Below are 111075 nucleotides of genomic sequence, written 5' to 3' on the forward strand. Positions count from 1 at the left end.
GCGCCTGCTGGGCATGACCCCGCGGCAGATCGCCTACCGCATCCAGACCCTCAACATCCACATGCGCAAGATCTGAACGGAGTGCGCGTGCCCGGGCGGCGGCCAGGGCACGCGCATGACTCCACCTGTGGGGCGCATTCATTCGCCTGTCCGGCGCCACGCGGCGCGAACGAATTCGCCCCAGCAGCGGACTCGGCCACCCTCCCTGCGATCTCTCCCTCCCCTTGTCGCCTATCCGACAAAGCCTCGCCCGCATCCCTGTCGGCAGCCCGACAAATCCGCGCACCGCAATATAAAAAACCCTTAAAAAACAATTACATGAGATGACGGCACGGGCTTTGCTCGGCTATTGGCGACTTCCTCTTCCCTGCGGAGACCGACCATGGAACTGAGCGTACTTGGGCAGAACGATACGGGGCAGCACGGTGCCGGCGGTTGCTCCTCCGGCTCCTGCGGCAGCACCGACGACCAGCTGTCCCACCTGCCGGATCACATCCGCGAGAAGGTGCACAACCACCCCTGCTACTCGGAAGAGGCCCACCACTACTTCGCGCGCATGCACGTGGCGGTGGCGCCGGCCTGCAACATCCAGTGCCACTACTGCAACCGCAAGTACGACTGCGCCAACGAATCGCGCCCGGGCGTGGTGTCCGAGCTGCTCACCCCCGACCAGGCGGTGAAGAAGGTCAAGGCGGTCGCCGCGACCATCCCGCAGATGACCGTGCTCGGCATAGCCGGCCCCGGCGACCCCCTGGCCAACCCGCAGCGCACCTTCGACACCTTCCGCCAGCTCTCCGAACAGGCGCCGGACATCAAGCTGTGCGTGTCCACCAACGGCCTGGCCCTGCCCGACTGCGTCGACGAGCTGGCCAAGCACAACATCGACCACGTGACCATCACCATCAACTGCGTGGATCCGCAGGTCGGCGCCAAGATCTATCCGTGGATCTACTGGAACAACCAGCGCATCCGCGGCGTGAAGGCGGCGAAGATCCTCATCGAGCGGCAGCAGAAGGGCCTGGAGATGCTGGTCGCGCGCGGCATCCTGGTGAAGGTCAACTCGGTGCTGATCCCCGGGGTCAACGACGAGCACCTCAAGGAGGTCAGCAAGGTGGTCAAGGCCAAGGGCGCCTTCCTGCACAACGTCATGCCGCTGATCGCCGAGGCCGAGCACGGCACCTTCTACGGCGTGATGGGCCAGCGCAGCCCCGAGCCGGAGGAGCTGCAGGACCTGCAGGACGCCTGCGCCGGCGACATGAACATGATGCGCCACTGCCGCCAGTGCCGCGCCGACGCGGTCGGCCTGCTCGGCGAGGATCGCGGCGAGGAGTTCACCCTGGACAAGATCGAGGAGATGGAAATCGACTACGCCGCCGCCATGGTCAAGCGCGCCGCGATCCACGCGGCGATCAAGGAGGAGCTCGACGAGAAGGCGGCGAAGAAGGCGCGCCTGGCCGGCATGCGGGCCCCGCAGCTGGGCGACGACGCGCTCGGCAAGGGCTACCGCCCGGTGCTGATGGCCGTGGCCACCAGCGGCGGCGGGCTGATCAACCAGCACTATGGTCACGCCACCGAGTTCCTCATCTACGAGGCCGCGCCGAGCGGCGTGCGCTTCATCGGCCACCGCAAGGTCGACCAGTACTGCGTCGGCAACGACAGCTGCGGCGAGAAGGAATCGGCGCTCGCCGGCAGCATCCGCGCCCTCAAGGGCTGCGAGGCGGTGCTCTGCTCGAAGATCGGCTTCGAACCCTGGGGCCTGCTGGAAGCCGCCGGCATCCAGCCCAACGGCGAGCACGCCATGGAGCCGATCGAAGAGGCGGTGATGGCGGTGTACCAGGAAATGATCGCCGCCGGCCGTCTCGACCAGGACCAGCCGGCGCTGCGCGCCAACGCCTGAACGCCGTGTTCGCTTGAGGGAGGGGAAACCATGGCACTGAAGATCGTCGAGACCTGCGTGAACTGCTGGGCCTGCGTGGACGTCTGTCCCAGCGAGGCCATCTACGAGAGCAGCGCGCACTTCAAGATCAACGCCCACAAGTGCACCGAGTGCGAGGGCGACTTCGCCGAGCAGCAGTGCGCGAGCATCTGCCCGATCGAGGGCTCCATCCTGCTCGCCGACGGCAGCCCGGCCAACCCGCCGGGCTCGCTCACCGGCATCCCGCCCGAGCGTCTGGCCGAGGCCATGCGCGAAATCCAGGCACGCTGAGGCACCGTGATGACCCGCATCGTCTTCTACGCAAAGCCCGGCTGCGCGACCAACGCTCGCCAGCAGCGGCTGCTGCGCGCCGCCGGCATCGACCTGGAGGTGCGCGACCTGCTCGGCGAGCCGTGGAACGCCGAGCGGCTGCTGGCGTTCTTCGCCGACCGGCCGGTCAGCGAGTGGTTCAACCGCGCGGCGCCGGCGGTGAAGGCCGGCGCGGTGGTGCCCGAGGCGCTGGATCGGGTCCAGGCCCTCGCGCTGCTGCTGGCCACGCCGCTGCTGATCCGCCGTCCGCTGCTGCAGCTTGGCACGAAGCACCTGGCCGGCTTCGACCCGCTGGCTCTGAATGCGCTGCTGCCCGAGCAGCACCGCCTGCGGGAGCAGCCGGCGGCCGACAGCGACAGCTGCGCGCGGGAGGTCCACGGCCATTCCGCCTGCCGAGCGGCAGAGGAGGCATGACCATGCTGGCCCAAGCACACCCCCACATCGACATCGAGCGCGCGCCCAGCCGCCCCGCGAGCAACCGGGACTGGCTGGAGCGGATCCTGCTGGCCCAGCGCCAGGGGCGCAGCTGCCTGCCCGCGCAGCTCGGCCTGCCGGCCGCCGCATACGCCGAACTGATCCAGGCCAATTTTCCGGACGCGCTCCCCCTGTACGATGGCGCGCCGGCGCTGGCAGCCGAGCGCAATGACCTGCGCGCCGAGCTGCTGGAACTGCGCCGCGATGAATGGCAGGAGCTGTACGCGCTGCTGCTGGCGGGCCGGGCCGGACGCGATGCGCTCGAGGCGCCCATGGCCTGCATCGTCGCCGCCGCCTGCCTGGGCGGCGATCACCTATGGCGCGATCTAGGTCTGGGCTCGCGCGAGCAGCTGCGGGAACTGCTGGAACTCAACTTCCCGCGGCTGGCCAGTCGCAACGTCAACAACATGCGCTGGAAGAAGTTTTTCTACAAACAGCTGTGCGAGCAGGACGGCGGTTACGTCTGCCGCTCGCCCAGCTGCGAACGCTGCCCCACCTACCATGACTGTTTTGGAGATGAGCGATGAGCGACTTCAGGCATATCAGCGCCGAGCAGGCCGAGGGTCTGCTGGCCCGTGAGGAAACCGTCATGCTGCTGGACATGCGCGATGCGCGTGCCTACTGCCAGGGGCATGATCCGCGTGCCATCCACCTGAGCGACACCACTCTGCGCTCGCTGGTGAAGTACACCCCGCGCACGGTGCACATGATCGTCTGTGGCGATGAAGACAGTGGCAGCCAGGAGATGGCGCGGTTCTTCAGCGACTACGGCTTCGTCAACAGCTACAGCGTCGACGGCGGCTACGCCGCCTGGTCTGCCCGTCGCCAGCGCGGAACCGGCGCCCAGCGGGCCGCCCTGCGCCTGGCGGTCCACGGCTGAGGAGCACAGGAGATGAGCATGCAGGTCCTCGATACCGAAGCACGCATCCGCAAACAGATCGCCGAAAACCCGGTGATCCTCTACATGAAGGGCACTCCGGACGCGCCGGAGTGCGGCTTCTCCCGCGCCGCGGTGGGGGCGATGCAGAAGACCGGCAAGCCGTTCGCCTTCGTCAACGTGCTCACCGCCCCGCACATCCGCGAGAAGCTGCCGAAGATCTCGCAGTGGCCGACCTATCCGCAGCTGTTCGTCAACGGCGAGCTGGTCGGCGGTTGCGACATCGTCCTGGCCATGGAGGCCGACGGCAGCCTCGGGGAGCTGCTGGACGGCGTCCCCGCCGCCTGACGCCTGGTTGTCGGCGTCCGGCATCCACCGTCACTCCCCGGGCGGCGGGCGCCGGGCGCTGCCTTCAGCACCTCAGCTCAGGCCCAGGAAGGCGGCCACCTGCGCCTGATCGAACGGCCAGCCCAGCTCGGCCCCACTATCCAGACGGCGCAGCACCGGGATGCGCAGGCCATAGGCCGTCACCCACTCCTCGCGCTCGACGATATCCACCACCTCGACCTGCAGGCCGAGGCCGACGAAGGGCATGAGCTGCTCTTCCGCCACTTCGCAGAGATGGCAACCCAGGGTTCCGAACAGTTGGCAGTCGGGCAGCATGACATCGCTCATGGAGTTGAAACGCCCGGCAGTTTAGCATGCGCGCCCCGTCCGCCAGGCGCCGCCCCGCGCCAGGGCTGGACGCTGGCGCCCGAGCTTGGGCATCCTGCCTGTCCCAGCCTGACATTCTGCATGGAGCACCGCCGTTGTTCGTCAACCTGCTGATCATCCTCGCCGCCTCGCTGCTGGTCATCGCGGCCTTCCGTCCCTTCAAGCTGCCGCCACTGCTCGGCTACATGACGGTCGGCCTGGCACTCGGCCCCGGCGGCCTGGGCTGGGTCGAGCAGCACGAGGATCTGCCGCTGCTGGCCGAGTTCGGCGTGGTGTTCCTGCTGTTCAGCCTCGGCCTGGAGTTCTCCCTGCCGCGCATGCTCGCCCTGCGCAAGGTGGTGTTCGGTCTGGGCAGCCTGCAGGTCATCGCCTGCAGCCTGCCGCTGGCCGGACTGCTGACCCTCGCCGGCCTCGACCTTCCGGCTGCGCTGCTGCTCGGCGGCGGCCTGGCCCTGTCGTCGACGGCGATCGTGACCAAGGAACTGAGCAGCCTGGGCGAGGTGTTCAGCCCGCACGGGCAGAACGCGATCGGCGTCCTGCTGTTCCAGGACCTGGTGGCGGTGCTGCTGCTGACCATGATCCCGGTGATCGCCGGCGACAGCGAGCAGGTCTGGTACTTCGCCCTGCCGATCACCCTGGGCAAGGCCGCCCTGCTGTTCGCCGCCCTGCTGGTGGCCAGCCGCTGGCTGCTGCCGCGACTGTTCCACGAGGTGGCGCAGGCCAACGCCGCCGAGCTGTTCGTCCTGCTGGCGCTGGTCATCGTCATGCTCACCGCCTGGCTGACCCACCTGCTCGGCCTGTCCATGGCTCTCGGCGCCTTCCTCGCCGGCATGCTGCTCGGTGAGAGCCACTACCGCCACCAGATCGAGGCGGACATCCGACCGTTCCGCGACGTGCTGCTCGGCCTGTTCTTCGTCAGCGTCGGCATGTTCATCGATGTCGGCCAGTTCGCCTCCGACGGCCTGCTGATCCTCGGCATGACCCTGCTCCTGCTGCTGCTCAAGGGCGGCGCGGTCGCCGTGCTGGTGCGCCTGCGCGGCGGCGACACCGAGAGCGCGTGGCGCAGCGGCCTGGCGCTGGCGCAGGGCGGCGAGTTCTGCTTCGCCCTGGTCGCCCAGGCACAGCAGGTCGACCTGCTGCCGGCCGAGCTGGGCGGGCTGGTCCTCGCCGCCACTTTCTGCTCGATGGCGGTCACCCCGCTGCTGCTGCGCAACGCCCCGCGCATCGCCGCCCGCCTGGGCCAGCACCCGCTGGCCGAGAGCAATGCCGAGGACATCGCCAGCGCCTGCGCCGGGCATGACCAGCACGTGCTGATCTGCGGCTTCGGTCGGGTCGGCCAGTCGATCGGCCGCTTCCTGCGCCGCGAGGGCATCCCCTTCGTCGCCCTGGACAGCGACCCGGTGCGCGTGCAGGAAGCCGCGGCCGGCGAGATCAACGTGCACTACGGCGATGGCCGGCGCGGCGAACTGCTCGCCGCCCTGGGCGTCGCCCGCGCGCGCCTGCTGGTGGTGGCCGCCGACAATCCCGAGAGCGCCCTGGAAACGGTGCGTCAGGCGCGCAAGTTCTCCGCTACCCTGCCGATCCTGGTGCGCACCCGCGACGACAGCTACCTGGCCAGCCTGCAGGCGGCCGGGGCCACCGAGGTGGTACCGGAGGTGCTCGAGTCGAGTCTGATGCTCGCCTCCCATGCACTGGTCATGCTCGGCCTGCCGGAACGACGGGTACAGGCACGCATCGACGAGGTGCGCAGCGATCGCTACCACCTGCTGCACGGCTTCTATCACGGCGCCAGCGGCAGCCTGCTGGACCAGCAGGGCCGCCCGCGCATCCTGCTGCACGCCGTCAACCTGAGCAGCGGTGCCCATGCCTGCGGCCGGAGCGTGCTGGACATGGCTCTGGATGGACTGGGGGTCGAGGTCCAGGCGATTCGCCGCGACGGCGAGGAGTTGCACGCGAGCGACAACCCGTTCCTGCGCGAAGGCGACGCCCTGCTGCTCGCCGGCCCGCTGGACGCCATCGAAAAGGCCGAAGCCAAACTGCTCGCAGGACTCTGAGCGCTCGCTCCGCTCCCGCACGGGCGGGAGCGGAGCCCCCCCCCCCCGGAGGCAAGCCCTCACCGCGCAGGAATCACCGCCTGCCACGCTTCCCGGAGCACCGCCAGCCGCAATCAATCGGTCCACAGCTGGCAGGCCGGAGCATTAACAATCTAACGAAGCGGCCTAAAACTGCGAAACAATCGGCAACTTCGCGCGCATTAAGACCAATGTATAAGCGCAATCCATCAATTCGACATGTTTCATTCACGCCGCTTTCACAAAGAGCCAGACACTGGCCGGTCGCACCCCCCACACAAATCTGGAGCACACACCATGAGCCTGACCCCGCTCGCCCGCGCGGTTGCCTTCGCAACCCTCGGCGCCGGAATGATTATGCCGAGCCTCGCTCAGGCGGCTTTCGTAGAGGACAGCAAGGCCAGTCTGGAACTGCGCAACTTCTACTACAACAGTGACGTGCGCAATAACGCCTCCACCGCCAAGCACAAGAACGAAGAGTGGGCCCAAGGCTTCATCGCTCGCCTCGAGTCTGGCTATACCGAAGGCACCATCGGCGTTGGCGTCGACGCGCTCAGCACCCTCGGCGTCAAACTGGACTCCGGCCGCGGCACCAGCGGCACCGGCCTGCTGCAGCTCGACCGGGAAACCGGCGAGGCTCAGGACACCTATGGCGATCTGGGCGTCACCGCCAAGTTCAAGGCTTCCAACAGCGTCCTCAAGGTCGGCACCGTGATGCCGAACCTGCCGACCATTTCCGGCGTCGACAACCGCCTGCTGCCGACCAGCTACCAGGGCGGCTACCTGAACTCCCAGGAAATTGCCGGCCTCTCGCTGGACCTCGGCATGGTGAATCGCATCAACTACCGCGACTCGCAGGATCACGAAACCATGACCCTGGCCCGCACCAGCGCCTTCAATGGCCTGGGTGGCAAGGGTGACAGCGACCAGCTCGTGTTCGGCGGCGCCACCTACAAGTGGAACAGCGATCTGAGCACCGCCTACCACTACGGCAACCTGGACGAGCTGTACAAGCAGCACATCTTCAACCTCGTGCACGTGCTGCCGATCGCCGACGGCCACAACCTGAAGTCCGACCTGCGCTACGCCCACAGCAGCGAAGATGGCAACAGCAACGTGGACAACAACGCCTTCGGCGCCATGTTCACCTACACCCTCAAGGCTCACAAGCTGGGCCTGGGCTATCAGTCCCTGACCGGCGATACCGGCTATGCCTTCGTCAACGGCAACAACCCGTTCCTGGTCAACTACGTCACCATCCGCGACTTCGCCAACACCGACGAGCAGTCCTGGCAGGTCCGTTACGATTACGACTTCACCAACCTCGGCGCCCCGGGCCTGACCTTCATGACCCGCTACATCTCCGGCGACAACTTCGAGCTCGCCGACGGCAGCGAAGGCAAGGAGTGGGAGCGCAACATCGAGCTGAAGTACGTGGTTCAGCAGGGCACCCTGAAGAACCTCGGCGTGCACTGGCGCAACGCCCACACCCGCACCAACTTCGCCAACGGTGACATCGATCAGAACCGCCTGATCCTGTCCTACACCCTGCCGCTGTTCTGAGCAGCAGCCCGGTGAAAAAAGAAGCCCGCTCTCGAGCGGGCTTCTTCGTTTGCGGGGTCCTGACGATCAGTCGTGGCTGGTCGCACCGATCTTGTGGATCGACAGGTCGGCGCCGTAGTACTCCTCTTCGGCGCTCAGACGGATGCCGGTGATGCGCTTGAGCAGGCCATAGACCGCGAAGCCACCGGCCAGCGCCAGCGCGCAGCCGAGCGCCGTGCCGATCAGTTGGCTGACCAGGCTGACCCCGCCCAGCCCGCCGAGCAGCGGCTGGCCGAAGATGCCGCAGGCCACCCCGCCCCACAGGCCGCACAGGCCGTGCAGCGGCCACACCCCCAGCACGTCATCGATCTTCCAGCGGTTCTGGGTCGCGGTGAAGACCCAGACGAACAGCGCGCCGGCGATACCGCCGGTGATCAGCGCGCCGATCGGGTGCATCAGGTCGGAGCCGGCGCACACCGCGACCAGGCCGGCCAGCGGGCCGTTATGCAGGAAGCCGGGGTCGTTGCGCCCGACCAGCAGCGCCGCCAGGGTGCCGCCGACCATCGCCAGCAGCGAGTTGACCGCCACCAGGCCGCTGACGCCCTGCAGGGTCTGCGCGCTCATCACGTTGAAGCCGAACCAGCCGACGATCAGGATCCACGACCCCAGCGCCAGGAAGGGAATGTTGGAGGGGGCGAAGGCCACCAGTCGGCCATCGCGGTAGCGACCGTTGCGGTGTCCGAGCATCAGCACCGCCCCCAGCGCCAGCCAGCCGCCCACCGCGTGTACCACCACCGAACCGGCGAAGTCGTGGAAGGCGGCGCCGAAGCGCTCGGTCAGCCAGCTCTGCAGACCGAAATTGCCGTTCCAGATCAGGCCCTCGAAGAACGGGTAGATGAAGGAGACGATCAGCAGGGTGGCGCACAGCTGCGGGCCGAACCTGGAGCGTTCGGCGATGCCGCCGGAGATGATCGCCGGGATGGCGGCAGCGAAGGTCAGCAGGAAGAAGAACTTCACCAGGGCGTAGCCGTTGTCGACGGTCAGCGTGCTGGCCGGGGCGAGGAAGTTCACCCCGTAGGCCACCCAGTAGCCGACGAAGAAGTAGGCCAGGCAGGACACCGCGAAGTCGGCAAGGATCTTCGACAGCGCGTTGACCTGGTTCTTCTGGCGGACGGTGCCGACCTCGAGGAAGGCGAAGCCGGCGTGCATGGCCAGGACCATGACCGCGCCGATCAGGATGAACAGGGTATTGGATCCGTGAACCAGGCTGTTCACGGCAGTGGACAGGTTTTCCATCGGCGCGACGCGCTCCTCCGGTTGGCAGGAAAGCACCAAAGCAGACCACCGAGCAGCGAGTATGCACCATTTGAAAGCATGCGCATCTTCTCCGATCTTCCGCCATGCTGAAGCGATTGATCGAGGATCGCCGGTCGGACTGGCCCGCCAAGGCATGATCTTGTTGTTAATCAGGGACTTGTTGGTGTTAAGCAACGTCCTGTCGACCTCTGCGACGGCTGCCGGGGCAAGCGTTCGCACAAGCACACGAGGCCGTAATATGCAAGAGACATGCCGCCCCTTGCCTGAACACGCCGTTGCGACAATGGTGCACGGGCTGCGCCCCGCTGGCAGAGCGCCGGGGACTTGCGGGGCGCCGAGCAAGCCCGCAAGCTGGAGACTCCGCGATAGCTGAGGATTTCCCTTGGACTGGCACACCCTGCTTACCCGCGAGCGCTTCGGCAAACCCGCGCAGAGCACCGAGGAACTCGGTCGCAGCGCCTTCCACAAGGACCACGACCGCATCGTCTTCTCCGGCGCCTTCCGCCGCCTCGGCCGCAAGACCCAGGTCCACCCGGTTTCCAGCAACGACCATATCCACACCCGCCTGACCCACAGCCTGGAAGTGGCCTGCGTGGGCCGCTCGCTGGGCATGCGCGTCGGCGAGATGCTGCGCGAGGAGCTGCCGGCCTGGTGCGATCCCAGCGACCTCGGCGTGATCGTGCAGTCCGCCTGCCTGGCCCACGACATCGGCAACCCGCCGTTCGGCCACTCCGGCGAGGACGCCATTCGCCACTGGTTCCAGCTGGCGGACGAGCGCGGCTGGCTGGATGCCCTGAGTGAGGCCGAGCGCGCCGACTTCCTCTGTTTCGAGGGCAATGCCCAGGGCTTTCGCGTGCTGACCCAGCTCGAGTACCACCAGTTCGACGGCGGCACCCGGCTCACCTACGCGACCCTCGGCAGCTACCTCAAATACCCCTGGACCGCCCGCCACGCCGACGCCCAGGGTTACAAGAAGCACAAGTTCGGCTGCTATCAGAGCGAGCTGCCGCTGCTCGAGCAGATCGCCCGCAAGCTCGGCCTGCCGCAACTCGACGAGCAGCGCTGGGCGCGCCATCCGCTGGTGTACCTGATGGAGGCGGCCGACGACATCTGCTACGGCCTGATCGACCTCGAGGACGGCCTGGAGATGGATCTGCTCGACTATCCGGAAGTCGAGGCGCTGCTGCTCGACCTGGTCGGCGACGACCTGCCGGACACCTATCGCCAGCTGGGGCCGCGCGACTCGCGGCGACGCAAGCTGGCCATCCTGCGCGGCAAGGCCATCGAACACCTGACCAACGCCGCCGCACGCGCCTTCGTCGCCCAGCACGATGCCCTGCTCGCCGGCAGCCTGGAGGGCGATCTGGTCGAGCACATGCACGGCCCGGCCAAACTGTGCGTACTGCGCGCCAAGGGGCTGGCACGCGAGAAGATCTTCCAGGACAAGCGCAAGACCCTGCACGAGATCGGCGCCTACACCACCCTGGAGATCCTCCTCAACGCCTTCTGCGGCGCGGCGCTGGAGCAGCACGGCGGACGCTCGCCGTCGTTCAAGAACCGGCGCATCCTCGACCTGCTCGGCAACAACGCGCCCGATCCGCACTGGCCGCTGTATCGCGCCTTCATGCGGGTGATCGACTTCATCGCCGGCATGACCGACAGCTATGCCACGGAAATGGCGCGGGAAATGACCGGACGCTCGAGTCCGGTGTGAGGGAGCCCGAAAACGCAAAGCCCCGCGGCACGCCAGGTGCCGCGGGGCTTTGTCTGCTGCGGCCGATCAGGCGCCGATCGGCTTTTCCGGATACCAGGCATCGGCCAGCGCGCCGACGCGGAAGCTGGCCAGCTCGCTGCGCTCCTTGAGCCAGGCCTCGACCTTGGCGCGCTGCTCCTCGCTCACCGAGCCGCGCTTGCCGAGGCAGACCATGCCGAACTCGTCGCAGCCGATGAACATCAGGCCGTTGCCTTCGATCGCCTCGCGCAGGAACTGCTGCATGAAGGCGTCTTCACCCGCCTCGTCGAGGTCTTCGCGATAGGTGAGGATCAGCTCGAAACCGAGTTCCTGGAACTCTTCGACACAGAGCTTCTTGCGCAGGCGGCGGGAGCGGTTGGTAGCCATGGAGATATCCTCGAACAATTGGGCGAGGCACTCTACCAGCTTGTGCGAGCCAGGCCCATGACCACGTGCCGCCCGGCGCGCAGAGTCGCGGAACAGAGGGTTTCAGGCATAATGAGAACTGCCTCTCCAATCACGCATGTGAGTTCTCTCGTGTCGTTGCCCCCACCCAAGTCCTTGCTCGCCAGAGCCAAGAATCTTTGCCGACCGCTGCGCCTGTTCGGCCTGGTCGGTCTGCTGCTGCCCATAGCCCTGCCCGTGACGGCCGACGCCACCGGCCTGCCGCCGCGCGTGGAACAGGCGCTGAAGGCCGGCAAGCTGAACAGCAATGCCCTGTCGCTGGCGGTCATCCCGCTCACCGGCCCCGGCAGCGCCAGCTATTTCAACGCCGACGTGGCGGTCAACCCGGCCTCGACCATGAAGCTGGTCACCACCTACGCCGCCCTCGAGCTGCTCGGCCCCACCTACCAGTGGAAGACCGCCTTCTACACCGACGGCCCGCTGCGCAATGGCGTGCTGCAGGGCAACCTCTACCTCAAGGGCGGCGGCGACCCCAAGCTGACCATGGAGCGTCTGTGGCTGCTGCTGCGCGACCTGCGCCATGCCGGCGTGCAGCATATCGAGGGCGACCTGGTGCTGGAGCGCAACCACTTCCGCAACCCGGCGCACACCCCCTTCGACGATGACGGCGGCGACCGCAGCAAGCCGTACCTGGTCGAGCCCGACGCGCTGATGGTCAACCTCAAGACCCTGCGCCTGATCGTGCGCGGCGAGGCACGCGGTGCCGTGGTGCAGGCCGAACCGCCGATCCCCTACATCCGCATCGACAACCGCGTGCGGGTGACCGGACCGGCGAGCTGCCCGAGCTGGCCGCAGGTGACCTACAACTTCCAGCAGCAGACGGACGGCACCCTCGACGTGGTCGCCGCAGGACAGATCCCGGAAGGCTGCAGCGGTCAGCGTTACCTGTCGCTGCTCGACCACCCGACCTTCGCCGGCGGCTCGGTGCGTGCCCTGTGGAACGAGCTGGGCGGCAGCATCGCCGGCCGCGACCGTCTCGGCAGCACGCCGGGCAACGCCCGCCTGCTGGCGCAGACCCTGTCGCCGGACGTGGTGGAGATCATTCGCGACATCAACAAGTACAGCAACAACACCATGGCCCGCCAGCTGTTCCTGTCGATCGGCGCGCGCCACCGCCTGCCGAGCGACGCCGACGATGCCGCGGCCGCCTACCGCGCCATCGACCAGTGGCTGGCCCGCAAGGGCATCCGCGCGCGGAACCTGGTGCTGGAGAACGGCTCCGGACTGTCGCGCCACGAGCGCATCAGCGCACGGGAAATGGCCGCCATGCTGCACGCCGCCTGGCACAGCCCGTACGCCGCCGAGTTCGTCTCCTCGCTGCCGCTGGCGGCCATGGACGGCACCCTGCGCAAGCGCATGCGCAACACCCCGCTGGCCGGCAACGCGCACCTGAAGACCGGCACGCTGAACAACGTGCGCGCCCTGGCCGGCTTCAGCCGCGACGCCCAAGGCAATACCTGGGCGGTGGTGGCGATCCTCAACCACCCGCGGCCCTGGGGCGCCTCGGCGATCCTCGATCAGGTGATCCAGGAGCTGTACCGCCAGCCCGACACCCTGGCCGGCCTGGGGCGCTGAAGCCGGAAACAGAAAACCGCCTGCCCGGGACACCGGACAGGCGGTTTTTCATGGGCGGTCGTTCGGCAGGGCAATGAGCTCGCGCCAGCGCTTGTACACCATCGGCGGCGCAGAGCTTCGGCAGGGAAAACGACCGCAGGTCTTTTCCACCCCTCCGCCCCCTAGCCGGGCATCGGTAGAGGATCGCTGCGCGAGCACTCTCCCCTGCCCGGCTGGATCAAGCCCGGGCTACCGAGCCGTCAGGCGCCAGGCGCGGTGGATCTTCGGGTTGCGGGCGAAGTCCGGATCGAGGGTCTTGGCGCTGATCTCCTCCACCGCGTAGCGCTGCTCCAGCGCCGGGTCGAGCTGGAACTTGCGGAAGTTGTTGGAGAAGTACAGCACCCCGCCCCTGGCCAGGCGCGCCATGGCCAGGTCGAGCAGACGCACGTGGTCGCGCTGCACGTCGAACACGCCCTCCATGCGCTTGGAGTTGGAGAAGGTCGGCGGATCGATGAAGATCAGCTCGTATTCGCCGCGATCGGCTTCCAGCCACTCCATCACGTCGCCCTGCTCCAGACGGTGCTTGTCGGAGAAGCCGTTGAGCGCCAGGTTGCGCCGCGCCCAGTCGAGGTAGGTCTTCGACAGGTCGACGCTGGTGGTGCTGCGCGCGCCGCCCTTGGCGGCGTGCACGGTGGCGGTGGCGGTGTAGCAGAACAGGTTGAGGAAGCGCTTGCCGGCGGCCTCCTGCTGGATGCGCAGGCGCAGCGGGCGGTGGTCGAGGAACAGGCCGGTGTCGAGGTAGTCGGTCAGGTTGACCAGCAGCTTGACGCCGCCCTCGCTCACCTCCATGAAACGCCCCTGCTGGTCCTGGCGCTCGTACTGCTTCTTGCCGGCCTGGCGCTCGCGACGCTTGATCACCACCCGCGCCGGATCCATGTCCAGCGCCTGGGGAATCGCCGCCAGGGCGTCGAGCAGGCGCGCCTGGGCCTTGTCCGGATCGACCGAGCGAGGCGGCGCGTACTCCTGCACGTGCACCCAGTCGCGGTACAGGTCGACCGCCAGGGCGTACTCGGGCATGTCGGCATCATACAGCCGGTAGCACTCGACACCGGCCTTGCGCGCCCACTTGCCCAGCTGCTTGAGGTTCTTCTGCAGGCGGTTGGCGAACATCTGCCCGCCCTCGGACAGCCGTGCCGGCTCGCTGCGCACCGCCGGCGGGCGTTCGACCAGCTGGCCGCCGATCAGCCGCGCCTGAGGCGCCGGCTGGGCCGACTCGTTGCGGCCGGTGACGAACTGCTCCGGCAGCACCTTGAACAGCAGCAGCTTGCACGGCAGCGCGCCGTTCCAGAAGGCGTACTGCTTGTGGCTGCGGATGCCCATGCGCTTGCCCAGCTCGGGCGCGCCGGTGAACACCGCCGCCTCCCAGTTCAGGCAGGACTGGCGCAGGCGCTCGCCAAGGTTCTGGTAGAGGTACAACAGGCTGGCCTCGTCGCCGAGGCGCTCGCCATAGGGCGGGTTGCACACCACCAGGCCCTTCTGGTTCTGGTCCGGACGCGGCTCGAAGGTGGCCAGCTCGCCCTGGTAGATCTTCACCCAGTCTCCCAGGCCGGCGCGCTCGATATTGTTGCGTCCCGGCTGGATCAGCCGTGGGTCGGCCTCGTAGCCGCGGATCCACAGCGGCGGCCGGGCGAGTCCCGCGCTGGCGCGCGCCTCGGCTTCCTCGTGCAGCTTCTTCCACAGCGCCGGCACGTGCCCCAGCCAGTTGGAGAAGCCCCACTTCTCGCGCTTGAGGTTGGGCGCGATGTCGGCGGCCATCATCCCCGCCTCGACCAGGAAGGTGCCGACGCCGCACATCGGGTCGGCCAGCGCGCCGCCTTCGGCAGCGATCCTCGGCCAGCCGGCACGGATCAGGATCGCCGCGGCGAGGTTTTCCTTGAGCGGCGCGGCCCCCTGCTGCAGGCGGTAGCCGCGCTGATGCAGGCTGAAACCGGACAGATCCAGCGACAGCACCAGCTCGCCGCGCTCCAGGCGCGCGTGGATGCGCAGGTCGGGGTCGTACTTGTCCACCGACGGGCGCTGGCCGGACTGCGCGCGCAGGCTGTCGACGATACCGTCCTTGACCTTGAGCGCACCGAAATGGGTGTTGTCGATGCCGGCGCCACGGCCGGAGAACTCCACCGCCAGGCTGCCGCTGGGCAGCAGGTGCTCGCCCCAGTCGATCCCGCGCACCGCCTGGTACAGGGCCTCGGCGTTGTCCACCGGGAAGCGGCCGAGCACCAGCAGCACGCGGTTGGCCAGGCGCGACCACAGGCACAGCCGATAGGCGGTTTCCAGGCTGCCCTGGCCCTGCACGGCGGCCACCTGCTCGCGCCCGGCTTGCAGGCCCAGTGCGGTGGCTTCCTCGAGCAGCAGGGTTTCCAGGCCCTTGGGACTGGTGAGAACGAGCGGGAACAGATCGGACATGCGGTATACCAGGGGCCAAGCCCATCAGGGGTGACTCGGGCCATGGCTGACCCTTCGTCGGAAGACCGGAGGCGCAGAAGCAATCGCGCCCCGTGTTCAGTATCGGTGCAAACCCTCGGCAATGCCGAGGCTGCGAGCCTGCGAGCGATCCCTGGCCATGCTTAGATCAGGAGGGCTCTAATATTTGTTTTTTTATGACAAAACAGTCATTCACATTTCAACAAGGATTCATTTAGAACTCGACCAATCCGCAGCGCGAAGAACTGCGGTAGATGCTCGCCCTGTCGGCAGCGAGCTTTGTGGCAGATCCTCTGCCAGGCCTCCAAGAGGCCAACGGGACAAGTACAGTCAACGAACGAGGGCAATACCCGATGAGAAGACTCAAGCGTGATCCGTTGGAAAGAGCCTTTATGCGCGGTTATCAATATGGCGTCAGCGGGAAATCCCGCGATATGTGCCCCTTCTCCCTCCCCACCGCTCGCCAGGCCTGGCTCAATGGCTGGCGCGCAGGCCGTGTCGACAACTGGGAGGGCATGACCGGCACTGCCGGTATCCATCGTCTCAACGAACTTCACGCGGTCGGCTGAACCGCACCCATCCTGATCCTTTCAGCCATTCAATCCATCCACTACGGGGCCCCACGGGGCCCCGTCCTGTTTCCGGGCGGTCAGATCCGCCCGCTGGCGGCGATGGCGTCCACCGCCGAGCGGATCAGCGCCGGCCCCTTGTAGATGAAGCCGGAATAGATCTGCACCAGGCTGGCGCCGGCGGCGATCTTCTCGGCCGCGTGCGCGCCCTCGGTGATGCCGCCGACGGCGATGATCGGCATGCGCCCGGCCAGCTCGCCGGCCAGCATCCGCACGGTGTGGGTGCTCTTGTCACGTACCGGCGCGCCGGACAGGCCACCGGCCTCGTCGGCATGGGCCAGCCCTTCGACGCCCTCGCGGCCCAGGGTGGTGTTGGTGGCGATCACCGCATCCATGCCGGAGTCCAGCAGCGCGCGGGCTACCAGCACGGTTTCCTCGTCGCTCATGTCCGGAGCGATCTTGATCGCCAGCGGCACGCGCCGGCCATGCTGCATGGCGAGTTCTTCCTGACGCTGGCGCAGGGCCTCGAGCAATTGCTTGAGCGAGTCGCCGAACTGCAGGCTGCGCAGGCCGGGAGTGTTCGGCGAGCTGACGTTGACCGTCACGTAGCTGGCATGCGGATAGACCTTGTCCAGGCAGAGCAGGTAGTCGTCCACCGCGCGCTCGACCGGCGTGTCGAAGTTCTTGCCGATGTTGATGCCGAGCACGCCGCGATACTGCGCGGCCTTGACCCGCGCCAGCAGGTGGTCGACGCCGTGGTTGTTGAAGCCCATGCGATTGATGATCGCCTCGGCCTGCGGCAGACGGAACAGCCGCGGCTTGGGGTTGCCCGGCTGCGGGCGCGGGGTCACGGTGCCGATCTCGATGAAACCGAAGCCGAGCTGGGCGAAGCCGTCGATGGCATCGCCGTTCTTGTCGAGGCCGGCGGCGAGACCTACCGGATTGGGGAACTCGAGGCCCATGACCTTCACCGGCAGACGCGGCGTCTGGCAGACCAGACGGTTGAGGCCAAGGCGGCCACCGGCACCGATCAGATCGATGGCCAGTTCATGGGAGGTTTCCGGGGACAGTTTGAACAACAGCTCGCGGGCCAGAGCGTACATGGGCAGGGGTCATCAACAGGTCGTCGGGGCGCGAAGTATAGCCCAGCCGCCCCGGCCGGCGAAGCCGCGACACGGGCATTGCGCCGCCGTGCCGCAGGGCAGGAGACAGCGGGCCAGCATTTTTTCAGCGTGCAAAGTCGGGTAGTCTTGGCTTTGCTTGTACAACGGCACGAATTTACCGGTTATCTGCCGCAAGCTTAATCCGAACCGGTATGCAGGAAGCATTCGGGCGTGAACATGCCAGTTTTTTCATTCAGCAACCTTTTCGCTGCCTTGGCCCGCCGCATTGGCATCGGGCGCAGTGGCAGCCTGCAGCTGCAGGAGCAAGCTGCCAGGTTGCGCCTCCCCTTCACTCCCTTGCCGGAGGTGCTGGACAGCATCTGGTGGCAGGACGGACCGCCGCTGCAACGCCTGGCCGACCTGCCGCGCGGCGCGCTGTCAGGCCCGGTGCAGGAGGACAAGGCGGCCGCTCACCAGGCGCTGCGCGGGCTGGTGCTGGTAAGCGAGCGGCGGATCAGCGAGTTCGACCTGCGCTGGGTAGACGGTCTCAGCGGCACCCCGGAGCACGACGCACGCTTCATCCGCTTCGAGGATTACGCCGCCTCGCCGGCCTGCCGCAGCATTCGCCTGATCAGCTACAAGGACTTCAGCCGCGCCCTGGCCCAGGCCCTGCCGCATCATGCCAGCGGCGAGATCCTCTACCTGCGCCAGGCCAACTGGCGCGACGAACGCTACTTCTGGTGCGGCGAACAGGTGCCGCAGGCCTTCGCCTGTGCGGTGGCCTACGCGCGCCGTCGCGGCCTGACCGTACAGATGCCGGCCGTGCTCACCGAGTACCGCCTGCAGCGTGCCGGCCTCGACCAGCTGGATGCCGCCTACCACGTGCTGGCCATGCCGGCGGCCGCCTGGAGCGATGCGCGTTTCATGCGCCTGCTGCTCACCGGCATGCCCTATGCTCGCCTGCACCTGCTGCGCGACAGTGGCGGCCCGGAGTTTCTCCTCCTGCCACGCGAACAGGCCGACGCCAACGCACTCGGCGAAGGCCTGCGCCAGGCCGGTGCCGCCGACGTGTGCGCCTGGCTGCGCGAAATGCTGCCGAAGTAACCCCTTGCCCTCAGACCAGCGCCGCCGGGAGCGGCTGGTCGACCAGGCGCGTGCCGATCTGGCCCGCCGGCAGCGGACGACCGGTCAGATAGCCCTGCACCGCATCGCAGCCATGGGCGCGCAGCAGCTCGAGCTGCGCGCTGTTCTCCACCCCCTCGGCCACCACGTGCAGATCCAGGCTCTGGCCCATGGCGATGATGGTGGCGACGATCTTGTCGGCACGGGCGTCCTGCCCGAGGCCGTCGATGAAGCTCTTGTCGATCTTCAGCTTGTCGATGGGGAAACGGCTGAGATAGGCCAGCGACGAGTAGCCGGTACCGAAGTCGTCCACCGCCAGATGCACGCCCAGGGCCTTGAGCTCGGCAAGACGCTCCTGGGTGGTCAGATCCTGCGCCATCAACGCCCCCTCGGTGATCTCCAGCTCCAAGAGAGCACCGGGCAGGCCGGTACTCTCCAGCGCCCGGCGTACCAGCTCGACCACATCCAGATGCTGGAACTGCCGCGGCGACAGGTTGACGCTCACCGGCACCTCCGGCAGCCCGGCGGCGCGCCAGCGCATCGCCTGACTGCACGCCTCCTGCAGCACCCACTCGCCCAGGGCGAGGATCAGCCCGGTCTCCTCGAGCAGCGGGATGAACACCGCCGGCGAGACCGGCTCGCCACTGCCCGGGCGCCAGCGCACCAGCGCCTCGAAACCGAGTACCCGCCCGCTGGCAACGTCCACCTGGGGCTGGTAGTGCAACTCGAACTCCTGCGCGGTGATCGCCCGGTGCAGGCGACTCTCCAGGGCCTGGCGGTTTTCCGCGGCGCGGGTCAGCTCCTCGGTGTGGAACTGGTAGTTGTTGCGGCCGTTCTCCTTGGCCTGGTACATGGCCACGTCGGAACAGCGGATCAGCTCGGACATCTCCTGACCATCGTCGGGGAACAGGCTGATGCCGATGCTGGCGCCGACGAACAGCTCGTGACCGCTGCCGACACGAAACGGCTGCTGCAGCAGATCGATCAGATCCTGCGCCACCAGCGCCGCTTCCTCGGGATGCCCGATACCCTCGAGCACCAGCAGGAACTCATCGCCGCCCAGGCGGGCGAACATGTCCTCGGCGCGAATGCGCTGGCGCAGGCGGCTGGCGATCAGCACCAGCAGTTCGTCGCCCACCGAGTGCCCGAGGCTGTCGTTGACCCGCTTGAAGCCGTCGAGATCGAGGAACAGTACCGCCACCTTGCAATGCAGGCGTCGCGCCCGCTCGATCGCACCGTTGAGATGCGACTGCACGAGGATGCGGTTGGGCAGTTCGGTCAGCGGGTCATAGTGGGCCAGGCGCTCGAGCTGCGCCTCGGACTCCTTGAGCTGGGAGATGTCGCTGAACACCGCCACGTAGTTGGTCAACTTGCCCTTGTCGTCGCGTACCGCGCTGATGCTGTGCCACTGCGGGAACACCTCGCCGGACTTGCGCCGGTTCCACACCTCGCCCTGCCAGTGCCCCTCGCCGATCAGCGCCGCCCACATGTCGCGATAGAACTCCCTGCTCTGCCGCCCGGAGCTGACCACGCTGGGGTTGCGACCGATCACCTCCTGCTCCTCGTAGCCGGTGATGTCGCAGAAGGCACGGTTGACCGCGATGATCTTCGGCGTGGTGTCGGTGATCACCACGCCCTCACGGGCATTGGTGAACACCGCAGCGGCATGGCGCAGCTTCTCGTCCGCCGCCTTGCGTGCGGAGATATCGATCAGCAGGCTCTCGAGGAATAGCGGCTGGCCGGCGGTATCGCGGTGCACCCGGCTGTAGTCCTCGACCCAGATGAAGGTGCCGATGCCAGTGCGGATGCGGTACTCGAGGACGAACTCCGGACGCTCCTCGAAGATGCAGCGCTCGACCTCCTCGATCACCTGACGCAGGTCGTCGGGGTGGATCAGGGTGGTGAACCAGCGCTGCCCCTCGGTCAGGCTCTCGGCGGAATAGCCCCAGCGCCCGACGTTGGCGGAGACGAACTGCACCGGCCAGCCCATGCGCACCTCGCGACGCAGCATGACCATCGGGCTGGCCACCACGGCGTCCACCACGGCCTGCACCGTCTCGCGGTCCTTGTGCCCCTGGGTGACATCCAGCAGGGTGCCGATGATCGCGGGCAGGCCATCCAGCTCGATACGGGTACCGAAGGCCTCGGCGACGAACTCGCGGCCGTCGCGAGTCAGGGCGCGGAACTCGTAATGCGCCGAGCGCAGCTCGCCGCGCTCGCGCCTGTCGAGCATCTCGCGCACCATCTCGCGGTCGCCCTCGGTGACCAGATCCAGCAGCGAGCGCGCCACCAGCTCCTGCGGCTTGTAGCCGAACCATTCGGCCATGCGCGGGTTGACGTACTCGAAGTGCCCCTCGCGCAGCACGTATACCCCCACCAGCGACTGCTCGACCAGGCCGCGGAAACGCGCCTCGTTGGCCTGCAGCTCGACGCCGGCGTCCAGTTCGGCCTGGATGTCGAAGGCACTGCTCAGATAGCCATTGAAGCCCCCCTCGCGCCCCACCAGCGGCTCGCAGTGCAACTGCATCCAGTGGTAGCGACCGGAGCGCGCGCGCAGGCGCAGGCGCCGGGCGAAGTCCGCGCCACAGCCGCCCGTCCCGGCCACCAGCAACGGTTCGAGCAGCGCGCGGTCGTCGGGATGCACGGCCTGCCACCAGCCCTCCTGCAGGCTTTCGGCGCGACTGCAGCCGGTGAAGGCCATCCAGGCGGCGTTGACGTACACGCAGCGCTGCTGCGGATCGACCTGCCAGACCGGGCTGGGGATGCAGTCGAGCAGATATTCGTTGTAGTCACGGGCGCTGATCATCTTCTGCATCAGTTGGCCGAACTCGGCCGCCAGCTGGCTGACCTCGTCGTTGCCCAGCACCGGCAACTGGCTGATCCGCCCGCGACTCAGGCGCCGCACATCCTGCAACAGCTCCTCGATGCGGTCGGTGAGCAGGCGCTTGAGCAACCAGGCCAGCAACACCGCCAACAGCAGCAGCGGCAGCAGCAGCAGCAGCAGCTGCTCGCCGGTTCGCCCCCAGGCGTTCTCGCGCAACCCGTCGGTGCGCATCACCAGTACCACCACGCCCCCATCCACTCCCGCGTGCGGATCGATGGGATAGGCGCCGAGGAGCAGTTCGTCGCGCTCCAGCCATTGCAGGTGAGTCGCTTCCCAGTCGCCACGCTGATGCAACAGATGCTCGATCTGCGGCATGCTCAGGGGCATGCGCATCGCCCCCTGGGGCAGGCTGAGCGAACGCATGTGCCGACCGCCATCCACCACGGCGGCATAGACCAGCGAGGGGTGATTGAGGTGCTCGGCGAACAGATGGCCAAGCCGCTCGATCGACGCCGGCCCGCCCTGCTCCAGGCCGCCGGCCAGGAAATGGCCAATGAAGTCGGTGGTGATCTCCAGCTCGGCCATCGCCTCCTGCAGGGAATGGCGGTAGACCGACGCCACCTGGTAGGCGGACACCAGCAAGCCGAACCCCAGGAAGGCACTCAACAGCAGGGCGCGCAAACTGAACAGACGACTCATCCGCATCCCCTCAAGGGAATCCATCTCACTGCAGTGGGGAAAAAATGATCGGCGGAGGCAAGACTGTCGCAGCAGGCAGCGGGGCCGGAGTGATGCATGCCAGACAGCCAGTTTCGGCTGACCGTCGCCAACGGCACACTTTGCATGCACCACGGACACAAAAGCAAAAGGGTCACATTTCAGCAACCTGCCCTTTTGACTCAAATCAAGAGATGGTGCGCGAGGGGGGATTCGAACCCCCGACCTACCGCTTAGGAGGCGGTCGCTCTATCCAGCTGAGCTACAGGCGCATCGGCGGGCGATGTTAAACGACGAGATTCGAGTTGTCATGCCCTGTACCGCACTGATCGCCGGCCAGCGGCAAGATGGAGCGCGGGAGCGCACAGCTATGCAGAATCAATCGCAATTTCAGGACCGCAAACTGGCCAAGCCAGCCACCAGCGGTCACACTCCCGCCACGCCCGAACCCCTGATCAAGGATCGAACATGGAGATCGAATACGGCGGGTCGATGCGGATGAGATGAACGGAACCGACCTGGCGTGGTCATACCCTTGCTACTCCTGTGTCTCCCTGAGAGAACCCACTGACAAACCGGTTATCGACAGCCAATGAAACAGAGCCTCCCCTCCCGCTCCAGTCGGAGCGCCGACAAGTTTGTCGTTCGCCTTCCGGAGGGCATGCGCGCGCGCATCGCCGAAGTGGCCCGCCACTATCACCGCAGCATGAATTCGGAAATCATCGCCCGCCTGGAGAAGACCCTGCTGGCCGAGGGCAACCTGCCCCAGGCTAGCGACAGCGCTCCGACTCAGGGCGAACTGCATCCGCACGAGCGCGAGCTGCTGCTGCACTTTCGCCAGCTGCCGCAACCCCAGCAGAGCGCCCTGATCGCCCTGCTCGGCCATAGCGCCGCCAACCAGGAAAACTGATTACGCCTGCATGAAAAAAGCCGCCTCGAGGCGGCTTTTTTCATGCAGGCGACCACTACATCAGGAACAGGGTCGCCAGACCGAGGAAGATGAAGAACCCGCCGCTGTCGGTGACCGCGGTGATCATCACGCTGGCCCCCATCGCCGGATCACGCCCCATGCGCAGCAGGGTCATCGGGATCAGCACCCCCATCAGGGCGGCGAGCAGCAGGTTGAGGGTCATCGCGCCGGTCATCACCACGCCGAGCGACCAGCTGCCATACAGAGACCAGGCCACGCCGCCGATCACTCCGCCCCACACCACGCCATTGATCAGCGCCACCCCCAGCTCTTTGCGCAGCAGACGCATGGTGTTGCCGGTGCCCACCTGATCCAGCGCCATGGCGCGCACGATCATGGTGATCGTCTGGTTGCCGGAGTTGCCGCCGATGCCGGCGACGATCGGCATCAGTGCCGCCAGGGCCACCAGCTTCTCGATCGAGCCTTCGAACAGACCGATCACACGCGAGGCGAGGAAGGCGGTGATCAGGTTGATCGCCAGCCAGGCCCAGCGGTTGCGCAGCGACTTCCACACAGAGGCGAAGATATCCTCCTCCTCGCGCAGACCGGCCATGTTGAGCACTTCGGTTTCGCTTTCCTCGCGGATCAGGTCGACCATCTCGTCGATGGTCAGACGGCCGATCAGCTTGTCGTTGCGATCCACCACCGGCGCCGAAATCAGGTCGTAGCGCTCGAAGGCCTGGGCGGCATCGTAGGCATCCTCGTCCGGATGGAAGGTCACCGGGTCGGTGGCCATCACCTCGGCCACCTTCTTGTCGGGATCGTTGACCAGCAGCCGCTTGATCGGCAGCACGCCCTGCAGGATGCCGTCGTAGTCGACCACGAACAGCTTGTCGGTATGCCCGGGCAGCTCCTTGAGCCGGCGCAGGTAGCGCAGCACCACCTCGAGGGTCACGTCGTCGCGGATGGTGACCATCTCGAAGTCCATCAGCGCGCCGACCTGATCCTCCTCGTAGGACAGCGCCGAACGCACCCGCTCGCGCTGCTGGGCATCGAGCGACTCCATCAGCTCGTGGACCACGTCGCGCGGCAGCTCCGGCGCAAGGTCGGCCAGCTCGTCGGCGTCGAGGTCACGGGTCGCGGCGAGGATCTCGTGATCGTCCATGTCGGCGATCAGCGATTCGCGCACCGCATCGGACACTTCGAGGAGGATGTCGCCGTCGCGCTCCGCCTTGACCAGCTGCCAGACGCTCAGGCGGTCTTCCAGCGGCAGGGCTTCGAGGATGTGGGCGATGTCGGCGGGGTGCAGATCCTCGAGCTTGCGCTGCAGCTCGGCCAGGTTCTGCCGGTGTACCAGGCTTTCCACCAGTTCCTGGTGCTCGCCCTCCTGGCGATGGGCGAGGTCCTCCACCAGCCGGTGGCGATGCAGCAGGTCGACCACCTGGGCCAGGCGATCCTGCAGGCTTTCCTGAGGCTTTTTGGCTTCTGCTTCAGTCATTGCGCACTCCCTGTCCCCCAGCGGCGGGACGCGCACCGAGGGCGATCAATCTTTCAAGATGCAGACGAACAATCGCGGTTCGGTATGACTACTGGGTAAGTCCATGGCTGGATGTCCACACGACCCACTGAGGGGCGACAGGTGCAATGTTACCACTCCCCCGCTCGGCCACAGACAACAAATCGCCGGCAGGGAGGGCTCGGACGTCGCGGCGGGATACCGGCACGGCGCACGAAAAAAAAGGCCTGCATTGCTGCAGGCCCTTTGGGTATGGCGCACTCAGGAGGATTCGAACCTCCGACCGCCCGGTTCGTAGCCGGGTACTCTATCCAGCTGAGCTATGAGTGCGTTGTGATGTTTAGCCAGATCACCTCTGGTTCGCGCACGCGACCTGCGGTCACGTTCTCGAAGATGGCGCACTCAGGAGGATTCGAACCTCCGACCGCCCGGTTCGTAGCCGGGTACTCTATCCAGCTGAGCTATGAGTGCGTAGGGTGACGTTTAGCCAGATCACTGCTGGTTGAGACTGCGACCGACAGGCCACAGTCTCGAAGATGGCGCACTCGGGAGGATTCGAACCTCCGACCGCCCGGTTCGTAGCCGGGTACTCTATCCAGCTGAGCTACGAGTGCGCAGGGCTGCCTGTCTTGCCAGGCTGTCACTTCGGAAGCTTGCAGCTCCACGAAGAAAATCAATGGCGGAGAGGGGGGGATTCGAACCCCCGACACCCTTTTGAGGTGTACTCCCTTAGCAGGGGAGCGCCTTCGGCCACTCGGCCACCTCTCCGCAACACGGGGCGTACTATACCCAAGCAAACCCCGCTTGCAAAGCCTTGATCGATAAAAAATCGAAAAAAAATCAATGGCTTGGTTCTTCGTCCTTCTCCTTCTGGATGCGCTGGTAGATTTCCTCGCGATGCACCGCGACTTCCTTGGGGGCGTTGACGCCGATGCGCACCTGATTGCCCTTCACGCCCAGCACGGTCACGGTCACATCGTCACCAACCATCAGGGTCTCACCAACCCGGCGAGTCAGAATAAGCATTCCTTTTCTCCTTTACGTATGTTTCAGGACAGCTGTCTGCAAGAAAAACGGCTAAAGGCCTGCGCAACCGATAGTTGCGAGGCTGTCGCCCAAGTATTGACCAGCTCGGACAGATTAGAAGTCTTTCGCCGGACCAAAAACGACAAAAGGCGCGGAAATCCGCGCCTTTTGCTCGAGGAACGTCACTCGGCCTGTCGAGCCGGGGCGTCCAGTTCGAAAGCGGTATGCAGGGCACGCACGGCCAGCTCGAGGTACTTCTCCTCGACGACCACGCTGACCTTGATTTCCGAGGTGGAGATCATCTGGATGTTGATGTTCTCCTTGGCCAGCGCCTCGAACATGCGGCTGGCGACACCGGCGTGGGAGCGCATGCCGACGCCGACGATGGACACCTTGGCGATGTTGGTGTCGCCGGACACCTCGCGGGCACCGATCGACTCGGCGGTCTGCTTGAGTACGGCCAGGGCCTTCTCGTAGTCGTTGCGGTGCACGGTGAAGGTGAAATCGGTGGTGTTATCGTGCGAGACGTTCTGCACGATCATGTCCACCTCGATGTTGGCGGCACTGACCGGGCCGAGAATCTTGAACGCCACGCCGGGGGTGTCCGGCACGCCACGGATGGTCAGCTTGGCTTCGTCGCGGTTGAAGGCGATGCCGGAGATGATCGGCTGTTCCATGGATTCCTCTTCATCGATGGTAATGAGGGTGCCCGGACCCTCCTGGAAGCTGTGCAGCACGCGCAGCGGAACGTTGTACTTGCCGGCGAACTCCACCGAGCGGATCTGCAGCACCTTGGAACCGAGGCTGGCCATTTCCAGCATTTCCTCGAAGGTGATCTTCTCCAGGCGCTGGGCCTTGGCCACCACGCGCGGGTCGGTGGTGTAGACGCCGTCGACGTCGGTGTAGATCTGGCACTCGTCGGCCTTGAGCGCCGCGGCCAGAGCCACGCCGGTGGTGTCGGAGCCGCCACGACCGAGGGTGGTGATGTTGCCCTGCTCGTCGACGCCCTGGAAACCGGCGACCACCACCACGCGACCGGCCGCCAGCTCGCCGCGCAGGCGCTGGTCGTCGATCTCGAGGATGCGCGCCTTGGTGTGCGCGCTGTCGGTGAGGATGCGCACCTGGTTGCCGGTGTAGGACACCGCCGGGACGCCGCGCTTGATCAGCGCCATGCTGAGCAGACCGATGGTCACCTGCTCGCCGGTGGAAATGATGGCGTCCAGTTCGCGCGGGTCCGGCTGCGGCATGATCTGTTTGGCCAGATCGATCAGACGGTTGGTCTCGCCGCTCATGGCCGACACCACGACCACGATGTCATGTCCCGCTTCGCGGAACTTCTTCACCTTCTCGGCCACCTGCTCGATGCGCTCGACGCTGCCGACCGAGGTGCCGCCGAATTTCTGTACGATCAATGCCATTTCGATACCGCCTAACCGCGAAAAAGTCGCCCATTAAACATGTCAAGCCGGAGCCTGCCAAGAGCCGTGGCTCCCGGCAGGCCGACCGTCAGATCAGAACGCCGCTGCCACGAACGGCTCGGCCAGCGCCAGCGCCTCGCCGAGCTTGCCGGCATCGGTACCGCCACCCTGGGCCATGTCCGGACGGCCACCGCCCTTGCCACCGACCACGGCCGCGGCCTGCTTCATCAGGTCGCCGGCCTTGAGCTTGCCGGTCAGATCCTGGGTCACGCCGGCCACCAGCACCACCTTGCCGTCGAACTCGCCACCGAGCAGGATCACCGCGCTGCCCAGCTTGTTCTTCAGCTGGTCGACCAGGGCCAGCAGGGCCTTGCCGTCCAGGCCATCGAGACGCGCCGCGAGCACCTTGACCCCGGCCACCGCGATGGCCGCACCGGCGAGGTCGTCGCCGGCGGCACTGGCCGCCTTGGCCTTGAGCTGCTCGACTTCCTTCTCCAGCTGACGATTGCGCTCGAGCAGGGCGGAAAGCTTGTCGAGCAGGTTGTCGCGACTGCCCTTGACCAGGCTCGCGGCCTCCTTGAGCTGCTCCTCGGCCGAGCCGAGGTAGTCCAGCGCGCCCGCGCCGCTAACCGCCTCGATGCGGCGCACGCCGGCGGCCACGCCCCCTTCGCTGACGATCTTAAACAGACCGATGTCGCCCGTGCGCTTGACGTGGGTGCCGCCGCACAGTTCGACGGAGAAGTCGCCCATGCTCAGCACGCGCACGGTGTCGCCGTACTTCTCGCCGAACAGGGCCATGGCACCCTTGCGCTTGGCCGACTCGATGTCGGTTTCCTCGGTCTCCACCGCACTGTTGCGACGGATCTCGGCATTGACCAGCGCTTCCAGAGTCTTCAGCTGCTCGGCACTGACCGCTTCGAAGTGGCTGAAGTCGAAGCGCAGGCGCTGGCTGTTGACCAGAGAGCCCTTCTGCTGCACGTGTTCGCCGAGCACGCGGCGCAGCGCCTCGTGCAGCAGGTGGGTGGCCGAGTGGTTGAGTGCGGTGGCACTGCGTACCGAGGCGTCGACCTGGGCTTCCAGCGCCTGGCCGACGCGCAGGCCGCCCTCGGCGACCACGCCGTGGTGCAGGTGGGCGCCGCCGGCCTTGGTGGTGTCGCGCACGTCGAAGCGCGCGCCATCGGCGTCACTCAGGTAGCCGCAGTCGCCGACCTGACCACCGGACTCGGCGTAGAACGGGGTACGGTCGAGGACCACCACGCCCTCCTCGCCCTCACGCAGCTGCTCGACGGCGGCGCCGCCCTTGAACAGGGCGAGCACCTTGCCCTGGCCAAAGGTGCCTTCGTAGCCGGTGAACAGGGTGTCGGCGTCGACCTTGACCAGGCTGTTGTAGTCCATGCCGAAGGCGCTGGCCGAGCGGGCACGCTCGCGCTGGGCCTGCATCTCGCGCTCGAAGCCTTCCTCGTCGATGGACAGCTCGCGCTCGCGGGCGATGTCGCCGGTCAGGTCGACCGGGAAGCCATAGGTGTCGTACAGCTTGAACACCACGTCGCCGGGGATGACGCTACCCGACAGCGAAGCCAGATCCTGCTCGAGGATCTTCAGCCCCTGCTCCAGGGTCTTGGCGAACTGCTCTTCCTCGTTCTTCAGCACGCGCTCGATCTGCGCCTGCTGCTGCTTGAGTTCCGGATAGGCATCGCCCATCTCGGCGACCAGCGCGGCGACGATCTTGTGGAAGAAGGTGCCCTTGGCGCCCAGCTTGTTGCCGTGGCGGCAGGCGCGGCGAATGATGCGGCGCAGCACGTAGCCGCGACCCTCGTTGGACGGGGTGACGCCGTCGGCGATCAGGAAGCCGCAGGAGCGGATGTGGTCGGCCACCACCTTGAGCGAGGGCGCGCCGTCGTTGGCGCAGCCGATGGCGGCGGCGGAAGCGGCCAGCAGGTTCTGGAACAGGTCGATCTCGTAGTTGGAGTGGACGTGCTGCAGCACGGCACTGATCCGCTCCAGGCCCATGCCGGTATCCACCGAAGGCGCCGGCAGCGGGTGCAGCACGCCGTCGGCGGTACGGTTGAACTGCATGAACACGTTGTTCCAGATCTCGATGTAGCGGTCGCCATCCTCTTCCGGCGAGCCGGGCGGGCCGCCCCAGATGCCTTCGCCGTGGTCGTAGAAGATCTCGGTGCACGGGCCGCACGGGCCGGTGTCGCCCATCGCCCAGAAATTGTCGGAGGCGTAGGGGGCGCCCTTGTTGTCGCCGATGCGCACCATGCGCTCGGCCGGCACGCCGACTTCCTGGGTCCAGATGTCGTAGGCCTCGTCGTCGCTGGCGTAGACGGTGACCCAGAGTTTTTCCTTGGGCAGGTTCAGCCACTTCGGCGAGGTGAGGAACTCCCAAGCGTAGGCGATGGCGTCACGCTTGAAGTAGTCGCCGAAGCTGAAGTTGCCCAGCATCTCGAAGAAGGTGTGGTGGCGCGCGGTATAGCCGACGTTCTCCAGATCGTTGTGCTTGCCGCCGGCACGCACACACTTTTGGCTGGTGGTGGCGCGGGTGTAGGCGCGCTTCTCGAGGCCGAGGAAACAGTCCTTGAACTGGTTCATGCCGGCGTTGGTGAACAGCAGGGTCGGGTCGTTCGCCGGGATCAGCGAACTGGAGGCGACGCGGGTGTGCCCCTTCTCTTCGAAGAAGCGGAGGAAGGCTTCACGGATTTCAGCGCTTTTCATGAATTCGTCTCGGGAAACTGAGCCTCAGCGGCGAATGCCAAACTGCCGCGCAGACGGCCGGCAAAGACGAGCATTATATAAACAACCGGCGCCGACTTGCATCGGCGTGCGCGTTTTCCGCACGGGAATGACGTATGGGGACCGACGATGTCGCTCAGACGCAGGCTTCGTCCGGCCCGATCGGCACCAGCAGGAAGGCCGCGCACTGCCCCGACCGGGTCCGGGAGCTGGCGAACAGCAGGCGCGCGCCCGGCGTCAGCTGCCCCTGGCGCGGGTCGCCCGCCTCGGCTGGCAGGCTGCCGGGCTCCAGCACGAGGAAATTGTCCGCCGCGCTGCCCGCCTGCGGATTCAGCTCCGCGATCGGCCGGCCGATCTCGCGCTCGATGCGAAACAGCTGCAGCGGCTCGGACGACGCCTCGAGCAGCGCCTCGCGCCCCTCGATGAGGGCGCGCAGCCAGTCTTCCAGACGGCCGAGGTCGGGAGTATCCGAGTTCGGCGGCGGGCAGGTGTCCAAGGTCAGGGCTTCGACCGCGAAGCGACTGGCGGTGAAGGCGCAGTAAGTGCCGGAATTCAGGCTGCGCAGCAGCAGCGCCTGCAAGCCCGAGCGCTGCAGCCAGGCGATCTGCTCGCGGGTCGGCGCAGCGCCGCCGGCGGGCCACAGGGCGAAGCGCTCCACGCGCGATGAGCGCCGCGTGGTGTGCAGGTCGAAATGCAGCCGGCGACGCTGGGGGCGGGCGAAGAACAGCTCGGCCTGCAGCTCCAGTTCCACCGAGCGCAGGGCTTCCGGGCCGCTGACCGCCGGCTGCTGGCCGCCGAACAGGCGATTGAGGTCGTAGCCGACGCAGCGCACGCCGGCGCGCAGGGCGGCGGGATTGCCCAGCACCAGCAGCAGGCGCACGGCCGGCTGCAGGCGGCAGGAAGCGATGTCGTGGAGGAGGTGCTCGAGCAGCTCGACCGGCGCGACCTCGTCACCGTGCAGGCCGGCCGACAACAGCAGATCGATGCCCAGGTCGCACCCGGCGGGCGGGTCGACCTCCAGCACCCCGTCGGTCCGCCACTGCAGGCGTGCACCGGAGGCACACAGCTGGATCTTTTCCGACGGCTCGCGCCCGGTGAGGGTCAGCTCGAGCAGTTTGCCCAAGGCAAGCATGAGGCGCACTCCCTACGGCAGGCAGTCCACCCAAGCATAGCCGCCGCTACCGGGCAGCGAGCGACTCAGTGTTGATGGCCGCAGCCGCAGTCGGCGCCATGCTCGTGGTCATGCTCGTTCTCGAGCGCCTCGGCCGCTTCCAGCTCGACGCTCAGCGACACCTGGTTGACCGCCTGGGGGCGCACCACCAGCAGCGGGATCTCGGCCTCGCCCTCGAGCGACTCGGCGTAGATGGTCACCCCGCCCATGCCATCGGCCTCGAACCACAGCTCGCGGCCTTCGAGGCGCACGGCAACCCGCGCACTGTGGGTTTCCCGGCGTTCGCCGTGGGCATCTTCAAGGATCAGGGGCAGGCTTTCGCTCATGGAAAAGGACTCGCTCGACTGGCAGAAATGGATAAACGACGTTCAGCTTAAGGATTTGCAGCGCCGCGTCCAGTGCCCGTCAGCGCCCGCCGGCCTGGGCGTACAGCGGCACGGCACGCACCTGGGCGCCGGCATTCAGACGCAGGCGCCGCGCGGTGACGGCATCCACCACCAGCGCGCCGGAGACCGCCCGCGCCTGACCGACGGTGATCCGGCAGTCCTCGCGCTTGCGGTTGTGGATAAGGAACTGCGGCGCCTCGTCGCCGGGGGTGCCGATCGCCAGCACCAGTGTCTGGCTGTCGCGCACCGCACGGATGCTGCCGGTCTCGCACTCCAGGGCAGCGCCACCATCGAAGATGTCGATGTAGCCCTGATAGGTGAAGCCCTCGGCGCGCAGCATGGTCAGCGCCGGCTCGGTTTCACGGTGCACGCGACCGATCGCCGCCCGCGCCTCCTCGGAGAGGAAGCAGGTGTACAGCGGAAACTTGGGCATCAGCTCGGCGATGAACGCCTTGTTGCCCACGCCGGTGAGGTAGTCGGCCTGGGAGAATTCCATCTTGAAGAAATGCCGGCCCAAGCTTTCCCAGAACGGCGCCCGGCCATCGTCGTCGGAGATGCCACGCATCTCGGCGATCACCTTGTCGCCGAACAGCTCGCGGAACTCGGCGATGAACAGGAAGCGCGCCTTGGACAACAGCCGGCCGGTCAAGCCACTGTGACGGTAGTCGGCGCTGAGGAACAGCGAACAGACCTCGGTGTTGCCGGTCAGGTCGTTGGCCAGGAACAGGGTCGGCACCTGGCGGTGGATGCCCAGCTGACGCGAGGCGCACACGGTCAGGCCGACGCGGAAGTTGTACCAGGGCTCGCGCAGGCCGACGGCGCCGTTCATCGCAGAAATGCCGACCACTTCGCCGGCGTCGGTCTCCAGCACGAACAGATAATCGGCGTCGGCGCGCTCGGCCTCGCCATGGAAGGACTTCTCGGCACAGACCACCCGCTGGGCCAGGCGCTCTTCGCTGGCCGGCAGCGAGGTGAGGCCGGCGCCGGTGCGGCGCGCCAGGGCGATCAGTGCGGGCAGGTCGCTGCTGCGCACGGGGCGAACGATCATAGGTCCTCCGAGTAGCCGCGCCCAGCGCGCGGCAAGCCATCCACGGGCGTCCTCGGCCGCCCGCCAGCCGGCCGCTGCGGGCCGTCAATCTTGTTCATAGCGCCACCACGCGCACGCTGCCACCCTCGCCGACGCCGAGCGCCTCGGCTGCCGCCGGCGGCAGGGTCAGCGGCTGGCCGGGCTCCCAGTCCAGCGCGACGATCAGGGCGCGAAAATCCTGCACCTGCTCGTTGGCCACCAGGAAGGCCTGGCCACCATCGACGGGCGCGCCGAGGCGCACCACCGCCCGGCGACTCTGGGCGATCGATGCGATGCTCGCCGTGCGCGCATGCAGGGTCGGACCGCCGTCGAAGATGTCGACGTAGTGCTCGCTCTCGAAGCCCTCGCGCATCAGGATGTCGAACAGCGCCTGGGCACGCGGATGCACCTGGCCGATCGCCTCCTGGGCGCTGTCGGGCAACAGGGGCACGTAGATCGGGTAGCTCGGCATCAGCTCGGCGAGCATGGTACGGCTGTTCATTCCGCACAGCCGTTCGGCTTCGGCATAGCTGATACCGAGGAAGTTGCGGCCGACGGCATCCCAGAACGGCGCATTGCCGTCCTCGTCGCTGTAGCCGACCACCTCGTCCACCATGGCGTCGGCGAAACGTTCGGGGTGGCTGGCGACGAACAGTAGGCGGCCACGCGAGTTGAGCTCGGCCCACTGGGTATTCTCCAGCTCGGGCTGGATGTAGAAGCTGGTCAGCTGGCTGTTGCCGGTCAGGTCGTGGCACAGCGACAGCACGTGGATCCGGTTGTGTATCTGCAACTGACGCGAGGCGTGCACGAAGGTCTCGTTGCGGAAGCTGTAGAACGGTTCGGAAAAACCGGCGGTCGCCACTATCGCCGAGCAACCGAGCAGCCGGCCGCTGGCGGTATCCTCGAGAACGAAGAAGTAGCTCTCCTCGCCGTTGTAGCTGACCTCCGCGGCGAACGACGCCTCGGACACGCGGATCTTCTCCGCCAGGCGCTCGCCATCGTCCGGCAGCGAGGTGACACCGATGGGACTGTCCGCCGCCAGCCGCTGGACTTCGGGCAGATCGCCCATCCGGGCGGGGCGCATGATCAGCATCGGTGTCACTCCTCGTAGACGGATATCGGCGGTCAGGCGGCGGTCAGACCGGCCAGGGCGCGATCGAGACGGGCCATGCCCTCGTCGATGTCGGCCTCGCTGATCACCAGACTGGGGGCGAAACGCACCACGTCCGGACCGGCCACCAGGATCATCAGATCCTGCTGCTGGGCGGCGGTGACGATCTCGCCGGCACGCCCCTTCCAGGCATCGGTGAGCACCGCGCCAAGCAGCAGGCCCTTGCCGCGCACCTGGCTGAAGATGCCGTACTTCTCGCCTAGGCGGTTCAGCTCACGAGAGAAGTGCTCGCTGCGCGCCTGCACGCCGGACAGCACCTCGGGGGTGTTGACGATGCTGATCACCGCCTCGCCGACGGCACAGGCCAGCGGGTTGCCGCCGTAGGTGGTGCCGTGCACACCGACGCCGAAGTGCTTGGCCACCGCGTCGGTGGTGAGCATGGCGCTGACCGGGAAGCCGCCACCCAGGCTCTTGGCGCTGGTCAGGATGTCCGGGGTCACACCGTAGTGCATGTAGGCGAACAGCTCGCCGGTACGGCCAACGCCGGTCTGCACCTCGTCGAAGATCAGCAGCGCGCCGTGCTGGTCGCACAGCTCGCGCACGCCTTCCAAGTAGGCCTGATCGGCCGGCAGCACGCCACCCTCGCCCTGGATCGGCTCCAGCACCACCGCACAGGTGTTGTCGGAGATCTGCGCCCTCAGCGCCTCCAGATCGTTGTACGGCACATGGCTGATGCCCTCGATCTGCGGACCGAAGCCGGAGGAATACTTGGGCTGACCGGCCACGCTGACGGTGAACAGGGTACGACCGTGGAAGCTGTTGAGCGCGGAGATGATCTCGCACTTCTGCGGACCGGCGACCTCGTGACCGTAGCGGCGAGCCAGCTTGAAGGCGGCCTCGTTGGCCTCGGCGCCGGAGTTGGCGAAGAACACGCGCTCGGCGAAGGTGGCCTCGGTCAGCAGCTTGGCCAGGCGCAGGGCCGGCTCGTTGGTGAACACGTTGGACACGTGCCAGAGCTTCTGCGCCTGTTCGGTGAGCGCCTCGACCAGCGCCGGATGGGCATGACCGAGCACGTTCACCGCGATGCCGCCGGTGAAGTCCACCAGCTCGCGACCGTTCTGATCCCAGACGCGGCTGCCCTCGCCTCGCACCGGAATGAAGGCGGCGGGGGCGAAAACGGGAACCATCAGCTGGTCAAAATCGGCGCGTTGCACCGGCGCGTGCGGAACGGACATCGAACTCTCCTGCCTGGGCGGCTAAAAGGATTGAACTGCAAGGGATTGTAGAGACAACGGCCGGATCGGCATTGCAGGCATGCGACAACTTCGTACAGCCAGCGGCACCACTCCGGGAAAGGAACCACGCCGACGGGCTGGCGGGCGTGGAAAATGCGCAGTGTATAGGCTCAGCGCCGCCCGCTCAAAGTCCGCCATGGGGCAAGCCCGCTCAGCCCTGCTCGACCGGCCCGAGCGCCGCCCCCGCACCCAGCGTGGCGCCGCGGCGCAGGTTGCGGTCCTCGCGCGGGGTGACGCCGAAGAAGTTGCGGTAGGCGCTGGAAAAGTGCGGCCCGGACGAGAAGCCACAGGACAGGCCGATCTGGATGATCGAGGTACTGGTCTGCTGCAGCAGTTGCCGGGCACGATTCAGGCGCAGCTCCAGGTAGTACTGGCTGGGCACCCGGCTGAGGTACTGCTTGAAGATCCGCTCCAGCTGGCGACGCGACACGCAGACGTGCTGGGCGATCTCGTCGGTGGTCAGCGGCTCCTCGATGTTGGCCTCCATCAGCAGTACCGCCTGGGTCAGCTTGGGATGGCTGGCGCCCAGGCGATTGCGCAGCGGCACGCGCTGGCGCTCGCTGCCCTCGCGGATGCGCTCGAGCACCAGCTCCTCGGCGATCGCCGCCGCCAGATCGCTGCCATGATCGCGGGCGAGCATCTCGAGCAGCATGTCCAGCACCGCGAGGCCGCCGCAGGTGGTCAGGCGATCACGATCCCACTCGAACAGCTGGCTGGTGGCGGTCACCTGGGCGAACTGCTCGCTGAAGTCGTCCTGCCAACGCCAGTGCAGCGCCACCCGGTAACCATCCAGCAGACCGAGCTGGGCCAGCGGATACAGGCCCGCGCCGACGGCGGCGAGCAGGGTGTCCTGCTGCGCGACCTGGCGCAGTGCCGCAGCCAGCTCGGGCGCCAGCTCGGGCGGCTCCTCGGCGAGCAGGAACAGGCGCCCGCCCCCCGCGAGACTCCCGGCCCAGGGCTGTCCGGGCAGCGGCCAAGCGCCCTCGCGCGGCGCCTCGGCCTGCAGGAAGCCGATCTCGTAGCGCGCCTCCGGATGCAGGCGAGCCGCCAGCTGCAGGACCTCGTCGATCAGGGACAGGGTGAGCGGACGCACGTCCGGCCAGTAGAGAAATGCGAGATGTGAAGTCATGGGCGGCAGTGTGGCCGGATTGCGGGCACAAGGCTAGGCAGGGGCGATGGACGAGCCGGCAATTTAACCGGAAGCCGCGAAAAATGCACCAAAAAAGGGCATTAGCCCCCCCCCCCTCAAGGGCGCCGCGCGGAAATCTCCGGCGGCAATTTTGCCGGCTCCGGCGCCGCCCGACGCGCCTAGAATGGGGCGTTCGCCATCACGAGGGACCACCGTTGGATTCGCTGACCCAGGCCCTGCTCGGCGCCAGCCTGCAGGGCGCCCTGCTCGGCCGCTGGCAGGGGCGCAAGGCGCTGCTGTATGGCGCCACCCTGGCCACCCTGCCCGACCTCGACGTGCTGATCGACTACGGCGACGCCGTGGCCAACATGACCCAGCACCGCGGCTTCAGCCACTCGCTGTTCGTGCTGGCCGGCGTCAGCCTGCTGCTGACCTGGCTGCTGCGGCGCTGGCGCCCCCATCCGGGCTACTCGGGGCGCCGCCTGCTGACCTGCATCGGCCTGATCCTGTTCACCCACGTGCTGCTGGATGCCTTCACCAGCTACGGCACCCAGCTCCTCTGGCCGCTGCCCACCCCGCCGGTGACCTGGTCGACCATCTTCATCATCGACCCGCTGTACAGCCTGCCGCTGCTCCTCGCCGTGCTCGCCGGCCTGGCCAGCGGACGCGAGCGCCTGCTGCAGCGCGGCAGCATCCTGGCCCTGCTGCTGTCGAGCCTGTACCTGGGCTTCACCGTGGCCGGCAAGCAGATGGCCGAGCAGCGCGTCGGCGCCGAACTGGCGCGCCAGGGCATCGCCGCCGAGGCACTGTTCAGCGCGCCGACGCCGTTCAACAGTCTGCTGTGGCGGGTGGTGGCCCTCGACGGCAGCCACTACCACGAAGCGCTGGTCGGCTGGCTCGATCCGCGACCGCCGCAACTGCACCGCATCGAGCGCGGCAGCGCGCTGGCCTCCGCCCTGACCGCTTCGCCGCAGCATCGGCGCCTGCTCTGGTTCACCGGCGGCTTCCTGCGCTACGACCAGCTGGGCGATCAGCTGGTGGTCACCGACCTGCGCATGGGCATGACCGGCCTGCACCCGTTCCGCTTCGCCCTGGCCGAGCGCCGCGGCGACGCCTGGCAGGCACTGCCGACCAGCCGGCGCTGGAACGCCGAGCGCGGCAGCCTGCGGCACCTGCACAGCCTGTGGCAGCGCATCTGGCCGCCGCACCCGGAAATCCCGCTACTGGTCTGGGCCGGCGAGCTGCGCCAGGCCCAAACGCAAACGCCGCGTCAGTCTGCGGCCCATCAGGGCTTCGACTGAACGCGGCGTTTGCCGCGCCCTTCGCCAGCCGGCGAAGGGCGGTGACCGCCGATCAGCTCGGCTGCTGCAGCTCGAGCACGTCGCTGGTGCGCGCACGCACGCGACGCAGCAGCTCGGCGTCCGTCTCCAGGGCCTTCTCGTCGGCCTCGAAGATCTTGCCCAGGCGCTCCTGCCAGGCGGCGCTCTTGTACTGCTCGGGGAAGCAGCGCTCGATCACCTCAAGCATGACCGAGACCGACACCGAGGCGCCCGGCGAAGCGCCCAGCAGCGCGGCGATGGTGCCGTCGGCCGCAGCGACGATCTCGGTGCCGAACTGCAGGATGCCGCCCTTCTTGGCGTCCTTCTTGATGATCTGCACGCGCTGACCGGCGATTTCCAGACGCCAGTCTTCCTTCTTCGCCGCCGGGAAGAACTTGCGCAGGGCTTCCAGACGCTGATCCTCGGACTGCAGCACTTCCTTGATCAGGTACTTGGTCAGATCCATGTTGTCGCGCGCCACGGCCAGCATCGGGCCGAGGTTGTTGGGACGGATCGACAGCGGCAGGTCGAGGAAGGAACCCTGCTTGAGGAACTTGGTGGAGAAGCCGGCGAAGGGTCCGAACAGCAGGGACTTGTTGCCGTCGACCACGCGGGTGTCCAAGTGCGGCACGGACATCGGCGGCGCACCGATATCGGCCTGGCTGTAGACCTTGGCCTGGTGCTGCTTGACGATTTCCGGGTTGTCGCAGCGCAGCCACTGGCCGCTGACCGGGAAGCCGCCGAAGCCCTTGCCTTCCTCGATGCCGGACTTCTGCAGCAGGGTCAGCGCCGCGCCGCCGGCGCCGAGGAACACGAAGCGCGCGACCAGCTCGCGGCTGCCGCCACGCGCCTTGTCGTCGATGATCAGGCGCCAGCGGCCGTCGGCCTCGCGGCGCAGATCGGTGATCTTCTGGTTGTAGGCAACCTGGCAGCCTTCGCTGTTTTCCAGGTGCTTGAGGAGCTTCTGGGTCAGCGCGCCGAAGTTGACGTCGGTGCCGCCCATGGCGCGGGTCGCGGCCAGCGGCTCGTCGGTGGTGCGGCCCTGCATCAGCAGCGGCGCCCACTGGCCGATGGTCTCGCGATCCTCGGTGTATTCCATGTCATCGCTGAAGCAGTGATGCGACTTCAGGGCATCGAAACGCTTGCGCAGGTAGGAAACGCCCTTCTCACCGCGCACGAAGCTCATGTGCGGGACCGGGTTGATGAAGTCCTTGGGCGACTTGAAGTAGCCCTGCTCCACCAGGTAGGCCCAGAATTGCCGCGAGACTTCGAACATCGTGTTGATGTTCACCGCCTTGGCAATGTTGACCGAGCCATCCGGACCTTCCGGGGTGTAGTTCAGCTCGCACAGTGCAGCGTGGCCGGTTCCCGCGTTGTTCCACGGGAAGGAACTCTCCGCAGCCCCGGATTCCAGTTGCTCCAGGACTTCGATCTTGAGGCTCGGGTCGAGCTCTTTCAGCAGGACGGCCAGGGTTGCGCTCATGACGCCTGCCCCGACGAATACCAGATCCGGCTGCTCACTACCAGTTTGCATCATTCATGCTCCTGAGACACAGGTTTCGCATTTTACCTCGGATCGTCTACAGACGCGTACTGTAGTCCGTCCGACCAAGGTACTACACGCTCCCGGAATACCCCCCGGATAAGGGGGGCAGGCGAAGGCGGCGCAATGCTAACGGTGTGCGCCGCACAACGCCAGTAGCTCCTGGTGGTAAGGGCGAAAAAGTCTAGGACGGGCACTTGCCTGCAAAAACCGCCTGCTCGGGGCCGCGCCGGCTCTGCGGTAGGGCTAAGCGGCGACGCACTACAGCACGCGGAAAGGACAGTCTCCACGCCCGCGCGCCGGCGGCACGGATTGTCGACACTTGCCAGGATATGGGGCGACGACCGCGCCATGCGCCGCACAGGCTGCCGCGCCGTGGCTCTGCCCGGAGCGACAAAGCCCCGGGACAGAGCGCCCGTTCAGAGGACAGACTCGAACAGCTCGAGCTGCGGCGGCCCCAGGTAGATCTCGCGCGGGCTCTTGCCGGCGTTGGCGTGGGCCTTGCGGAACGACTCGGAATGGGTCCAGTCCTCGAAGGCCTGGGCGGAGGCCCACTCGGAATAGGAGGAGAACAGGGTGTACTCCTCGGTCTGCGGCCCCTGCAGCAGGTGGAAGCGCAGGAAGCCGGGCACCTCGTCGAGGTAGCTTTCGCGCTGGCGCCAGTGGGCGATGAAGGTTTCTTCGTGCCCGCGAGCGATCTTGAAGCGGTTCATGGCAAGGAACATGGGCGAAACTCCGCTGGTCGGAAAGCGGCCATTCTAGCCGCGGACGCTCAGTGCTGCAGGTGACCGTACAGCCGCGCGTACAGCCCGCCTTCGGCGATCAGCTGCTGATGGTCGCCCTGCTCGGCGATGCGCCCGCCGTCGAACACCAGCACGCGGTCGGCCTGTTTCACCGCGCTGAGGCGGTGGGCGATGATCAGCGTGGTGCGGCCGGCGAGGAAGCGTCCCAAGGCCTGGTGCAGGGCGTACTCGGTGGCGGCGTCGAGCGCCGAGGTGGCCTCGTCGAGGATCACCACCTTGGGCTCGGCGAGGATCATCCGGGCGATCGCCAGGCGCTGGCGCTGACCACCGGAGAGACGCACGCCGGAGCGACCGACCACGCTGTCCAGCCCCTGCGGCAGGGCGCGCACGCTATCGGCCAACTGGGCGATCTCCAGCGCCCGCCAGCAGGCGGCATCGTCGCGTTCGCGGCCCATGGTCAGGTTGGCGCGCACCGTGTCGTTGAACAGCGCCGGGTGCTGCAGCACCACCGCCACCTGCTCGCGCACCCGCTCCAGGCCGATCTCCTCGAGGCTGGCGCCGCCGAAGCGGATGCTGCCGGCCTGCGGGCTGTAGAGGCCGAGCAGCAGCTGCACCAGGGTGCTCTTGCCGCCGCCCGAGGCGCCGACGATGGCCACCTTCTCGCCGGGGGCGATGGACAGGTCGAGGCCATCGAGCACCGGCTCGTCGCGGTAGGCGAAGCGCAGGCCGTGCACCTCTATGCCAACGCTGGCCTGCCCGGCGAACGGATCGACGCTGGCCGGATAGCGCGGTTCGTCGGCGCGGGCGAGCAGCTCGTTGATCCGGCTCAGCGCGCCGCCGGCGGCATAGTAGGCGTACTGCAGGCCGAGCAGCTGCTCGACCGGGCCGATCATGTACCAGAGGTAGCTGAACACCGCGAGCATCTGGCCGATCGACAGGTCGGAGAACAGCACGGTGAGCATGGCCGCCGCGCGGAACACATCGATGCCGAACTGGAACAGCAGGCCGCTGGCGCGGTTGGCCGCATCGCTCTTCCACAGCGAGGCCACCGCGTAGTCGCGCACCTCGCGGGCGCGCTGGCCGAGGCGGCCGAGGAAGAAGCCCTGGCGATTGCCGGCGCGCACCTCCTGGATCGCCTCCAGCGTCTCGCCGAGCGCCTGGGTGAAGCGCGCGGTGCTGTCGTTCTCCAGCTTCTTCAGGTGCTTGACCTTCTTGCCGAGCAGCACCGTGGCGTAGATCACCAGCGGATTGAACAGCAGGATCAGCAGCGCCAGCTGCCAGTGCATCCACAGCAGGATGGCCGCGGTGCCGGTCAGGGTCAGGATGGCCACCAGGAAACGACTGAGGGTCTCGCCGACGAACTTGTCGAGGGTATCGAGATCGGTGACCAGATGGGCGGTCACGGTGCCGCTACCCAGACTCTCGTACTCGCCGAGGGAGATGCGCTTGAGCCGTTCGATCAGGCGCAGGCGCAGGCGGTAGACCACGTCCTTGGACAGCCCGGCGAACAGCCGGGCCTGCACCACGTTGAGCGCCAGCGCGGCGCCGCGCAGCAGCAGGGTGGTGAACAGGATCAGGCCGATGTAGCCGCCGGCCTGCTGCCAGGCAGTCGGCAACAGGCGGTCCATCAGGCGCAGCGCGGCGTCGCCGTGGCCGAGCAACACCTCGTCGACCAGCAGCGGCAGCAGCAGCGGGATGGGCACGCTGCACAGGGTGGCCAGCACCGCCACCAGGTTGGCGGTCAGCAGTTCGCGCCGATGGCCCAGCGCCAGCCGGCGGATCTCCGCCCAGCCGAGGCGATCCGGCGCCGCGCCCGAATCAGGCATGCGCCAGGTGCTCCAGCCAGCGCCCCAGCAGCGGCGCCAGCGCCTCCAGCGGCTGGTAGCCGTTGGTCAGCAGCGCCAGCTGGCCGTCACGCTCGGCGAGCAGGGTCGGAAAGCCGGCGATGCCGAGGTTCTGCGTCCGCCGGAAGTCGGCCTGGGTAGCCTCGCGCAGCGCGGCACTGTCGAAGGCCTCGGCAAACGCCTGGCGCGGCACGCCCGCGGCCTCGGCCAGCTCGACCAGCACGGCCGCCCGGCCGACATCACGCCCGTCCAGGTAGAAGGCCTGCTGGATGGCCTGCAGCAGCGGCCAGACCCGCGCGGGATCGAGCTCACGCACCGTGGCCAGGGCGCGGCAGGCCGGCTCGGTATCGTAGACGAAGCCCTCGGGCAGGGCGCCCTCGAAGCGGAAGGACTGGCCGGTGCGCGCGGTCACCGCTCGCCAGTGCTCGAGAATGTAGTCGCGCGTGACGCCATCCAGAGCCTGGCGGGTGCCGGCGCGCAGTCCGCCGACCAGCAGCTGCGCCTCGACCCCGGCGGCCCGCGCCTGCCCGGCCAGGGCGTCGAACACCGGCGCGAAGCCCCAGCACCAGGAGCACATGGGATCCATCACGTAGAGCAGGCGGGCGTTCATCCGGGCTCCTCCGCACGGCGAGCGAACACAGCCGTGCCCCGGTGGCCGGGACGCGGCGCGACAGTGATCAGTGGTGGTGATGGTCGTGCTTGCTGCCGCCCATGCAGGTCGGCGAAGCCGGGGCGACGCCCTGGGCGGCCCATTCCTCCGGCGTGTAGGTGTGCAGGGCCAGGGCGTGGAAGCTGCCCATCAGCTCGCCGAGGGTGGCGTAGACCTTCTGGTGGCGCTTGACCGCATTCAGCCCGGCGAACTGCGGGCTGACCACCACGGCCTTGAAGTGGCTTTCCTCGCCGCGACTGTGCATGTGGCTCTCGTTGAGGACTTCGAGGTGCTGCGGCTCGAGGGCGGCCAGCGCCTGCTGGATCTGCTGCTGCTTGGACATCGGTGTTCTCCGGCATGCGTGGGGCCGCCGACGGCGCCCCGTGATGGGCTCATTCTGCGCAGATCGCCCGAGCCGCTCAAGCGCAGGACTGTCGCAGCGGCGGGACGGACGGCCGCCCGGCCCCGGCGGCGCCGTCCTAGACTGGGGGAAAAACCTGCGGAGAGCGTGCGATGAGCCGCATCGAAACCGACAGCCTGGGGCCGATCGAAGTCCCCGACGAAGCCTACTGGGGCGCGCAGACCCAGCGCTCGCTGATCAACTTCGCCATCGGCGGCGAACACATGCCGCTGGCGGTGATCCACGCCCTGGCGCTGATCAAGAAGGCCGCCGCGCGGGTCAACGCGCGCAGCGGCGAGCTGCCGGCGGACATCGCCGCGCTGATCGAACGGGCGGCCGACGAGGTGCTCGCCGGCCACCTCGACGGGCAGTTCCCGCTGGTGGTCTGGCAGACCGGCAGCGGCACGCAGAGCAACATGAACGTCAACGAGGTGATCGCCGGACGCGCCAACGAGCTGGCCGGCCAGGCGCGCGGCGGCAAGAGTCCGGTGCACCCCAACGATCACGTCAACCGCGCGCAGAGTTCCAACGACTGCTTCCCCACCGCGATGCACATCGCCGTGGTGCTGGCCGTCCACGCGCAGCTGCTGCCGGCGCTGCACGAACTGCGGGACGGCCTCGCCGAGCAGGCCCGGCGGCACGCCGATCTGGTGAAGACCGGGCGCACGCACCTGATGGACGCCACGCCGATCACCTTCGGCCAGGAGCTGTCGGCCTTCGTCGCCCAGCTGGAGCTGGCCGACCAGGCCATCCACGCCGCGCTGCCGGCGGTCTGCCAACTGGCCCAGGGCGGTACGGCGGTGGGCACCGGGCTGAATGCGCCGCAGGGCTTCGCCGAGGCCATCGCCCGCGAGATCAGCGAACTGTCCGGGCAACTGTTCGTCAGCGCGCCCAACAAGTTCGCCGCCCTCGCCGGCCACGAGCCGCTGGTCGCCCTGTCCGGAGCGCTGAAGACCCTGGCGGTGGCGCTGATGAAGCTGGCCAACGACCTGCGCCTGCTCGGCTCCGGGCCGCGCGCGGGGTTCGCCGAGGTGCGCCTGCCGGCCAACGAGCCGGGCAGCTCGATCATGCCCGGCAAGGTCAATCCGACCCAGTGCGAGGCGCTGTCGATGCTCGCCTGCCAGGTGCTCGGCAACGACACCACGGTGAGCTTCGCCGCCAGCCAGGGCCACCTGCAGCTCAACGTGTTCAAACCGGTGATCGTGCACAACCTGCTGCAGTCGATCCGCCTGCTCGGCGACGGCTGCCGCAACTTCAACGAGCACTGCGTGCGCGACATGCAGCCGGACGCCGCGCGCATGGCCGAACACCTGGAGCGCGGCCTGATGCTGGTCACCGCGCTCAACCCGCACATCGGCTACGACAAGGCCGCGCAGATCGCCAAGAAGGCCTACGCGGAAGGCCTCAGCCTACGCGAGGCCGCCCTCGCCCTTGGCTACCTGAGCAACGAGGAGTTCGACCGCTGGGTGCGCCCCGAGCAGATGCTGCAGCCCGGCGCGCAGGGCTGACCCTCAGGCCTGCGGACGCGCCTTGAGCAGGGCTGCCAGCGCCGAGCCACAGGCCACCAGCAACGCGCCGCCGTAGGCCAGGGCGTTGAGTTCCTCGGCCTGGACCTGGGCCGGCCACAGCCCGGCGGCCACGGCGACGGCCAGCAGGGTCACCAGCGGCGTCAGTGCCAGTGCCGCGCTGACCCGCGAGGCCTCCCAGTGCGCCAGCGCCTCGGCGAAGGCGCCGTAGGCCACCAGGGTATTCAGGCAGCAGCCGACCAGCAGCCACAGCTGCACATCGCTGAGGGCCAACAGCTGCAGTGGATGCGCCCAGGGGGTGAGCAGCAGCGCGCAGGCCAGGTAGATCGCCATCATGATCTGCGCCGAACTCCACACGGTGAGCAACTGCTTCTGCGCCAGCCCATAGAACACCCAGAGCAGCGCGGCGGCCAGCACGGTCAGCACGCCGATGGTGTAGCTGCCGAGCGAGCCGAACAGCTCGTCCAGGCGCTGGTTGAAGAACAGGCCGAAACCGAGCAGCAGCACCAGCAGGCCGACCAGCTGGCCGCGGCTGAACGACTCGCGGAACACCAGCAGGCTGGCCAGCAGCAGCATGATCGGCGCGGTCTGGATCAGCAGCTGGGTGGTGCCGGCGCTGAGGCGCTCGAGGCCGAGCAGGTAGAGCACGTAGTTGGCGGTGAGGCCGAACACCGCCAGCACCAGCAGCCAGCGCCCGCCGCCCTTGAGCGGCCGCAGCGCCGGCAGACGCCGGCTGGCGCCGAGCCAGACGAGCAGGATCAGCCCCGAGCTGAGCAGGCGATACCAGGTCACGGTGACCGGATCCATCACCTGCAGGACCTGCTTGAGCATGATCGGCAACACGCCCCACAGCAGGGTGGTCACCAGGGAGAGGAACAGACCGAGCAGCCAGCGGCCGGAGGAGATGTGCATGGGCAGTACCGAAGCGGTCAAAGGGCGATTCTAGACGCCACCGGGCCTGCCGTCAGCCACTGGTCGCATGCCCGAGCCGGCGGCAGCGCGGCGACTAGACTGAAACAGTCCATGCCACCTTTGGGAGAACGGCCCATGTTCGTAAAACGCCAGCACGACTCGGCACCGGCCACCCACTACCGCAGCGACCGCATCAGCACCGTATGCGGCCAGTACTTTTTCGCCACGCGCGAGGGAACCCTGGAGGGGCCGTTCTTCACCCGCTTCGATGCCCAGCAGGCGGCCAACCGCTACGTCAACAACCTGATCAGCCTCGGCCAGGCCGCGCCCGCCAAGCCCATGCAGCCCCAGCGCGGTTACTGAGCCGGCGCCCGCCGCCCCCGGGCGGCGGGCCGTCAGTGCTGTCGCGCGAAGGCCGCCTCGAGCGCTTCGTTGAGGGTGCGCAGCACCTTGACCCGGGCGAAGCGCTTGTCGTTGGCCTCGATCAGGGTCCAGGGCGCGATCTCGGTGCTAGTGCGATCGACCATGTCGTTGACCGCATCCACGTACTGCGACCACTTCTCGCGATTGCGCCAGTCCTCCTCGGAGATCTTGAAGCGCTTGAAGGCGGTGGCCTCGCGCTCCTTGAAGCGTTCGAGCTGGGTCTGCTGGTCGATGGCCATCCAGAACTTGACCAGCACCAGCCCGGCGTCGGTCAACTGCTCCTCGAAATCGTTGATCTCGCCGTAGGCACGCAACCAGTCGGCCTGCGAGCAGAAGCCCTCGACCCGCTCGACCAGCACGCGCCCGTACCAGGAGCGGTCGAACATGGTGAAGTGGCCGCGCGCCGGGATGTGCCGCCAGAAGCGCCACAGATACGGCTGGGCCAGCTCCTCCTCGGTGGGCGCCGCCACCGGCACGATGCGGTACTGCCGCGGGTCCAGTGCGCCGGCCACGCGGCGGATCGCCCCGCCCTTGCCGGCGGCGTCGTTGCCCTCGAACACCGCCACCAGCGAATGACGGCGCATGCGCTTGTCGCGCAGCAGGCGGGCGAGACGCGCCTGCTCGACCACCAGCTCGTGCTGGTAGGCCTCCTTGCCCAGGCTGCGGGTCATGTCCAGGCTGTCGACCAGGCCGCGGTTGTCGATGCTCGCCGCCACCGGTGCGGCGTGGGGCTGGCGCTTGGGCCGCTCCTTGAGCTGCAGCGCCGCCTGCAGGCCCTCGAGCAGGATGCGCCCGACGGTGAGACTGCGATAGCGCTCGTCGCTGCCCTCGACCACGTACCAGGGCGCATAGTCGCGGCTGGTGTGCCTGAGCACCCGCTCGCCGTAGCGCACGAAGCGGTCGTAGGTCTTCGACTGCTGCCAGTCCAGCGGGCTGATGCGCCAGCTGTGCAGCGGGTCGTCCTGCAGCGACTTGAGGCGGGCCTTCATCTGCTGCTTGGACAGATGGAACCAGAACTTGAAGATCAGCGCGCCCTCGTCGCAGAGCATGCGCTCGAAGCGCTCGGCGCTGTCGATGGCCTGGTCCAGCTGGGCGTCGTCGATGTGCCCGTGCACCCGCCCCTGGAGCATCTGGCTGTACCAGTTGCCGAAGAAGATCCCGGTACGCCCCTTGGGCGGCAGGCGCCGCCAGTAGCGCCAGTACGGCGGGCGCGCCAGCTCCTCGTCGGTCTGCTGGTCGAAGGTTTCCACCTGGATCAGCCGCGGGTCCATCCACTCGTTGAGCAGCTTGACCGTCTCGCCCTTGCCGGCACCCTCGATGCCGTTGAGCAGGACGATCAGTGGAAAACGGGCCTGCTGGCGCAACTCGAACTGCGCCTCCAGCAGCGCCTCGCGCAGGGCCGGCACGGCGGCGTCGTAGGCTTCCTTGTCGATCTGGTGACCGATCTCGGCGGACTCGAACATAAGGGCTCTCCTTGCAGTATGCCGGCAGCCTAGCCGATCCGCGGCGCGCCCGCACCGGGCGGCGCAACCGCCGGCGGTGCGATCGGCTAGAATGGCGCGTCCTCCCATCGCCAGCCTCACCATGACCGAACAAGCGCACGCCCAGCTCGACTGGGACGAACAGGGCCAACCGCTGTCCCGCACCTTTGGCGACGTGTACTTCTCCCGCGCCAGTGGCCTCGAGGAGACCCGCCACGTGTTCCTCGCCCACAACCGGCTGGCCGAGCGCTTCGCCACCCTGCCGGCGGATGGCCGCCTGGTGATCGGCGAGACCGGCTTCGGCACCGGGCTGAACTTCCTCTGTGCCTGGCAGCTGTTCGAACAGACCGCGCAGGAGGGCGCGCGTCTGCACTTCGTCAGCGTCGAGAAGTACCCGCTGAGCCGCGCCGACCTCGCGCGCGCCCTGGACCTGTGGCCGGAACTGGCGCCATTCGCCACGCAGCTGTTGGCGCAGTACGTGGCGGTGCATCCGGGCTTCCAGCGTCTGGTGTTCGCCGGCGGGCGGGTGATCCTCACCCTGCTGGTGGGCGATGTCCTCGACTGCCTGCCGCAGCTGGACGCACGCATCGACGCCTGGTTCCTCGACGGCTTCTCGCCGGCGAAGAACCCGCAGATGTGGACGCCGGCGCTGTTCGCCCAGCTCGCCCGTCTGAGCGCCCCCGGCGCGACCCTGGCCACCTTCACCTGCGCCGGGTTCGTGCGCCGCGGCCTCAACGAGGCCGGTTTCGCCATGGCCAAGGTCGGCGGCTTCGGCCACAAGCGCGAGATGCTCGCCGGACACTTCCAGGGCAGCGCGCCGGCCCCCGGCAAGCCCTGGTATGCCCGTCCGCCGCAGACGCCGGGCCCGCGCGCGGTGCTGGTGGTCGGCGGAGGCCTGGCCGGCTGCGCCACCGCGGCGAGCCTGGCCGCCCGCGGCTGGCAGGTGACCCTGCTCGAGCGGCATGCCGCGCTCGCCACGGAAGCCTCCGGCAATCCGCAGGGGGTGCTCTACCTCAAGCTGTCGGCGCACGGCACCGCGCTGTCGCAGCTGGTGGTCGGCGGCTTCGGCTACACCCGCCGGCAGCTTGCCCGCCTGCAGGACGGCCGCGACTGGAGCGCCTGCGGCGTGCTGCAGCTGGCCTTCGACGCCCGCGAAGCGGAACGCCAGGCGCGCCTGGCGAGCGCCTTCCCCAGCGACCTGCTGCGCCCGGTCGATGCCGCCGAAGCGGCGCAACTGGCCGGAGTGCCGCTGGAGCAGGGCGGCCTGTGGTTCGAGGAAGCCGGCTGGGTACACCCGCCGGCGCTGTGCCAGGCGCTGGTCGCCCATCCCCGCATCCGCGTGGTGACCGGCGCCGCGGCCTTCACGCTGCAGCGAGAAGACGGCCTGTGGCAGGCCCGCCAGGGCGATCGCCTGCTGGCCAGCGCGCCGGTCGCCGTGCTGTGCACCGCCAGCGAGGTGCTGCACTTCCCCGCCGCCGCCCATCTCAAGCTCAAGCGCATCCGCGGCCAGATCACCCGCCTGCCAGCCACCGCGAGCAGCCGCGCGCTGCGCAGCGTGCTGTGCGCCGAGGGCTACATCGCCCCGGTGCGCGCCGACGAGCACACCCTGGGGGCCAGCTTCAACTTCCAGCGCGACGACCTGGAGCTGTCCGCCGCGGAGCATGCCGACAACCTCGGCATGCTGCGGCAGATATCCCCGCACCTCGCCGAGGCGCTGCACAGCGAGCGGCTCGACCCGCAGCACCTGCAGGGACGCGCGGCCTTCCGCAGCACCACACCGGACTATCTGCCGCTGATCGGCCCGCTGGTCGACGCGGCCGCGTTCAGCGCCGCCTACGTCGCCCTGGGCAAGGACGCGTCGCGGCGCATCGACACGCCGGCGCCCTGGCTGGAGGGGCTGTACGTCAACTGCGGCCACGGCTCGCGCGGCCTGATCAGCGCTCCGCTGGCCGGCGAGCTGCTGGCCGCCTGGCTGGACGACGAGCCGCTGCCCCTGCCCCGCGCGGTGGCCGAGGCCTGCCACCCCAGCCGCTTCCTGCTGCGCGAACTGATCCGCGGGCGCTGAGGCCGACAATCCGCGAAGCCGCACGTCGCAGCTGGCGGATCGGCGTATTGCATTTGCGCGGGCCGCTCAAGATACTCCAGGGGGTACCCAGGAAGCCCACACAGGAGTCCCCCATGCGCATCGCCACCCTTGCCCTGCTGATCGCCTTCGCCAGTCAGGCCAACGCCGCCGACAGCCAGCAGCTCGCCGCCGAGGGCGCCGCCCTGATCCCGCCGTTCCAGCAGCAGCTGCTGGCCACCGTCAAGGCCGCCATGCAGGAAGGCGGGCCGGCCAAGGCCGTCGAGGCCTGCCAGCTGCTGGCTCCGCAGATCACCGCCCAGCACAGCCAGGCCCCCTGGAAAGTCGGGCGCACGGCGCTTAAGCTGCGCAATCCGAACAACGCGCCGGATGCCTGGGAACGCCAGGTGCTGGAGCAGTTCGCCGCCCGCGCCGCCGCCGGCGAGCCGGTCGCCGACCTCAAGCATGCCGAAGTCGTCGATGGCGAGTTCCGTCTGATGAAGGCCATTCCCACCGGCGAGCCCTGCCTGGCCTGCCATGGCCAGAACATCAAGCCCGAGCTGGCCGCGGTGATCGACCAACGCTATCCGCAGGATCAGGCCCGCGGCTTCGCTCTCGGCGAACTGCGTGGCGCCTTCACCCTGCGTCGCCCCCTGGAAACCCGGAATGAGTGAAACCCGCCAGAACCATCAGGACGCCATGCTCAAGCGTCTGGCCCGCATCGAGGGCCAGATACGCGGCCTGCAGGCGATGATTCGCCGCGGCGAGGACTGCGAGGCCGTCGCCCAGCAGTTCGCCGCGGCGCGCAAGGCCCTCGACCGCGCCTACCAGGAGCTGCTCGCCTGCCTGCTGGAGGAGGCGGTCCTCGACCCCGAGCAGGACAGCAGCGCTACCCTGGCACGGGTGCGCAGCATCTTCACCAAGTACACTTGAGGCATGGAAACTGACGGCAGCACGGACGCTGCGGTGTCCGATGACCTGCCGAGATAGCCATGCTGATTCCCCACGACCTGCTCGAAGCCGATACCCTGACCCGCCTGATCGAGGACTTCGTCACCCGCGACGGCACCGACAACGGCGACGAGACCCCACTGCACACCCGCGTCGAGCGGGTCCGCCACGCCCTCGCCCGCAACGAGGCGGTCATCGTCTTCGATCCCGACAGCCAGCAGTGCCAGCTGGCGCTGCGCCGCGACGTGCCGGCGGAGTGGCTGGCCAGCGACTGAAGCCCCTGCGCGCGGACTTCAGCCGCGCAAACCGCCCTCGTGCTCCCAGGCGCAGCGCATGCGCAGCACCCCTTCGCCGGGGTGATGGCAGCCCTGCTCGCTTTCCCAGCGGAAGGTATGGAAGCCGCGCAGCTCGGTGTCCAGGTGCACCACCGCGCTGGACCAGTACAGCCGCCCAAGCAAGGTCTCGAACTGCCTGAGCCAGGCGGCCCACTCGTACTCCACCGCGCGGTAGCTGGCACCGAAATGGATCACCTGGGTCTGGTACAGGCCATCGCCCGGGAAGCGGCAGAAGGAGAACATCTGCCGGCTGAGCAGCGACAGCGCGCCGATCTCCGGCAGCTCGTCCAGCACCCGCCGATTGTGCTGGCGCCGCGCGCGGTGCTCCTGCGGATCCCCCGAGGGGCAGTCGCGGATGCAGCCATAGACGATGGATTCCGGATCCACTCCGACACTCTCCTGAAAACAGGCCCGCCTTCTATCACAGCGACCGACCGCTGGAAAGGAACTGCTCGCCAGTCTGCCCCGGGCAGTCCGCGCACAAACGAAAAGGGGGCAGCCCGCAGGCTGCCCCCTTTCCGGTCACCGGATCCCGGATTGCTTAGTGCGCTACGGCACCAGTGGCACCCAGACCGGTCTGCGAACGCACGAACTGCGGGAAGAAGCGCTCGCGCTCTTCGGCAGCCGACTTCGAACGGTCGGTGATCGAGAAGAACCACAGACCAGCGAAGGAGGCGATCATGGCGAACAGCGCCGGGTACTTGTACGGGAAGATGGCTTCCTTGAAGTGCAGGACGTCGACCCACACGGTCGGGCTGAGGATGGTCAGCAGCAGGGCAGTGATCAGGCCCAGCGCACCGCCGATCAGGGCACCGCGGGTGGTCAGGTTCTTCCAGTACATGGAGAGGAACAGGATCGGGAAGTTGCAGCTGGCAGCCACGGAGAAGGCCAGACCCACCATGAAGGCGATGTTCTGGTTCTCGAAGGCGATACCCAGCAGGATGGCCAGCACACCCAGAGCCAGAGTGGTGCGCTTGGTCACTTTCATTTCCTGCTCTTCGGTGGCCTTGCCCTGCTTGATCACGCAAGCGTACAGGTCGTGGGCCACGGCGGAGGCGCCAGCCAGAGCCAGACCGGCAACCACGGCCAGAATGGTGGCGAAGGCGACCGCGGAGATGAAGCCGAGGAACAGGTTGCCGCCCACAGCCTTGGCCAGGTGGATGGCGACCATGTTGGTGCCGCCGACGATGGCGCCGGTAGCGTCCTTGAACTCCGCGTTGGTGCTGACCAGCAGGATCGCGCCGAAGCCGATGATGAAGGTCAGGATGTAGAAGTAGCCGATGAAGCCGGTAGCGTAGAACACGCTCTTGCGCGCTTCCTTGGCGTCGGACACGGTGAAGAAGCGCATCAGGATGTGCGGCAGACCAGCGGTACCGAACATCAGGGCCAGGCCCAGGGAGATCGCGGAGATCGGGTCGGAAACCAGACCGCCGGGAGCCATGATGGCTTCTTTCTTGGCGTGCAGGGCGACGGCATCGGTGAACAGCTTGCTGAAGTCGAAACCGACCGAGACCAGAACCATCAGGGCCATGAAGCTGGCGCCGGAGAGCAGCAGCACCGCCTTGATGATCTGCACCCAGGTGGTGGCCAGCATGCCGCCGAACATCACGTAGCAGACCATCAGCACGCCCACCAGGACCACCGCCACCATGTAGTCGAGACCGAACAGCAGCTGGATCAGCTTGCCGGCACCGACCATCTGGGCGATCAGGTAGAAGGCCACCACGACCAGCGAGCCGAAGGCCGACAGGACGCGGATCGGAGTCTGGCCGAGGCGATAAGAGGCCACGTCGGAGAAGGTGAACTTGCCCAGGTTGCGCAGGCGCTCGGCCATCAGGAACAGGATCAGCGGCCAGCCGACCAGGAAGCCGATGGAGTAGATCAGGCCGTCGAAGCCGCTGGTGAACACCAGGGCGGAAATACCCAGGAAGGACGCCGCGGACATGTAGTCACCGGCGATCGCCAGGCCGTTCTGGAAACCGGTGATGCTGCCGCCGGCGGTGTAGTAGTCGGCGGTGGAGGTGTTGCGCTTGGCTGCCCACTTGGTGATGCCCATGGTGAACACGATGAACACCACGAACATGATGATGGCGGTCCAGTTGGTCGCCTGCTTCTGTACTTCGCCAGTCAGGGCTTCGCCCGCCAGCAGCATCGGGGATGCTGCCATCAGCGCGGCAGCGGTCAGGAAACGAGAGATCATTATTTCTGGGCCTCGTTGAGGATTTCCTGGGTGATACGGTCGAACTCGCCGTTGGCACGCTGCACATAGATGCCGGTCAGGATGAAGGACAGGAAGATCAGGCCCAGCCCCGCCGGGATACCCCAGGTAATGATGCTGCCTTCGCTCAGGGGGGTGCCCAGGAGCTTGGGATCGAACGCGATCACGAGGATGAACGCATAGTAGGCAACCAGCATGATGATGGCCAAAAGCCAGGCGAAACGCCCGCGCTTGGCCACCAACTCCTGGAAGCGTGGGTTGGCATAGATCTGCCGATACACGTTTTCATTGTTCATTGTTGGTCTCCACGTCAGTCGAGCCCCCCGAGGGCGGCATGGGGCGCTACTTTAGGGCCCCATCAGGTGAACGCCAGACGACTTTAGTCGTGCCTGAAAGCCTTGATCTTGAGCGCTCGCGGCCTTGACAGAAAAAAATGGTGACAATTCGACCTTTGATTGAGATCACCTATTCGAGCTATCGAAGGCGGTTATTTCCCTCCTGCGGGTGCGTGGCCCATGCTTGCTCTCAAGCGATAACCACTCTCATCCCGCAAGCGAGGAGACGGGCCATGCTCAAGACCATGACCTTCACCCTGATGCATTTCTGCATCGCCTTCAGCGTGGCCTACGCCCTGACCGGCAGCGTGACCGTCGGCGGCCTGCTGGCCATCGTGGAGCCGCTGTGCAATTCGGTCGGCTTCTTCCTGCACGAGAAGGCCTGGCAACGCGTCGAGCGCCGGCAGCCGAACGCTCGGGGCGCTGCGCGTCGGGGCTGGCAGCACCGGCACGCCTGAGTACGATAGCCCCATCCTGGCGGCGCCTCGTTACAGAACATGCGCGCCTCTGGCGTGCCGACCAGACCCTCTTTAATATCCGCGGCTTCGCCTACCGACCCGTGCCGCCATGAACGCCCCAACGCGCTCCCTGCCACTCTATTTTCTGCTCCTCCTGCTCACCCTGCTCGCCCTGGCCGGCCTCTGGTACGGTCTCGGCCGCGAACAGGCCCTGCCCGACCCGCAACTGGCCGACGGCAAGCTGCAATGCGCCTCCTACAGCCCGTTCGACCATGACCAGTCGCCCTTCAACAAGCCGCTGAACATCCGCCGCGAGCGTGTCGAGGCCGACGTCGCCCTGCTCGCCCAACGCTTCAACTGCCTGCGGACCTACTCGGTCACCGGACTCGACTACCTGCCCGACCTGGCGCGCCAGCATGGCATCAAGCTGATGATCGGCGCCTGGGTCAGCCGCGCGCCCAAGGCGACCCGCCGCGAGATCGAGCGGGTGATCCGCATGGCCAATGCCCACCCGGACGTGGTGAGTGCGGTGATCGTCGGCAACGAGGCCCTGCTGCGCCGGGAAATCACCGCCAAACGGCTGGCCGCGCTGATCGAGGAAGTGAAGGCGCGGGTCGAGCAGCCGGTGACCTATGCCGATGTCTGGGAGTTCTGGCTGCGCCATCCGGAAGTGGCGCCGGCCGTGGATTTCCTCACCATCCATCTGCTGCCCTACTGGGAAGACGACCCCACCGGCATCGATGCCGCCCTGGCCCAGGTCCGGCGCGTGCATGACGAGTTCGTGGCGAAGTATGCCCCCAAGCCGGTGTTCATCGGCGAAACCGGCTGGCCGAGCGAAGGCCGCCAGCGCGAGGATGCCGTGCCCAGCCGGGTCAACGAGGCGCGCTTCATCCGCGGCGTGATCGACATGGCCGAGCAGAATGGCTGGCAGTACAACCTGATCGAGGCCTTCGACCAGCCGTGGAAACGCATCAGCGAAGGCACCGTCGGCGGCTACTGGGGGCTGTTCGACGCCCAGCGCAACGACAAGGGCGTGCTGGCCGGCCCGGTATCCAACCTGCCCGACTGGCCGCGCTGGCTCGGCCTGAGCGCCCTGCTGCTGGCCGCCGGCCTGCTGCTGGGGGGCGCGCCGCGCGATGCGCGCAGCAGCTGGCAGCTGCCCCTGGCTGCCGGCATCGCCGCCGCCAGCCTGGCGCTGTGGACGCTGCAACTGCAGCTCGACAGCCGGCATGCCGGCGAATGGCTGTGGTTCGGCGCCCTGCTGCTGCTGAGCCTGCTCAGCGCCGCGCGCGGTCTGCTGCACCTCAACCCGCCGAGCGCCGGCTGGCGCGCGCCTGTCGCGGCCTGGCTGGACAGTCGCGCCACCACCCTGCTGGTGGCCACCGCCCTGGCCGGCGCCTGGCTGATGATGGCCCAGGTGTTCGATCCCCGCTATCGCAGCTTCCCGACCTTCGCCATGCTCCTGCCGGCGCTGAGCTTCTTCCTCTGGCCGGCACGCGGGCCGCGCGACGAACTGGGCCTGCTCGCGGTACTGATCGGCATCGGCCTGCCGATCATGCTCTGGCAGGAAACCCTGCTCAATCTCCAGGCACTCGGCTGGGGGCTGGTCAGCCTGCTGCTGGTCGTGGTGCTGTGGCGCAGCCGCCAGCCGGCCAAGCAGACGGCCGCGCTGCCCGGCGAGCAGCAGGTCGCCTGAAGCCACGCGCCGGCGCCTGACCTGCCCCCCTCGCGCGGGCGGACGCATCGTCGGCCCGTCCATCAAAGGGCGTATTGCCTGAGCGTTCGGCAGCTGCCTAAGCTGCTCGCTCATCAGAAGAAGAGGTCGTCACCAGGCGACCCGCAAGGAACGCCCCATGTCCGCCATTCGCCCTGCCCTGCTGCCGGTGCTGCTCGCCGGTGCCGTGCTGCTGCTGACCGTCCATGCCCTCGGCCGCTTCTTCTACACGCCGTTGCTGCCCTGGCTGGTGGAGGATGGCCTGCTGTCCCTCAAACAGGGCGCCGACATCGCCAGCTGGAACTACCTCGGATACCTGATCGGCGCGCTGCTGGCGATTCGCTGGCACAGCATCGCGCAGATCCGCCGCAGCCTGCCCTGGGGACTGGCGCTGCACCTGCTCTCCACCCTGCTGCAGACCCAGGCCGCCGATGCCGACAGCCTGGCCGCGCTGCGCCTGATCAACGGCATCGGCAACGGCCTGGTGTTCGTTCAGGCCCCGGCACTGATTCTCGAATGGCTGGCTCGCCACAACAGCGCCAGTGCCAGCGGCCTGGTCTACCTCGGCGTCGGCGCCGGTCTGCTGCTGTCCAGCGCCCTGGTCGGGCTCAGCGCCGACTGGCTGCACGGCCCGGCACGCTGGTGGCCGGCGGCACTGCTCAGCCTGCCACTGGCCTGGTGGGGGTGGCGGCAGCTGGCGCGCTTGGACACAGCGCAATCCACTCCGCCCAAGGACACCCGTGCCCCCGGCGGGCGCCTGCTGCAGCGCAGCAGCATGCCGCTGTTTCTCTCCTACACCGGCGCCGGCATGGGCTATATCCTGCCGATGACCTTCCTGCCGATGCTCGCCCGCCTGCAGGTCGAGCCCGGCAGCTTCCTGATCAGCGGCAGCTGGCTGGTCGTGGCCCTGGCCACCCTGGTCGGCCCCTGGCTGTGGAATCGGCTGGGCGCACTGCTCGGCGACAAGCGCGCCCTGCAGATCAACTATCTGGTGCAACTGACGGGCGTGCTGGCGGCCCTGCTGCTGCCCGGCGCCAGCGGCATCCTGATCTGCGCTCTGCTGGTCGGCGGCACCTTTCTCGGCACGGTGCTGCTGACCCAACGGCTCGGCCGCAGCCTGCAACCGCACCAGGGACCGCGCATCTCCGCGGCGCTGATCGCCCTCTACAGCGTCACCCAACTGGCCGGCCCCTGGCTCACCAGCCAGTGGCTGGGCATGGGCGGCAGCCTGCACAGCGCCTTCTGGCTGGGCGCGGGGGCACTGCTGTGGGGACTGGCATGGACCTTCGCGACACCGGCTTCGCGGCCGGTGCCACCAAGGCCATGACGGAAAAAACCGAAGGGAAACCGAGCATCCGGACGGACGCCGGCCCATCAGGCCTCCGCCCGCACGCTTGAGTCTCAGAGGATGTCGTAGCGCAGGCCGAGCGACCAGAAGTCGATATCGGCATCGTCGCCGCCCAGGTCTTCGCCAACGTCCATGTAGCGCTCGAACTCGGCGACCACGCTGAACTGCGGGGCGAACTGCCAGGCAGCACCGACCGCCCAGGAACCCACGGTGTCGCTCTCGTCGTCGTCGGCCACGGCAACACCATTGAACTTGACCGAGGCGTCGCTTTCCAGCTGATGCCAGCCGGCCTTGGCGTAGAGGCTCAGGCCATAGTCGAACGGCAGACGGCCGACCAGGTTGCCGCCGAAGCCACTGATCTCCACATCGGCCTTGAGACTGTTCACGCCGTCAGAGGCCTTCAAGGTGTACTCGCCCAAATCGACCCAGGTGCCCTCGATGGCGAAGTAGCGGTTCAGCTGCAGGCCCAGGCCGAGCTTGTAGGCGGTATCCTCGTCATCCACCGAGGATGCTATCCCCGGACCGAACAGCTCGTCGTCCTGGTCGATCTCAGCCTGACCGACATTGCCGAACAGATAGACCCCGACCGAATCGTACTGGGCCAGCGCTGGCAGACTGGCAGCGGCAAACAGCAAGGCGGCCGCGACGCGGGAAGTTGCATGACGCATGAGATCTCTCCTGACTCCGGTGACAGGCCATGACCACCGGCCCTGCACGCCGCGCAGCCACGCCCGTTGATCCACGAGTCGAACGCCCTGGCCAGGCACCCGCCCGCCAGGCGACTCGTCCAACTACCGCATAGCCAAGCCTAGACCGCAGCGCACAACCTGCAATACCGGTTGAGATCCGCGCGACAAGCGTATGTCCGACATGGGGAAGCATGCTCCGCGAATGCCAGGCTGGCCCACCCGCCAGCAAACGACTCCTGCACCGCAACGGCTATCGACAGCCGGCCATGCGGGCCAGCCCCGCCGGAAGCGCCAAGCCCCTGATCGCTCAGGGCCCTGGCATGCAGGGAGCGACGACTCGCCGCGACCGTGCGTCAGTCCTTCTGCAACTGCGGCCAGAGTTCGCCGACCAGCTTTTCCACCTCGGGCTTGGGCTGCACGAAGCCGAACATCCCGGCGTTCAGCTGGGCAGCATGGAAGTCCTCGCCGCTGGTCTCGAGCAGTTGTCGGGCCCGGGTATTGGGCGTCTGGTAGTGGGTCACCCGGGCGATCTGCGCGGCGACTTCCGGACGCAGCATGTAGCGGATGAAGGCCTTGGCCTCCTCCACATGCTGCGCCGACTTGGGAATGGCGAGGATATCGACGAATACCAGGGTGCCCTCCTCCGGCACCAGATACTTCACCGGTTGCCCATTGGCCGCGGCCCCCAGGGCATCCCCGACCCAGGCCATGCTCACGCAGGTCTTGCCGGCATTGAGGTCTTCGATGTAACGCTCGCTGTCGACGTAGCGATAGCTCCGGCGCAGCTCGGTCAGCTCGTCGAACAGGCGCTGGGCATAGCCGGCGCTGATGCCATCCAGACTGCGCCCGCGGTAGTTGGCCAGCAGGCTGATCACGTCGTTGGGCGAGTCGAGCAGGGTGACGCCGCAGCCGGACAGCTTGCGTACCAGCGTTTTGTCGAACACCAGCCCCCAGGTGTTCGGTACCGGCCCGCCCAGCGCCGCTTCGACCTGGGGCACGTTGACCGCCAGGCCGATGCTGCCCCACAGATAGGGTACGCCGTAACTCCGTCCCGGGTCGGCAGCGCCCAGGCGACGCACGATCAGCGGCTCCATCGCCTCGTAGCCGGGCAGTTCGGCGGCAGCGAAGGGCTGCAGAAGCCCCTCGCCGACCAGCTTGCCGAAGTTGTCGGAAGACGGCACCACAACATCCAGCGCCTCCCCCTGCTTCAGCAGCTCGTAGACCTCACGGTCATCCTCGTAGGTGCGGTAGTTGACCTTGATGCCGGTTTCCTGGGTGAAGGCTTCCAGCGCCTGCGGATCGATATAGTCGTTCCAGTTGGCGACATTCAGCGTTTGCCCATGCGCGGCCGAAAGCGAGAACGCCAGTAGCGGCGCAGCGAGCCATTTGTTCTTGTACAAGAGAGAAGCTTCCATTCTGCGTTGAGATGGTCCTGATCGCGACCAGAGCCCTCCCCCGGAAGCTAGGCACAGCCCGCGATCATCCCTGGATATGCACGATACTGCCATGCCAATCCGGCGCGCATGATAGCCGCAAACTTTGTCGGTTTTTTTGCTGCGCCACCCGATTGGCGACGATCGGAAGAGCGCCGACAGAACCATGGTCGCTCCCCCGAAAGGCCAGACGCGGAAGCCGGCGCGGAGATGCCGGGCGAACCAGGGGGGGCATGCCCACACGACCAGCCCGGCAGTGGCCAGCCGGACGCTCTTCGGGCCGCCGCGGCTTCCGTCCCTGCGATCGCGGGCAGGCCGCCGCGGTGCCGCCGAAAGAGCACACGACAAGTGCGTCGTGAAACACGCCACGCCCCGCAAATCTGTGTTTCAATGCACAGAATTCGACACCTGCTGCCAGCGACGCTCCCGCGTCCCGGGTTTGTGCAGATCCGGGAGCCTTCGCGGCACGCATGATCGCTTGAGTTACTTGCCGCGCCGGCGGAGCGACATCACTCCGCCAGCGCAGAGCGCCTATCCGACTCGCCAAGTTGACGGATGCTCATGGACCACACGGACAATCCTCCGCACGCGAAGACCGACGCAGCAGCGCTCGCTGTCTCTCCATCCGTGCCCCTGGACGCTCACGACACCCTGTTCCAACTGGCCCTCGAGCAGTCGTTCAATTCGGTATTGCTGACCGACGCGGAGCCCGGCCCGCACGGACCGCGGATCCTATATGCCAATCCGGCGTTCTGCCGCATGACCGGGTACCAGGCCGAGGAACTGATCGGCAGGACCCCACGCCTGCTGCAAGGGCCGCAAACCAGTCCGGACGTCCTGCGGGAACTGAGCGCCTGCCTGCGCGATGGCCGCTACTTCCAGGGCTCGACCGTCAACTATCGCAAGGATGGCAGCCCCTACACGGTCGAATGGAACATCTCGCCGGTACGCGACAAGGCCGGCGCCGTCACCCATTTCATCTCGGTGCAGCAGGACGTCAGCGATCTGGTCGCCGCTCAGCGCTCGGCGCAACTGCTCGCCAACGCACTGAACGTGGCGCAGGATGCGATCTTCATCACCAGCGCCAGCGGGGTGATCGAATTCGTCAACCAGGGGTTCGAGATGGTCACCGGCTATAGCGGCGCCGAGGCCCTGGGGCGCACCCCGGCCCTGCTCAGGTCGGGCGAGCATGGCGAGGACTTCTATCAGCGGCTGTGGCACAGCCTGCGTTCCGGCCAGTCCTTTCGCGCCACGGTGAGCAACCGCCACAAGGACGGCCACCTCATCCACTGCGAGGAAACCATCACCCCCGTGCATGACCGCCATGGCGCGGTGACCCACTTCGTCTGCATCGCCAAGGATCTCACGACGCGCATCCAGGCCGAACGAGAGCTGCGCGAGCAGGCCATGCTCGACGTCCTGACCGGCCTGCTCAACAGGCGTGCGGGCGAACTGGAGCTCGAGAAGGCCTACCTGGCGAGCTACGAAGGCGACACGCCGTTCTGCGTGATGCTCGCCGACGTCGACCACTTCAAGGCCATCAACGACACTTGGGGACATTCGGCAGGCGATGCGATTCTCCAGAACGTCGCCCGCCTGCTGGGCGCCAGCGTCCGCGCCACCGACAGCGTGGTGCGCTGGGGCGGCGAAGAGTTCCTGATCGTGCTGCCCTACTGCGAACTGTCGGCAGCCGAGAAGCGGGCCGAGCACATCCGCGTCAGCATGGAGAGGATGCGGCAGCCGGAGGCCGGCCGCGTCACGCTATCCATCGGCGCGGCCCAGGTGGAGGACAACGAAACCCTGGCGGGACTGATCAACCGTGCGGACAAGGCCCTCTACCGGGCCAAGAAGGCCGGCCGCAACCGGGTCTGCTGCGCCTGACGGCCGCCTGCTCCAGCGGCAGGAGGCCACGCGAAACGCCAGCGCCCGGGGATGCCGGGCGAGGTGGCATGCGTCAGCCCGTGAACAATCTGCTCCAGCGCCCGGGCTCAAGCACTGCGGGCCATCCCCGCGCTTGGCGCTGCAGCTCATCCGCTGGCCGCAGCAGGGGCCATCCCGCGCGAGCACACTCAGCAGCAGGCCGAGATAGGCGGCTTTGACGCCCCCAGAAACGCCAAAGCCCCGGAGTTCCGGGGCTTTGGCTGGGATATGGCGGAGAGATAGGGATTTGAACCCTAGGTACCCTTGCGGATACAACGGATTTCGAATCCGTCCCGTTCGACCACTCCGGCATCTCTCCGAACAGGCGCGCATCATAGCAGCTCGGATCCGTTTGGCGAAGCCCCTGACGAGGATTTTTTCGCGTCGAATCAGTCGCTTGCGCGCCGGTACAGAACTCAGACAGCCGACGTCAGGCGGATCAGCGCCTCGCGGTACTTGTCGGCGGTCTTCTGCGCCACCTCGGCCGGCACGGCCGGCGCCGGCGGCTGCTTGTTCCAGCCGGTGGACTCCAGCCAGTCGCGCACGAACTGTTTGTCGAAGCTCGGCGGGTTGCTGCCTTCGGCGTAACTGTCGGCCGGCCAGAAGCGGCTGGAGTCCGGGGTCAGCGCCTCGTCCATCAGGGTCAGGGTGCCGTCCTCGTCGAGACCGAACTCGAACTTGGTGTCGGCGATGATGATGCCGCGGCTCGCCGCGTACTCGACCGCCGCACTGTACAGGGCGATGGCGGTGTCGCGCACCTTGGCCGCCAGCTCGGCGCCGACGATCTCCTCGCAACGGACGAAGGAGATGTTCTCGTCATGGTCGCCCACGGCGGCCTTGGTCGAGGGCGTGAAGATCGGCTGCGGCAGCTTGGAGGCTTCCTTCAGCCCTGCCGGCAGGGCGATGCCGCAGACGGTGCCGCTCTTCTGGTACTCCTTCCAGCCGGAGCCAACCAGGTAGCCGCGCACGATGGCCTCTACCGGCACCGGCTTGAGGCGCTTGGCCACCACCGCACGGCCTTCCACCAGCGGCAGCTCCTCGGCCGCCACCACGTCCTCGACCTTGTCGCCGGTGAAGTGATTGGGCACCACGTCCTTGAGCTTGTCGAACCAGAAGTTGGAGATGGCGGTGAGGATCTTGCCCTTCTCCGGAATCGGCTCGTCGAGGATGACGTCGAAGGCCGACAGACGATCGGTGGCCACCATCAGCATGCGCTTGTCGTCGATTTCGTAGAGGTCGCGAACCTTGCCCGAGTAGATCTTCTTCAGGCTCAGGGTGGTGGGAGTGGTCATAGCGGCTTTTCCGTATCTGGCAAACAAAACAGGCGAAACCCGGGGGTTTCGCCTATCGCTGGGAGTGGCTGGGGCGCAGGTCCGCTCAGCCGAGGTGGTCCTGGATCAACTCCAGCACGCGGCGCGCGACGTCGGCCGGCGCCACCGTCTCGATGTTCTTGTCGACCGAGATCTGCACGCTGTCACCGACGGCGGTCAGGCGCACCTGATAGCGCTCGGCGCGAGCCTCGACCTCCTCGGCATCCGGCTTGCCCCCCAGCAGACGGGAGAAGAAACCGGGCTCTTCTTCCGGCTTCTGCGCCGCCTCGGCGAGGTTGATGTAGTACACGCCCAGGCTGCGGTTCATGTCGTCGACGCGCACGTCGGCGTCCTGCAGGGCGCGGCCGACCGCCGACCAGGCACGGTCGAAGTCGGAAGTCAGGGTCAGCACCGGGTTGCCGCTGCCGTCGCTGTCCAGGCTGATGCGCTCGGGGGCATCGAAGCTGCGCTCGGAGAGCAGCGATACGCTGCCGCCCGCTTCGGCGCGGCCTACGTCGCCGGCTAGCAGCTTCTGCGGACGGGGTACTTCGTACTCACTGTCGGCCGCGGGGGTCGCCACCGCTGCCGGAACCGGCAGCAGCGGTTCGATGCGCCGCGCCTCGACATCCGCCGGCAGCTGCATCGGCGCCGTCTCGCGGGCGGTCAGATAGTCGCCGCTGCGATCACGGAAATACCCCTCTTCACCCCACAGCCAGCCGCATCCGCTGCTGGTGGCGAGGGTCAGGGCGAGCACGGAAAGTCCGGCCAGTCGCTTCATGCGTAATTCTCCGTCGATCAGGCCAGCACGCCGGACTGGCGCATGGCCTCACGCAGCGGCTCCTGGCAGCCCTGGCTGAGCCAGGTCAGCGGCAGGCGAATGCCTTCGGGGATGAGGCCCATCTCGTGCAGGGCGAACTTCACCGGGATCGGGTTGGCTTCGCAGAACAGCGCCTTGTGCAACGGCATCAGGCGATCGTTGATGGCCCGGGCCGAGTCGGCCTCGCCACGCATGGCCAGGGCGCACAGCTCGCTCATCGCGCGCGGGGCGACGTTGGCGGTCACCGAGATGTTGCCCTTGGCGCCCATCAGCATCAGCTCGACCGCGGTGGCGTCGTCACCGGAGTAGACCAGGAAGCCGGAGGCGACCTTGTCCAGCACTTCCTTGCCGCGAATCAGATCACCGGTGGCTTCCTTGACGCCGATGATGTTCGGCACTTCGGAAAGGCGGGCGATGGTGTCGGCGAGCATGTCGCAGGCGGTACGACCCGGCACGTTGTAGAGGATCTGCGGGATGGCCACCGACTCGGCGATCTTGCGATGGTGCAGGTACAGGCCTTCCTGGGTCGGCTTGTTGTAGTACGGGGTCACCAGCAGGCAGGCATCGGCGCCGGCCTCCTTGGCAGAAGCGGTCAGCTCGATGGCCTCGCGGGTGGAGTTGGCACCGGTACCGGCGATGACCGGAATGCGCCCGGCAACCTGCTTGACCACATGGCGGATGACCGACACGTGCTCTTCGACGTCGAGGGTCGCGGACTCACCCGTGGTGCCGACCGCGACTATGGCGTTGGTGCCTTCACGGAGATGAAAATCGACCAGCTGGGTCAGGCTGTCCCAATCCAGACGGCCTTCTGCATCCATGGGCGTGACCAGTGCCACCATACTGCCCGCAATCATGCAACCACTCCTGCCGCTATATAAAGAAAGGCGTAATGGTACTGTTGCCACCGACCTTGCACAAGCTGGCGCCCGCCGCCCGGGCATTCCCTCGGTCGGCGCTTTTCGCTACCCTTCCCGGCTTTGCCGGCAAGTCTCTGCCGCCACCTATTTGCACCAGGAATCCTGCATGTCGACCCTTCCACCCCGTGAACAGTTTCTCGTGATCAGCGCCCTGGGCACCTCGCCCATGGAGCTCACCAGCGTACTCTGTCGCGCCGCCCAGGAAAGCCGCTGCAACGTGATCAGCAGCCGCCTGACCCGTCATGGCGAATACAGCGCCCTGATCCTGCAGGTTTCCGGAAGCTGGGACGCCCTCGCCCGCCTCGAGGCCGGCCTGGCACCGCTGGCCAAGCGCCACAAGTTCAGCCTCAACGTGATCCGCAGCGGCGCCGCCGAGGAGCGTCCCAACGCCCTGCCCTACGTGGTCTACGTCAGCGCCGCCTACCGCCCGGACATCCTCGGCGAGCTGTGCCAGTTCTTCAGCGACCATCGCGTCGAACTGGAAAACCTCACCTGCGACACCTACCAGGCGCCGCAGACCGGCACCCTGCTGCTCAACGCCACCATCACCGTGACCCTGCCGCCGGGCACCCAGATCAGCTGGCTGCGCGACCAGTTCCTCGACTTCGCCGACGCCCTCAATCTCGACGCCCTGATCGAGCCCTGGCGCCCGCAGAACCCGTAAGACCCGCCCCACAAGGAGTCCATCATGCCGGTAGCCATCGATTCGCCTGTCGCCGACTTCCAGGTCCAGGCCACCAGTGGCCAGCAGGTCACCCTCAGCGCCCTGCGCGGCCAGCAGGTGGTGCTGTACTTCTACCCCAAGGACAGCACCCCCGGCTGCACCACCGAGGGCCAGAACTTCCGCGACCTGCACGGTGAGTTCGCCGCCGCCAACACGCTGATCTTCGGCGTATCGCGCGACGGCCTGAAGTCGCACGAGAACTTCAAGTGCAAGCAGGCCTTCCCCTTCGAGCTGATTTCCGACGCCGACGAGCAGCTGTGCCAGCTGTTCGACGTGATCAAGCTGAAGAAGCTGTATGGCAAGGAATACCTGGGCATCGACCGCAGCACCTTCCTGATCGACAAGGACGGCGTGCTGCGCCAGGAATGGCGTGGAGTGAAGGTGCCGGGCCACGTCGAGGCCGTGCTGGACGCCGCCCGCGCGCTCAACGCCGGCTGACCCGGCCCGAGGCCGGCCGCTTCAGGCCTTGCGCAGCCAGTAGCGGAAGCAGCCGGCCTCCTCCTCCTCGCGCAGCAGCTCATGGCCGGCCAGACGGGCGAAGGCGCGAAAATCGCGCTGCGAGCCGGCATCGGTAGCGATCACCTTGAGCACCGCGCCGCTGGGCAGCCGGTTGAGCTCCAGCTTGGCCTTGAGCAGCGGCAGCGGGCAGCTCAACCCGCTGGCATCCAGTTCGGCGTCATGCACCGGCGGCAGCGCGGCAGTATCGGTCATCGTCAGTCTCCGGCAAATGTCGCGCAGCATACCCAAGCCGGTGCGCGACTGGCCAGCCGAGCCCGCCAGCGGCTAGAGTAGACCTCCCGCCGTCACGAGCCCCAGCGATGAAGATCCTGCGCCCCACCCTGCTGACCCTGGCCTGCCTGCTCGCCGCGCCGGCCTTCGCCGACGACCTGCCCGAACTCGGCGACGCCAGCTCCTCGATCGTCTCCCCCGATCAGGAATACCAGCTCGGTCGTGCCTGGCTCAACGTGCTGCGCGGCCAGGTGAAGAGCCTGCCCGATCCGCAGCTCGAGGACTTCATCGAGAGCAGCGTCTATCGCCTGGCGGAAACCAGTCAGCTGCAGGACCGCCGCCTGGTCTTCGTCCTTCTCGACAGCCCGCAGCTCAATGCCTTCGCGGCCCCCGGCGGGGTCATCGGCGTGAATGCCGGCCTGTTCCTGCACGCCCAGACCGAGGCCGAGTACGCCTCGGTGCTCGCCCACGAACTGGCCCACCTGTCGCAGCGCCACTTCGCCCGCGGCCTCGAGGAGCAGAAGCGCATGCAGGTGCCGCTGATGGCAGCCATGCTCGCCGGCGTGGTCGCTGCCGCCGCGGGCGCCGGCGACGCCGGCATCGCCGCCATCGCCTCCAGCCAGGCGGCGGCCATCCAGGCACAGCGCAGCTTCTCGCGGCAGAACGAACAGGAGGCCGACCGCATCGGCATCCTCAACCTGCAGCAGGCAGGCTACGACCCGCAGGCCATGCCCAGCATGTTCGAACGACTGATGCGCCAGTACCGCTACAGCCGCGTGCCGCCGGAGTTCCTGCTGACCCACCCGCTGAGCGAGTCGCGGGTGGCCGACACCCGCAACCGCGCCGCGCAGTTCAGCGGCGGCAACACCGACAGCCTGCGCTATCAGCTGATGCGCGCACGCGTGCAACTGACCTACGAGAGCTCCCCCGGCCTGGCCGCCAAGCGCTTCCGCGCCCTGCTCGACGAGAACCCGCGCCTGGATGCCGCGCGCTACGGCCTGGCGCTGGCGTACATCAAGAGCGGCCAGTTGCCGAACGCCGCTACCACCCTGCAACCGCTGCTGGCCCAGGCACCCAACGACGTCACCTACAACCTCGCGCAGATCGAACTGGACATCGCCGGCAACCAGCTGGACGCCGCCGACCAGCGCCTGCAACGCCTGCTCGGTCTCTACCCCGGCAACTACCCGGCCCGCCAGCTGCGCAGCGAGCTGCTGATCAAGCAGGGCCGACCGGCGGAAGCGGAGAAGCTGCTCGACGCCCTGCTCAAGGAGCGTCCGCGCGATGCCGAGCTGTGGCGCCAGCAGGCGGAAACCCGCGGCCTGTCCGGCAACATCATCGGCGTGCACCAAGCGCGCGCCGAGTACTTCGCCCTGACCGGCGACTACAAGCAGGCCCTGGAGCAGCTCGACTTCGCCCGCCGCCGCGCCAGCAGCAACTTCCAGCTGGCCGCACGCATCGACGCCCGCTACGGCGAACTGAAGGAAGAGCAGCGCATGGTCGAAAGCCTGCTCAGATGACCCCGAAATGCACAAGGCCCGGCGATGACCGGGCCTTGTGCTCTCTCTGGCGGCCGCCTCAGGCGTTGCCACCCTGCCGCAGGCGCGCCGCCTGGGTGAAGTCGAGCATGCGCTTGAGCGGCTTGACCGCCTTGGGGATCAACGCCGCGTCGACGTGGATCTCGTTGCTGCCCTGACGCAGGCAGTCGAGAGTGCGCTCCAGGGTGTTCATCGCCATCCACGGGCAATGCGCGCAGCTGCGGCAGGTCGCGCCCTGACCGGCGGTCGGCGCCTCGATGAACGATTTGCCCGGACACAGCTGCTGCATCTTGTAGAGGATGCCGCGATCGGTGGCGACGATGAAGATCTGGTTGGGCAGGGTCTGCGCCGCCTTGATCAGCTGGCTGGTGGAGCCCACCGCGTCGGCCAGCTCGACCACCGACTCCGGCGACTCCGGGTGCACCAGCACCGCCGCCTCCGGATACAGCGCCTTGAGGTCCTGCAGCTGCTTGGCCTTGAACTCCTCGTGGACGATGCACGCGCCTTCCCAGAGCAGCATGTCGGCGCCGGTCTCGCGCTGGATGTAGCGGCCGAGGTGCTGGTCCGGCGCCCAGAGGATCTTCTCGCCGTTGTCCATCAGACTCTCGACGATCTCCAGCGCGCAGCTGGAAGTCACCACCCAGTCGGCCCGCGCCTTCACCGCCGCCGAGGTGTTGGCGTAGACCACCACGGTGCGCTCGGGGTGCTGGTCGCAGAACGCCGAGAACTCCTCGACCGGGCAACCGAGATCCAGCGAGCAGGTCGCTTCCAGGGTCGGCATCAGGATGCGCTTTTCCGGATTGAGGATCTTCGCCGTCTCGCCCATGAAGCGCACGCCGGCGACCACGATGGTCGAGGCCGGGTGCTGACTGCCGAAGCGGGCCATCTCCAGCGAATCGGCCACGCAGCCGCCGGTTTCCTCGGCCAGCGCCTGGAGGATCGGATCGGTGTAGTAGTGGGCGACCAGCACGGCGTCGCGCGCCTTGAGCTCGGCGGCGATGGCCTGGCGGTAATCGGCGATCTCCTGCGCGGTCAGCGCACGCGGCTGCTTGGCATCCAGATGGGCCTGCACCAGGAGTCGTTCGGAAATCTGCGTCATGTTCGCTGCACCTGAAGGTTAGGGTGCGGGAACCGGAGTATACACCCGTTCCAGAGCACCAGACGGGATAACAAGCGGGAGGTGGAACGGGGAAACGGCGGGGAAAGTGGTGGGTCGTGTAGGGGTCGAACCTACGACCAATTGGTTAAAAGCCAACTGCTCTACCACTGAGCTAACGACCCGGTGAAATCTGTATCTTAGTACTTCACCCCGAGATGGCAAGCTTGCCGCTCTCTCGAGGCTTTTGAAAAAGTGGTGGGTCGTGTAGGGGTCGAACCTACGACCAATTGGTTAAAAGCCAACTGCTCTACCACTGAGCTAACGACCCAACGCCTGCGCATCATACTGATTTAATTCGGAATTTCAACTTTTTCCGAAAAAAATTCAGGAATAGCGCGTCGGGTCCTCCACACCAGCGGCGCGAAAGCCCTCGGCGCGCAGGCGGCAGCTGTCGCAGCGGCCGCAGGCACGGCCCTCGCCGTCCGCCTGATAGCAGGACACTGTCAGGGCGAAATCCACGCCGCGGTCGATGCCCGCCCGGATGATCTCGGCCTTGGACAGATACTGCAGCGGCGCCCGGATGCGAAAACCCTCACCCTCGACACCAGCCCTGGTCGCCAGGTTGGCCAGGCGCTCGAAGGCATCGATGAACTCCGGACGGCAGTCGGGATAGCCCGAGTAGTCGACCGCGTTGACGCCGATGAAGATGTCGCTGGCACCCAGGACCTCGGCCCAGCCCAGCGCCAGGGAGAGGAACAGGGTGTTGCGCGCCGGCACGTAGGTCACCGGGATGCCCTCGCCCGGGGTCTCCGGCACCGCGATGCTGCTGTCGGTCAGGGCCGAGCCGCCGATGCCGTTGAGGTCGATACCGACCACCTTGTGCTCGACCGCGCCCAGCTGGCGCGCCACCCGCTCGGCGGCCTGCAACTCGGCGCGATGGCGCTGGCCGTAGTCGAAGCTCATGGTGTAGCAGGCGTAGCCCTCGGCGCGCGCCATCGCCAGCACGGTGGCGGAGTCGAGGCCGCCGGAAAGGAGGATGACCGCTTTCTTGTCGCTCATGTTCAGTGCCCCGGCTCGTCGTTCCACAGGTACTTGTGCAGCTGCAGCTGCAGGCGCACCGGCAGGTTGTCGGCGATGATCCACTCGGCCAGGGTGCGCGGCTGCAGCTGGTGATGGCTGGGCGACAGCAGCACCTCGCCAGCGCGCTGGTCGAGACGGTACTCGATGAGCTTGGACACCGCCCAGTCGTAGTCCTCGCGCGAGCAGATGACGAACTTGACCTGGTCGTTGCCGGTCAGCTCGGCCATGTTCTCGTAGCGGTTGCGACCGACCTCGCCCGAGCCCGGGGTCTTCAGATCGACCACCCGGCTGACCCGGGTGTCCACCGGGGCGATGTCCAGCGCGCCGCTGGTCTCCAGCGACACCTCGTAGCCGGCATCGCACAGCGCTTCAAGCAGCGGGATGCAGTTGGGCTGCGCCAGCGGCTCGCCGCCGGTCACGCAGACATGCCGCGGCCGGTAGTCGGCCACCCGGGCGAGGATCGCCTCGAGGGTCATGATCTCGCCGCCGCTGAAGGCGTAGGCGGTATCGCAGTAGTCACAGCGCAGGGGACAGCCGGTCAGGCGCACGAACACGGTCGGCAGGCCGACGGTGCGCGCTTCCCCCTGCAGGGAAAAGAAGATTTCGGTGATTCGCAGAGTCTGGTTCATAAGCCACGGGCGTGATAGCGAAACAGGCTATCCGCCTCCGTTGCAGAAAGTGGAAAAAGGCTGGCGAGTTTAACGAAAAAACCCGCGGCGGGCGCGGGTTCCTTCGTGACCGGCCGGACGACTCAGGGCAGGCGGGCCAGATCGCGCTGGGCCAGCTGAGCGGCCGAAGTACCGGGGTACTGGGCGATCACCTGCTGGAGGATGCCCTTGGCCTTGGCCGTATTGCCGAGACGCTGCTCGACGTCGGCGAGCTTGTACAGCGAGTCGGCGACCTTCTGGTGCTGCGGGTAGCTCTGGCTGACCTGGGCGAAGGCGCGGCCGGCGCCCTGCAGATCACCCTGGGCGAGCTTGACCTCGCCCAGCCAGTACTGGGCATTGCCGGAATACTGGCTGTTCGGATACTTGCGCAGGAATGCGCTGAAGGCCTGGTCGGCCTTGACGAAATCCTTCGCCTTGATCAGGTCGAAGGCGGCGTCGTAGAACAGCTTCTCCTTGGCCGGATCGCCAGACGCGCCGTTGGCGGCAGGCGCGGGCGCGGAGGCCGGGGCTTGCGCGGCACGGCTCGGTGCAGCGGCGGGCGCCAGTGGTGCCGGTGCCTGGGCGGCGGAGGAGAGACGGCTGTCCAGATCCTGGTAACGCTCGAGACTCTGCTGCTTGAGCTGCTGGATCTCGTACTGCTGCTCTTCGAGCGTGCCACGCAGGCGGGCGACCTCTTCCTGCAGCTGCTGCAGCTGCAGGAAGAGCTCCGCCTGGGGCGAGGCGGGCGCGGCCGTGGTGGCCACGCCGCCGGCGTAGACAGCTCCCGTCGCCCCGTAACCGGACGGCGGATAACCGCTGCTACCTTCCATGACGGGCACCTGGGCCCAGGTCGAAAGCGGCGCGGCCAAGGCCAGCAGGGTCAGGAGACGGGGGTGCCTGCGCATGACGTCTTACTTCTTCAGCTCGACGCGACGGTTCTGGGCCCAGCTCTCTTCGCTGCTGCCCATGGCCACCGGACGCTCTTCACCGTAGGACACCAGCTCCAGCTGAGCCGGGGACACGCCCTGCAGGACCAGGTAGCGCTGCACGGCCTTGGCACGACGCTCGCCCAGAGCCATGTTGTACTCGCGGGTGCCGCGCTCGTCAGCGTGGCCTTCCAGGACGACGCGAGCGCCGTTGGCCTGCAGGTCGCGAGCGTGAACGTCCAGAGCGCGCATGGCTTCCGGCTTCAGGTCGGAGCTGTCGTACTCGAAGTAGAAGGTGGTGATGGCGCGCAGAGCGGCTTCTTCGCTGCCCAGGCTACCGTCGACGGCACCGGCGTTGGCACCGTAGCCAGCGTTCGGGTCAACAGCACCTTCACCAGCGGCGTCGCCGCCCTTGGACGAACAACCCACTGCAACAGCCATGGCCAGAGCCAGAGCGGCGAACTTGCCGAATTTCAGCATTTCCATCGTATTACTCCTAAAACCCCATAGGTAAGATCAAACACACAACAAAAGCGAGGCCGCCCTCAGTTCAGATAGGGGGACCAGGAAGGCTCGCGAATTTCGCCCTGGGCTGCGGGAATCGGGAGGCGCACGCGTCCGTTGGTGGACACGAGCATCAGCACGCCCCGACCCTGCTGACGGGTGGCGTAGATTAGCATGGTGCCATTGGGCGCGACAGTGGGCGACTCGTCCAGACTGGTTTCCGAAAGCACGCGCAGGTTGCCGCGCTGCAGGTCCTGGGCGGCCACCTTGAACACGGTGAAACCTTCCTGACGGTGCACCATCACCAGGGTCTTCTCGTCGGCGGAGAGTTTCGGGTTGGCGTTGTAGTTGCCGACGAAGGTGACCCGCTCGGCGGCACCGGAGGCGATGTTGGTCTTGTAGATCTGCGGCTTGCCGCCACGATCGGAGGTGAAGTAGATGGTCTGGCCATCCTTGCCCCAGAACGGTTCGGTGTCGATCGCCGGATTGTTGGTCACGCGGCGCACCTGGCGGCTGCCCATGTCCATCACGTAGATCTCCGGATTGCCGTCGCGCGACAGGGTGAAGGCCAGGCGGTTGCCGTCCGGCGACCAGGCCGGGGCACCGTTGAGACCTTCGAAGTTGGTGACCTGCTCGCGGCGGCCGGTGTCGATGTGCTGCACGAAGATGCGCGGGCGCTGCTGCTCGAAGGACACGTAGGCGATGCGGCGGCCGTCCGGCGCGTAGCTCGGCGAAACGATCGGCTCGCGCGACTGCAGCAGGGTCACCGCGCGGGCGCCATCGTAGTCGGCGCGCTGCAGGGTGTAGCGGGTGTTGTTGACCGAGAAGCGCTCGGCGGTGACGAACAGCAGCTTGGTGGAGAAGGCACCCTTGATGCCGGTGAGCTTCTCGAACGCCTGGTCGGCGATGTAGTGCGCCATGTCACGCAGCTGCGCGGTGCTGCCGCCGACGCTGCCGGCGAGCATCTGCTGCTCGGTGGTGACGTTGAACAGCGCGTACTGGATCTGCAGCCCGGCACCGCCCGGCACCATGCTGCCGGTCAGCACGTACTGTGCGCCCAGGGCCTTCCAGTCGCGGTAGATCACCTCGCTGGCCTGGCTCGGCAGGCTGATCATGTTCTGCCGCGGGATCGGCTCGAAGTAGCCGGAATTGCGCAGGTCCTTGCCGATGATGTCGGCCATGTCCTCGGGCAGCACGGCGCCCCCCTGCCAGCCGAACGGCACCACGGCGATCGGGATCGCGCGGTCGGTGCCGCTGGAGATGACCAGCGGGTCGGCCGCCTTCGCCACCCCGGCGAGCAGGGCCAGGCCCAGCAGGGCCACGCGGATCAGGATGTTCACAGGCTCAAGTCCTCCGGTTTGAAGATCACGCGACGCTGACGGTACAGCTTGTCGAAGGTCGCTCGGTCCAGTTGCTGCATTTCCGGTATGCGGCCGACGTTGCGCACCGCGGCTACCGCCGAATTGTCGAAGGCCGGGTCGCCGCTGGAGCGGCTGACGCTGGCGTTGCTGATGGTGCCGTCCGGCAGCATCTGGATCAGCACCTCGACGCTCATGCCGTTGCGCGCCGACGGCGGCCGGCGCCACTGCTGGCTGACCAGGCTGATGATCAGGTCGTCGAGGTTGCCGGCGACCTGATCGCCGACCGTATCGGCCAGGGCCTGCTGGTGCTGCACGTCGTCGGCGAGCAGCTCGGCCAGCGCGGCGGCCTTCTTGTCCTCCTGCGCCTTGCGGGCGTTATCGGCGGCGGCCTTTTTCTTCGCCTCCTCGGCGGCAGCCTTCTTCTTGGCCTCCTCGGCCGCTTTCTTCTTCGCCAGTTCTTCGGCGGCTTTCTTCTTCGCCGCCTCGGCCGCGGCCTTCTTCTTGGCTTCCTCTTCGGCAGCCTTCTTCTTCGCCGCCTCTTCGGCCGCTTTCTTCTTGGCGATGTCGGCCTGCTGCTTCTGCTCGGCGGCCTTCTTCTCGGCCTCCGCCTTGGCCTTGGCGGCCGCGGCTTCCTTCTGCTTCTGCGCTTCGGCGGCCTTGGCCTGCTCTGCCTTTCGAGCTTCTTCGGCCTTCTTTTGTTCCGCCGCCTTGGCCGCCGCGATCTTCTGCTGCTCGACCTTCTTCTGCTCCATCTGCTCGGTTTCGTACTGCGGAGCGGCGGTCTTCTTGGCCTCGCCGGCGATGCGCTGGTTGGTCTGCACCGTCGCCTGGCTCTGCGACTTCAGCTGGTAGAGGGTCGCCTGCACGATCGGCCGCGAAGGCGGCAACTCGGGAGTCATGGCGAAGCTGACGAACAGCGTGGCGAAGATCAGGACGTGCAGAGCCACGGCCCAGATGGTCGGCCAGAAATAGCTTTCCGAGGAGGAGCGCTCGTGCTGCTGCATCAGGGCGCCTCGGTAATCAGCCCGACGTTGCCCACGCCGGCCTGCTGCAGGCCGCCCATGGCGGCCATCACGGCGCCGTAGTCCACTGCCTTGTCGCCGCGCACGAACACCTGGATCTGCTTACCCTGGCTGCGTCCCTGGTTCATGATCGCGGTGACCGCGCGGGTCATTTCCTCGAGGGTCAGCGCCTGGTCCTGCACGGTATCGACGTCGACCTCGCTGCCCATGTTCCAGTAGTAGGTCTTGTCGGCCTTGATCGAGATGGTCAGCACCTGGGCGTTGTTGTCCTGCGGCAGCGCCTCGCTGCTCACCTTGGGCAGGTCGACCTTGACCCCCTGGTTGAGCATCGGCGCGGTCACCATGAAGATCACCAGCAGCACCAGCATGACGTCGATGTAGGGCACGACGTTCATCTCGGCGACCGGCTTGCGTCTGTTGCGAATTCTGGCCATGTCTTGATTCGAACCTGTCGGAAAAGCGGGTCCGGCGGCGCCGCGCCGCCGGGGACGGCATCAATCGTCGCTGGTGTGCACCTTGCGGTGCAGGATGGCCTGGAACTCGTCGGCGAAGGTGTAGTAGCGGCCGATCAGCATCTCGCCGCGGGCGGAGAAGCGGTTGTAGGCGATCACCGCGGGAATCGCGGCGAACAGGCCGATGGCGGTGGCGATCAGCGCCTCGGCGATGCCCGGCGCCACGGTGGCCAGGGTCGCCTGCTGCACCTGGGCCAGGCCGCGGAACGAGTTCATGATGCCCCACACGGTGCCGAACAGGCCGATGTACGGACTGGTCGAGCCGACGGTGGCGAGGAACGGCAGGCTCTGCTCGAGCTTCTCCTCCTCGCGCGAGATGGCCACGCGCATGGCGCGGTTGACACCGTCCATCACCGCATCCGGGTCGACGCCCGGCTGCTGACGCAGACGGGAGAACTCCTTGAACCCGGCGCGGAAGATCTGCTCGACGCCGGAATCCGGATCGGGGTTGCTGCCGGCCTGGCGGTACAGCTTGGACAGGTCGATGCCCGACCAGAAGCGCTCCTCGAAGCCATCCAGCCCCTTCTTGGCCGCGCGCAGCAGATTGCTGCGCTGGAAAATCATGATCCACGAAGTGACCGAAGCGGCGACCAGAATCAGCATGACCAGTTGCACCACGAAACTGGCATTGCTGATCAGGCTCCACATGGACATATGGTCAACGGCGTTGGCTTCCACGCTTACTCTCCTGCAGGGATTTGTCCCGCGCCAGCGAAGGCTGCGCGCAGCGCTTCGGGCATGGCCCGGGGTTTGAAACTGTCGGCGCGCACACAGGCCACCGTGATCCGTCCTTCGCACAGCGGTGCGTCGTCTTCGAGTCGGCGAACCTGCTGGCGAAACACCAGACTGGCCCGGTTGAGCTCCTCGACTTCGGCGCTGACCACCAGTTCGTCGTCGAGCCGCGCCGGCGCCAGATAGCGCGCCTCGGCCGAATGCACGACGAACAGCAGGCCCTCCTCCGCCAGTTGCGACTGGGCGAAGCCCAGTGCACGCAACCGCTCGGTGCGGGCCCGCTCCATGAACTTGAGGTAGTTGACGTAATAGACTACGCCACCGGCATCGGTGTCCTCGTAATAGACCCGACAGCGGTGGGTGAACGGCTGGCTCTTGTTTTGCGCGCGCATACTCTAGTCCCGGCTCCCCCAATTGCCAACGGCCGTGGCAACTATTTTTCCGTCATTCATCGGCGCCCGACAGCCCCGCCGCCGCGGTGTCGCCCAGCCGCCCCGGCACGTCGAGGCCGAAGTGCAGGTAGGCATGCCGGGTCACCACCCGTCCGCGCGGCGTGCGCATGATGTAGCCCTGCTGGATCAGGTAGGGCTCCAGCACGTCCTCGATGGTATGGCGCTCCTCGCCGATGGCCGCCGACAGGTTGTCGACGCCGACCGGGCCGCCGTCGAACTTGTCGATCATGGTCAGCAGCAGGCGGCGATCCTGATGGTCGAAGCCGTGAGCGTCTATGTCCAGCATGTCCAGCGCCCGGTCGGCGATCGCCCGGCTGATCGCGCCCTGGCCGCGCACCTCGGCGAAGTCGCGCACCCGGCGCAGCAGGCGATTGGCGATGCGCGGCGTGCCGCGCGCGCGGCGGGCGATCTCGTAGGCACCCTCGGCGTCGATCGGCAGGCCGAGAATGGCCGCCGAGCGAGCGACGATGGTCGCCAGATCGGCAATGCTGTAGAACTCCAGACGCTGGACGATACCGAAGCGGTCACGCAGCGGATTGGTCAGCATGCCGGCGCGGGTGGTGGCGCCGATCAGGGTGAAGGGCGGCAGGTCGAGCTTGATCGAACGCGCCGCCGGACCCTCGCCGATCATGATGTCGAGCTGGTAGTCCTCCATCGCCGGATAGAGCACCTCCTCGACCACCGGCGACAGACGGTGGATCTCGTCGACGAACAGCACGTCGCCCGGCTCCAGGTTGGTCAGCAGCGCGGCCAGATCGCCCGGCCGCTCCAGCACCGGCCCCGAGGTGCTCTTGATCGACACGCCCATTTCCTGGGCGATGATGTTGGCCAGGGTGGTCTTGCCGAGACCGGGCGGGCCGAAGATCAGCGTGTGGTCGAGCGCCTCGCTGCGCCCGCGGGCGGCCTGGATGAACAGTTCCATCTGCTCGCGCACCACCGGCTGGCCGATGTACTCGGCCAGCTTGAGCGGGCGGATGGCGCGGTCCTGCTGCTCCTCGCGCTCGCGCGGGCTGGCGGTGACCAGGCGGTCGGCTTCAATCATCGGGCATCATCCACGGGTTCAGGCCATGCTCTTCAGGGCACGGCGGATCAGTTCTTCGCTGCTCAGACCGTCCTCGTCCGCCAGATTGACGGCGCGACTGGCTTCCGCCGGCTTGAAGCCCAGCGCCACCAGGGCGCTGACCGCATCGCTCTGTGCGCTTGAGACTGTTGCCGCGCGCGCAGGTTCCACCACCAGCGGGGCGATGGTCGGCATCGCCTCCCAGACCTGGAAGCGGTCCTTGAGCTCGACCAGCAGGCGCTCGGCGGTCTTCTTGCCGACCCCCGGCACCCGGGTCAGCGCCTTGGTATCGCCGGCCTGCACGCAGCGTACCAGCTCGTCCACCTCCAGCCCGGACATCAGCGCCAGGGCCAGCTTGGGACCGACACCATTGAGGCGGATCAGCTCGCGGAACAGCTCGCGCTCGCGCTTCTCGGCGAAGCCGTAGAGCAGGTGGGCATCCTCGCGCACCACCAGGTGGGTGTGCAGGGTCACCGGCTCGCCGACGGCGGGCAGACGATACAGGGTGGTCATCGGCACCTCCAGTTCGTAGCCGACCCCGCCGGCATCGACCAGCAGGTGCGGCGGCTGCTTCTCCGCCAGGGTACCGCGCAAACGTCCGATCAAGATTGGTAGTCCTCAGGTTACAAGCGCAAGCGTCCGCCGCGCCGGCGAGCGCTGCCCAGGCCGTGGGGCAGCAGGCTCTGGCGGTGGTGGGCGTGACAGAGGGCGATGGCCAGGGCGTCGGAGGCGTCGATCTGCGGCTTCTGCAACAGGCCGAGCAGGTGCATGACCATCAGCTGCACCTGCTGCTTGTCGGCACTGCCGGTGCCGACCACGGCCTGCTTGACCTGGCTGGCGGTGTACTCGGCCACGCTCAGACCCTCCTCCACCGCCGCGACTATCGCCGCGCCGCGCGCCTGGCCGAGCTTCAGCGCCGAGTCGGCGTTGCGCGCCATGAACACCTGCTCGATGCCGAGCATCACCGGACCGTGCTGGCGGATCACCTCGCGCACGCCGCGGTAGACCTTCTGCAGGCGCTCGGGCAGCGGGCCGTCACCGGTGCGGATGCAGCCGGAGGCGACGTACTCGCAGCCGCGCCCGGTGTCGCGCACCACGCCGTAGCCGGTGATGCGCGAACCGGGGTCGATGCCGAGGATCAGGGTCATGCGGGGCTCATCCGAACGTGTCCGACGGCGCGGCCGGCGGCCTCACTGTCTATTTATCCAGCCGCGAGTATAGGCCGGGCGCCCCGCCCCGTCACGCGCGGACGGACGGGGCGCCGCCGGAGCATGACGCCGCGCGCAAAACCCGGCGCCGGAAAAAACGAAGCCGGAAGAGGTCGCCCTCTTCCGGCTGTCGACGACAGGTAAACGCCGGGCTCAGCCCAGCTGTTCCATGATCTCGTCGGGGATCTCGGCGTTGTGGTAGACGTTCTGCACGTCGTCGAGGTCTTCCAGCATGTCGATCAGCTTGAGCACCTTCTGCGCGGTCTCCAGATCGGCGACCGGCGCGGTGATCGACGGGATCATCGCCACCTCGGCCTCGTCGCCCTTGAAGCCGGCGGCGGTCAGCGCCTCGTTGACCGACAGGAAGTCGGCGAAGCTGGTGTAGACCTCGACCGAACCGTCCTCCTCGGCGACCACGTCGTCGGCGCCGGCCTCCAGCGCCGCCTCCATCAGGGCGTCCTCGTCGACGCCCGGGGCGAAGCTGATCTGGCCCTTGCGGTCGAACATGTAGGCCACCGAGCCGTCGGTGCCGAGGTTGCCGCCGCACTTGCTGAAGGCATGGCGCACTTCGGCCGCGGTGCGGTTGCGGTTGTCGGTCATCGCCTCGATGATGATCGCCACGCCACTCGGCGCGTAGCCCTCGTAGCTCAGCTCGACCATGTTGTCGGCTTCGTTGGTGCCGGCACCGCGGGCGATGGCGCGCTCGATGACGTCACGCGACATGTTGGCAGTCAGGGCCTTGTCCACCGCCAGACGCAGGCGCGGGTTGTCAGCCGGGTTGCCGCCACCGTGCTTGGCCGCGACGGTCAGTTCGCGGATCAGCTTGGTGAAGATCTTGCCGCGCTTGGCGTCCTGACGTTCCTTGCGGTGCTTGATGTTGGCCCATTTGGAATGACCTGCCATGACTCTCTCCGTCGTGTTACTGGTGGATCTGGTACTTTTGCCGCGCCGAAACTGAAAGAGCCTGGCATGACCAGGCTCCTTGGCGGCGGCTTATTCGGCCTTGGGCTGCTCGCGCAGGCGGATGTTCAGTTCGCGCAGCTGCTTTGCATCGACCACGCCCGGCGCCTGGGTCATCACGCAGGCGGCGCTCTGGGTCTTCGGGAAGGCGATCACTTCGCGGATCGAGCTGGCGCCGGTCATCAGCATCACCAGGCGATCCAGACCGAAGGCCAGACCACCGTGCGGCGGCGCACCGAACTTCAGGGCGTCGAGCAGGAAGCCGAACTTCTCCTGCTGCTCCTCCTCGCTGATGCCGAGCACGCGGAACACCGCCTGCTGCATTTCCTTGCTGTGGATACGGATCGAGCCACCGCCCAGCTCGGTACCGTTGAGCACCATGTCGTAGGCGCGCGACAGCGCGGCGCCCGGATTGGCGAGCAGTTCTTCCGGCGAGCACTTCGGCGCGGTGAACGGGTGGTGCATGGCGGTCAGGCTGCCGTCGTCGTTCTCCTCGAACATCGGGAAGTCGACCACCCACAGCGGGGCCCATTCGCAGGTCAGCAGGTTGAGATCGTGACCCAGCTTGACGCGCAGGGCGCCGAGGGCTTCGGAAACGATCTTGGCCTTGTCGGCGCCGAAGAACACGATGTCGCCATCGACCGCGCCGACGCGATCCAGAATGACGTTGATGTTGTCCAGCGGGATGTTCTTGACGATCGGCGACTGCAGCCCCTCGACGCCCTTGGCGCGCTCGTTGACCTTGATGTAGGCCAGGCCCTTGGCGCCGTAGATGCCGACGAACTTGGTGTAGTCGTCGATCTGCTTGCGCGGCATGCTCGCGCCGCCCGGCACGCGCAGGGCGGTGACGCGGCACTTGGGATCGTTGGCCGGGCCGGCGAACACCTTGAACTCGACATCCTTGAGCTGGTCCTCGACGTCCACCAGTTCCAGCGGGATGCGCAGATCCGGCTTGTCCGAGCCGTAGCGGCGCATGGCTTCGGCCAGGGTCATGTGCGGCAGCTCGCCGAACTCGACGTCCAGCACTTCCTTGAACAGGTTGCGGATCATGGTCTCGGTCAGACCCATGATGTCCTGCTCGTCGAGGAAGCTGGTCTCGATGTCGATCTGGGTGAATTCCGGCTGACGGTCGGCGCGCAGGTCCTCGTCGCGGAAGCACTTGGCGATCTGGTAGTAGCGGTCGAAGCCGGCGACCATCAAGAGCTGCTTGAACAGCTGCGGCGACTGCGGCAGGGCGAAGAAGCTGCCAGCGTGGGTGCGGCTCGGCACCAGGTAGTCGCGCGCGCCTTCCGGGGTGGCGCGGGTGAGGATCGGCGTCTCGACGTCGAGGAAGCCGTTGTCGTCCAGGTAGCGGCGGATGCTGCTGGTGATGCGCGAGCGCAGCTTCAGCTTGGCGGCCATCTCCGGGCGGCGCAGGTCGATGAAGCGGTAGCGCAGGCGGGTCTCCTCGCCGACGTCACTGTACTCGTCCAGCGGGAACGGCGGAGTTTCGGCCTGGTTCAGCACTTCCAGCTCGTAGCCGAGCACCTCGATGGCGCCGGACGCCATGTTCGGGTTGCGGGCGCCTTCCGGACGCAGGCGCACCTTGCCGGTGATCTTCACCACGTACTCGCTGCGCACGCGGTCGGCCTTGGCGAAGGTCTCGGCGCGATCCGGATCGAACACCACCTGGGCCAGGCCCTCGCGGTCGCGGATGTCGAGGAAGATCACGCCACCGTGGTCGCGACGGCGATGGACCCAGCCGCACAGGGTGACTTCCTGGCCGTCCAGGCTTTCGTTGAGTTGGCCGCAATAGTGGCTGCGCATCATGGTCGGTTCGCTTCTCGAAGGTCGGTCTTGAAATCCTGACGGCGGTCGCCGCGTGCTTGCCGCACGCCGGCCTGCCGCGGACGGCGCCACCCGCTGCGGGCGCACGCACGTCGTGCCGTGATAAAGGGCCGGGATTATAGCCTGAAAAATCCACCCGGCGCAGCGCCCGTCCCGGCGCCGGCTTGCCGCCCCGCTCGCCGCTGACGGCCCACGCTGCCAGGCTTGCCGCCGGCCCGCACACCGTCCGTCCACCGGTGGCGACCAGGCCGGCGCAGCTGTTGCACAGCAGGGCGCGCTCATGCACAATGTAAACCATAGGTTTATGTAAACCTTTAGTTAACAGTGTGGTAACCCAACAATAACAGCGCTGTGCTGAGGAGATAACGATGAACGACTATGCCAAGCTGCCGGCCGACTTCTGCGCCAACCCCGACGAGGCCTACACCCTCCCGGCGTCCTACTACACCTCCTCGGCGGTCTACGCGGCGGAAAAGGAAAACATCTTCGCCAAAAGCTGGATCTGCGTCGGCCACCGCAGCGAGGTCGCCGAGAACAACGCCTACATCACCCGCGAGGTGATCGGCGAGAGCATCATCGTCGTGCGCGGTCGCGACGGCGTGCTGCGCGCCTTCTACAACGTCTGCCCGCACCGCGGCCACCAGCTGCTCAGCGGCGAGGGCAAGGCCAAGAACGTGATCACCTGCCCGTACCACGCCTGGACCTTCAAGCTCGACGGCGAGCTGGCCCACGCGCGCAACTGCGAGGCGGTGAGCAATTTCGACAAGGACAACTCCAGCTTGGTGTCCCTGCGCGTCGAGGAGTACGCCGGCTTCATCTTCATCAACATGGACAACGACGCCGGCAGCGTCGAGGAGCAGTTGCCAGGCTTCCAGCAGCGCCTGCGCGAGGCCTGCGCGGTGATCGACGACCTGCAGCTGGGCGCGCGCTTCGTCACCGAGACCCCGGCCAACTGGAAGTCGATCGTCGACAACTACCTGGAGTGCTACCACTGCGGCCCGGCCCACCCGGACTTCGCCGCCTCGGTGATGGTCGACCAGTACTGGCACAGCCTGCACGGCAACTGGACCCTGCAGTTCGGCCACGCCAAGCCGTCCGAGCAGTCGTTCAAGTTCGACCCGGAACAGGGCGGCGCCTGCTTCCACGGCTTCTGGGCCTGGCCGTGCACCATGTTCAACGTGCCGCCGGGCGCCAACTTCATGACCGTGATCTACGAGTTCCCGGTCAGCGCCGAAGTGACCCTGCAGCACTACGACATCTATTTCCTCAACAAGGAGCTGACCGAGGAGCAGCGCAAGCTGATCGACTGGTACCGCGACGTGTTCCGCCCCGAGGACCTGCGCCTGGTCGAGAGCGTGCAGAAGGGCCTCAAGTCGCGCGGCTACCGCGGTCAGGGCCGGATCATGACCGACAGCCAGCGCAGCGGCATCAGCGAGCACGGCATCGCGCACTTCCACAACCTGATCGCCCGCCAGCACCAGGCATGAGCCCGACGCGGCCGGCCAGCGCCGGCCGCCCCTGATTCAGTGGAGATACGCGATGAACCTGAAAGACCCCAGCCTGCTGCGCCAGCAGTGCCTGATCGACGGCGCCTGGCATGACGCCGACGCGCGCGGCCTGGTCGCGGTGACGGATCCGGCCACCGGCGCGCAGATCGCCGCGGTGCCGGCGATGGGCGCGGCCGAGACCCGCCGCGCCATCGAGGCCGCCGACCAGGCCCTGCCGGCCTGGCGCGCGCTGACCGCCAAGGAGCGCGCCGCCGTGCTGCGCCGCTGGTTCGAGCTGATGCTCGAGCACGAGGACGACCTCGCCGCGCTGATGACCCTCGAGCAGGGCAAGCCGCTGGCCGAGGCGCGCGCCGAGATCCGCTACGCCGCCTCCTTCGTCGAGTGGTTCGCCGAGGAAGGCAAGCGCATCTACGGCGACGTGATCCCCTCGCCCAGCGCCGACAAGCGCCTGCTGGTGATCAAGCAGCCGATCGGCGTGTGCGCCGCCATCACCCCGTGGAACTTCCCGGCGGCGATGATCACCCGCAAGGCCGCGCCGGCGCTGGCCGCCGGCTGCACCATGGTGGTCAAGCCGGCCAACGAGACGCCGCTGTCGGCGCTGGCGCTGGCCGAACTGGCGCAGCGCGCCGGCCTGCCCGCCGGCGTGCTCAACGTGGTCACCGGCCATGCCCAGGCGATCGGCGCCGAGCTGACCGGCCACCCGCAGGTGCGCAAGCTGACCTTCACCGGCTCCACCCCGGTCGGCAAGCTGCTGATGGCGCAGTGCGCCGAGACGATCAAGAAGGTCTCGCTGGAACTCGGCGGCAACGCGCCGTTCATCGTCTTCGACGACGCCGACCTCGACGCCGCGGTGGAAGGCGCCATCGTGGCCAAGTACCGCAACGCCGGACAGACCTGCGTGTGCGTCAACCGCCTGTTCGTCCACGAACGGGTCTACGAGCGCTTCCTCGCCGCCTTCGCCGCCCGCGTGCGCGATCTGCGAGTCGGCAACGGCTTCGCTGCCGACACGCAGATCGGCCCGCTGATCAGCGACAAGGCGGTCGGCAAGGTGCGCGAGCTGATCGGCGACGCCCTGGCCAAGGGCGCGCGGCTGGTCGAGGGCGGCCAGCCGCACGCCGCCGGCCCGCTGTTCTTCCAGCCGACCATCCTCGCCGACGTCGTCCCGGGCATGCAGCTGCTCGACGAGGAGATCTTCGGCCCGGTGACCCCGGTGGTGCGCTTCTCCAGCGACGCGGAAGTGGTGCGTCTGGCCAACGACACGCCGTACGGCCTGGCCGCCTACTTCTACAGCCGCGACGTCGGCCGCGTCTGGCGCATCGCCGAGCAGCTCGAGTACGGCATGGTCGGCGTCAACACCGGCCTGATCTCCAACGAGGTCGCCCCGTTCGGCGGGGTCAAGGAATCCGGGCTTGGCCGCGAGGGATCGAAGTACGGCATCGAGGATTACCTCGAGATGAAATACCTGTGCCTGGCGGTTTGACGGGCCCCTGAGATGCCGAGGTAGCAGCAATGTCCAGCAAATACGAAATGCTCAAGGTGCGGGTCACCGCCATCGAACAGGCCACCCCGCTGATCAAGCGCTTCACCCTGAGCGCCTGCGACGGCAGCGAGCTGCCCGCCTTCAGCGGCGGCAGCCACGTCATCGTGCGCATGCAGGAAGGCGAGCAGACCTACAGCAACGCCTACTCGCTGATGAGCGACCCGCGCGACCGCCGCAGCTACCAGCTCGGCGTGCGCCGCGAGGAGCAGTCCAAGGGCGGTTCGGCGTTTCTCCACGAGCAGGTCGAGGTGGGCAGCGAGCTGACCATCTCCACGCCGAACAACCTGTTCGCCCTCGACCCGGCGGCCGGGCATCACGTGCTGATCGCCGGCGGCATCGGCATCACCCCGTTCATGTCGCAGCTGCACGACCTGCGCGCCAGCGGCGCCTCCTTCGAGCTGCACTACGCCTGCCGCAGCCCGGAGCACACCGCGTTCCAGGGCGAGGTGTGCGACCTCGCCGGCGGCCACGCGCACTTCTACGCCGACAGCCTCGGCCAGCGTCTCGACCTCGCGGCGCTGGTCGCCGGCCTGGCCGCCGACGCCCACCTCTATGTCTGCGGCCCGCGGCCGCTGATCGAGGCGGTGCTCGACAGCGCCCGGCAGGCCGGCGTCGAGGAGGCGCGGGTGCACTGGGAACAGTTCGCCGCCGCGCCGGCCAGTGGAGCTGCCTTCACCGTGGTGCTGGCGCGCTCGGGGGTCGAGCTCCAGGTCGAGGAGAACGGCAGCATCCTCAAGGCCATCGAGCAGGCCAACGCGGCGCGCGTCGAGTGCCTGTGCCGCGAGGGTGTGTGCGGCACCTGCGAGACCGCCATCCTCGAGGGCGAGGCCGAGCACCACGACCAGTACCTCAGCGACGCCGAGAAGGCGGCGCAGAAGAGTCTGATGATCTGCGTGTCGCGCGCCCGCACGCCGCGCCTGGTGCTGGATCTGTAAGGCTGCCCGGGTGGCGCCGTCCGGCGTCGCCCGTCCCCCCCCGGGGCCGCTCCGGCGGCCCCCCCTTCCCCGCCGGACGCCCTGTGTATAATCGCCGCCCACAGGCTCCCCGTCCCACCCCGCGTTCCATGCCGTGTCGACGCCCGCCCGGGAGCACCGACCATGACCGCGCCGCCCGCAGCCGGCCGCGCGCCCAGCCCAAGGTTGTTCGATGGACGCCAACAGCTTCGCCTTCCGTCTCAAGGAACTGCTCGAGCACAAGAAACTGACCCTGCAGGCGGTCGCCAACCAGCTCGGTATCTCGCGTACCGCCGTGCACAAGTGGACCCGCGGCGGCGAGATCGACGACGACAACCTGCGCCGCCTGGCCGCCTTCCTGCAGGTCAACTGGATCTGGCTGCGCTACGGCGAGCAGGCCCAGCAGGACGCGCAGAACGCCGAGGCGGTGGTGCTGCCGATGACCGACGTGCGGCGCAAGTACACCGCGGAAATCATGGAGAGCGAGGCGCGCATGAAGCTCGCCCAGGAGAACGCGCGCATCGTCACCTGGGAGTGGAACCTGATCACCGACGAGGTGACCTACTCGAGCAACGTCGAGCAGGTGTACGGCTGGCACGTGTCGCGCAACGACGAGTTCTGGCCGCACGTCATCGCCGAGGACGCCGCCAACCTGCGCGCGGTCAGCGAGCGTTCGATCGCCACCGGCACCCCCTACGAGACCGACTTCCGCATCGTCACCCCCAGCGGCGAGATCCGCTGGATCGCCTCGCGCGCTACGCCGCTGCAGGACAGCGCCGGGCGCACGGTGAAGATGATCGGCATCAGCATGGACAACAGCGCGCGCAAGAGCGCCGAAGAGAGGCTGCGCGCCAGCGAGGAGCGCTTTCGCGCGATCTTCGAGCAGGCCTGCGGCGCCATGGCCTACGTCAGCCTCGACGGCCGCTGGCTGAAGATCAACCAGAGCCTGTGCCAGCTGCTCGGCTACTCGGCCGACGAGCTCGGCGGGCTGAGCATCCAGGCGCTGACCCACCCGGACGATCTGGACGGCAACCTCGAGCTGCTCGAGCGCCTCAAGGCCGGCGAGATCGCCATGTACGCACTGGACAAGCGCCTGCGCCACCGCGACGGCCACTACCTGTGGGTGCGGGTGAAGACCTCGCTGCAGCGCAGCGCCCAGGACGGCAGCCCCGAACAGCTGATCGCCCTGATCGAGGACATCGGCGCCGAGCGCGCCGAGCGCCAGGGCCTGCAGGCCCGCGCGCGCCTGCTGGAGCGCCTGTGCCGCAGCGAGGACAGCGGCGAGTGGCGCTTCGAGCGCGACAGCGGCCGCCTGCACTGCGATGCCACCTGCGCCCGCCTGCTCGGCCGGCGCAGCGCCGCCCGGCTGGACAACCTGGCCGCCCTGCTGCTGCAGCTGCAGGAACAGGACGCCGCGCAGCTGGAAGCCCTGGTGCGCGACGCCGGCAAGGGCTTCGCTCTCGCCTGCCATCTGGAGGACGGCGCCGGCCGCGTCGAGTTCCTCGCCGAGCCGCAGGATGACGGCCGGCAGCTGGTCGGCCTGCTGCGCCCGCTGCGGGACTGAAGGACAGCCACACCACCAAGCACAACGGGAGCCCTCGGGCTCCCGTTGTGCTTCAACGCGGCACGGTTCAGCGCAGGGCCGGCACCGGCTGCACCACCAGGCCCGCATCCGGCTCGGGCGCGACCAGCGGAGCGGTGCGCTGGCGTACCACCTGCACCACGCCCCCCACCTCGCCCAGGCTGACCACGCTGGGCGCCAGGCTGTCGCCGAAGTCTTCGCGCGCCCAGCGCACCAGCGACATGCCCATGATCAGCAGCACCGGCAGCATCGGCAGGGCCACCAGCAGGGTGGAGATCTGCACCGCCTTGAGGCCGCCCACCGACAGCAGGCCGACACCGACGAAGGCCAGCAGCACCGCCCACAGCACGCGGTTGTAGCGCGCCGGCTCCTCGTAGCCGGACAGCTCGCGGGTGCACACCGAAGCCAGGGTGTAAGCCGCCGAGTCGACGGTGGTGGCGAGGAACACGAAGCACAGCAGGGTGAACAGCGGGATGATCACCTCCGACAGCGGCAGGGTCTTCAGCACGGCCACCACGGTGGCCGGAATGCCGCTGGAGTTGAGCACCTCGCGCAGGGCGGCGGCCTCGTTCAGCTCCAGATGGATGGCATAGCCGCCCCAGATGGCGAAGAACACCCAGCAGCCGATGCTGCCCCACAGCACACCGTTGAGCACCAGCTCGCGGATGGTGCGCCCGCGCGAGATGCGCGCGACGAACAGCCCCATCATCGGCGCATAGGCGACCCACCAGGCCCAGTAGAACACCGTCCAGCTCTCCGGGAAGCCGCCCTTGGCCACCGGGTCGGTCCAGGTGTTGATGCGGAAGAAGTTGTCGGCGAACAGGCCCATGCTGTTGGTCCACAGCTTGAACAGGTAGGCGGTCGGACCGACCAGCAGCACCAGCGCCAGCATCAGCAGGGCGAGCACCGCGTTGACGTTGGACAGGGTCTGGATGCCCTTGCTCAGGCCGTTCCACACGCTCCAGGCGATCATCGCCGTCCACAGCACCAGGATGCCCATCTGCAGCAGGAAGGTATCCTCGAGGCCGAACATCTCCTGGAACAGGGTGGACACCAGCGGCACCGACAGCCCCAGCGAGGTGCCGACCGCACCGATGATCGAGAACATCACGATCACGTCGATCAGCTTGCCGACCCAGCCGTCGATACGGTTGCCCAGCACGCCGCGGCAGGCGTCGGACAGGCGCAGCGTCTTGCCCTTGCGCACATAGAGGAAATAGGCGATCGGCAGCGCCGGCAGCAGGTAGATCGCCCAGGGCACCACGCCCCAGTGGAACATCGGATACATCGCCGCCCACTCGGCGGCCTGGGTGGTGCCCTTGGCGATGCCCAGCGGCGGACCGTCGAGCATGTACAGCGGCTCGACGAAGGCCCAGTTGCAGATGGAAATGCCGATGCCGGCGCAGAACAGCATGGTCAGCCAGGCCGGCTTGCTGAACTCCGGCTGCTCGTCGGCGGAACCGAGCTTGATGCGCCCGAGCGGGCCGTAGGCCAGCCAGAGCATGAACACGAAGCTGGTGATGCCGGTCAGCAGCAGCAGCCAGCCGAAGCTGCCCGTCACCCAGGCGAACAGGTCATTGACGATAGCCTTGCCGGCCTCGGGGAACAGGATCAGCGGGATGCTGGTCAGCAGGATCGCGGCGACCGAGGGCCAGAAGATCGCCGGCTCGATCACCTTGCGGGTGGACGTCAGGTTGTTGGAACTCATCGCATATCACCTCACTGATGAGCCAGGGAACTCATCATCTGGTCTACTTGTTGTTATTTACCTTCAGGCAACGCTTGGCTGGTTGTTGGAATACACCTCCTGAGTGGGTCGCGGGCGCTTACCCGATGAAAGGATCTTGGTTTGCCGACCAAAAAGAAACCGTCAGTTAACATTCACTGACGGTTAACATTATGGGCATGCGCTTTCACAAAGCGCAACAGTCGCCTTGATCTGCATCAAACCCTTCGTTCGCCCCGCGTGCATGGCGCACAGATCGTGAAAACGCCCGGCACGCGGCCGCTCGCGCGGCGCTGCCATCCCCTGCCGTGGCGCCGGCGCCGCGCAGCAGCCGACGAATGGCGGTCTGCTGCGGTTCCCGCGCGCTTACAGCTGCCAGCCGACGCGCAGCCCCTCGTACACCGCCTCCTCGGCGGTGCGCGGGGTCAGGCAGTCGCCGACCAGGTGTACTTCGTCGACCAGCTCGCGCAGGTCGGCGGCCAGCTCGTCCTGCGGCGCGTGGCCCAGACACAGCACCAAGGTGTCGATGCCCTCGAACAGCAGCGGCTCGCCGCTGGTGGTGTGCTGCATGTACACGGTGTCGCCGTCGCCGCCGTACAGCCGCGCGTAGGGGGTGACGGCGATCTGCAGGCGATGCAGCTCGGCGGCCAGGTTGTCGCGCACGTACAGCGGCAGAGTCTCGCCGGCGTGGGTGCCGTTGACCGCCAGCTGCACGTGGCTGCCCTCGCGCGCCAGCAGCTCGGCGATCCCCGGGCCGATCCAGTCGCAGCGCCAGTCGGCCACCAGCACGCGGGCGCCGACCTGCACCTCGCGGCGCAGCACCTGCCAGGCGTCGACCACCTGGATACCGCCGTCGAGCACCAGATCGGGCACATAGGGTCGCGCGCCGCTGGCCAGTACCACAGCGTCCGGTCGCTCGGCCGTCACCAGATTGCGGTCGACGCGGGTGTTCTTCACCACCTCGACGCCGGCCAGTGCCAGCTCGCGCGCCAGGTTGGTGACGATGCCGCCGAACTCGGCGCGGCGCGGCAGTTGCTGGGCCAGCAGCGCCTGGCCGCCGAGCTGGGAACTCGCCTCGTAGAGGGTCACCGCATGGCCGCGTTGCGCCGCGGTGATGGCCGCCTTCATGCCGCCCGGGCCGCCGCCGACAACCATCACTCGCTTGCGCCGCGCCGCCAGCCGCAGCGTGCCGTAGACCAGCTCGCGACCGGTTTCCGGGTGCTGGATGCAGGAGATCGGGTAGCCGCGGTGGAAATGGCCGATGCACGCCTGGTTGCAGGCGATGCAGGCGCGGATGTCGTCCGGCCGGCCCTGCTCGGCCTTGGCCGGCATCTGCGGGTCGCAGATCAGCGCGCGGGTCATGCCGCACACGTCGGCCTGGCCGGCGGCCAGCACGGCCTCGGCCTCGTGCGGCTGGTTGATCCGCCCGGCGACGAACACCGGGATGCCCAGCGCGCGGCGGAACGCCCCGGCGCCGGCGGCCAGGTAGGCGTTGACCACCGCCATCGGCGGCACGATGTGCACCGCGCCGCCCAGCGAGGCGGAGGTGCCGGCGATGACGTTGACGTAGTCGAGCAGCGGTTCGAGGCGCACGCAGGCTTCCAGCGTCTCGGCGGCGGTCAGCCCCTCCTCGTCGCGCTCGCCGCCACCGCTGATGCGCATGCCGATGACGAAGTCCTCGTCGGTGCAGGCGCGCATCTCGGCAAGCACCTCGCGCAGGAAGCGCAGCCGGCCGTCCAGCTCGCCGCCGTACTCGTCCTCGCGGCGATTGACCCGCGGGTTGAGGAACTGCGCCGGCAGGTAGCCGTGGCTGGCCACCAGCTCCACCCCGTCCAGCCCGGCAGCGCGCATGCGCCGCGCCGCCTGGCCATAGCCGGCGACGATCTCGCGGATCAGCGCGTGGTCGAGGGCGCGCGGCATCACGTGGAAACGCTCGTTGGGCGACACCGACGGCGCCCAGGCCACCGCCAGCAGGCCGTCGGCGCTTTCCATGATCTCCCGCCCCGGGTGGAAAAGCTGGGAGAACACCGTACAGCCGTGGGCGTGGCAGGCCTCGGCCAGGCGCCGGTAGCCGTCGATGCAGTCATCCTCGGTGGCCATCAGCATGTGCGAGGTGTAGCGGGCCGTCTCGTGCACGCCGGCCACCTGGGTGACGATCAGGCCGGCACCGCCGCGGGCGCGGGCCTCGTGGTAGGCCACCAGCGCGTCGTTGACCCGCCCATCGGTGGGCAGGGTGGTGTCGTGACCGGTGGACATGATGCGGTTCTTCAGGCGCGCGCCGCGAATCTGCAGCGGCGCGAACAGGTGGGGAAACAGCTGGGCGCTCATCGGGCGAGTTCTCCGGGCAGGGCGGCGGGACGGGGGCCCGCCGCGCAGGGATACGGCAGGTTCAGCCGCCGATCTGGCGGGTTTTCCAGTCGGCCGGATGCAGGGCATAGAACACCGTGGCGCCCTCACCCTCGTAGACCAGCGGGGTATTGGCCGGAATCCACAGCACGTCACCCGGCGACGTATCGAATACCGCATCGCCGACGCGCAGGCGGAAGTTGCCCTCCAGGGTGACGATCAGCTCGTCGTAGAGCACCGTCCAGGCGATCGAGCAGCCGTCGAAGCGGGCGACCCCAGCGCCCATGCTCTGGCTCAGCTCCGGACCGACCAGTCGGCAGATCGACGCCTTGCTCGGATCATCGCCGTAGGCTTCGAAGGTACGGGCGGAGCGCGGGAAGTGGATGACCTCGGACATTTGTTGTTCTCCTGATTGTCTTCGGGCCGGGACGGCCGCCAACAGACATTACCCATAATTTTTCCTTTAGTAAAAAATTCTTTTGTTTTTTTACTATCAGCCACTAGGATGCCTCGGCAGCCTGCGCCATGGCGCAGCCCGTTCCCGCACGCCCAAAGGAGAAAACAACATGAGGGTGCTGGTTTGTGTGAAACGCGTGATCGACTACAACGTCAAGGTCCGGGTCAAGGCGGACAACAGCGGCGTCGATCTGGCCAACGTCAAGATGGCGATGAACCCCTTCTGCGAGATCGCCGTGGAAGAAGCGGTGCGCCTCAAGGAAAAGGGTATCGCCTCTGAGGTGGTGGCGGTCTCGGTCGGCCCGAATGCCGCCCAGGAGCAGCTGCGCACCGCGCTGGCCCTCGGCGCCGACCGCGCCATCCTGGTCGAATCCAATGACGAGCTGGGCTCGCTGGCCGTGGCCAAGCTGCTCAAGGCGGTGGTCGACAAGGAACAGCCGAAGCTGGTGATCACCGGCAAGCAGGCCATCGACAGCGACAACAACCAGACCGGGCAGATGCTCGCCGCGCTGACCGGCTTCGCCCAGGGCACCTTCGCCTCCAAGGTCGAGGTGGCCGGCGACAAGGTCGACGTGACCCGCGAGATCGACGGCGGCCTGCAGACCGTTTCACTGAAGCTGCCGGCCATCGTCACCACCGACCTGCGCCTCAACGAGCCGCGCTACGCCTCGCTGCCCAACATCATGAAGGCCAAGAAGAAGCCGCTGGAGACCGTCACTCCGGAGGCGCTGGGCGTGTCCACCGCCTCGACGGTGAAGGTGCTCAAGGTCGAGGCCCCGGCCGCGCGCAGCGCCGGGATCAAGGTCAAGTCGGTGGCCGAGCTGGTCGAGAAACTGCAGAACGAAGCGAAGGTGATCTGAGATGGCAATCCTGGTAATCGCTGAACACAACAACAGTGCCCTGGCTGCCGCCACCCTCAATACCGTGGCCGCCGCCAGCCAGATCGGTGGCGACATCCATGTGCTGGTCGCCGGCCAAGGCTGCGGCGCGGTCGCCGAAGCCGCGGCCCAGGTCGCCGGCGTGGCCAAGGTGCTGCGCGCCGACGCCCCGGCCTACGCCCACCAGCTGCCGGAAAACCTCGCGCCGCTGATCGTCGAGCTGGCGCGCAACGGCTACAGCCACGTGCTGGCCCCGGCCACCACCAACGGCAAGAACTACCTGCCGCGCGTCGCCGCGCTGCTCGACGTCGAGCAGATCTCCGAGATCGTCAAGGTGGTTTCCGCCGACACCTTCCAGCGGCCGATCTACGCCGGCAACGCCATCGCCACCGTGCAGTCTTCGGCCAGCGTCAAGGTCATCACCGTGCGCAGCACCGGCTTCGACGCCGTGGCGGGCGAGGGCGGCAGCGCGAGCATCGAGGTCATCGACGCCGCCTGCGATGCCGGTATCTCCAGCTTCGTCGGCGAGGAAATCGCCAAGTCCGAGCGCCCCGAACTGACCGGCGCGAAGATTGTCGTCTCCGGCGGGCGCGGCATGCAGAACGGCGACAACTTCCAGTTGCTCTACGCGGTGGCCGACAAGCTCGGCGCCGCGGTGGGTGCCTCGCGCGCCGCCGTCGACGCCGGCTTCGTGCCCAACGACCTGCAGGTGGGGCAGACCGGCAAGATAGTCGCGCCGCAGCTGTACGTCGCCGTCGGCATTTCCGGTGCCATCCAGCACCTGGCCGGCATGAAGGATTCCAAGGTGATCGTGGCAATCAACAAGGACGAGGAAGCACCGATCTTCCAGGTCGCCGACTACGGCCTGGTCGCCGACCTGTTCGAGGTGGTGCCGGAGTTCAGCCGCCAGCTTCCCTGACCCGCCATGCGCCCCGCCACGGGGCGCATCGCCCTGATGCCACTGCGGGCATTTCCCGCCATCCTCCGGGGCAGATGCGGTATCGTTGCAGCCAACACACCGATACCCGACCCGTCCCCCTGCTGGCCGTCAGCCCGCAGGGCAGAGAGCAAGGCCCGCGCATGACCCACCCAACGCAAACCGACAACGAGGTGTCGGCGAACGCCGGCGACCTGGCCAACAGCCCCTTTCTCGGCGAACGCATCCGCGGCCTGCGCAAGCGCCGCAAGATGACCCTGGTGCAGCTCGCCGAAAGCAGCAACCTCTCGCCGGGCTACATCAGCCAGGTGGAACGCAACCTGGCCTTTCCGTCGATCGCCGCCCTGGTCAACATCGCTCGCAGCCTGGGCGTGACCGTGCAGTGGTTCTTCGCCGGCGAGGAGCCGGTACCCAGCGAGGAGCGCGACTACGTGGTGCGGCGCAACAACCGCCTGCGCATCCAGTACGACCAGGGCATCGTCGACGAACTGCTGACGCCGAAGATGAACCTGCAGCTGGAGATGCTCTACACCCGCATGCCACCCGGCGCGGAGAGCACCCAGAGCTACTCGCACGAGGGCGACGAGGTGGGCTTCGTGCTCAGCGGCCAGCTCGAGCTGTGGGTCGGCGAGCGCTACTTTCACCTGTTCGAGGGCGACAGCTGCGCCTTCTCGTCACGCGAGCCGCATCGCTACCGCAACCCGGGCAACAGCGAAACCATCGTGGTCTGGGCGATCAGCCCGCCGAGCTTCTGAAGCGGACTTCCTCAAACCCCGGATACGCGAAGGCCGCGGTTTCACCCGCGGCCTTCGCCTTGCTCACTCGGTTGCCGCCTCCGCCGGCACCCTCCGCGCCGCATAGTCGCGCCGCACCACGGCGTGCGCCAGCAGCCCCATCAGGAAGACCGAAAGACCGTAACCGATCGACAGCAGATATGCGCCCAGCATGACGTTCACCTCTCTCAGGATTGTCCCAGCGCCTGGCTGTAGGGAATCGCGTAGTAGTTGATCAGCAGGGCGGCGATCAGCACCCCACTGGCCATCATCAGCCGCGGCACCAGCAGGGTGCCGCCCACTGCGGCGTTATCGCACTCCTCGACCGGTGTCTGGCGGATGCGCGCGAGAAAGCTGCGCTCGGTATGGCTGACCGTACCGGCGCGACTGACCAGCAGGATGGTCAGCAGGCTGAGCACGCTGCCGATGATGAACGGATCCAGGTAGACCGGCAGGCTGACCACACCGAACTTGCGCAGGAAGTTGGCGATGATGTTGGCGACGAAGCCAACCACGATGCCCCAGAAAGCGGCAGAGGCAGTGATGCGCTTGCTCCAGATGCTCATGAAGGCCACCGCGCCCCACGAGGAGGCGAACAGGGTGCCGGCGAAATAGGTGATCCACATGATCGCCGACGGCTTGATGAAGGCGATCGCCAGACTGACCAGGCCGGCCGCCAGCATCACCAGCCGGCTGTAGCGCAGCTTCTCGGCATCGCTGCCCTTGAGCTCGACGATGTCGTTGGTGGCGCTGAAACCGATCAGCGACAGGAAGGTGGAGCAGGACGACAGCGCCGCAGCCATGATGCCGACGATCAGAATGGTGCCCAGCCAGCCGGGCATGACGTTCATCGCCGCCCAGATCACCGCCTTCTCCGGATTGTCGATGGCCGGGTTGAGCAGGTTGATCGCCGCACCCATCAGCATCAGGGCGATGTACAGCAGCATCAGGATCAGCCCGGACCAGCAGGCCGAGCGGATCACCACATGCTCGCTGCGCGCCATCAGGTAGCGACTGGTCTGCCACGGGCTGACCGCCACCACCCCGCCCCAGGCCACGCCGAGGATCAGCGCCCACACCAGCGAGCTGGCGTGCGAGGGCCAGTAGGCCTTGTCGCCCTCGAGGCCGTGCCAGGCGAGGATGCCCGGACGCTGTTCGAAGGTCGCCAGCGCGGCCACGGTCTGCTGCATGCCGCCGGTGGCGTCGATCAGGTACCAGACGCCGAGGAAGGCCACCACGGTGAACACCAGGAACATCAGGGTATCGGTGAGCACCACCCCTTCCGACCCCGAATAGAGCGTGAACAGGGTGTAGCCGAGCCACACCAGCAGCAGCGCCTGCCAGTATTCAAGGCCGCCGATCTCGGAGATCAGCAGCGCAGCGCCCTGGGTAACCGCGATCAGGTAGGCGGTGATGCCGAGGATGGTGGTCAGCCCCGCGGCACACTGCACCCGCCGCGAGGCGAAGCGCTTGCCGAAGTATTCGGGGATGGTCAGCGCCTGGCTGCGACGCACATAGCGGCCGAAGAACAGTGCACCGACCACGTACCCCATGCTGTTGACCGCCACCAGCGCCAGCATCAGGAAGGCGTAGCCCTCGTAGGCGAAGCCGGTCTCGGCCATGAATGCGTTGGTACTCAGGAAGCTGGCCACCAGCGTACCGACGATCAGCAGCGTCGGTGCATTGCGGCCGGCCACGTAGTAGTCGTCGAGGCCCTTGACCTTGCGGCCGGCGTAGTTGCCGATCGCGACGTAGATGGCGACGCTGACGAGTATCCCGATCAGATAAATGCTCATACACCCTCCGGAAGTGACCACTGGCGTGCCCCGCTGCGCGGGCAGTCGGGAGGGAATCGCCAGGAGCCAGATGACGTCGCCGGCCGTCCAGCGGCCGGGCAACAGGACGAGCCGGCGCCAGTGCGGCGCTGGTTCATGAAAAGGGAGAGTGCCGGGCGACCGGGGCCGGGCCTTCGGAAAACGCACGTAACGGGACAGGAATAGCTAGCCATGCCTGGACTCCTGCCGGGCGCTGGCGCGCGACGGCGGTCGGGTACGCCATGAGGGCGTCTTTGTTCTTATTTGTAAAAAATCTCACATAAAATTTTACCAATAGCAACATGGGTTTTTATTTTTATCCGCCAAGCATGAGTTCTGCCCGAGCACGACCAGGCCACCGCATGCCGGCAGCCGAAGACCTGGGATAGTGGAAAGCAGGGCGCGCGCCCTACTCGGCAGCGTCGTAGTGCTGGGCGAAGTAGCCGCGCAGGAACTCCACGGTGACGCGCACCTTGGCCGAGCTGGCCAGCGGGGCGGCGTACACCGCCCAGATGTTTGCCGGCTGGCGGTAGTCGGGGAGGATGTGCACCAGGCGACCACTGCGCAGGCTGTCGCGCACGTCCCACCAGGAGCGCAGGAGGATGCCGCAGCCGTCGATGCCCCACTGGTGGACCATCTCGCCGTGGTTGGAGGAGAGGCTGCCGGTGACCTTGACGCTCTCCTCGCCCTGCGGGCCCTGCAGGCGCCAGACGCCGAACGGGTGGTCGCGCTCCTTGATCAGCAGGCAGGCGTGCCCGGCCAGCTCGGCCAGGCTGCGCGGTTCGCCGTGGCGGGCCAGGTAGGCCGGCGCGGCGCAGAGGATGCGGTGGTTGGGCGCCAGCTGGCGGGCGATCAGCTCGGGGGCGATCTCGTCGCCGACGCGGATGTCCAGGTCGACGCCCTCGCCGACCAGGTCGACCAGGCGGTCATGGACGTCGAAGCGAATGTCCAGCTCCGGGTAGCGGGCGGACAGCTGTGCGATCGCCGGCGCCAGGTAGCGCCGGCCGAAGCCGAAGCTGCTGACCATGCGCAGCTGGCCGCGCGGCTCCTGGTGCAGCGCCGACACCTCTTCCTGCATCTGCTGCATGGCGTCGAGGATGCGCTGTGCCCAGTGGTAGACCCGCTCGCCGTCCTCGGTGATCGCCACCCGTCGGGTAGTGCGGTGCAGCAGGCGCACGCCGAGGTTGTCCTCGAGCAGGCGCACACGCTTGCTGACGAAGGCCGGCGAGGCGTTCAGCTCGGCCGCGGCGGCGGCGAAGCTGCTGCGCCGGGCGACCAGGACGAAGACGCGCAGGTCCTCAAGGGGCGGCAGACTATTCACGAATCATGCTCAATGAATCAACGGATAGGCAGATTATCTATCGATCTATGCCTTATAGCATGCCTGGCACCTCCCCCGTCCAACCAGTGAGGACCAGACCATGAGCAAGACATTCAGAATCGCCGCCATTCCCGGCGACGGCATCGGCCAGGAAGTGCTGCCCGAGGGCCTGCGCGTGGTGCAGGCCGCGGCGCGCAAGTGGAACCTCGACCTCGAGTTCGAGACCATCGACTGGGCCAGCTGCGACTACTACCTGGAACACGGCCAGATGATGCCGGACGACTGGTTCGCGCGGCTCAAGGACTTCGACGCCCTGTACTTCGGCGCGGTCGGCTGGCCGGACAAGGTGCCCGACCACATCTCGCTGTGGGGCTCGCTGCTCAAGTTCCGCCGCGACTTCGACCAGTACGTCAACATCCGCCCGGTGCGCCTGTTCCCCGGCGTGCCCTGCCCGCTGGCCGGCCGCGAGCCGGGCGACATCGACTTCGTGGTGATCCGCGAGAACACCGAGGGCGAGTACTCCTCGCTGGGCGGGCGCATGTTCGAGGGCACCGAGCACGAGTTCGTGGTACAGGAGTCGGTGTTCACCCGCCGCGGCGTCGACCGCATCCTCAAGTACGCCTTCGACCTGGCGCAGACCCGCGAGCGCAAACGCCTGACCGCCGCCACCAAGTCCAACGGCATGGCGGTGAGCATGCCCTACTGGGACGAGCGGGTCGCCGCGATGGCCGCGCAGTACCCGGACATCGCCTGGGACAAGCAGCACATCGACATCCTCTGCGCGCGCTTCGTGCTGCAGCCGGAGCGCTTCGACGTGGTGGTCGCCTCCAACCTGTTCGGCGACATCCTCTCCGACCTCGGCCCGGCCTGCGCCGGCACCATCGGCATCGCACCCTCGGCCAACCTCGATCCGGAGCGCCGCTTCCCGTCGCTGTTCGAGCCGGTGCATGGCTCGGCGCCGGACATCTTCGGGCAGAACATCGCCAACCCGATCGCCATGATCTGGTCCGGCGCGCTGATGCTCGACTTCCTCGGCAACGGCGACGAGCGCTATCGCGCCGCCCACGACGGCATCCTCGCCGCCATCGAGAAGGTCATCCACAGCGGGCCGAAGACCCGCGACCTGGGCGGCAACGCCTCGACCCAGGCAGTCGGCCAGGCCATCGCCGCCGCACTGTGACCGCTCGCGGCTGGCCGGCGCACGCTGGCCAGCCGCTCATCCGCATCACCTGGCAAAATGGCCCGATTGAGCCGTATCCACCTTTACGGTTAAATAGCGTCCGCGTCTTCACCGAGCCGCTTCGCAACCCTCTTCGGCTCGCTCCGGCGCCGTCCGGCACCCTCTGCATGTATTGGCGTTTCCCTCCTTCCTCTCGCCAGTTGTCATGTCCGGCCACTTTCTCTGCAGTCTGTATTTTGCCAAGGTGAATCAATTGAGCATTCTGAAAACCGTCCATCTTCTCTCGGGCGCGGCGGCCCTGCTGCTGTCCTTCGTCCCCAGCCTGCGCGCCGACGCCCAGCCCTGGCTGCAGCAGCCCGAGGCCCTGTACCTGGCCTTCACCGGCCTGGCCAACCTGCTGGTCGCCCCGCTGGCCGACGCCGCCGGCCGCCGTCTGCAGCGTCTGGCCAGCGCCCTGCTGGTGCTCGCCGTGGGCCTGCAGTGCCTGGCCTCGCTGGTGCCGCTGGACAGCCTGGCCGGCCTGCCGGTGGTGCTGCTGACCCTGCTGGCCATCGCCGCCGCCGCCGTGGTCCAGCTGCTGCCCGGCCGGGCGGCCCCTGCCGCTGCCCCGGTCAGCGCAGCCGTACCGCCGGCCAAGGCGCCGGTGGCGCCCCGCCCCGCGGCGCCCGCTGCCAAGCCGGTGAGCCGCGGCGAGCCGAGCGGTGCGCGCTCGCGCGGCACGGTCAAGTGGTTCAACACCTCCAAGGGCTTCGGTTTCATCTCCCGCGACGACGGCGATGACATCTTCGTGCACTTCCGCGCCATCCGCGGCGAGGGCCACCGGGTGCTGGTCGAGGGCCAGCGCGTGGAGTTCACCGTGGCCCAGCGCGACAAGGGCCTGCAGGCCGAAGACGTGGTGATCCTCGAGGACTGAGTAGCCTCGCGCCGAAAACAAGGAGCCCGCCATATGGCGGGCTCCTTGTTTTCGGCTGCTCGATCTCAGTAGTGCGGCGGCGGCGCCTCGTCCTCGGCCGGGCCGATCTGCCCGACCAGCTCGGCCTGGCGCGCGGCCAACGCCTCGACCTGGCGCTGCAGGCGCTCGATCAGGCGCCCCTGGGCGAGCAGCTCGTCGCTGAGCTGCTGCAGGGTGTCGTCCTGGAAGGCCAGGCGGGTTTCCAGCTCGGTGACGCGCATTTCCAGGCTCATTGGGCCTCCGGGGCGAAGCGGAAGTCCTCGGGGTCGAGCACCAGACGCAGCTTGGCGCGTACCTCCTTGACCTGCTCCTCGCTGTAGGGCACCGCCGGCTGGCGCCCCCACACCGGCGCCGGCCAGGCGGCGTCGCTGCGCCGGCGCACGATGACGTGCATGTGCAGCTGGCTGACCACGTTGCCGAGGGTGGCGACATTCATCTTGTCGGCCTTGAAGATGTCCTTGAGCAGTTCCGCGAGCAGGGTGGTCTCGCGCCACAGCGAGCGCTGGTCGGCGGCGTCGAGCTGGAACAGCTCGCTGACCTCCTCGCGGCGCGGCACCAGGATGAACCAGGGGTAGCTGGCGTCGTTCATCAGCAGCAGGCGGCACAGCGGGAAGTCGCCCATGTGCAGGGTGTCCTGCTCCAGGCGCGAGTCGAGGGCAAACATGCCGGCGTCTCCTTGAGGTGGGATGGCGATGCGCGCCAGTGTGCCACAGCTGGCCCGGCGCGGCCCGCCGAGAATCCCTCAGCGCTCCGCCGGCAGATTGCGCGGCAGCCACACCTCGACCAGCAGCCCACCGAGCTCGGCCTCGCCGAGGAGGATCTCGCCGCGATGCAGCTCGACGATGCGCTGCACGATGGACAGTCCGAGCCCGGCGCCCTGCCCCGCGCCCTGGCGGTAGAAGCGGCGGAACAGCCGCTCGCGCTGCTCGGCCGGCACGCCGGGGCCGCTGTCGGCCACCCGCAGGCACAGGCGCCCGGCCTCGGCCTGCAGGGTGACGGCGATGCGCCCCCCGCTCGGCGTGTACTGCACGGCGTTGCCGACCAGATTCTGCAGGAGGATGCCGAGGCTCGGCGCATCGCCGCGCAGGCGGCAGTCGGCGGCCTCGTCACAGTCGAAGCTCAGCTCCTGCTCGCGCTCCAGCGCCAGCGGGATGAGCTCGGCCAGCTCCTGGCGCAGGTAGGCCGCCAGGTCCAGCTCGACCATCGCCAGCTGGCGGGCATCCGGCTCCAGGCGCGCCAGGGTCAGTAGCTGGTTGACCACCCGGGTGGCGCGTTCGACGCCGGCCACCAGTTGCTGCAGGGCCGCCTCGCGGTCGGCGGCCTCCGGCGCCTCGAGGGCGTTCTGCGCGTGGATGCGCAGCACCGCCAGCGGCGTGCGCAGTTCGTGGGCGGCGTCGGCGAGGAAGCGCTTCTCGCGCTCCAGCAGGCTGGTGACCTGCAGCAGCAGGCGATTGAGCGCGGCGACCATCGGCTCCAGCTCCTGCGGCAGCGGTGCCAGGGTCAGCGGCGCGAGATTCTCCGCGTCGCGCGCCTTGATCAGGCCGACCACCTGCTCCAGCGGACGCAGACCCAGGCCGATCGCCGACCACACCAGCAGCGCCAGCAGCGGCAGGCCGATCAGATCGGGCAACAGGCTGCGCAGGGTGATCTTGCCGACCAGTTCGCCGCGCACGTCCTCACGCTCGGCGACCAGGATCCAGTGGCGGTCGGCCAGGTCCTGGCGCACGAACAGCCGCCAGTGCGCATCGCCCAGGGCCACCGTGTGATAGCCGGAAAGCCGCTCGCCGAGGGTGGACAGGCTGACGCCGCCGGCGAGGCCCTCGCCCACCGCGCCCCGCTGCTGCAGCAGGCTGGCCAGCAGCGCCGGCGGCGCGCTGGCCGACTGCAGAAGCACCTGGCCCTGCTGGTCGAGCACCTGGAAGGCCAGCTTGGTCTCGTAGCGGTGGCCCTCGGCCAACGCGGCCGGCCCCTCGGGGTCGTCGCGGACCTGCAGCGCGGCATCCAGCGCCTGCTGCATGGCGGCGCGGATCTCCGGGGAGGGATCGCGGCCGACCATGCCCTCGAGCAGGCGCGCGCTCTGCGCCAGCTGGGCGTCGAACAGCTCCTCGATCTCGTGCTGGGCGTCGCTGTAGCTGCGCCAGGAAATCAGCGTCAGCGCCAGGGCGAGCACGCCGAGCACCCGCGCCAGGGTGCGCGTGCGGATCGAGCGCAGCCTCATGCCTTGTCCACCAGATAGCCGACGCCGCGCACGGTGCGGATCAGCTCGGGGAAGAACTTCTTGCGCAGGTGGTGCACGTGGACCTCGAGGGCGTTGCTCTCCACCTCCTCGTCCCAGCCGTAGAGCACCTGCTGCAGCTTGTCGCGGGTCAGCACCCGCCCCGGCTGGGCGAGCAGTTCGTGAAGGAGGAGGAACTCCTTGCGCGGCAGGTTGACCGGCACGCCCTGGTAGGTGACCTGCTGGCTGTCCGGCTCCAGGCGGATGCCACGGTACTCCAGCACCGACTGCGCGCGGCCGAAGCTGCGCCGCAGCAGGGCGCGCAGGCGGGCCTTGAGCTCGGCGACGTCGAACGGCTTGACCAGGTAGTCGTCGGCCCCGGCATCCAGCCCGGCGATGCGGTCGCTGGTGGCATCGCGGGCGGTCAGCACCAGCACCGGCGTCGCATTGCCGGCGCCGCGCAGGCGGCGCAGCACTTCGAGGCCGTCCATGCGTGGCAGGCCGAGGTCGAGCACGCACAGCTCGAAGCTCTCGTGGCTGAGGGCATGCCAGGCGCTGGCACCGTCCTGCAACCAGTCCACGGTGTAGCCCTCGGGCTTGAGCGCGGTACGAATGCCCTCGCCCAGCGCCTGATCATCCTCTACCAGCAATATCCGCATTCCCGCTCCTCGCTTCGGCTCCTGCGGCCACGGCAAAACGCCGGGCCGGCGAGAGTATCGCACCCTCGCCGGCCCGGCGCTCGGTCCCTGCGGGCGATCAGTGCAGCTTGGCCCGGGCCTTGTCCAGCAGCGCCTGGGCTTCCTGGCGGCGACCGGCGTCGGCCACTTCGCGCCCCGGGCGCGGCGGCGCGGCGAGGGCCTTCTGCAGCGCCTGCTCGGCCTCGGCATAGCGCTTCTCGCGGAGCAGGAAATCGCCATAGAAGTAGTTGGGATCGATGCCGTCGGGATTGAGGCTCAGCGCCTGCTTCAGCAGTTGCTCGGCGCGCTCGTCGTCACCGAAGCCGACCGGCCAGCCCGGCACCTGGTAGTAGAGCGAGCCGAGGCTGGTGTAGGCCGAGCCGTCGAGGGCCTTGGGATCGAGCTTGATCGCCTGCTCGAACTGGCCGCGCGCCTGCTTGACCAGATCCAGCGCGCCCAGGCCGCCCTTGGCGCCCGCCCAGGTGCTGAGGATGATGCCGCGCCAGATCAGCAGCTCGGCTGCCTGCGGCTCGGCCCTGGTCATCGTCTCGGCCTCGCCGGCCAGCCTGGCGAAGGCCGCCTCGCGCTGCGCCTCCGGCAGCTGGTAGTTGATCTCGGCCCAGCGGCTCTGCAGCTGCCTGAGATTCTGCTCGCCGCCGGCGGTGAGGGCGAAGCTCGGCAGGCTGAGCAGCAGCGCGCCGCCGAGGACCAGGTTGCACAGGAAGGATTTCGACATGTTCTTCTCCACTCCGGGAAGGAATCAGGGCTTGCCGCGCGCGAAGCGCTGGATGATCGGCAGCTGCTTGCGCAGTGCCTGGTCGACCACGCGCGGCAACAGGCTGTTGAGACGCACGAAGAGCTTTTCCGGCCAGCCGAGATACAGCTCCTCGCGCTCGTGGCCGATGGCGGCGACCACCGCCTCGGCCACCCAGGCCGGCTCGTCCATGGCCACCTTCAGCTCGTCGTTCATCGCCACCACGCTCTGCTCGTTCATGCTGGTGCGGGTGGCGCGCGGCGCGATGTACAGGACCTTGACCCGGGTGTCGGCCAGCTCGCGGCGCAGCGCCTCGGAAAAGCCGCGCAGGGCGAACTTGCTGGCGCAGTAGGCGGCGAAGCCGGGATAGCCGATGGAGCCGAAGGTCGAGCCGATGTTGACCACCATCGCCTGCTCCTGCTGGCGCAGCATCGGCAGCAGCCGGTGGGTGAGCTGCAGGGTGGCGGTGACGTTGAGCTGCACCAGCGCGGCTATGGCCTCCTCGTCGTGCTGCTCGAGCAGGCTGAAGTGGTTGACCCCGGCGGCGTTGATCAGCAGGTTGACGCCGCCCATGCGCCGCGCGGCCTGCAGCACCGCCTCGCGCCCGGCGCCGTCGGTGATGTCGGCGCAGACCGCCTCGGCCCGCCCCTGACACTGCCTGACCAGGAGCTCCAGACGCTCGGCCTGGCGCCCCACCAGCAGCAGGCGCGCGCCGCTGCGACTCAGCCGCTCGGCCAGCTGCTGACCGATGCCGCCGGTGGCGCCGGTGAGCAGGATGCGGCACTCAGACAGCTGCATGCTGGCTCTCCTGCTGCAGCGGCAGGCTGCGGAACATGTCGCCGTACAGGCGGTAGACCACCCTGGCGGTGTGGATCACCGCGGCCTGGTCGTCGGCATCCTCGAGGCGGTTCATCAGCTTCTCGAAGAACGCCACGTGGCTGATGTCCAGGCTGCCATGCGAGGTCAGGTAGCTGAATGCCTGCGCCGGCAGCTGCAGGCGGTCCTGGATGATCGCCGCCGCCTCGGTGGCCAGGGCGATACTGGTGCCCTCCAGCACGTTGACCATGCCGAAGAAGCTCACCGGATTGCAACGGGCGATGCGGTCGTAGACGTAGCTGACCATCAGCTCAGTCGGCAGGCTGGGCGTACCGTTGCGCACCGCCTCGGCGTCGCCGCCACAGGCGCGGATGTCGTTGAGCACCCACTCCTGATGGCCGTACTCCTCCTCGATGTATTCGGCGATCGCCTCGCGCAGCCATTCCAGGCGCTCCGGCAGGCGCGCACCGCAGGCCATCAGCAGCGGCACGGTATGCTTGACGTGGTGGTAGGCCTGGCCGAGGAAGGCCAGGTAGCTCTCCAGGGTGATCCGTCCGGCCTTGACCTCGGCGAAGATCGGCGCCGCCAGCAGGTAGTCGCGCTCGGCCTGGGTCTGTTGCTGCAGGGTGTCGAAGAAATTCATGGATGCGGATCCTCTAGACGCTCGAGTCGGCCATCAGGCAGTCGATGGCTTGGCGGTAATGGTCGAACAGGGCGGCACGACGCAGCCGACCGTTGCTGGTGGCCAGGCCGTTGGCCTCGCCGAAGGGCTGGGCGGCACGCAGCCAGCGGTGCACGCGGGCGTAGTCCGGCAGGCCGGCGTTGACCTCGTCGACCGCCGCCTGCAGCGCGGCATCGCTGGCACCGCCGCGAGGCACCAGCACCGCGACGTTGGCCGGCAGCGCCTCGCCATGCAGCCAGGCCTGAGCGATCGGCAGGCGCTGCACCAGCTCGGCCTCCACCCACTCGGGGTTGACGTTGCGCCCGAAGGAGGTGACGAACTGGTGCTTCTTGCGTCCGTGCAGGACCAGGAAGCCGTCGTCCCAGTGGCCCAGGTCGCCGGTGCCCAGCCATTCGCCCGGCCGCACGGGGTCGCCGAGATAGCCGAGGAAGGTCGCGCCGCGCACCAGCACCTCGCCATCGTCGGCCAGGCACACCTCGAGATGCGCCAGCGGGCGGCCAACCGTGCCGATCCGCCGCGCTTCGGGGGTATTCAGGCAGACCACCGAGGCGCACTCGGACAGGCCGTAGCCCTCGAACACCGGCAGACCCAGCGCCTCGGCGCGCTCCAGCAGCTGCGGCGCCACCCGACCGCCGCCGACGGCGATGAAGTGCAGCGAGTCTGGCAGCGCAACGCCGCGCTCGGCGGCGCCAACCAGTGCCAGCAACAGCTGCGGCAGCAGGATCAGGCTGCTCGGGCGCACGCGCGCCAGGGTGGCGAGGAAGGCCGGCAGCTCGAACTGGCTGGCGCCGCGCATGCCGACCGAGGCCAGCGAAGGAGTCTCCAGGCAGGCGCCGAGCAGCAGCGGCGCATAGTTGCCGGCCAGGTTCTCCAGCAGCACCGCCAGCGGCAGCACGCACAGGTGTCGCTCGATACCGCTGCCCGCGGTGGCATCGGCGATGCTCTGCGCCACGCCCAGCATGGCCTCGGCGGACAGGCAGACGCCCTTGGGCTGGCCGGTGGTGCCGGAGGTGTAGGTGATCTTCGCCGTGCCCGGCGGCAGCGGCGCCGCTGCCGGTACCTCGCGGCGGCACAGCTCGCCCTGCTGGACGAACTCCAGGGCGACGAAGCCGTGCGGGTCGGCGGTGACCAGGGTATCGATGCCGGCGCTGTCCAGCACATGACGCTGCTGCGACGGCGAGAAGAAACCGGGCAGGGGCACGCAGACCACGCCGGCCAGCAGCGCCGCGAGGTCCCAGAACAGCCACTCGGGGCCATTATCCAGGGCAATCGCCAGGCGCCGCGCCCCATTTTGGCGCAGCAGCAGCTCGCGGATGCCCACTTCGCCGAGCAGATCCGTATAGCTCCAGGTGCGTTCGCCATCATGCAGGGCGATCCGCTCGCCGTGGCTGGCCAACTGCTGCCAGAAGCGCTCAACCACAGGCGACATGGGCGAACTCCCCGTCCAGAGCGTGACGCGCCTGGTAGCCCAGGCGCCGGTAGATGCCTAGGGCCTGCAGCCGCTGGTGCGCGGCCAGCACATCGCCGACCATCACCTGCGGCTGGGTAGCGTAGTAGCTGCCCCAGTCAGCCAGCTCATCCCCGAGGCGCCGGCCGTCGGCCGCGCCCAGATGCAGGAGACTCAGGCCCAGACGCTGAAAGCTGTTGAGCAGCACCGGCGTACCGGTGAACGCCACCCAGCGGAAACCGGCGCTCGCCAGCAGATCGGTGAGGGCGACGATCAGCAACCGGGCGTGACCGGCACCAATGGCGGCCAGATTACCCACCTCGGCGATCCGCCCGCGCGAGGGCTGCGCGCCACCGGCAAGCTCGGCGATGCACTGCTCGACCGGGGCATCCAGATAGTGCTCGAGGAACAGTGCGCCCTGCTGCCCGCAGCGCACGCCCAACGCGGCCTGCAGCTGCTGCGCGTCGTCGTAGAGGCCCAGCAGGCAAGGCATGAAGTGCCGCACCCGCGCCCCGTACTGCTCGGCAAAACGGCTGCCGATGAAATTTTCCAGCTGCTTGCGACGTTTTGTGCACGGCTCTTGCATAGCCAGATGCAACGCGAGTTCGCCACCCGCACCTATCGTCGCCAGAAAGTCGTCCCGACCTGCCTGAAGCGGTGCCATGAATCAGATCTCCCCTCTAGGGTACTGGGGAGATTCTCGGGGGACCGGCTTAACGCAGTCTTAAGCGCGGAAGATTGCCTCGAAGGTACTGCTTAGCGCGTCCGGTGATCGAAGACTGGAAGATGAGGTGCTCTAGAACTATCGTCGAACTTGAGCGGCATGCTATAAGTCCGTGCCGACAAAAAGAAAGTACAGCCCTGCAGCAGTACGGGCAGGGAAAAAGCACTTCGTAAACCTAGGGGCAATTCCTTATGCAACTGAAGAAGTTGAGCATCATCGCAGTGGCCGTGGCCGCCGCTTCCTCCCAACTGGCCATGGCCAGCGCACAGTCCGAGTCGAACGGATTCGTCGAAGACAGCAACCTGGTTCTGCTGAACAAGAACTACTACTTCAACCGCGACTTCCGTAACAACACCGGTGGCCAGAGCTACCGCGAAGAGTGGGCCCACGGCGTGCTGGCGACCTTCGAGTCCGGCTACACCCAGGGCACCGTAGGCTTCGGCGTGGACGCCCATGGCGCTCTGGGCATCAAGCTGGACAGCGGTGGTGGCACCAGCGGCACCGGCCTGCTGCCCACCTCCAGCGAGGACGGCCGCGCTCAGGACGACTATTCCTACGCCGGTGGTGCAGTCAAGGTGCGCGTCTCCAACACCGAGCTGAAGTACGGCAACCTGATCCCGACCTCTCCGGTGTTCGCCACCGGCACTGCCCGTCTGTTCCCGGGCACCGCTACCGGCTTCCAGCTGCTGAGCAGCGAGATCGACAACCTGAGCCTCGACGCCGGTCACTTCACCGCCATCCGCGACGGCAGCCGCGAAACCAACAGCGACGGCGAAATCACCACCGCCTATGACGGCATCGGCTTCTCCGCCAACAGCGCCGACTACCTGGGCGGCACCTACGCTTTCAGCGACAACTTCAGCGCCACCCTGTTCGGCGCCCAGCTGGAAGACGTGTGGAACCAGTACTACGCCAACCTGAACTACAAGCTGCCGCTGAGCGATGACCAGGCACTGACCTTCGACGCCAACGTCTACGACACCAGCGACACCGGTGATTCCAAGGCCGGCGACATCAATACCACTGCCTGGTCGCTGTCCGCCGCCTACTCCTTCGGCGCGCACAAGCTGACCCTGGCCCATCAGCAAGTCGACGGCGACGAGCCGATGGACTACATCTCCATGGACGGCCGCAACGCCGGCGACTCCATCTGGCTGGCCAACTCGGTGCAGTACTCCGACTTCAACGCCCCGAACGAGAAGTCCTGGCAGATCCGTTACGATCTGGACATGGCCTCCTTCGGCGTGCCGGGCCTGACCTTCATGGCCCGCTACCTGACCGGCGACGACATCGACGGCACCAAGGCCGACCCGACTGGCGCCTACACCTACTTCGGCAAGGGTGGCGAAGAGTGGGAGCGCAACCTGGAAGCCAAGTACGTGGTCCAGGAAGGTGCCGCCAAGGACCTGTCGATCCGCGTGCGCCACTCCACCTGGCGCGCCAACAGCGCCGGCAACGCGGCTCTGGGCAACGACCTCGACGAAATCCGCGTGATCACCGAGTACCCGCTGGATATCCTGTAATCCGGCTGCTGCCTCGGCAAAAAGAAACCCGGCTTCGGCCGGGTTTCTTTTTGCCTATCCCGACCGCCAGCCTGTTCCCGAGCAGCCCCGCGACTTGCGCCCGCTCGCCTGTACGCCGCCCCCCCAAGCCCCTTACAATGCGGGCATTTTTCCGTTCAGCGAAACCGGATCGTCCTGCCCATGCGTACCAGCCAGTATCTGATCTCGACCCTCAAGGAAACTCCCGCCGACGCCGTGGTGATCAGCCACCAGCTGCTGCTGCGCGCCGGCATGATCCGCAAGCTGGCCTCGGGCCTGTACACCTGGCTGCCGATGGGCCTGCGCGTGCTGCGCAAGGTGGAGCGGATCGTGCGCGAGGAAATGGACGCCGCCGGCGCGCTGGAGGTGCTGATGCCGGCCATCCAGCCGGCAGAGCTGTGGCAGGAGTCCGGCCGTTGGGAGCAGTACGGCCCCGAGCTGCTGCGCATCAAGGACCGCCACCAGCGCGACTTCTGCGTCGGCCCGACCCACGAGGAAGTGATCACCGACCTGGCGCGCAACGAGCTGAACAGCTACAAGCAGCTGCCGATCAACTTCTACCAGATCCAGACCAAGTTCCGCGACGAGATCCGCCCGCGCTTCGGCCTGATGCGCGGCCGCGAGTTCCTGATGAAGGATGCCTACTCCTTCCACATGACCCAGGAGTCGCTGCAGGAAACCTACGACCGCATGCACCAGGCGTACTGCAACGTGTTCACCCGCCTGGGCCTGAACTTCCGTCCGGTGCAGGCCGACACCGGCTCGATCGGCGGCACCGGCTCCCACGAGTTCCACGTGCTGGCCGACTCCGGTGAAGACGACATTGCCTTCAGCGACAGCTCCGACTACGCGGCCAACATCGAGAAGGCGGAGGCCATCCCGCGCGAGAAGGCGCGCGGTGCCGCCAGCGAGGAGATGCGTCTGGTCGACACTCCCAAGGCCAAGACCATCGACGACCTGGTCCAGCAGTTCGGCCTGCCGATCGAGAAGACCGTCAAGACCCTGGTGGTGCATGCCGCCGAGGAAGGCAAGCTGATCGCCCTGATCGTGCGCGGTGACCACGAACTCAACGAGATCAAGGCCGCCAATCACGAACGGGTGGCCAGCCCGCTGGTGTTCGCCTCCGAGGCCGAACTGCGCGCCGCCATCGGCGCCGGCGCCGGCTCGCTCGGCCCGCTGAACCTGCCGATCCCGTGCATCGTCGACCGCTCGGTGGCCCTGATGAGCGACTTCGCCATCGGCGCCAACATCGACGACAAGCACTACTTCGGCGTCAACTGGGAGCGCGACCTGCCGCTACCGGAAGTCGCCGACCTGCGCAACGTGGTCGAGGGCGACCCGAGCCCGGACGGCCAGGGCAGCCTGGTGATCAAGCGCGGCATCGAGGTCGGCCACATATTCCAGCTCGGCACCAAGTACAGCCAGGCGCTGAACGTCTCGGTACTGGGCGAGAACGGCAAGCCGGTGACCCTGATCATGGGCTGCTACGGCATCGGCGTATCCCGCGTGGTGGCAGCCGCCATCGAGCAGAACTGGGACGAGCGCGGCATCCTCTGGCCGGAGGCGCTGGCGCCGTTCCAGATCGCCATCGTGCCGATGAAGTACGAGAACGCCGCGGTCAAGGAAACCGCCGACAAGCTGTACGCCGAACTGAGCGCCGCCGGCTACGAGGTGCTGTTCGACGACCGTGACAAGAAGACCAGTCCGGGCGTCAAATTCGCCGACATGGAACTGCTCGGCATCCCGCACCGCATCGTGGTCAGCGAACGCGGCCTGGCCGAGTCGGTTCTGGAATACAAGGGCCGCCGCGACAGCGAAGCGCAGAGCGTACCGCTCGCCGATATCCAGGCGTTCCTCGCTGCCCGCCTCAACCGCTAACCGAGATCATGCCCAGACGCTGCCATCGCCTTGCCGGCGCCGCCCTGTGCGGCGCCGTGTTCCTCACCGGCTGTGCCAACCAGCTGCCGCAGCGCAGCGACATCGAGGAGCGCGTCGAACGCAAGCTGCTCGACCACAGCCTGCAGATCGACGCCGGCAGCCCGCTGGTGCTCGACCTGCCGCAGCGCCGCATCCGCATCCAGGACCAGAAGACCTTCGAGGTCACGCCCTTCGAGGTGACGCGCCGCTATCAGCGCTACACCCCCTACCAGCCGTGGCGGGAGCTCTACGAGATCCCGCTGGGCGCACTGGCGGTGGTCGCCGGGGTCGGCGCCAACGCGCTGAACGTCGTGCTGCTCGGCAGCCTGCCGGACAGCGCCACCCGCGGTTGGATCGATTACGGCTTCGCCGGCCTCAACCCGCTGCTGAACGTCGAGTCCAACGGCCGCTCCCAGCAGAACCTGACCACCCTGGACGAGCAGCAGGGCGAGACGCGCCTGGAGTACTCCAGCCTGCCCTGGGCCGAACGCCCGGTGCAGGTGCGCGCCGGCCGGCAGACCTACGAGCTGACCACCAACCGCAACGGCGTGCTGAGCCTGAACCTGCTGGAAGGCCCCTTCGCCGAGCAGGAGCTGCGGCACCTCGACAGACTCGAACTGCACGTGGAAGACCCGCAGGACCAGGTCCATGCCGAGGTCACCCTGCTGGTCAGCCAGGCCCTGCGCGGCCGGCTGAGCGAAGCCCACCGACTGATCTACGAGGATCTCGAGGACGCCGAGGTGGCGCACTGGGTGTACCGGGTCAAGCGCCTGGCCGAGCTGGGCCTGGAAGAGGAAGCCAGCGAGCTGGAGCAGAGTCTGATCGAGCTGACCCGCAACGATCCAGAGCTGCAGGAGGAGCTGATCCAGGCCCTGCGCAAGGACGCCGGACGCATCGCCAGCGATCACGACAGCAGCGACTGAGGCGCCCCCGGCCTCAGAGCGGCGCGCCCAGCGCCGCCAGCCTCGCCCTGAGTCCCTCGGCCGTCTGTTCGCCAGTCAGCTGCTCGCGCACTCGCCCCTGCGGATCGATCAGCCAGGTCACCGGCAACACCTGACTCGCCGTCAGCCCCAACCGCGGCCCGGGATCGCTGGCCAGGTTGGTGTAGCGGATCCCCAGGGTCTCGGCGGCCTTGCGCAGCTCATCGCCCTGCAGGGCATCGAAGTTCACGCCAAGCACCCGGAGCGGTCGCGACGCCATCTCCTCCGCCAAGCGATTGAGCTCCGGCACCTCCTTGCGGCAGGGGCCGCACCACTCGGCCCAATAGTTGACCACCAGCCAGCGCCCCTCCAGCTGCGCCGCCGCGACCTGCCGGCCATGCTGGTCGACGCCCCAGTCCGGCTCGCCACAAGCCGCCAGCAGCAACACGACAGCGCACGCCAGTGCCCGCCCCCATAGCTTTCGCATCATCCGCTCCCCCTCCCCCCCGCGCCCGCCGCGGCGCAGCAGCACGACCTTAGCCGAAAGCCCGTCCCGGCAGCAAAGGCTGCATCGGCATCGCGGGACACGCAAAGTGCGCAACCGGTCACCCGCGGCCTGGCCCTGCGGCACAGTTTCCCGGCCCGAGCCTGGCCATAATGCCGGTCACGAATCCACGCCCCGGAGGTTTGTATGTTCTCCAACCAGGATCAGCTGCTGCACGCGCTGACTCCCCCGCAACTGGCAGCGGCCCGACCGCAGAACACGGCGCTCGACGGCCGCATGGTCGAACTGGAAGTCGCCGCCTGGCTGCACCTGCCGGGTCTCAGCGATCTGCCGGTGTCGCTGCTGGTCAGCTACCGCGACGGCGACCAGCAACGCGAAGTATCGGTCGATCACGGCCGCATCGATCCACAGCAGCGCATCCTGCTCTCCGGGGTCGCGCGCCTGCCGGTCAAGCAGAAACTCGAAGGCGTCGAATTGCGCCTGCGCAGCGCCGTCGCCCCGCAGACCATCAAGGTCGAGGACATCTTCGTCCAGCCGATCAATCCGCAGCTGAACTGAGCGGCTCGCCCGCGGCCGGCTCGCGCAGCCAGTCGGCCAGATTGCCCCCCAGCTGCGCCTCCCGGGCCTGCGCCAGCGCCAGCAGGCCGTCCCGCAGACGCGGATACCAGTGGGCCTGCAAGCCCTCCGGCAGACGCTCCGGCAGCGCGCGCGGCAACGGCTCCGGCCAGCGCTGCAGCAACTGCTCCAGCGACAGCTGCGACAGATCACGACACAGCACCCAGTCGCCAGCACCAGTGGCGCTGACCACGCGCTCGCGCTCGAGAAAGCCGATCAGCCGCCCCCACTCGTCCTCGCTCAATGCCCAGCCGGTGCGCGTCAGGGCGGCACGCGACAGCGCGCGCCCGCTCAACTGGCGGGCGTGCAACTGCGCCAGCAGCCCCAGCAGGTTGACCAGCGCCGGTCGGGAATTGCCGCGCCAGGCGGGCGCATCGCCCAGATGGCAGACCAGCTCGGCACCGAGCAGGACGATCAGCCAGCCCAGGTAGATCCACAGCAGGAACAGCGGCACGGCGGAGAAGGCGCCGTAGATCAGCTGATAGGTGGGAAACAGACTGACATAGAGGGCGAACAGCGCCTTCGCCGCCTCGAACAGCAGCGCCGTGAAGCAGCCACCGAGCAGCGCATGGGCAAGCGGCACACGGGTATTGGGCACCGCCGCGTAGAGCAGGGTGAAGGCGGCTATGCCGGTGAACAGCGGCATCCGCGCCAGCAGGGTCGCCGCCCCGGGCAACGCATGCGGGCCGGAAAGCAGCTCCAGCGAGGTGACGTAGGTACTGGCGGCGAAACCGGCGCCGAGCAGCAACGGACCGAGACTGAGGATCGCCCAGTAGAGCAGGAAGCTGGACAGCCCGCGCCGCGCCCGCTGCACGCGCCAGATCTGGTTGAACGCGCCTTCGACGGTGTGCAGGGTCAGCAGCGCGGTGGCCAGCAGCACACCGACGCCGATCCAGGTCAGCTCGCGGGCCTGGCTGCTGAACTCGCGCAGATACTGCTGTACCTGCTCGCCGGCCGCGGGCACGAAGTTGCGGAAGATGAAGGCCTGGATCG

The 111075-nt window shown here is 67.5% G+C and carries 104 protein-coding genes, 8 tRNA genes and 1 pseudogene (2 of these 113 running past the window's edge); 41 read left to right on the forward strand and 72 right to left on the reverse strand.

The window, feature by feature from the left end; genetic code table 11:
- The 7 genes from nifA to grxD all read left to right on the forward strand — a co-directional run.
- Nucleotides 1-76 carry the 3' portion of a nif-specific transcriptional activator NifA gene (gene nifA / locus BLT78_RS12030; protein WP_090349206.1) on the forward strand. Its footprint begins 1490 nt before the window's first position, so 76 of the gene's 1566 nt are visible here — the last part of the coding sequence; its start codon lies off the left edge, out of view; its stop codon occupies nt 74-76.
- Between the two features lie 306 nt (nt 77-382).
- On the forward strand, nt 383-1897 hold the full coding sequence (nifB, locus tag BLT78_RS12035; protein ID WP_090349207.1) for a nitrogenase cofactor biosynthesis protein NifB: 1515 nt from the start codon (nt 383-385) through the stop codon (nt 1895-1897).
- Between the two features lie 30 nt (nt 1898-1927).
- Nucleotides 1928-2206: a 4Fe-4S dicluster domain-containing protein gene (locus BLT78_RS12040; protein WP_090349208.1), complete on the forward strand. Its 279-nt coding sequence runs from the start codon at nt 1928-1930 to the stop codon at nt 2204-2206.
- Between the two features lie 9 nt (nt 2207-2215).
- On the forward strand, nt 2216-2659 hold the full coding sequence (locus tag BLT78_RS12045) for an ArsC/Spx/MgsR family protein (protein ID WP_090349209.1): 444 nt from the start codon (nt 2216-2218) through the stop codon (nt 2657-2659).
- A 2-nt stretch (nt 2660-2661) separates the two neighbouring features.
- Complete coding sequence (locus BLT78_RS12050) at nt 2662-3246, forward strand: nitrogen fixation protein NifQ (RefSeq protein WP_090349210.1); 585 nt, start codon at nt 2662-2664, stop codon at nt 3244-3246.
- On the forward strand, nt 3243-3599 hold the full coding sequence (locus tag BLT78_RS12055) for a rhodanese-like domain-containing protein (RefSeq protein WP_090349211.1): 357 nt from the start codon (nt 3243-3245) through the stop codon (nt 3597-3599). Before BLT78_RS12050 ends, BLT78_RS12055 begins: the two co-directional genes overlap by 4 nt.
- An 18-nt stretch (nt 3600-3617) precedes the next feature.
- Nucleotides 3618-3944, forward strand: coding sequence for a Grx4 family monothiol glutaredoxin (gene grxD, locus BLT78_RS12060; protein ID WP_090352280.1), 327 nt, complete (start codon nt 3618-3620; stop codon nt 3942-3944).
- Between the two features lie 72 nt (nt 3945-4016).
- Here grxD and BLT78_RS12065 read toward each other — a convergent pair whose 3' ends face one another.
- A complete protein-coding gene (locus tag BLT78_RS12065; RefSeq protein ID WP_090349212.1) occupies nt 4017-4259 on the reverse strand; it encodes a glutaredoxin family protein in 243 nt (80 codons plus the stop codon).
- Between the two features lie 146 nt (nt 4260-4405).
- On the opposite strand from BLT78_RS12065, the gene BLT78_RS12070 reads away from it, so the two are divergent.
- On the forward strand, nt 4406-6364 hold the full coding sequence (locus BLT78_RS12070) for a monovalent cation:proton antiporter family protein (RefSeq protein ID WP_090349213.1): 1959 nt from the start codon (nt 4406-4408) through the stop codon (nt 6362-6364).
- Nucleotides 6365-6679: 315 nt separating this feature from the next.
- Complete coding sequence (locus tag BLT78_RS12075; protein ID WP_090349214.1) at nt 6680-7945, forward strand: OprD family porin; 1266 nt, start codon at nt 6680-6682, stop codon at nt 7943-7945.
- 66 nt (nt 7946-8011) lie between these two features.
- Here the strand turns inward: BLT78_RS12075 and BLT78_RS12080 are convergent, their stop codons facing one another.
- On the reverse strand, nt 8012-9220 hold the full coding sequence (locus BLT78_RS12080) for an ammonium transporter (RefSeq protein ID WP_090349215.1): 1209 nt from the start codon (nt 9218-9220) through the stop codon (nt 8012-8014).
- Nucleotides 9221-9623: 403 nt separating this feature from the next.
- Here BLT78_RS12080 and BLT78_RS12085 point away from each other — a divergent pair, with 403 nt between their 5' ends.
- Nucleotides 9624-10955, forward strand: coding sequence for a deoxyguanosinetriphosphate triphosphohydrolase (locus BLT78_RS12085; protein WP_090349216.1), 1332 nt, complete (start codon nt 9624-9626; stop codon nt 10953-10955).
- A gap of 66 nt (nt 10956-11021) precedes the next feature.
- Here BLT78_RS12085 and BLT78_RS12090 read toward each other — a convergent pair whose 3' ends face one another.
- Nucleotides 11022-11360: a YggL 50S ribosome-binding family protein gene (locus BLT78_RS12090; RefSeq protein ID WP_090349217.1), complete on the reverse strand. Its 339-nt coding sequence runs from the start codon at nt 11358-11360 to the stop codon at nt 11022-11024.
- 207 nt (nt 11361-11567) lie between these two features.
- Here BLT78_RS12090 and dacB point away from each other — a divergent pair, with 207 nt between their 5' ends.
- The gene (gene dacB, locus BLT78_RS12095) at nt 11568-13013 is read left to right on the forward strand and encodes a D-alanyl-D-alanine carboxypeptidase/D-alanyl-D-alanine endopeptidase (RefSeq protein ID WP_408003114.1); all 1446 of its coding nucleotides are present in this window, start codon (nt 11568-11570) and stop codon (nt 13011-13013) included.
- A 228-nt stretch (nt 13014-13241) separates the two neighbouring features.
- On the opposite strand, the gene rlmKL is transcribed toward dacB, so the two are convergent.
- Nucleotides 13242-15455 (reverse strand): bifunctional 23S rRNA (guanine(2069)-N(7))-methyltransferase RlmK/23S rRNA (guanine(2445)-N(2))-methyltransferase RlmL, encoded by a 2214-nt coding sequence (rlmKL, locus tag BLT78_RS12100; protein ID WP_090349219.1) that lies wholly within the window; start codon nt 15453-15455, stop codon nt 13242-13244.
- A 371-nt stretch (nt 15456-15826) separates the two neighbouring features.
- Here rlmKL and rmf point away from each other — a divergent pair, with 371 nt between their 5' ends.
- Complete coding sequence (rmf, locus tag BLT78_RS12105; protein WP_090349220.1) at nt 15827-16042, forward strand: ribosome modulation factor; 216 nt, start codon at nt 15827-15829, stop codon at nt 16040-16042.
- 80 nt (nt 16043-16122) lie between these two features.
- Here the strand turns inward: rmf and BLT78_RS12110 are convergent, their stop codons facing one another.
- On the reverse strand, nt 16123-17145 hold the full coding sequence (locus BLT78_RS12110) for a quinone-dependent dihydroorotate dehydrogenase (protein ID WP_090349221.1): 1023 nt from the start codon (nt 17143-17145) through the stop codon (nt 16123-16125).
- Nucleotides 17146-17382: 237 nt separating this feature from the next.
- Here BLT78_RS12110 and BLT78_RS12115 point away from each other — a divergent pair, with 237 nt between their 5' ends.
- On the forward strand, nt 17383-18249 hold the full coding sequence (locus BLT78_RS12115; protein ID WP_172830788.1) for a DUF6685 family protein: 867 nt from the start codon (nt 17383-17385) through the stop codon (nt 18247-18249).
- A gap of 10 nt (nt 18250-18259) precedes the next feature.
- Here the strand turns inward: BLT78_RS12115 and BLT78_RS12120 are convergent, their stop codons facing one another.
- Nucleotides 18260-21790, reverse strand: a complete 3531-nt coding sequence (locus tag BLT78_RS12120; RefSeq protein WP_172830789.1) for a sensor domain-containing protein — start codon at nt 21788-21790, stop codon at nt 18260-18262.
- Between the two features lie 213 nt (nt 21791-22003).
- Nucleotides 22004-22080 (reverse strand) — tRNA-Arg (locus BLT78_RS12125).
- Between the two features lie 320 nt (nt 22081-22400).
- Between BLT78_RS12125 and BLT78_RS12130 the strand changes: the two genes are divergently transcribed.
- Nucleotides 22401-22718, forward strand: a complete 318-nt coding sequence (locus tag BLT78_RS12130; protein WP_090349224.1) for an Arc family DNA-binding protein — start codon at nt 22401-22403, stop codon at nt 22716-22718.
- Between the two features lie 55 nt (nt 22719-22773).
- Here the strand turns inward: BLT78_RS12130 and mgtE are convergent, their stop codons facing one another.
- The 14 genes from mgtE to BLT78_RS12200 form a co-directional block, all read right to left on the reverse strand.
- Nucleotides 22774-24216 carry a magnesium transporter gene (gene mgtE / locus BLT78_RS12135; RefSeq protein WP_090349225.1) on the reverse strand — a complete coding sequence of 481 codons (1443 nt, stop codon included), beginning with the start codon at nt 24214-24216 and terminating at the stop codon, nt 22774-22776.
- Nucleotides 24217-24487: 271 nt separating this feature from the next.
- Nucleotides 24488-24564 (reverse strand) — tRNA-Arg (locus tag BLT78_RS12140).
- A 64-nt stretch (nt 24565-24628) separates the two neighbouring features.
- A tRNA-Arg gene (locus BLT78_RS12145) sits at nt 24629-24705 on the reverse strand.
- Between the two features lie 66 nt (nt 24706-24771).
- A tRNA-Arg gene (locus BLT78_RS12150) sits at nt 24772-24848 on the reverse strand.
- Between the two features lie 63 nt (nt 24849-24911).
- A tRNA-Ser gene (locus tag BLT78_RS12155) sits at nt 24912-25002 on the reverse strand.
- Between the two features lie 72 nt (nt 25003-25074).
- Entirely contained in the window at nt 25075-25260 is a 186-nt protein-coding gene (gene csrA / locus BLT78_RS12160; protein WP_090312814.1) for a carbon storage regulator CsrA, read from the reverse strand.
- A gap of 182 nt (nt 25261-25442) precedes the next feature.
- Nucleotides 25443-26678: an aspartate kinase gene (locus BLT78_RS12165; RefSeq protein ID WP_090349226.1), complete on the reverse strand. Its 1236-nt coding sequence runs from the start codon at nt 26676-26678 to the stop codon at nt 25443-25445.
- Between the two features lie 93 nt (nt 26679-26771).
- Entirely contained in the window at nt 26772-29396 is a 2625-nt protein-coding gene (gene alaS / locus BLT78_RS12170) for an alanine--tRNA ligase (RefSeq protein WP_090349227.1), read from the reverse strand.
- 154 nt (nt 29397-29550) lie between these two features.
- Nucleotides 29551-30546, reverse strand: coding sequence for a succinylglutamate desuccinylase (locus tag BLT78_RS12175; protein ID WP_090349228.1), 996 nt, complete (start codon nt 30544-30546; stop codon nt 29551-29553).
- 65 nt (nt 30547-30611) lie between these two features.
- Entirely contained in the window at nt 30612-30911 is a 300-nt protein-coding gene (locus BLT78_RS12180; RefSeq protein ID WP_090349229.1) for a GTPase, read from the reverse strand.
- A gap of 79 nt (nt 30912-30990) precedes the next feature.
- Complete coding sequence (astA, locus tag BLT78_RS12185) at nt 30991-32019, reverse strand: arginine N-succinyltransferase (RefSeq protein WP_090349230.1); 1029 nt, start codon at nt 32017-32019, stop codon at nt 30991-30993.
- 94 nt (nt 32020-32113) lie between these two features.
- Entirely contained in the window at nt 32114-33130 is a 1017-nt protein-coding gene (gene aruF / locus BLT78_RS12190) for an arginine/ornithine succinyltransferase subunit alpha (RefSeq protein WP_090349231.1), read from the reverse strand.
- Between the two features lie 32 nt (nt 33131-33162).
- Nucleotides 33163-34383: an aspartate aminotransferase family protein gene (locus tag BLT78_RS12195; RefSeq protein WP_090349232.1), complete on the reverse strand. Its 1221-nt coding sequence runs from the start codon at nt 34381-34383 to the stop codon at nt 33163-33165.
- A gap of 211 nt (nt 34384-34594) precedes the next feature.
- Complete coding sequence (locus BLT78_RS12200) at nt 34595-35572, reverse strand: GlxA family transcriptional regulator (protein WP_090349233.1); 978 nt, start codon at nt 35570-35572, stop codon at nt 34595-34597.
- 215 nt (nt 35573-35787) lie between these two features.
- Here BLT78_RS12200 and BLT78_RS12205 point away from each other — a divergent pair, with 215 nt between their 5' ends.
- On the forward strand, nt 35788-36873 hold the full coding sequence (locus BLT78_RS12205) for a metal-dependent hydrolase (protein ID WP_090349234.1): 1086 nt from the start codon (nt 35788-35790) through the stop codon (nt 36871-36873).
- Nucleotides 36874-36925: 52 nt separating this feature from the next.
- Here the strand turns inward: BLT78_RS12205 and mqo are convergent, their stop codons facing one another.
- The 5 genes from mqo to BLT78_RS12230 form a co-directional block, all read right to left on the reverse strand.
- On the reverse strand, nt 36926-38428 hold the full coding sequence (gene mqo / locus BLT78_RS12210) for a malate dehydrogenase (quinone) (RefSeq protein ID WP_090349235.1): 1503 nt from the start codon (nt 38426-38428) through the stop codon (nt 36926-36928).
- A gap of 425 nt (nt 38429-38853) precedes the next feature.
- The gene (locus BLT78_RS12215; protein WP_090349236.1) at nt 38854-39159 is read right to left on the reverse strand and encodes an antibiotic biosynthesis monooxygenase family protein; all 306 of its coding nucleotides are present in this window, start codon (nt 39157-39159) and stop codon (nt 38854-38856) included.
- Between the two features lie 47 nt (nt 39160-39206).
- Nucleotides 39207-41003, reverse strand: a complete 1797-nt coding sequence (locus tag BLT78_RS12220; protein ID WP_090349237.1) for an ABC transporter ATP-binding protein — start codon at nt 41001-41003, stop codon at nt 39207-39209.
- A complete protein-coding gene (locus BLT78_RS12225; RefSeq protein ID WP_090349238.1) occupies nt 40996-41631 on the reverse strand; it encodes a DsbA family protein in 636 nt (211 codons plus the stop codon). The genes BLT78_RS12220 and BLT78_RS12225 overlap by 8 nt, the downstream gene beginning before the upstream one ends.
- A gap of 67 nt (nt 41632-41698) precedes the next feature.
- On the reverse strand, nt 41699-42013 hold the full coding sequence (locus BLT78_RS12230) for a BolA family protein (protein ID WP_090349239.1): 315 nt from the start codon (nt 42011-42013) through the stop codon (nt 41699-41701).
- Between the two features lie 170 nt (nt 42014-42183).
- Here BLT78_RS12230 and BLT78_RS12235 point away from each other — a divergent pair, with 170 nt between their 5' ends.
- A complete protein-coding gene (locus tag BLT78_RS12235; RefSeq protein WP_090349240.1) occupies nt 42184-43578 on the forward strand; it encodes a class II fumarate hydratase in 1395 nt (464 codons plus the stop codon).
- On the opposite strand, the pseudogene BLT78_RS12240 reads toward BLT78_RS12235, so the two are convergent.
- Nucleotides 43475-44508: pseudogene (locus tag BLT78_RS12240) on the reverse strand (DMT family transporter). The gene BLT78_RS12235 and the pseudogene BLT78_RS12240 overlap by 104 nt on opposite strands.
- Before the next feature lie 135 nt (nt 44509-44643).
- Here BLT78_RS12240 and BLT78_RS12245 point away from each other — a divergent pair.
- Nucleotides 44644-44871: a DUF6316 family protein gene (locus tag BLT78_RS12245; RefSeq protein ID WP_157719540.1), complete on the forward strand. Its 228-nt coding sequence runs from the start codon at nt 44644-44646 to the stop codon at nt 44869-44871.
- A gap of 32 nt (nt 44872-44903) precedes the next feature.
- Here the strand turns inward: BLT78_RS12245 and pap are convergent, their stop codons facing one another.
- Nucleotides 44904-46394 (reverse strand): polyphosphate:AMP phosphotransferase, encoded by a 1491-nt coding sequence (gene pap / locus BLT78_RS12250; RefSeq protein ID WP_090349242.1) that lies wholly within the window; start codon nt 46392-46394, stop codon nt 44904-44906.
- A 121-nt stretch (nt 46395-46515) separates the two neighbouring features.
- Here pap and mnmC point away from each other — a divergent pair, with 121 nt between their 5' ends.
- The 4 genes from mnmC to BLT78_RS12270 all read left to right on the forward strand — a co-directional run bounded on the left by mnmC (nt 46516) and on the right by BLT78_RS12270 (nt 49700).
- Nucleotides 46516-48477, forward strand: a complete 1962-nt coding sequence (gene mnmC, locus BLT78_RS12255; RefSeq protein ID WP_090352281.1) for a bifunctional tRNA (5-methylaminomethyl-2-thiouridine)(34)-methyltransferase MnmD/FAD-dependent 5-carboxymethylaminomethyl-2-thiouridine(34) oxidoreductase MnmC — start codon at nt 46516-46518, stop codon at nt 48475-48477.
- A gap of 113 nt (nt 48478-48590) precedes the next feature.
- Nucleotides 48591-49148, forward strand: coding sequence for a Tll0287-like domain-containing protein (locus tag BLT78_RS12260; protein WP_090349243.1), 558 nt, complete (start codon nt 48591-48593; stop codon nt 49146-49148).
- On the forward strand, nt 49141-49407 hold the full coding sequence (locus BLT78_RS12265; RefSeq protein ID WP_090349244.1) for a metal-sensing transcriptional repressor: 267 nt from the start codon (nt 49141-49143) through the stop codon (nt 49405-49407). The genes BLT78_RS12260 and BLT78_RS12265 overlap by 8 nt, the downstream gene beginning before the upstream one ends.
- A 59-nt stretch (nt 49408-49466) precedes the next feature.
- Nucleotides 49467-49700, forward strand: coding sequence for a YheU family protein (locus tag BLT78_RS12270; RefSeq protein ID WP_090349245.1), 234 nt, complete (start codon nt 49467-49469; stop codon nt 49698-49700).
- 18 nt (nt 49701-49718) lie between these two features.
- Here the strand turns inward: BLT78_RS12270 and BLT78_RS12275 are convergent, their stop codons facing one another.
- The 3 genes from BLT78_RS12275 to BLT78_RS12285 all read right to left on the reverse strand — a co-directional run bounded on the left by BLT78_RS12275 (nt 49719) and on the right by BLT78_RS12285 (nt 52274).
- Nucleotides 49719-50147, reverse strand: a complete 429-nt coding sequence (locus BLT78_RS12275; RefSeq protein ID WP_090349246.1) for a hypothetical protein — start codon at nt 50145-50147, stop codon at nt 49719-49721.
- A gap of 154 nt (nt 50148-50301) precedes the next feature.
- A complete protein-coding gene (locus BLT78_RS12280) occupies nt 50302-51960 on the reverse strand; it encodes a cation acetate symporter (protein WP_090349247.1) in 1659 nt (552 codons plus the stop codon).
- The gene (locus BLT78_RS12285; protein WP_090349248.1) at nt 51960-52274 is read right to left on the reverse strand and encodes a DUF485 domain-containing protein; all 315 of its coding nucleotides are present in this window, start codon (nt 52272-52274) and stop codon (nt 51960-51962) included. Before BLT78_RS12285 ends, BLT78_RS12280 begins: the two co-directional genes overlap by 1 nt.
- A gap of 272 nt (nt 52275-52546) precedes the next feature.
- Between BLT78_RS12285 and BLT78_RS12290 the strand changes: the two genes are divergently transcribed.
- From BLT78_RS12290 to BLT78_RS12300, 3 genes are all read left to right on the forward strand, one after another.
- Nucleotides 52547-52771 carry a DUF2061 domain-containing protein gene (locus tag BLT78_RS12290; RefSeq protein ID WP_090349249.1) on the forward strand — a complete coding sequence of 75 codons (225 nt, stop codon included), beginning with the start codon at nt 52547-52549 and terminating at the stop codon, nt 52769-52771.
- A gap of 109 nt (nt 52772-52880) precedes the next feature.
- On the forward strand, nt 52881-54467 hold the full coding sequence (locus BLT78_RS12295) for a glycoside hydrolase family 17 protein (RefSeq protein ID WP_090349250.1): 1587 nt from the start codon (nt 52881-52883) through the stop codon (nt 54465-54467).
- A 157-nt stretch (nt 54468-54624) separates the two neighbouring features.
- Nucleotides 54625-55812: a YbfB/YjiJ family MFS transporter gene (locus tag BLT78_RS12300; RefSeq protein WP_090349251.1), complete on the forward strand. Its 1188-nt coding sequence runs from the start codon at nt 54625-54627 to the stop codon at nt 55810-55812.
- 74 nt (nt 55813-55886) lie between these two features.
- Here BLT78_RS12300 and BLT78_RS12305 read toward each other — a convergent pair whose 3' ends face one another.
- The gene (locus BLT78_RS12305; RefSeq protein ID WP_090349252.1) at nt 55887-56501 is read right to left on the reverse strand and encodes an outer membrane beta-barrel protein; all 615 of its coding nucleotides are present in this window, start codon (nt 56499-56501) and stop codon (nt 55887-55889) included.
- Between the two features lie 374 nt (nt 56502-56875).
- Nucleotides 56876-57922, reverse strand: coding sequence for an extracellular solute-binding protein (locus BLT78_RS12310; RefSeq protein WP_157719541.1), 1047 nt, complete (start codon nt 57920-57922; stop codon nt 56876-56878).
- A gap of 660 nt (nt 57923-58582) precedes the next feature.
- Between BLT78_RS12310 and BLT78_RS12315 the strand changes: the two genes are divergently transcribed.
- Nucleotides 58583-59836 (forward strand): sensor domain-containing diguanylate cyclase, encoded by a 1254-nt coding sequence (locus tag BLT78_RS12315; RefSeq protein ID WP_231975624.1) that lies wholly within the window; start codon nt 58583-58585, stop codon nt 59834-59836.
- A gap of 268 nt (nt 59837-60104) precedes the next feature.
- Here the strand turns inward: BLT78_RS12315 and BLT78_RS12320 are convergent.
- From BLT78_RS12320 to dapA, 4 genes are all read right to left on the reverse strand, one after another.
- Nucleotides 60105-60194: transfer RNA gene (locus tag BLT78_RS12320), tRNA-Ser, on the reverse strand.
- Nucleotides 60195-60291: 97 nt separating this feature from the next.
- Entirely contained in the window at nt 60292-61167 is an 876-nt protein-coding gene (locus tag BLT78_RS12325; RefSeq protein WP_090349255.1) for a phosphoribosylaminoimidazolesuccinocarboxamide synthase, read from the reverse strand.
- Nucleotides 61168-61252: 85 nt separating this feature from the next.
- Complete coding sequence (bamC, locus tag BLT78_RS12330; RefSeq protein WP_090349256.1) at nt 61253-61963, reverse strand: outer membrane protein assembly factor BamC; 711 nt, start codon at nt 61961-61963, stop codon at nt 61253-61255.
- A gap of 17 nt (nt 61964-61980) precedes the next feature.
- Nucleotides 61981-62859, reverse strand: coding sequence for a 4-hydroxy-tetrahydrodipicolinate synthase (dapA, locus tag BLT78_RS12335; protein ID WP_090349257.1), 879 nt, complete (start codon nt 62857-62859; stop codon nt 61981-61983).
- Between the two features lie 169 nt (nt 62860-63028).
- Between dapA and BLT78_RS12340 the strand changes: the two genes are divergently transcribed.
- Both BLT78_RS12340 and BLT78_RS12345 read left to right on the forward strand, forming a co-directional pair.
- Nucleotides 63029-63586 (forward strand): glycine cleavage system protein R, encoded by a 558-nt coding sequence (locus BLT78_RS12340; RefSeq protein WP_090349258.1) that lies wholly within the window; start codon nt 63029-63031, stop codon nt 63584-63586.
- Nucleotides 63587-63610: 24 nt separating this feature from the next.
- Nucleotides 63611-64084 (forward strand): peroxiredoxin, encoded by a 474-nt coding sequence (locus tag BLT78_RS12345; RefSeq protein ID WP_090349259.1) that lies wholly within the window; start codon nt 63611-63613, stop codon nt 64082-64084.
- 21 nt (nt 64085-64105) lie between these two features.
- On the opposite strand, the gene BLT78_RS12350 is transcribed toward BLT78_RS12345, so the two are convergent.
- Nucleotides 64106-64357, reverse strand: coding sequence for a sulfurtransferase TusA family protein (locus BLT78_RS12350; RefSeq protein ID WP_090349260.1), 252 nt, complete (start codon nt 64355-64357; stop codon nt 64106-64108).
- Nucleotides 64358-64464: 107 nt separating this feature from the next.
- On the opposite strand from BLT78_RS12350, the gene BLT78_RS12355 reads away from it, so the two are divergent.
- A complete protein-coding gene (locus BLT78_RS12355; RefSeq protein ID WP_090349261.1) occupies nt 64465-65895 on the forward strand; it encodes a M48 family metalloprotease in 1431 nt (476 codons plus the stop codon).
- A 58-nt stretch (nt 65896-65953) separates the two neighbouring features.
- Here the strand turns inward: BLT78_RS12355 and nadA are convergent, their stop codons facing one another.
- The 17 genes from nadA to aspS all read right to left on the reverse strand — a co-directional run bounded on the left by nadA (nt 65954) and on the right by aspS (nt 79285).
- The gene (gene nadA / locus BLT78_RS12360) at nt 65954-67012 is read right to left on the reverse strand and encodes a quinolinate synthase NadA (protein ID WP_090349262.1); all 1059 of its coding nucleotides are present in this window, start codon (nt 67010-67012) and stop codon (nt 65954-65956) included.
- A gap of 107 nt (nt 67013-67119) precedes the next feature.
- Nucleotides 67120-67194, reverse strand: a tRNA-Lys gene (locus BLT78_RS12365).
- A gap of 71 nt (nt 67195-67265) precedes the next feature.
- A tRNA-Lys gene (locus tag BLT78_RS12370) sits at nt 67266-67340 on the reverse strand.
- 56 nt (nt 67341-67396) lie between these two features.
- A complete protein-coding gene (gene queC, locus BLT78_RS12375; RefSeq protein ID WP_090349263.1) occupies nt 67397-68071 on the reverse strand; it encodes a 7-cyano-7-deazaguanine synthase QueC in 675 nt (224 codons plus the stop codon).
- Between the two features lie 2 nt (nt 68072-68073).
- The gene (queE, locus tag BLT78_RS12380; RefSeq protein ID WP_090349264.1) at nt 68074-68721 is read right to left on the reverse strand and encodes a 7-carboxy-7-deazaguanine synthase QueE; all 648 of its coding nucleotides are present in this window, start codon (nt 68719-68721) and stop codon (nt 68074-68076) included.
- 122 nt (nt 68722-68843) lie between these two features.
- Nucleotides 68844-69644: a tol-pal system protein YbgF gene (gene ybgF / locus BLT78_RS12385; protein ID WP_090349265.1), complete on the reverse strand. Its 801-nt coding sequence runs from the start codon at nt 69642-69644 to the stop codon at nt 68844-68846.
- Between the two features lie 6 nt (nt 69645-69650).
- A complete protein-coding gene (gene pal / locus BLT78_RS12390) occupies nt 69651-70151 on the reverse strand; it encodes a peptidoglycan-associated lipoprotein Pal (protein ID WP_090349266.1) in 501 nt (166 codons plus the stop codon).
- A gap of 59 nt (nt 70152-70210) precedes the next feature.
- Nucleotides 70211-71509, reverse strand: coding sequence for a Tol-Pal system beta propeller repeat protein TolB (gene tolB / locus BLT78_RS12395; protein ID WP_090349267.1), 1299 nt, complete (start codon nt 71507-71509; stop codon nt 70211-70213).
- Nucleotides 71506-72537: a cell envelope integrity protein TolA gene (gene tolA, locus BLT78_RS12400; protein WP_090349268.1), complete on the reverse strand. Its 1032-nt coding sequence runs from the start codon at nt 72535-72537 to the stop codon at nt 71506-71508. The genes tolB and tolA overlap by 4 nt, the downstream gene beginning before the upstream one ends.
- On the reverse strand, nt 72534-72986 hold the full coding sequence (gene tolR, locus BLT78_RS12405) for a protein TolR (protein WP_090349269.1): 453 nt from the start codon (nt 72984-72986) through the stop codon (nt 72534-72536). Before tolR ends, tolA begins: the two co-directional genes overlap by 4 nt.
- A gap of 60 nt (nt 72987-73046) precedes the next feature.
- Nucleotides 73047-73742 carry a protein TolQ gene (gene tolQ, locus BLT78_RS12410; RefSeq protein ID WP_090349270.1) on the reverse strand — a complete coding sequence of 232 codons (696 nt, stop codon included), beginning with the start codon at nt 73740-73742 and terminating at the stop codon, nt 73047-73049.
- Nucleotides 73743-73744: 2 nt separating this feature from the next.
- Entirely contained in the window at nt 73745-74188 is a 444-nt protein-coding gene (gene ybgC, locus BLT78_RS12415; protein WP_090349271.1) for a tol-pal system-associated acyl-CoA thioesterase, read from the reverse strand.
- Nucleotides 74189-74240: 52 nt separating this feature from the next.
- A complete protein-coding gene (gene ruvB, locus BLT78_RS12420; protein ID WP_090349272.1) occupies nt 74241-75290 on the reverse strand; it encodes a Holliday junction branch migration DNA helicase RuvB in 1050 nt (349 codons plus the stop codon).
- 18 nt (nt 75291-75308) lie between these two features.
- Nucleotides 75309-75914: a Holliday junction branch migration protein RuvA gene (gene ruvA, locus BLT78_RS12425; RefSeq protein WP_090349273.1), complete on the reverse strand. Its 606-nt coding sequence runs from the start codon at nt 75912-75914 to the stop codon at nt 75309-75311.
- A gap of 17 nt (nt 75915-75931) precedes the next feature.
- Nucleotides 75932-76456 carry a crossover junction endodeoxyribonuclease RuvC gene (ruvC, locus tag BLT78_RS12430; RefSeq protein ID WP_090349274.1) on the reverse strand — a complete coding sequence of 175 codons (525 nt, stop codon included), beginning with the start codon at nt 76454-76456 and terminating at the stop codon, nt 75932-75934.
- 213 nt (nt 76457-76669) lie between these two features.
- Complete coding sequence (locus BLT78_RS12435) at nt 76670-77419, reverse strand: YebC/PmpR family DNA-binding transcriptional regulator (RefSeq protein ID WP_090349275.1); 750 nt, start codon at nt 77417-77419, stop codon at nt 76670-76672.
- 90 nt (nt 77420-77509) lie between these two features.
- Nucleotides 77510-79285: an aspartate--tRNA ligase gene (aspS, locus tag BLT78_RS12440; protein ID WP_090349276.1), complete on the reverse strand. Its 1776-nt coding sequence runs from the start codon at nt 79283-79285 to the stop codon at nt 77510-77512.
- 386 nt (nt 79286-79671) lie between these two features.
- On the opposite strand from aspS, the gene BLT78_RS12445 reads away from it, so the two are divergent.
- The 4 genes from BLT78_RS12445 (at nt 79672) to BLT78_RS12460 (ending at nt 84868) form a co-directional block, all read left to right on the forward strand.
- Entirely contained in the window at nt 79672-80790 is a 1119-nt protein-coding gene (locus tag BLT78_RS12445; RefSeq protein ID WP_090349277.1) for an aromatic ring-hydroxylating oxygenase subunit alpha, read from the forward strand.
- 52 nt (nt 80791-80842) lie between these two features.
- Complete coding sequence (locus BLT78_RS12450; RefSeq protein ID WP_090349278.1) at nt 80843-82291, forward strand: NAD-dependent succinate-semialdehyde dehydrogenase; 1449 nt, start codon at nt 80843-80845, stop codon at nt 82289-82291.
- Nucleotides 82292-82320: 29 nt separating this feature from the next.
- The gene (locus BLT78_RS12455; RefSeq protein WP_090349279.1) at nt 82321-83286 is read left to right on the forward strand and encodes a PDR/VanB family oxidoreductase; all 966 of its coding nucleotides are present in this window, start codon (nt 82321-82323) and stop codon (nt 83284-83286) included.
- Between the two features lie 211 nt (nt 83287-83497).
- The gene (locus tag BLT78_RS12460) at nt 83498-84868 is read left to right on the forward strand and encodes a PAS domain S-box protein (RefSeq protein WP_090349280.1); all 1371 of its coding nucleotides are present in this window, start codon (nt 83498-83500) and stop codon (nt 84866-84868) included.
- Between the two features lie 67 nt (nt 84869-84935).
- On the opposite strand, the gene BLT78_RS12465 is transcribed toward BLT78_RS12460, so the two are convergent.
- From BLT78_RS12465 to BLT78_RS12475, 3 genes are all read right to left on the reverse strand, one after another.
- The gene (locus tag BLT78_RS12465) at nt 84936-86594 is read right to left on the reverse strand and encodes a BCCT family transporter (protein ID WP_090349281.1); all 1659 of its coding nucleotides are present in this window, start codon (nt 86592-86594) and stop codon (nt 84936-84938) included.
- A gap of 384 nt (nt 86595-86978) precedes the next feature.
- A complete protein-coding gene (locus BLT78_RS12470) occupies nt 86979-88940 on the reverse strand; it encodes an oxidoreductase (RefSeq protein WP_090349282.1) in 1962 nt (653 codons plus the stop codon).
- 61 nt (nt 88941-89001) lie between these two features.
- On the reverse strand, nt 89002-89355 hold the full coding sequence (locus tag BLT78_RS12475; RefSeq protein WP_090349283.1) for an AraC family ligand binding domain-containing protein: 354 nt from the start codon (nt 89353-89355) through the stop codon (nt 89002-89004).
- A 169-nt stretch (nt 89356-89524) separates the two neighbouring features.
- Between BLT78_RS12475 and BLT78_RS12480 the strand changes: the two genes are divergently transcribed.
- From BLT78_RS12480 to BLT78_RS12490, 3 genes are all read left to right on the forward strand, one after another.
- The gene (locus BLT78_RS12480; RefSeq protein WP_090349284.1) at nt 89525-90274 is read left to right on the forward strand and encodes an electron transfer flavoprotein subunit beta/FixA family protein; all 750 of its coding nucleotides are present in this window, start codon (nt 89525-89527) and stop codon (nt 90272-90274) included.
- 1 nt (nt 90275) lies between these two features.
- On the forward strand, nt 90276-91211 hold the full coding sequence (locus BLT78_RS12485) for an electron transfer flavoprotein subunit alpha/FixB family protein (RefSeq protein WP_090349285.1): 936 nt from the start codon (nt 90276-90278) through the stop codon (nt 91209-91211).
- A 161-nt stretch (nt 91212-91372) separates the two neighbouring features.
- Entirely contained in the window at nt 91373-91984 is a 612-nt protein-coding gene (locus BLT78_RS12490) for a cupin domain-containing protein (protein WP_090349286.1), read from the forward strand.
- Nucleotides 91985-92047: 63 nt separating this feature from the next.
- Here BLT78_RS12490 and BLT78_RS21820 read toward each other — a convergent pair whose 3' ends face one another.
- From BLT78_RS21820 to BLT78_RS12500, 3 genes are all read right to left on the reverse strand, one after another.
- A complete protein-coding gene (locus BLT78_RS21820) occupies nt 92048-92176 on the reverse strand; it encodes a hypothetical protein (RefSeq protein WP_269458054.1) in 129 nt (42 codons plus the stop codon).
- Between the two features lie 14 nt (nt 92177-92190).
- Nucleotides 92191-93798, reverse strand: a complete 1608-nt coding sequence (locus BLT78_RS12495) for a sodium:solute symporter family protein (protein WP_090349287.1) — start codon at nt 93796-93798, stop codon at nt 92191-92193.
- 427 nt (nt 93799-94225) lie between these two features.
- Nucleotides 94226-95137, reverse strand: a complete 912-nt coding sequence (locus BLT78_RS12500; protein ID WP_090349288.1) for a LysR substrate-binding domain-containing protein — start codon at nt 95135-95137, stop codon at nt 94226-94228.
- Between the two features lie 100 nt (nt 95138-95237).
- Between BLT78_RS12500 and BLT78_RS12505 the strand changes: the two genes are divergently transcribed.
- Both BLT78_RS12505 and BLT78_RS21825 read left to right on the forward strand, forming a co-directional pair.
- Complete coding sequence (locus tag BLT78_RS12505; protein ID WP_090349289.1) at nt 95238-96317, forward strand: tartrate dehydrogenase; 1080 nt, start codon at nt 95238-95240, stop codon at nt 96315-96317.
- Between the two features lie 259 nt (nt 96318-96576).
- Entirely contained in the window at nt 96577-97230 is a 654-nt protein-coding gene (locus tag BLT78_RS21825) for a cold-shock protein (RefSeq protein WP_090352283.1), read from the forward strand.
- Between the two features lie 65 nt (nt 97231-97295).
- Here the strand turns inward: BLT78_RS21825 and BLT78_RS12515 are convergent, their stop codons facing one another.
- The 9 genes from BLT78_RS12515 to BLT78_RS12555 all read right to left on the reverse strand — a co-directional run bounded on the left by BLT78_RS12515 (nt 97296) and on the right by BLT78_RS12555 (nt 104524).
- Nucleotides 97296-97502: a SlyX family protein gene (locus BLT78_RS12515; RefSeq protein WP_090349290.1), complete on the reverse strand. Its 207-nt coding sequence runs from the start codon at nt 97500-97502 to the stop codon at nt 97296-97298.
- On the reverse strand, nt 97499-97933 hold the full coding sequence (locus BLT78_RS12520) for an HIT domain-containing protein (protein ID WP_090349291.1): 435 nt from the start codon (nt 97931-97933) through the stop codon (nt 97499-97501). The genes BLT78_RS12515 and BLT78_RS12520 overlap by 4 nt, the downstream gene beginning before the upstream one ends.
- Nucleotides 97934-98011: 78 nt before the next feature.
- On the reverse strand, nt 98012-99487 hold the full coding sequence (locus BLT78_RS12525) for an ATP-binding protein (protein WP_172830791.1): 1476 nt from the start codon (nt 99485-99487) through the stop codon (nt 98012-98014).
- Nucleotides 99484-100143: a response regulator gene (locus BLT78_RS12530; protein WP_090349292.1), complete on the reverse strand. Its 660-nt coding sequence runs from the start codon at nt 100141-100143 to the stop codon at nt 99484-99486. The genes BLT78_RS12525 and BLT78_RS12530 overlap by 4 nt, the downstream gene beginning before the upstream one ends.
- A gap of 97 nt (nt 100144-100240) precedes the next feature.
- The gene (locus tag BLT78_RS12535) at nt 100241-100897 is read right to left on the reverse strand and encodes a TRAP transporter TatT component family protein (RefSeq protein ID WP_090349293.1); all 657 of its coding nucleotides are present in this window, start codon (nt 100895-100897) and stop codon (nt 100241-100243) included.
- A 24-nt stretch (nt 100898-100921) separates the two neighbouring features.
- Nucleotides 100922-101713, reverse strand: a complete 792-nt coding sequence (locus BLT78_RS12540) for an SDR family oxidoreductase (protein ID WP_090349294.1) — start codon at nt 101711-101713, stop codon at nt 100922-100924.
- On the reverse strand, nt 101700-102374 hold the full coding sequence (locus BLT78_RS12545) for a TenA family transcriptional regulator (protein ID WP_090349295.1): 675 nt from the start codon (nt 102372-102374) through the stop codon (nt 101700-101702). Before BLT78_RS12545 ends, BLT78_RS12540 begins: the two co-directional genes overlap by 14 nt.
- A gap of 13 nt (nt 102375-102387) precedes the next feature.
- On the reverse strand, nt 102388-103842 hold the full coding sequence (locus BLT78_RS12550) for an AMP-binding protein (protein WP_090349296.1): 1455 nt from the start codon (nt 103840-103842) through the stop codon (nt 102388-102390).
- A complete protein-coding gene (locus tag BLT78_RS12555; protein ID WP_090349297.1) occupies nt 103826-104524 on the reverse strand; it encodes a thermostable hemolysin in 699 nt (232 codons plus the stop codon). Before BLT78_RS12555 ends, BLT78_RS12550 begins: the two co-directional genes overlap by 17 nt.
- 251 nt (nt 104525-104775) lie before the next feature.
- On the opposite strand from BLT78_RS12555, the gene BLT78_RS12560 reads away from it, so the two are divergent.
- The 3 genes from BLT78_RS12560 (at nt 104776) to BLT78_RS12570 (ending at nt 108965) form a co-directional block, all read left to right on the forward strand.
- Complete coding sequence (locus tag BLT78_RS12560) at nt 104776-106107, forward strand: OprD family porin (protein WP_090349298.1); 1332 nt, start codon at nt 104776-104778, stop codon at nt 106105-106107.
- A gap of 180 nt (nt 106108-106287) precedes the next feature.
- Nucleotides 106288-108003, forward strand: coding sequence for a proline--tRNA ligase (locus BLT78_RS12565; protein ID WP_090349299.1), 1716 nt, complete (start codon nt 106288-106290; stop codon nt 108001-108003).
- A gap of 8 nt (nt 108004-108011) precedes the next feature.
- Entirely contained in the window at nt 108012-108965 is a 954-nt protein-coding gene (locus BLT78_RS12570; RefSeq protein WP_090349300.1) for a hypothetical protein, read from the forward strand.
- A 13-nt stretch (nt 108966-108978) separates the two neighbouring features.
- Here BLT78_RS12570 and BLT78_RS12575 read toward each other — a convergent pair whose 3' ends face one another.
- Nucleotides 108979-109452 (reverse strand): TlpA family protein disulfide reductase, encoded by a 474-nt coding sequence (locus BLT78_RS12575; protein ID WP_408003084.1) that lies wholly within the window; start codon nt 109450-109452, stop codon nt 108979-108981.
- Between the two features lie 201 nt (nt 109453-109653).
- Between BLT78_RS12575 and BLT78_RS12580 the strand changes: the two genes are divergently transcribed.
- A complete protein-coding gene (locus tag BLT78_RS12580) occupies nt 109654-110025 on the forward strand; it encodes a hypothetical protein (RefSeq protein WP_090349301.1) in 372 nt (123 codons plus the stop codon).
- Here the strand turns inward: BLT78_RS12580 and BLT78_RS12585 are convergent.
- Nucleotides 110006-111075, reverse strand: the 3' portion of a protein-coding gene (locus BLT78_RS12585) for a YihY family inner membrane protein (protein ID WP_090349302.1). 184 nt of this gene lie beyond the right edge of the window; the window shows 1070 of its 1254 coding nt (coding positions 185-1254); its start codon lies beyond the right edge, outside the window; its stop codon occupies nt 110006-110008. The two genes, BLT78_RS12580 and BLT78_RS12585, sit on opposite strands and share 20 nt — an antisense overlap.

Origin of the sequence: Pseudomonas oryzae, assembly GCF_900104805.1 — a bacterium.
Taxonomy (GTDB): domain Bacteria; phylum Pseudomonadota; class Gammaproteobacteria; order Pseudomonadales; family Pseudomonadaceae; genus Geopseudomonas; species Geopseudomonas oryzae.

Excerpts from the sequence above, each read along its gene's own strand:
- BLT78_RS12540 (WP_090349294.1), bottom strand. The coding sequence starts at position 101,713 with ATGCAGCTGTCTGAGTGCCGCATCCTGCTCACCGGCGCCACCGGCGGC.
- BLT78_RS12555 (WP_090349297.1), bottom strand. The coding sequence starts at position 104,524 with ATGGCACCGCTTCAGGCAGGTCGGGACGACTTTCTGGCGACGATAGGT.
- BLT78_RS12265 (WP_090349244.1), top strand. The coding sequence starts at position 49,141 with ATGAGTGAAACCCGCCAGAACCATCAGGACGCCATGCTCAAGCGTCTG.
- BLT78_RS12455 (WP_090349279.1), top strand. The coding sequence starts at position 82,321 with ATGTCCAGCAAATACGAAATGCTCAAGGTGCGGGTCACCGCCATCGAA.
- BLT78_RS12340 (WP_090349258.1), top strand. The coding sequence starts at position 63,029 with ATGTCGACCCTTCCACCCCGTGAACAGTTTCTCGTGATCAGCGCCCTG.
- BLT78_RS21820 (WP_269458054.1), bottom strand. The coding sequence starts at position 92,176 with ATGCTGGGCGCATATCTGCTGTCGATCGGTTACGGTCTTTCGGTCTTC.
- BLT78_RS12115 (WP_172830788.1), top strand. The coding sequence starts at position 17,383 with ATGCCAGTTTTTTCATTCAGCAACCTTTTCGCTGCCTTGGCCCGCCGC.
- BLT78_RS12545 (WP_090349295.1), bottom strand. The coding sequence starts at position 102,374 with ATGAATTTCTTCGACACCCTGCAGCAACAGACCCAGGCCGAGCGCGAC.
- tolR (WP_090349269.1), bottom strand. The coding sequence starts at position 72,986 with ATGGCCAGAATTCGCAACAGACGCAAGCCGGTCGCCGAGATGAACGTC.
- BLT78_RS12485 (WP_090349285.1), top strand. The coding sequence starts at position 90,276 with ATGGCAATCCTGGTAATCGCTGAACACAACAACAGTGCCCTGGCTGCC.
- mqo (WP_090349235.1), bottom strand. The coding sequence starts at position 38,428 with ATGATGCAAACTGGTAGTGAGCAGCCGGATCTGGTATTCGTCGGGGCA.
- BLT78_RS12270 (WP_090349245.1), top strand. The coding sequence starts at position 49,467 with ATGCTGATTCCCCACGACCTGCTCGAAGCCGATACCCTGACCCGCCTG.
- nadA (WP_090349262.1), bottom strand. The coding sequence starts at position 67,012 with ATGACGCAGATTTCCGAACGACTCCTGGTGCAGGCCCATCTGGATGCC.
- BLT78_RS12050 (WP_090349210.1), top strand. The coding sequence starts at position 2,662 with ATGCTGGCCCAAGCACACCCCCACATCGACATCGAGCGCGCGCCCAGC.
- BLT78_RS12220 (WP_090349237.1), bottom strand. The coding sequence starts at position 41,003 with ATGCCTGATTCGGGCGCGGCGCCGGATCGCCTCGGCTGGGCGGAGATC.
- bamC (WP_090349256.1), bottom strand. The coding sequence starts at position 61,963 with ATGAAGCGACTGGCCGGACTTTCCGTGCTCGCCCTGACCCTCGCCACC.
- rmf (WP_090349220.1), top strand. The coding sequence starts at position 15,827 with ATGAGAAGACTCAAGCGTGATCCGTTGGAAAGAGCCTTTATGCGCGGT.
- BLT78_RS12110 (WP_090349221.1), bottom strand. The coding sequence starts at position 17,145 with ATGTACGCTCTGGCCCGCGAGCTGTTGTTCAAACTGTCCCCGGAAACC.
- BLT78_RS12090 (WP_090349217.1), bottom strand. The coding sequence starts at position 11,360 with ATGGCTACCAACCGCTCCCGCCGCCTGCGCAAGAAGCTCTGTGTCGAA.
- BLT78_RS12285 (WP_090349248.1), bottom strand. The coding sequence starts at position 52,274 with ATGAACAATGAAAACGTGTATCGGCAGATCTATGCCAACCCACGCTTC.
- BLT78_RS12565 (WP_090349299.1), top strand. The coding sequence starts at position 106,288 with ATGCGTACCAGCCAGTATCTGATCTCGACCCTCAAGGAAACTCCCGCC.
- BLT78_RS12235 (WP_090349240.1), top strand. The coding sequence starts at position 42,184 with ATGAGCCGCATCGAAACCGACAGCCTGGGGCCGATCGAAGTCCCCGAC.
- BLT78_RS12195 (WP_090349232.1), bottom strand. The coding sequence starts at position 34,383 with ATGTCCGTTCCGCACGCGCCGGTGCAACGCGCCGATTTTGACCAGCTG.
- BLT78_RS12515 (WP_090349290.1), bottom strand. The coding sequence starts at position 97,502 with ATGAGCCTGGAAATGCGCGTCACCGAGCTGGAAACCCGCCTGGCCTTC.
- BLT78_RS12130 (WP_090349224.1), top strand. The coding sequence starts at position 22,401 with ATGAAACAGAGCCTCCCCTCCCGCTCCAGTCGGAGCGCCGACAAGTTT.
- BLT78_RS12225 (WP_090349238.1), bottom strand. The coding sequence starts at position 41,631 with ATGAACGCCCGCCTGCTCTACGTGATGGATCCCATGTGCTCCTGGTGC.
- ruvB (WP_090349272.1), bottom strand. The coding sequence starts at position 75,290 with ATGATTGAAGCCGACCGCCTGGTCACCGCCAGCCCGCGCGAGCGCGAG.
- BLT78_RS12345 (WP_090349259.1), top strand. The coding sequence starts at position 63,611 with ATGCCGGTAGCCATCGATTCGCCTGTCGCCGACTTCCAGGTCCAGGCC.
- nifB (WP_090349207.1), top strand. The coding sequence starts at position 383 with ATGGAACTGAGCGTACTTGGGCAGAACGATACGGGGCAGCACGGTGCC.
- BLT78_RS12460 (WP_090349280.1), top strand. The coding sequence starts at position 83,498 with ATGGACGCCAACAGCTTCGCCTTCCGTCTCAAGGAACTGCTCGAGCAC.
- BLT78_RS12355 (WP_090349261.1), top strand. The coding sequence starts at position 64,465 with ATGAAGATCCTGCGCCCCACCCTGCTGACCCTGGCCTGCCTGCTCGCC.
- BLT78_RS12230 (WP_090349239.1), bottom strand. The coding sequence starts at position 42,013 with ATGTCCAAGCAGCAGCAGATCCAGCAGGCGCTGGCCGCCCTCGAGCCG.
- BLT78_RS12215 (WP_090349236.1), bottom strand. The coding sequence starts at position 39,159 with ATGTTCCTTGCCATGAACCGCTTCAAGATCGCTCGCGGGCACGAAGAA.
- BLT78_RS12075 (WP_090349214.1), top strand. The coding sequence starts at position 6,680 with ATGAGCCTGACCCCGCTCGCCCGCGCGGTTGCCTTCGCAACCCTCGGC.
- BLT78_RS12200 (WP_090349233.1), bottom strand. The coding sequence starts at position 35,572 with ATGACTTCACATCTCGCATTTCTCTACTGGCCGGACGTGCGTCCGCTC.
- grxD (WP_090352280.1), top strand. The coding sequence starts at position 3,618 with ATGCAGGTCCTCGATACCGAAGCACGCATCCGCAAACAGATCGCCGAA.
- aspS (WP_090349276.1), bottom strand. The coding sequence starts at position 79,285 with ATGATGCGCAGCCACTATTGCGGCCAACTCAACGAAAGCCTGGACGGC.
- BLT78_RS12475 (WP_090349283.1), bottom strand. The coding sequence starts at position 89,355 with ATGTCCGAGGTCATCCACTTCCCGCGCTCCGCCCGTACCTTCGAAGCC.
- pal (WP_090349266.1), bottom strand. The coding sequence starts at position 70,151 with ATGGAAATGCTGAAATTCGGCAAGTTCGCCGCTCTGGCTCTGGCCATG.
- BLT78_RS12570 (WP_090349300.1), top strand. The coding sequence starts at position 108,012 with ATGCCCAGACGCTGCCATCGCCTTGCCGGCGCCGCCCTGTGCGGCGCC.
- BLT78_RS12065 (WP_090349212.1), bottom strand. The coding sequence starts at position 4,259 with ATGCTGCCCGACTGCCAACTGTTCGGAACCCTGGGTTGCCATCTCTGC.
- BLT78_RS12445 (WP_090349277.1), top strand. The coding sequence starts at position 79,672 with ATGAACGACTATGCCAAGCTGCCGGCCGACTTCTGCGCCAACCCCGAC.
- BLT78_RS12300 (WP_090349251.1), top strand. The coding sequence starts at position 54,625 with ATGTCCGCCATTCGCCCTGCCCTGCTGCCGGTGCTGCTCGCCGGTGCC.
- rlmKL (WP_090349219.1), bottom strand. The coding sequence starts at position 15,455 with ATGTCCGATCTGTTCCCGCTCGTTCTCACCAGTCCCAAGGGCCTGGAA.
- BLT78_RS12435 (WP_090349275.1), bottom strand. The coding sequence starts at position 77,419 with ATGGCAGGTCATTCCAAATGGGCCAACATCAAGCACCGCAAGGAACGT.
- BLT78_RS12245 (WP_157719540.1), top strand. The coding sequence starts at position 44,644 with ATGTTCGTAAAACGCCAGCACGACTCGGCACCGGCCACCCACTACCGC.
- BLT78_RS12045 (WP_090349209.1), top strand. The coding sequence starts at position 2,216 with ATGACCCGCATCGTCTTCTACGCAAAGCCCGGCTGCGCGACCAACGCT.
- pap (WP_090349242.1), bottom strand. The coding sequence starts at position 46,394 with ATGTTCGAGTCCGCCGAGATCGGTCACCAGATCGACAAGGAAGCCTAC.
- BLT78_RS12260 (WP_090349243.1), top strand. The coding sequence starts at position 48,591 with ATGCGCATCGCCACCCTTGCCCTGCTGATCGCCTTCGCCAGTCAGGCC.
- BLT78_RS12290 (WP_090349249.1), top strand. The coding sequence starts at position 52,547 with ATGCTCAAGACCATGACCTTCACCCTGATGCATTTCTGCATCGCCTTC.
- mnmC (WP_090352281.1), top strand. The coding sequence starts at position 46,516 with ATGACCGAACAAGCGCACGCCCAGCTCGACTGGGACGAACAGGGCCAA.
- aruF (WP_090349231.1), bottom strand. The coding sequence starts at position 33,130 with ATGCTGATCATGCGCCCCGCCCGGATGGGCGATCTGCCCGAAGTCCAG.
- queC (WP_090349263.1), bottom strand. The coding sequence starts at position 68,071 with ATGAGCGACAAGAAAGCGGTCATCCTCCTTTCCGGCGGCCTCGACTCC.
- BLT78_RS12080 (WP_090349215.1), bottom strand. The coding sequence starts at position 9,220 with ATGGAAAACCTGTCCACTGCCGTGAACAGCCTGGTTCACGGATCCAAT.
- BLT78_RS12520 (WP_090349291.1), bottom strand. The coding sequence starts at position 97,933 with ATGTTTGCCCTCGACTCGCGCCTGGAGCAGGACACCCTGCACATGGGC.
- BLT78_RS12525 (WP_172830791.1), bottom strand. The coding sequence starts at position 99,487 with ATGAGGCTGCGCTCGATCCGCACGCGCACCCTGGCGCGGGTGCTCGGC.
- BLT78_RS12490 (WP_090349286.1), top strand. The coding sequence starts at position 91,373 with ATGACCCACCCAACGCAAACCGACAACGAGGTGTCGGCGAACGCCGGC.
- BLT78_RS12120 (WP_172830789.1), bottom strand. The coding sequence starts at position 21,790 with ATGAGTCGTCTGTTCAGTTTGCGCGCCCTGCTGTTGAGTGCCTTCCTG.
- mgtE (WP_090349225.1), bottom strand. The coding sequence starts at position 24,216 with ATGACTGAAGCAGAAGCCAAAAAGCCTCAGGAAAGCCTGCAGGATCGC.
- BLT78_RS12480 (WP_090349284.1), top strand. The coding sequence starts at position 89,525 with ATGAGGGTGCTGGTTTGTGTGAAACGCGTGATCGACTACAACGTCAAG.
- ruvC (WP_090349274.1), bottom strand. The coding sequence starts at position 76,456 with ATGACCCTGATCCTCGGCATCGACCCCGGTTCGCGCATCACCGGCTAC.
- BLT78_RS12165 (WP_090349226.1), bottom strand. The coding sequence starts at position 26,678 with ATGGCATTGATCGTACAGAAATTCGGCGGCACCTCGGTCGGCAGCGTC.
- ybgF (WP_090349265.1), bottom strand. The coding sequence starts at position 69,644 with ATGCGCAGGCACCCCCGTCTCCTGACCCTGCTGGCCTTGGCCGCGCCG.
- astA (WP_090349230.1), bottom strand. The coding sequence starts at position 32,019 with ATGATCGTTCGCCCCGTGCGCAGCAGCGACCTGCCCGCACTGATCGCC.
- BLT78_RS12180 (WP_090349229.1), bottom strand. The coding sequence starts at position 30,911 with ATGAGCGAAAGCCTGCCCCTGATCCTTGAAGATGCCCACGGCGAACGC.
- BLT78_RS12055 (WP_090349211.1), top strand. The coding sequence starts at position 3,243 with ATGAGCGACTTCAGGCATATCAGCGCCGAGCAGGCCGAGGGTCTGCTG.
- BLT78_RS12175 (WP_090349228.1), bottom strand. The coding sequence starts at position 30,546 with ATGCTTGCCTTGGGCAAACTGCTCGAGCTGACCCTCACCGGGCGCGAG.
- BLT78_RS12325 (WP_090349255.1), bottom strand. The coding sequence starts at position 61,167 with ATGACCACTCCCACCACCCTGAGCCTGAAGAAGATCTACTCGGGCAAG.
- dapA (WP_090349257.1), bottom strand. The coding sequence starts at position 62,859 with ATGATTGCGGGCAGTATGGTGGCACTGGTCACGCCCATGGATGCAGAA.
- queE (WP_090349264.1), bottom strand. The coding sequence starts at position 68,721 with ATGAACCAGACTCTGCGAATCACCGAAATCTTCTTTTCCCTGCAGGGG.
- alaS (WP_090349227.1), bottom strand. The coding sequence starts at position 29,396 with ATGAAAAGCGCTGAAATCCGTGAAGCCTTCCTCCGCTTCTTCGAAGAG.
- BLT78_RS12575 (WP_408003084.1), bottom strand. The coding sequence starts at position 109,452 with ATGATGCGAAAGCTATGGGGGCGGGCACTGGCGTGCGCTGTCGTGTTG.
- BLT78_RS12580 (WP_090349301.1), top strand. The coding sequence starts at position 109,654 with ATGTTCTCCAACCAGGATCAGCTGCTGCACGCGCTGACTCCCCCGCAA.
- BLT78_RS12465 (WP_090349281.1), bottom strand. The coding sequence starts at position 86,594 with ATGAGTTCCAACAACCTGACGTCCACCCGCAAGGTGATCGAGCCGGCG.
- BLT78_RS12450 (WP_090349278.1), top strand. The coding sequence starts at position 80,843 with ATGAACCTGAAAGACCCCAGCCTGCTGCGCCAGCAGTGCCTGATCGAC.
- ybgC (WP_090349271.1), bottom strand. The coding sequence starts at position 74,188 with ATGCGCGCGCAAAACAAGAGCCAGCCGTTCACCCACCGCTGTCGGGTC.
- BLT78_RS12280 (WP_090349247.1), bottom strand. The coding sequence starts at position 51,960 with ATGATCTCTCGTTTCCTGACCGCTGCCGCGCTGATGGCAGCATCCCCG.
- BLT78_RS12350 (WP_090349260.1), bottom strand. The coding sequence starts at position 64,357 with ATGACCGATACTGCCGCGCTGCCGCCGGTGCATGACGCCGAACTGGAT.
- BLT78_RS12505 (WP_090349289.1), top strand. The coding sequence starts at position 95,238 with ATGAGCAAGACATTCAGAATCGCCGCCATTCCCGGCGACGGCATCGGC.
- BLT78_RS12550 (WP_090349296.1), bottom strand. The coding sequence starts at position 103,842 with ATGTCGCCTGTGGTTGAGCGCTTCTGGCAGCAGTTGGCCAGCCACGGC.
- BLT78_RS12560 (WP_090349298.1), top strand. The coding sequence starts at position 104,776 with ATGCAACTGAAGAAGTTGAGCATCATCGCAGTGGCCGTGGCCGCCGCT.
- BLT78_RS12530 (WP_090349292.1), bottom strand. The coding sequence starts at position 100,143 with ATGCGGATATTGCTGGTAGAGGATGATCAGGCGCTGGGCGAGGGCATT.
- BLT78_RS12495 (WP_090349287.1), bottom strand. The coding sequence starts at position 93,798 with ATGAGCATTTATCTGATCGGGATACTCGTCAGCGTCGCCATCTACGTC.
- BLT78_RS12535 (WP_090349293.1), bottom strand. The coding sequence starts at position 100,897 with ATGTCGAAATCCTTCCTGTGCAACCTGGTCCTCGGCGGCGCGCTGCTG.
- BLT78_RS12295 (WP_090349250.1), top strand. The coding sequence starts at position 52,881 with ATGAACGCCCCAACGCGCTCCCTGCCACTCTATTTTCTGCTCCTCCTG.
- BLT78_RS12305 (WP_090349252.1), bottom strand. The coding sequence starts at position 56,501 with ATGCGTCATGCAACTTCCCGCGTCGCGGCCGCCTTGCTGTTTGCCGCT.
- csrA (WP_090312814.1), bottom strand. The coding sequence starts at position 25,260 with ATGCTTATTCTGACTCGCCGGGTTGGTGAGACCCTGATGGTTGGTGAC.
- BLT78_RS12470 (WP_090349282.1), bottom strand. The coding sequence starts at position 88,940 with ATGAGCGCCCAGCTGTTTCCCCACCTGTTCGCGCCGCTGCAGATTCGC.
- BLT78_RS12040 (WP_090349208.1), top strand. The coding sequence starts at position 1,928 with ATGGCACTGAAGATCGTCGAGACCTGCGTGAACTGCTGGGCCTGCGTG.